General features: G+C 45.8%; 97 protein-coding genes, 1 tRNA gene and 3 pseudogenes (1 of these 101 running past the window's edge). 56 read left to right on the top strand and 45 right to left on the bottom strand.

Going from position 1 to position 115343, the window contains the following annotated elements; genetic code table 11:
- Positions 1–1347: the 3' portion of a GAF domain-containing protein gene (locus H6F56_RS04140; RefSeq protein ID WP_190665585.1), read on the top strand. Its footprint begins 1302 nt before the window's first position; only the last 1347 of its 2649 coding nucleotides appear in the window; the start codon falls outside the window, past its left edge; its stop codon occupies positions 1345–1347.
- A 264-nt stretch (positions 1348–1611) separates the two neighbouring features.
- Here H6F56_RS04140 and H6F56_RS04135 read toward each other — a convergent pair whose 3' ends face one another.
- The 3 genes from H6F56_RS04135 to H6F56_RS04125 all read right to left on the bottom strand — a co-directional run bounded on the left by H6F56_RS04135 (position 1612) and on the right by H6F56_RS04125 (position 2806).
- Positions 1612–1899, bottom strand: a complete 288-nt coding sequence (locus H6F56_RS04135) for a hypothetical protein (RefSeq protein WP_309236430.1) — start codon at positions 1897–1899, stop codon at positions 1612–1614.
- Positions 1900–2027: 128 nt separating this feature from the next.
- Positions 2028–2228, bottom strand: a complete 201-nt coding sequence (locus H6F56_RS04130) for a hypothetical protein (RefSeq protein ID WP_190665584.1) — start codon at positions 2226–2228, stop codon at positions 2028–2030.
- A gap of 344 nt (positions 2229–2572) precedes the next feature.
- Complete coding sequence (locus H6F56_RS04125) at positions 2573–2806, bottom strand: hypothetical protein (RefSeq protein WP_190665583.1); 234 nt, start codon at positions 2804–2806, stop codon at positions 2573–2575.
- A 188-nt stretch (positions 2807–2994) separates the two neighbouring features.
- Here H6F56_RS04125 and H6F56_RS04120 point away from each other — a divergent pair, with 188 nt between their 5' ends.
- The 3 genes from H6F56_RS04120 (at position 2995) to H6F56_RS04110 (ending at position 7566) form a co-directional block, all read left to right on the top strand.
- Positions 2995–5760: an NACHT and WD40 repeat domain-containing protein gene (locus H6F56_RS04120; RefSeq protein WP_190665582.1), complete on the top strand. Its 2766-nt coding sequence runs from the start codon at positions 2995–2997 to the stop codon at positions 5758–5760.
- A gap of 339 nt (positions 5761–6099) precedes the next feature.
- Entirely contained in the window at positions 6100–6693 is a 594-nt protein-coding gene (locus H6F56_RS04115; protein ID WP_190665581.1) for a tetratricopeptide repeat protein, read from the top strand.
- A gap of 105 nt (positions 6694–6798) precedes the next feature.
- The gene (locus H6F56_RS04110; RefSeq protein ID WP_242031857.1) at positions 6799–7566 is read left to right on the top strand and encodes a pentapeptide repeat-containing protein; all 768 of its coding nucleotides are present in this window, start codon (positions 6799–6801) and stop codon (positions 7564–7566) included.
- A gap of 40 nt (positions 7567–7606) precedes the next feature.
- Here the strand turns inward: H6F56_RS04110 and H6F56_RS04105 are convergent, their stop codons facing one another.
- Positions 7607–10135: a sigma 54-interacting transcriptional regulator gene (locus tag H6F56_RS04105; RefSeq protein WP_190665579.1), complete on the bottom strand. Its 2529-nt coding sequence runs from the start codon at positions 10133–10135 to the stop codon at positions 7607–7609.
- Between the two features lie 611 nt (positions 10136–10746).
- On the opposite strand from H6F56_RS04105, the gene H6F56_RS04100 reads away from it, so the two are divergent.
- The 4 genes from H6F56_RS04100 (at position 10747) to H6F56_RS04085 (ending at position 25550) form a co-directional block, all read left to right on the top strand.
- Entirely contained in the window at positions 10747–13920 is a 3174-nt protein-coding gene (locus tag H6F56_RS04100) for an EAL and GGDEF domain-containing protein (RefSeq protein ID WP_190665578.1), read from the top strand.
- A 362-nt stretch (positions 13921–14282) separates the two neighbouring features.
- Positions 14283–15329, top strand: a complete 1047-nt coding sequence (locus H6F56_RS04095; protein ID WP_190665577.1) for a fatty acid desaturase — start codon at positions 14283–14285, stop codon at positions 15327–15329.
- A gap of 1093 nt (positions 15330–16422) precedes the next feature.
- Complete coding sequence (locus tag H6F56_RS04090) at positions 16423–24609, top strand: DUF4347 domain-containing protein (protein WP_190665576.1); 8187 nt, start codon at positions 16423–16425, stop codon at positions 24607–24609.
- Between the two features lie 422 nt (positions 24610–25031).
- The gene (locus tag H6F56_RS04085; RefSeq protein WP_190665575.1) at positions 25032–25550 is read left to right on the top strand and encodes a hypothetical protein; all 519 of its coding nucleotides are present in this window, start codon (positions 25032–25034) and stop codon (positions 25548–25550) included.
- 196 nt (positions 25551–25746) lie between these two features.
- Here H6F56_RS04085 and H6F56_RS04080 read toward each other — a convergent pair whose 3' ends face one another.
- From H6F56_RS04080 to H6F56_RS04065, 4 genes are all read right to left on the bottom strand, one after another.
- On the bottom strand, positions 25747–28278 hold the full coding sequence (locus tag H6F56_RS04080) for a hypothetical protein (RefSeq protein ID WP_190665574.1): 2532 nt from the start codon (positions 28276–28278) through the stop codon (positions 25747–25749).
- A gap of 59 nt (positions 28279–28337) precedes the next feature.
- The gene (locus tag H6F56_RS04075; protein WP_190665825.1) at positions 28338–29570 is read right to left on the bottom strand and encodes a glycosyltransferase family 4 protein; all 1233 of its coding nucleotides are present in this window, start codon (positions 29568–29570) and stop codon (positions 28338–28340) included.
- A 132-nt stretch (positions 29571–29702) separates the two neighbouring features.
- A complete protein-coding gene (locus tag H6F56_RS04070; RefSeq protein ID WP_190665573.1) occupies positions 29703–30587 on the bottom strand; it encodes an SDH family Clp fold serine proteinase in 885 nt (294 codons plus the stop codon).
- 250 nt (positions 30588–30837) lie between these two features.
- On the bottom strand, positions 30838–31314 hold the full coding sequence (locus H6F56_RS04065; RefSeq protein ID WP_190665572.1) for a helix-turn-helix domain-containing protein: 477 nt from the start codon (positions 31312–31314) through the stop codon (positions 30838–30840).
- A 504-nt stretch (positions 31315–31818) separates the two neighbouring features.
- Here H6F56_RS04065 and H6F56_RS04060 point away from each other — a divergent pair.
- The 3 genes from H6F56_RS04060 (at position 31819) to H6F56_RS04050 (ending at position 37059) form a co-directional block, all read left to right on the top strand.
- Positions 31819–32715 carry a hypothetical protein gene (locus H6F56_RS04060; RefSeq protein ID WP_190665571.1) on the top strand — a complete coding sequence of 299 codons (897 nt, stop codon included), beginning with the start codon at positions 31819–31821 and terminating at the stop codon, positions 32713–32715.
- A gap of 87 nt (positions 32716–32802) precedes the next feature.
- Positions 32803–34869: an ATP-binding protein gene (locus tag H6F56_RS04055; RefSeq protein WP_190665570.1), complete on the top strand. Its 2067-nt coding sequence runs from the start codon at positions 32803–32805 to the stop codon at positions 34867–34869.
- A 141-nt stretch (positions 34870–35010) separates the two neighbouring features.
- Positions 35011–37059 (top strand): AAA family ATPase, encoded by a 2049-nt coding sequence (locus tag H6F56_RS04050; protein ID WP_190665569.1) that lies wholly within the window; start codon positions 35011–35013, stop codon positions 37057–37059.
- 25 nt (positions 37060–37084) lie between these two features.
- On the opposite strand, the gene H6F56_RS04045 is transcribed toward H6F56_RS04050, so the two are convergent.
- The 4 genes from H6F56_RS04045 to H6F56_RS04030 form a co-directional block, all read right to left on the bottom strand.
- Positions 37085–37786: a Rho termination factor N-terminal domain-containing protein gene (locus tag H6F56_RS04045; RefSeq protein ID WP_190665568.1), complete on the bottom strand. Its 702-nt coding sequence runs from the start codon at positions 37784–37786 to the stop codon at positions 37085–37087.
- Positions 37783–39288, bottom strand: coding sequence for an AAA family ATPase (locus H6F56_RS27015; RefSeq protein ID WP_190665567.1), 1506 nt, complete (start codon positions 39286–39288; stop codon positions 37783–37785). Before H6F56_RS27015 ends, H6F56_RS04045 begins: the two co-directional genes overlap by 4 nt.
- 187 nt (positions 39289–39475) lie before the next feature.
- Positions 39476–39910, bottom strand: coding sequence for an HHL1-like protein (locus tag H6F56_RS04035; RefSeq protein ID WP_190665566.1), 435 nt, complete (start codon positions 39908–39910; stop codon positions 39476–39478).
- Between the two features lie 257 nt (positions 39911–40167).
- Positions 40168–40899 carry a hypothetical protein gene (locus H6F56_RS04030; protein ID WP_190665565.1) on the bottom strand — a complete coding sequence of 244 codons (732 nt, stop codon included), beginning with the start codon at positions 40897–40899 and terminating at the stop codon, positions 40168–40170.
- 470 nt (positions 40900–41369) lie between these two features.
- Here H6F56_RS04030 and clpB point away from each other — a divergent pair, with 470 nt between their 5' ends.
- The 14 genes from clpB (at position 41370) to H6F56_RS26735 (ending at position 56432) form a co-directional block, all read left to right on the top strand.
- Complete coding sequence (gene clpB, locus H6F56_RS04025) at positions 41370–43991, top strand: ATP-dependent chaperone ClpB (protein ID WP_190665564.1); 2622 nt, start codon at positions 41370–41372, stop codon at positions 43989–43991.
- Positions 43992–44121: 130 nt separating this feature from the next.
- A complete protein-coding gene (locus tag H6F56_RS04020; protein ID WP_199312571.1) occupies positions 44122–44952 on the top strand; it encodes an ABC transporter permease in 831 nt (276 codons plus the stop codon).
- 1 nt (position 44953) lies between these two features.
- Positions 44954–46222 (top strand): ABC transporter ATP-binding protein, encoded by a 1269-nt coding sequence (locus H6F56_RS04015; protein WP_190665563.1) that lies wholly within the window; start codon positions 44954–44956, stop codon positions 46220–46222.
- 62 nt (positions 46223–46284) lie between these two features.
- Entirely contained in the window at positions 46285–47367 is a 1083-nt protein-coding gene (locus H6F56_RS04010) for a hypothetical protein (RefSeq protein ID WP_190665562.1), read from the top strand.
- A 115-nt stretch (positions 47368–47482) separates the two neighbouring features.
- A complete protein-coding gene (locus H6F56_RS04005) occupies positions 47483–48244 on the top strand; it encodes a hypothetical protein (protein WP_190665561.1) in 762 nt (253 codons plus the stop codon).
- A 13-nt stretch (positions 48245–48257) separates the two neighbouring features.
- Positions 48258–48983: a sulfotransferase domain-containing protein gene (locus tag H6F56_RS04000; protein WP_190665560.1), complete on the top strand. Its 726-nt coding sequence runs from the start codon at positions 48258–48260 to the stop codon at positions 48981–48983.
- Between the two features lie 19 nt (positions 48984–49002).
- Positions 49003–49620: a class I SAM-dependent methyltransferase gene (locus tag H6F56_RS03995; protein ID WP_190665559.1), complete on the top strand. Its 618-nt coding sequence runs from the start codon at positions 49003–49005 to the stop codon at positions 49618–49620.
- Between the two features lie 12 nt (positions 49621–49632).
- Positions 49633–50472, top strand: coding sequence for a glycosyltransferase (locus H6F56_RS03990; protein ID WP_190665558.1), 840 nt, complete (start codon positions 49633–49635; stop codon positions 50470–50472).
- A gap of 31 nt (positions 50473–50503) precedes the next feature.
- Positions 50504–51442 (top strand): glycosyltransferase family 2 protein, encoded by a 939-nt coding sequence (locus tag H6F56_RS03985; RefSeq protein WP_190665557.1) that lies wholly within the window; start codon positions 50504–50506, stop codon positions 51440–51442.
- 21 nt (positions 51443–51463) lie between these two features.
- Entirely contained in the window at positions 51464–52708 is a 1245-nt protein-coding gene (locus H6F56_RS03980; protein ID WP_190665556.1) for a glycosyltransferase, read from the top strand.
- Positions 52709–52719: 11 nt separating this feature from the next.
- The gene (locus H6F56_RS03975; RefSeq protein WP_190665555.1) at positions 52720–53409 is read left to right on the top strand and encodes a cytidylyltransferase domain-containing protein; all 690 of its coding nucleotides are present in this window, start codon (positions 52720–52722) and stop codon (positions 53407–53409) included.
- 29 nt (positions 53410–53438) lie between these two features.
- Positions 53439–55412: an N-acetylneuraminate synthase family protein gene (locus H6F56_RS03970; protein ID WP_190665554.1), complete on the top strand. Its 1974-nt coding sequence runs from the start codon at positions 53439–53441 to the stop codon at positions 55410–55412.
- Complete coding sequence (locus H6F56_RS03965; RefSeq protein WP_190665553.1) at positions 55409–56278, top strand: DUF115 domain-containing protein; 870 nt, start codon at positions 55409–55411, stop codon at positions 56276–56278. Before H6F56_RS03970 ends, H6F56_RS03965 begins: the two co-directional genes overlap by 4 nt.
- Positions 56279–56297: 19 nt before the next feature.
- A complete protein-coding gene (locus tag H6F56_RS26735) occupies positions 56298–56432 on the top strand; it encodes a hypothetical protein (RefSeq protein WP_255513680.1) in 135 nt (44 codons plus the stop codon).
- Between the two features lie 105 nt (positions 56433–56537).
- Here the strand turns inward: H6F56_RS26735 and H6F56_RS03960 are convergent, their stop codons facing one another.
- Positions 56538–57095 carry an SRPBCC family protein gene (locus tag H6F56_RS03960; RefSeq protein WP_190665552.1) on the bottom strand — a complete coding sequence of 186 codons (558 nt, stop codon included), beginning with the start codon at positions 57093–57095 and terminating at the stop codon, positions 56538–56540.
- A 242-nt stretch (positions 57096–57337) separates the two neighbouring features.
- Here H6F56_RS03960 and H6F56_RS03955 point away from each other — a divergent pair, with 242 nt between their 5' ends.
- Complete coding sequence (locus H6F56_RS03955; protein WP_190665551.1) at positions 57338–57538, top strand: hypothetical protein; 201 nt, start codon at positions 57338–57340, stop codon at positions 57536–57538.
- A 53-nt stretch (positions 57539–57591) separates the two neighbouring features.
- Here H6F56_RS03955 and H6F56_RS03950 read toward each other — a convergent pair whose 3' ends face one another.
- On the bottom strand, positions 57592–58467 hold the full coding sequence (locus H6F56_RS03950; RefSeq protein WP_190665550.1) for a YihY/virulence factor BrkB family protein: 876 nt from the start codon (positions 58465–58467) through the stop codon (positions 57592–57594).
- A gap of 138 nt (positions 58468–58605) precedes the next feature.
- Here H6F56_RS03950 and H6F56_RS03945 point away from each other — a divergent pair, with 138 nt between their 5' ends.
- On the top strand, positions 58606–59163 hold the full coding sequence (locus H6F56_RS03945) for a hypothetical protein (RefSeq protein ID WP_190665549.1): 558 nt from the start codon (positions 58606–58608) through the stop codon (positions 59161–59163).
- Here the strand turns inward: H6F56_RS03945 and thrC are convergent.
- Positions 59108–60241 carry a threonine synthase gene (gene thrC, locus H6F56_RS03940; RefSeq protein WP_190665548.1) on the bottom strand — a complete coding sequence of 378 codons (1134 nt, stop codon included), beginning with the start codon at positions 60239–60241 and terminating at the stop codon, positions 59108–59110. The genes H6F56_RS03945 and thrC overlap by 56 nt on opposite strands.
- 219 nt (positions 60242–60460) lie before the next feature.
- Here thrC and H6F56_RS03935 point away from each other — a divergent pair, with 219 nt between their 5' ends.
- Positions 60461–60727 (top strand): hypothetical protein, encoded by a 267-nt coding sequence (locus H6F56_RS03935; protein ID WP_190665850.1) that lies wholly within the window; start codon positions 60461–60463, stop codon positions 60725–60727.
- Positions 60728–61001: 274 nt separating this feature from the next.
- Positions 61002–61078: transfer RNA gene (locus tag H6F56_RS03930), tRNA-Met, on the top strand.
- Positions 61079–61314: 236 nt separating this feature from the next.
- Here H6F56_RS03930 and H6F56_RS03925 read toward each other — a convergent pair.
- The gene (locus H6F56_RS03925) at positions 61315–61704 is read right to left on the bottom strand and encodes a hypothetical protein (RefSeq protein WP_199312570.1); all 390 of its coding nucleotides are present in this window, start codon (positions 61702–61704) and stop codon (positions 61315–61317) included.
- 503 nt (positions 61705–62207) lie between these two features.
- Here H6F56_RS03925 and H6F56_RS03920 point away from each other — a divergent pair.
- The gene (locus tag H6F56_RS03920; RefSeq protein WP_190665547.1) at positions 62208–63683 is read left to right on the top strand and encodes a DUF697 domain-containing protein; all 1476 of its coding nucleotides are present in this window, start codon (positions 62208–62210) and stop codon (positions 63681–63683) included.
- Between the two features lie 91 nt (positions 63684–63774).
- On the opposite strand, the gene H6F56_RS03915 is transcribed toward H6F56_RS03920, so the two are convergent.
- The gene (locus H6F56_RS03915; protein WP_242031856.1) at positions 63775–64341 is read right to left on the bottom strand and encodes a DUF6896 domain-containing protein; all 567 of its coding nucleotides are present in this window, start codon (positions 64339–64341) and stop codon (positions 63775–63777) included.
- Positions 64342–64360: 19 nt separating this feature from the next.
- Positions 64361–64783, bottom strand: coding sequence for a ParB N-terminal domain-containing protein (locus H6F56_RS03910; RefSeq protein WP_190665546.1), 423 nt, complete (start codon positions 64781–64783; stop codon positions 64361–64363).
- A gap of 110 nt (positions 64784–64893) precedes the next feature.
- Here H6F56_RS03910 and H6F56_RS03905 point away from each other — a divergent pair, with 110 nt between their 5' ends.
- Positions 64894–66354 (top strand): GTP-binding protein, encoded by a 1461-nt coding sequence (locus H6F56_RS03905; RefSeq protein WP_190665545.1) that lies wholly within the window; start codon positions 64894–64896, stop codon positions 66352–66354.
- Between the two features lie 50 nt (positions 66355–66404).
- On the opposite strand, the gene H6F56_RS03900 is transcribed toward H6F56_RS03905, so the two are convergent.
- Together H6F56_RS03900 and H6F56_RS03895 are read right to left on the bottom strand one after the other, a co-directional pair.
- Entirely contained in the window at positions 66405–67232 is an 828-nt protein-coding gene (locus H6F56_RS03900) for a TlyA family RNA methyltransferase (RefSeq protein ID WP_190665544.1), read from the bottom strand.
- 58 nt (positions 67233–67290) lie between these two features.
- The gene (locus H6F56_RS03895) at positions 67291–69132 is read right to left on the bottom strand and encodes an ABC transporter ATP-binding protein (RefSeq protein WP_190665543.1); all 1842 of its coding nucleotides are present in this window, start codon (positions 69130–69132) and stop codon (positions 67291–67293) included.
- A 114-nt stretch (positions 69133–69246) separates the two neighbouring features.
- Between H6F56_RS03895 and H6F56_RS03890 the strand changes: the two genes are divergently transcribed.
- Entirely contained in the window at positions 69247–69657 is a 411-nt protein-coding gene (locus H6F56_RS03890; protein ID WP_190665542.1) for a DUF4112 domain-containing protein, read from the top strand.
- A 331-nt stretch (positions 69658–69988) separates the two neighbouring features.
- On the opposite strand, the gene H6F56_RS03885 is transcribed toward H6F56_RS03890, so the two are convergent.
- The 4 genes from H6F56_RS03885 to H6F56_RS03870 form a co-directional block, all read right to left on the bottom strand.
- Positions 69989–70699 carry a Coq4 family protein gene (locus H6F56_RS03885; protein ID WP_190665541.1) on the bottom strand — a complete coding sequence of 237 codons (711 nt, stop codon included), beginning with the start codon at positions 70697–70699 and terminating at the stop codon, positions 69989–69991.
- A gap of 379 nt (positions 70700–71078) precedes the next feature.
- Complete coding sequence (locus tag H6F56_RS03880; RefSeq protein WP_190665540.1) at positions 71079–71735, bottom strand: TetR/AcrR family transcriptional regulator; 657 nt, start codon at positions 71733–71735, stop codon at positions 71079–71081.
- Positions 71736–72054: 319 nt separating this feature from the next.
- Positions 72055–72498 (bottom strand): DoxX family protein, encoded by a 444-nt coding sequence (locus H6F56_RS03875; RefSeq protein ID WP_199312569.1) that lies wholly within the window; start codon positions 72496–72498, stop codon positions 72055–72057.
- A gap of 309 nt (positions 72499–72807) precedes the next feature.
- A complete protein-coding gene (locus H6F56_RS03870) occupies positions 72808–73347 on the bottom strand; it encodes a Dps family protein (RefSeq protein WP_190665539.1) in 540 nt (179 codons plus the stop codon).
- Between the two features lie 22 nt (positions 73348–73369).
- Here H6F56_RS03870 and H6F56_RS03865 point away from each other — a divergent pair, with 22 nt between their 5' ends.
- On the top strand, positions 73370–73606 hold the full coding sequence (locus H6F56_RS03865; protein ID WP_206753387.1) for a hypothetical protein: 237 nt from the start codon (positions 73370–73372) through the stop codon (positions 73604–73606).
- An 11-nt stretch (positions 73607–73617) separates the two neighbouring features.
- On the opposite strand, the gene H6F56_RS03860 is transcribed toward H6F56_RS03865, so the two are convergent.
- A complete protein-coding gene (locus H6F56_RS03860; RefSeq protein ID WP_190665537.1) occupies positions 73618–74292 on the bottom strand; it encodes a HEAT repeat domain-containing protein in 675 nt (224 codons plus the stop codon).
- A 253-nt stretch (positions 74293–74545) separates the two neighbouring features.
- The gene (locus H6F56_RS03855; protein WP_190665536.1) at positions 74546–75163 is read right to left on the bottom strand and encodes a methyltransferase domain-containing protein; all 618 of its coding nucleotides are present in this window, start codon (positions 75161–75163) and stop codon (positions 74546–74548) included.
- 188 nt (positions 75164–75351) lie between these two features.
- On the opposite strand from H6F56_RS03855, the gene H6F56_RS03850 reads away from it, so the two are divergent.
- The 3 genes and pseudogenes from H6F56_RS03850 to H6F56_RS03845 all read left to right on the top strand — a co-directional run bounded on the left by H6F56_RS03850 (position 75352) and on the right by H6F56_RS03845 (position 77748).
- Positions 75352–75576 (top strand): hypothetical protein, encoded by a 225-nt coding sequence (locus H6F56_RS03850; RefSeq protein ID WP_190665535.1) that lies wholly within the window; start codon positions 75352–75354, stop codon positions 75574–75576.
- Positions 75577–75588: 12 nt separating this feature from the next.
- A pseudogene (locus tag H6F56_RS27010) lies at positions 75589–75822 on the top strand (hypothetical protein); the annotation flags it as partial.
- 12 nt (positions 75823–75834) lie between these two features.
- On the top strand, positions 75835–77748 hold the full coding sequence (locus H6F56_RS03845) for a sensor histidine kinase (RefSeq protein WP_305076113.1): 1914 nt from the start codon (positions 75835–75837) through the stop codon (positions 77746–77748).
- 316 nt (positions 77749–78064) lie between these two features.
- Here H6F56_RS03845 and H6F56_RS03840 read toward each other — a convergent pair whose 3' ends face one another.
- Both H6F56_RS03840 and H6F56_RS03835 read right to left on the bottom strand, forming a co-directional pair.
- Complete coding sequence (locus tag H6F56_RS03840) at positions 78065–81775, bottom strand: CHAT domain-containing protein (RefSeq protein ID WP_190665533.1); 3711 nt, start codon at positions 81773–81775, stop codon at positions 78065–78067.
- Positions 81776–82069: 294 nt separating this feature from the next.
- Positions 82070–84373 (bottom strand): caspase family protein, encoded by a 2304-nt coding sequence (locus H6F56_RS03835; protein WP_190665532.1) that lies wholly within the window; start codon positions 84371–84373, stop codon positions 82070–82072.
- A 33-nt stretch (positions 84374–84406) separates the two neighbouring features.
- On the opposite strand from H6F56_RS03835, the pseudogene H6F56_RS03830 reads away from it, so the two are divergent.
- Both H6F56_RS03830 and H6F56_RS03825 read left to right on the top strand, forming a co-directional pair.
- Positions 84407–84529: pseudogene (locus H6F56_RS03830) on the top strand (IS1 family transposase); the annotation flags it as partial.
- Positions 84526–84837: a transposase gene (locus tag H6F56_RS03825; RefSeq protein ID WP_190665531.1), complete on the top strand. Its 312-nt coding sequence runs from the start codon at positions 84526–84528 to the stop codon at positions 84835–84837. The pseudogene H6F56_RS03830 and the gene H6F56_RS03825, both read left to right, overlap by 4 nt.
- 56 nt (positions 84838–84893) lie before the next feature.
- Here the strand turns inward: H6F56_RS03825 and H6F56_RS03820 are convergent, their stop codons facing one another.
- A complete protein-coding gene (locus tag H6F56_RS03820) occupies positions 84894–86351 on the bottom strand; it encodes an MFS transporter (protein ID WP_190665530.1) in 1458 nt (485 codons plus the stop codon).
- 163 nt (positions 86352–86514) lie between these two features.
- Between H6F56_RS03820 and H6F56_RS03815 the strand changes: the two genes are divergently transcribed.
- Positions 86515–87060, top strand: coding sequence for a phosphoribosyltransferase (locus H6F56_RS03815; RefSeq protein ID WP_190665820.1), 546 nt, complete (start codon positions 86515–86517; stop codon positions 87058–87060).
- On the opposite strand, the gene H6F56_RS03810 is transcribed toward H6F56_RS03815, so the two are convergent.
- Entirely contained in the window at positions 87057–88001 is a 945-nt protein-coding gene (locus tag H6F56_RS03810; protein WP_190665529.1) for an AEC family transporter, read from the bottom strand. The two genes, H6F56_RS03815 and H6F56_RS03810, sit on opposite strands and share 4 nt — an antisense overlap.
- Before the next feature lie 316 nt (positions 88002–88317).
- Between H6F56_RS03810 and H6F56_RS03805 the strand changes: the two genes are divergently transcribed.
- The 9 genes from H6F56_RS03805 (at position 88318) to H6F56_RS03765 (ending at position 96589) form a co-directional block, all read left to right on the top strand.
- Positions 88318–89130 (top strand): M15 family metallopeptidase, encoded by an 813-nt coding sequence (locus tag H6F56_RS03805; protein WP_190665819.1) that lies wholly within the window; start codon positions 88318–88320, stop codon positions 89128–89130.
- A gap of 177 nt (positions 89131–89307) precedes the next feature.
- A complete protein-coding gene (locus tag H6F56_RS03800; protein ID WP_190665528.1) occupies positions 89308–90018 on the top strand; it encodes an ATP-dependent Zn protease in 711 nt (236 codons plus the stop codon).
- A 1872-nt stretch (positions 90019–91890) separates the two neighbouring features.
- Positions 91891–92409, top strand: coding sequence for a phycocyanin subunit beta (locus tag H6F56_RS03795; RefSeq protein WP_190665527.1), 519 nt, complete (start codon positions 91891–91893; stop codon positions 92407–92409).
- Between the two features lie 78 nt (positions 92410–92487).
- A complete protein-coding gene (gene cpcA / locus H6F56_RS03790) occupies positions 92488–92976 on the top strand; it encodes a phycocyanin subunit alpha (protein ID WP_190665526.1) in 489 nt (162 codons plus the stop codon).
- Positions 92977–93229: 253 nt separating this feature from the next.
- A complete protein-coding gene (locus tag H6F56_RS03785; RefSeq protein ID WP_190665525.1) occupies positions 93230–94096 on the top strand; it encodes a phycobilisome linker polypeptide in 867 nt (288 codons plus the stop codon).
- Positions 94097–94177: 81 nt separating this feature from the next.
- Positions 94178–94543 (top strand): phycobilisome linker polypeptide, encoded by a 366-nt coding sequence (locus H6F56_RS03780; protein ID WP_190665524.1) that lies wholly within the window; start codon positions 94178–94180, stop codon positions 94541–94543.
- A 26-nt stretch (positions 94544–94569) separates the two neighbouring features.
- Positions 94570–95409, top strand: a complete 840-nt coding sequence (locus tag H6F56_RS03775) for a HEAT repeat domain-containing protein (protein WP_190665523.1) — start codon at positions 94570–94572, stop codon at positions 95407–95409.
- 161 nt (positions 95410–95570) lie between these two features.
- Positions 95571–96230 carry a HEAT repeat domain-containing protein gene (locus H6F56_RS03770; protein ID WP_242031855.1) on the top strand — a complete coding sequence of 220 codons (660 nt, stop codon included), beginning with the start codon at positions 95571–95573 and terminating at the stop codon, positions 96228–96230.
- A 56-nt stretch (positions 96231–96286) separates the two neighbouring features.
- A complete protein-coding gene (locus H6F56_RS03765) occupies positions 96287–96589 on the top strand; it encodes a Dabb family protein (RefSeq protein WP_190665522.1) in 303 nt (100 codons plus the stop codon).
- A 97-nt stretch (positions 96590–96686) separates the two neighbouring features.
- On the opposite strand, the gene H6F56_RS03760 is transcribed toward H6F56_RS03765, so the two are convergent.
- The 5 genes from H6F56_RS03760 to clpS form a co-directional block, all read right to left on the bottom strand.
- Positions 96687–97091, bottom strand: coding sequence for a fasciclin domain-containing protein (locus tag H6F56_RS03760; protein ID WP_190665521.1), 405 nt, complete (start codon positions 97089–97091; stop codon positions 96687–96689).
- Between the two features lie 436 nt (positions 97092–97527).
- Complete coding sequence (locus H6F56_RS03755) at positions 97528–97725, bottom strand: NblA/ycf18 family protein (RefSeq protein ID WP_190665520.1); 198 nt, start codon at positions 97723–97725, stop codon at positions 97528–97530.
- Between the two features lie 93 nt (positions 97726–97818).
- Complete coding sequence (gene psb34, locus H6F56_RS27070; protein WP_190665519.1) at positions 97819–98241, bottom strand: photosystem II assembly protein Psb34; 423 nt, start codon at positions 98239–98241, stop codon at positions 97819–97821.
- A gap of 363 nt (positions 98242–98604) precedes the next feature.
- The gene (locus H6F56_RS03745) at positions 98605–98898 is read right to left on the bottom strand and encodes a DUF2103 domain-containing protein (RefSeq protein WP_190665518.1); all 294 of its coding nucleotides are present in this window, start codon (positions 98896–98898) and stop codon (positions 98605–98607) included.
- Positions 98899–99112: 214 nt separating this feature from the next.
- Entirely contained in the window at positions 99113–99406 is a 294-nt protein-coding gene (clpS, locus tag H6F56_RS03740; protein WP_323797570.1) for an ATP-dependent Clp protease adapter ClpS, read from the bottom strand.
- Positions 99407–99939: 533 nt separating this feature from the next.
- Here clpS and H6F56_RS03735 point away from each other — a divergent pair.
- The 4 genes from H6F56_RS03735 to H6F56_RS03720 all read left to right on the top strand — a co-directional run bounded on the left by H6F56_RS03735 (position 99940) and on the right by H6F56_RS03720 (position 103811).
- Positions 99940–102399, top strand: coding sequence for a dynamin-like GTPase family protein (locus H6F56_RS03735; RefSeq protein WP_190665516.1), 2460 nt, complete (start codon positions 99940–99942; stop codon positions 102397–102399).
- A gap of 149 nt (positions 102400–102548) precedes the next feature.
- Entirely contained in the window at positions 102549–102974 is a 426-nt protein-coding gene (locus H6F56_RS03730; protein WP_190665515.1) for a KGK domain-containing protein, read from the top strand.
- 222 nt (positions 102975–103196) lie between these two features.
- On the top strand, positions 103197–103478 hold the full coding sequence (locus H6F56_RS27255; RefSeq protein ID WP_190665817.1) for a KGK domain-containing protein: 282 nt from the start codon (positions 103197–103199) through the stop codon (positions 103476–103478).
- Between the two features lie 87 nt (positions 103479–103565).
- Positions 103566–103811: an HNH endonuclease gene (locus tag H6F56_RS03720; protein WP_190665514.1), complete on the top strand. Its 246-nt coding sequence runs from the start codon at positions 103566–103568 to the stop codon at positions 103809–103811.
- Here the strand turns inward: H6F56_RS03720 and H6F56_RS03715 are convergent.
- Complete coding sequence (locus tag H6F56_RS03715) at positions 103723–104073, bottom strand: hypothetical protein (protein WP_190665849.1); 351 nt, start codon at positions 104071–104073, stop codon at positions 103723–103725. The genes H6F56_RS03720 and H6F56_RS03715 overlap by 89 nt on opposite strands.
- A gap of 402 nt (positions 104074–104475) precedes the next feature.
- On the opposite strand from H6F56_RS03715, the gene H6F56_RS03710 reads away from it, so the two are divergent.
- Positions 104476–105192 carry a response regulator transcription factor gene (locus tag H6F56_RS03710; protein WP_190665513.1) on the top strand — a complete coding sequence of 239 codons (717 nt, stop codon included), beginning with the start codon at positions 104476–104478 and terminating at the stop codon, positions 105190–105192.
- A 243-nt stretch (positions 105193–105435) separates the two neighbouring features.
- Here H6F56_RS03710 and hemG read toward each other — a convergent pair whose 3' ends face one another.
- Together hemG and H6F56_RS03695 are read right to left on the bottom strand one after the other, a co-directional pair.
- Positions 105436–106887, bottom strand: coding sequence for a protoporphyrinogen oxidase (gene hemG, locus H6F56_RS03700; protein WP_190665511.1), 1452 nt, complete (start codon positions 106885–106887; stop codon positions 105436–105438).
- 96 nt (positions 106888–106983) lie between these two features.
- Positions 106984–107208, bottom strand: a complete 225-nt coding sequence (locus H6F56_RS03695; RefSeq protein WP_190665510.1) for a DUF2811 domain-containing protein — start codon at positions 107206–107208, stop codon at positions 106984–106986.
- 744 nt (positions 107209–107952) lie between these two features.
- Here H6F56_RS03695 and H6F56_RS03690 point away from each other — a divergent pair.
- On the top strand, positions 107953–108213 hold the full coding sequence (locus H6F56_RS03690; RefSeq protein WP_190665509.1) for a hypothetical protein: 261 nt from the start codon (positions 107953–107955) through the stop codon (positions 108211–108213).
- A 487-nt stretch (positions 108214–108700) separates the two neighbouring features.
- Here the strand turns inward: H6F56_RS03690 and H6F56_RS03685 are convergent, their stop codons facing one another.
- The 5 genes from H6F56_RS03685 to H6F56_RS03665 all read right to left on the bottom strand — a co-directional run bounded on the left by H6F56_RS03685 (position 108701) and on the right by H6F56_RS03665 (position 112379).
- Positions 108701–109342 (bottom strand): class I SAM-dependent methyltransferase, encoded by a 642-nt coding sequence (locus H6F56_RS03685; protein ID WP_190665508.1) that lies wholly within the window; start codon positions 109340–109342, stop codon positions 108701–108703.
- A 74-nt stretch (positions 109343–109416) separates the two neighbouring features.
- Positions 109417–109755, bottom strand: coding sequence for a DUF3082 domain-containing protein (locus H6F56_RS03680; protein WP_190665507.1), 339 nt, complete (start codon positions 109753–109755; stop codon positions 109417–109419).
- 267 nt (positions 109756–110022) lie between these two features.
- Positions 110023–110976 carry a 4-(cytidine 5'-diphospho)-2-C-methyl-D-erythritol kinase gene (ispE, locus tag H6F56_RS03675; RefSeq protein ID WP_190665506.1) on the bottom strand — a complete coding sequence of 318 codons (954 nt, stop codon included), beginning with the start codon at positions 110974–110976 and terminating at the stop codon, positions 110023–110025.
- A 26-nt stretch (positions 110977–111002) separates the two neighbouring features.
- Positions 111003–111884 carry a 16S rRNA (adenine(1518)-N(6)/adenine(1519)-N(6))-dimethyltransferase RsmA gene (gene rsmA, locus H6F56_RS03670; RefSeq protein ID WP_190665505.1) on the bottom strand — a complete coding sequence of 294 codons (882 nt, stop codon included), beginning with the start codon at positions 111882–111884 and terminating at the stop codon, positions 111003–111005.
- A 144-nt stretch (positions 111885–112028) separates the two neighbouring features.
- Positions 112029–112379: an NfeD family protein gene (locus H6F56_RS03665; protein ID WP_190665504.1), complete on the bottom strand. Its 351-nt coding sequence runs from the start codon at positions 112377–112379 to the stop codon at positions 112029–112031.
- A gap of 168 nt (positions 112380–112547) precedes the next feature.
- On the opposite strand from H6F56_RS03665, the gene H6F56_RS03660 reads away from it, so the two are divergent.
- The gene (locus H6F56_RS03660; protein WP_190665503.1) at positions 112548–113603 is read left to right on the top strand and encodes a LuxR C-terminal-related transcriptional regulator; all 1056 of its coding nucleotides are present in this window, start codon (positions 112548–112550) and stop codon (positions 113601–113603) included.
- 112 nt (positions 113604–113715) lie between these two features.
- Here the strand turns inward: H6F56_RS03660 and H6F56_RS03655 are convergent, their stop codons facing one another.
- On the bottom strand, positions 113716–114495 hold the full coding sequence (locus tag H6F56_RS03655; RefSeq protein ID WP_190665502.1) for an ATP-grasp domain-containing protein: 780 nt from the start codon (positions 114493–114495) through the stop codon (positions 113716–113718).
- Positions 114496–114548: 53 nt separating this feature from the next.
- Here H6F56_RS03655 and H6F56_RS03650 point away from each other — a divergent pair, with 53 nt between their 5' ends.
- Positions 114549–115118 carry a Uma2 family endonuclease gene (locus H6F56_RS03650; RefSeq protein ID WP_190665501.1) on the top strand — a complete coding sequence of 190 codons (570 nt, stop codon included), beginning with the start codon at positions 114549–114551 and terminating at the stop codon, positions 115116–115118.
- Between the two features lie 97 nt (positions 115119–115215).
- On the opposite strand, the pseudogene H6F56_RS03645 reads toward H6F56_RS03650, so the two are convergent.
- A pseudogene (locus H6F56_RS03645) lies at positions 115216–115343 on the bottom strand (photosystem II q(b) protein); the annotation flags it as partial.

Raw genomic sequence — 115343 nt, 5'->3', positions numbered from 1 at the left:
AAATTTGCAGCGCTCAAGCGGCAGCAACAGATCGAGCACGATATTATTCGCACCCTTCCTTATGGGGTAATTTCCACAGATAAAACCGGCACCATCATTGCGCTCAATGAAAGAGCAAAAAACTTATTGGGTTTTAGAAAAGAAGAGGAACTAGAAGGCCGCCTTGCTTGCGATTTAATTCAGTTTCAGAATAGTAATTTTACAAAATTGTTTCAAGCAGCCATTGAAGCAAAGTATGAACGAGATTGTCAGCAATTCTACCCCAATCAAATTTTACTAGCCGGGGATGAGCAGCACATTATCAACTTATCCATAAGCTCGATAGCAGATGCCGGCGAACCCACCAATATTTATGGGGTTTTGGTGGTAATGGATAACATGAGCGATGAAAAACACCTCAAAACCCAGCTCTATCAGTACATGACCCCAGAATTAGTCGAACAACTGTTAGACAATCCCCAGAACCGGCTCGCTAGTGGCAGTCCCCTCTCCCCAATACCTTCAACGCAGATCACGGTAGCAGACAATCTCCTAACACTGCAAACGATCCGCGAACGCAAGGATATCTCAGTTTTATTCTCAGGAATCCGCAGTTTCACGCCTTTGCTGGAAAACCTAGAAGATCAGGAAGTTAACCAGCTTCTCAAAGAATATTTTGAGTCAATGACTGAGGCAGTATTCAAGAATAAAGGCACCATCGACAAATATGTTGGTGATGCGATTATCGCTCTTTTTGGTTGGTCTTTACCCCTAGAAGATCATGCTTGGTGTGCCGTGCAAACAGCAGTAGAAATGCGCTACCGGCTGGTGGAATTAAATGTCCGCCGTGTCGAAGATGGCAAGCCGGCAATCCGCATCGGAATTGGCATCAACTCGGATAGTCTTCAAGCTAACAACATTGGCGCAACAAACCGCCTCGAATTTTCGAGTAGGGGGGACGGAGTCAATCTCGGCTCCCAATTGGAAAAAGCTAGTAAAGAATATGGCTGTGACATTATTATTAGCGAAACAACTTACCAACCCTGTGCGGAGCAAATTTGGGCGAGAGAACTTGATTTGATTCGCATTGATGGCACAGACAAGCCCGTTGCTATTTATCAATTGGCAGGCTTGCGATCTGAAGAAATTCCAGAAGAAAAGTTGCAGGTACTTGAATACTATAGTCAGGGACGTGAATATTACCGCTCTCACCAATTTGTTAAAGCAATTGCTGCCTTTACCAAAGTTCTGGAAATTTCCAGTTGGGATAAACCGGCTGCCATCCAAATAGAGCGTTGCCAGCATTGGCTTCACACACCCCCACCGGCAGACTGGGATGGTGTCTGGAGGCTCACGGATTTAACATAAAACGGAGATGTTTGTGAAAGCCGTTTGGGGTGCTTTACCTAACGCCCCAACGCCTTCAAAAATAAAAAAACCGCACCTCCCAAGTGCGGCTTAATTCCAAATGTCTCCATGACATATCTCAAAACTTTTTAGTCAAACTTGATTAAAATATATTGCGCTAAATCAATTCAATAATTGCTTGATGAAACTCTTTATCAGCTTAAACTTAAGGGACGGTTGACTCAAATTTGCACTTAATCGGGTAGCTGCCCAAAATCACAAGCCTTAGTCTAAAATCTTCAGCCAACCGCGACGAACGGCGTGCAGCAAGCGATCAATTGCTGCTTGATCGTCTTCCGTGAGGGAGCAGTCGAGCAGAGCTGCTCTTAAAGCCTGCCGAGCGGTTAAAGTTAGCCAGCCAGAGTTCCAGGCTTGACCAAAAAGGTCGGCGATGGTGGGTTGGGGAAAAACTGCTTGAGCTGACATATTGGTAGCTTGAACTCGACAATCTAAATATCGGCTATTTTTCGATTCATTCCAGTGATGTAATGCGCTATCGAGTGTGATCGTCATCTATTGAGCAAGCGATCAAAATCAGTTAACGCTTGTGATATTCGTCATTGCACTCTATGATGTACATCACTACACTGCCTGGCTTTTACAGGATCTAGCCGCTTAAGCCATGATTTCTGAGCGATCAATCAGTTCCATAAAGCTCGCTGTTGCAGATAAATAGTGGTTGGCGCTGCCGGTGCGGCAGATTTAACTGCTTTTTCCTTAATCGACTTGAGAGCCATCCGCACAACCCATTTAGAGAGATCTGGGTTGTTTTCTATCTCGCCAATGAGAAGTTCTAAATCATTGATAATCCGATTGATTTGGGCTTGAGTGGGGGAATTCATGGATTTTAATGGATAGGGCAATATTGGAAAACTTAATAAAACACGCTCGCTCGTGCTGTAAATGGATCGCCCTGATATAAAGTCGGTTTTAACGAGCTTAACCGGATGTTTGAACAGTCTTACACAAGCTGTTGTGAAAAAATCTTAAGCCGGCTTCCTCAAAAGTTTGACAACTAGCACCTCAAATTTAAAAGCCTAATCTTCAAAAAAAGTCAGACGCGTATTTTGCAAATAATGAATCATGTTTTTCTTGAATTTTAAGCTGGGAGAAACCCTGAGCGAACAATCAGAGGATTGGTGAAGAAAAATTTAAATGGCATGAGATTTGGTTTGAATTTATATGCTTAATTTAGAACTCTTAATAAACTAAAGGGAAAATCCTGTGGCACTTCTTTTAAGTGCCTGCTAACTACAGGCCGGCTGCTTCTGGGCTGAGTTGCCATTGAGGGGGTAAACCCTTGCTCTATCAAAATTCTGCGTGAAGGGGTGGCTCGCTTTAAGGGCCGGCACCTGTGACAATTCTCAGACTGGCTGCGTCCAGCACCGGCTGCCGGCTTGCTCAAATCAACTTGAATCACCTATTTTGGCAACATTAAACCGGCACTCAGTCATTTGAGGGCAAAATACGATTAAACTTTTTGTGACATATTGCAACCTTCCACATCGGGTTTAGGGTCGTGAGTCTATCTATGCTGTTGGAATATATCTGCTGGTCTTGTTTGTTGTGGGTGGATGATTACCGAGGGGAGTGATGATGAGGCTGAAAATGCAACAGATTATCCAAGCCCCTGCAGTGGCTTCCCCAAGGCAGAGTGTAACGACTCGCTACAAATTGCTGGTTGAAGTTAAGAACGAAGTTGAAAGCCGGCTCAAACAGTCATTGCATCAGACACTGCTGCTCAAGTCACAGCAAGAACAATTACAGCCAAGTCCCCGGCTTTGGGATGTGGAAGTGAAAATCGGCACTCAGCCCAGTGTGCGGCTGTTGCCAGGAAAGGAAATTATCGAACTGTTTGACTTGCCATCCGTCGCCGGCAAGTTATTAATTTTAGGAGCACCCGGATCGGGCAAAACCACGACCCTATTAGAACTAGCAACAGAACTCATCACTCGCGCCCTCAATGATGCCCGTGAACCGATGCCGGTGTTGCTCAACCTTTGCTCTTGGAAAGAAGATCGGCGAACCCTGGCTGAGTGGCTGGTGGAAGAACTGCAGGCAAAGTATGGCATTCAAGCCGAAATCGCCCAACAGTGGCTCGCAACCGGCCAACTGTTGCCCCTACTTGATGGGCTAGATGAACTGCGATCAGAGTGGCAAAAGCCTTGTGTGCTAGAGATCAACCAATTCCTTCTCGACTATCAACCGGATCGTTTAGTCGTGTGCAGTGGACTAGCGGAATACGCCAACTGCAAAACTCTGCTACAAGTGAACGGCGCAATTTATTTGCTACCCCTGAGTGAGGCACAAGTTCAGAACTACCTGTGGAGTTTAGGATCGCACCAACTGTGGCAGAGCGTTCAAAATGACCCGAATTTATTGAAATGGGCAAAAACGCCTTTGTTTTTGAACATTATCGCCCTGGCAGCGGAAGAAATCTGGCTGGATGAGTGGCAGGCGCGTCCTTCTGATGAATCTCGCTGTCGGTATTTGCTGGATGCCTATATTCGCCGGCAGCTCAAACAAGAATTAAACTATCCGGGGGAAAGTGCCGGTAAACCCCCCACCCCAGAACAAACCAGACATTGGCTAAGTTGGCTGTCAAAATGGCTGAAACGCTCGACAAATGACGAGTTTGCCATTGAAAATATGCAGCCGGCCTGGTTGCCAACGGCGATTCACCAATGGAGTTACCGGCTAGGAGTGGGGCTAATTGTGGGGCTGATTGGCGGGGTCAGCTGCGGCCTGAGTTTTGGGCCACTTGCCGGCCTGATCGGCTGCCTGTTTTTCGGGCTATTGGGAGGACTCAGTTTCAAAATTGCGCCGGCGGAACCCCTGAATTGGTCTTGGGAAAAAGCCAGCAAGGGGCTAGTCATCGGGATGATTTTGGGGCTGCTAGCGGGGCTAGCCGGCGGCCTATTTTTAGCGATTATGGGTGAGTTAGTGGGTGGCTTTTTCGGTGTAGTTCGAGCCATTATTGGCGGGCTGATTGGGGGGCTAATTTTCGGGAGTTCTCAAGGACTGAATGACCCGGAAATCAAGCCCAAAACATCGCCGAATCAGGGAATTTGGCATTCTGTCTCGACCGCCGGCCTGTTTACCTTAATGAGCGCGGTCAGTTTTGGGGTGAGTTTTGGCCTCATGGGTGGCTTGATCACCGGCTTAGGCGGCCTGGGTTTTGGCATCCTTGCCGGTCTTGCGTGTGGCGGCATTGCTTGCCTCCAGCATTTCACCCTGCGCCTTATCCTCTGGGCACATGGCTACGCGCCTTGGAACTACGCCCGTTTTCTGCAATACGCCAACTCCCTCGGCTTTGTGCAGCAAATCGGCGGGCGCTACCGCTTTCCCCACGAGTTGCTACGAACCCATTTTGCCGCACCGGCACTCGGTGAGATCGTCCTACGGCGTTCCTCTGGGCAATTGGTTAAAACGGTTGCCGGTCATTCAGATTACGTTCAAGCCGTTGCCATTAGTCCCGATGGCCGGCTCGTTATTAGCGGCAGTGATGACAAAACCATCAAGCTTTGGCAGCGGATTGCCCGTCAGGATGGACGCCCCGGGGTGCGGCCTCTACGCACCCTCAGCGGGCACTCAGGCTACGTTCGCACCGTGGCAATCAGTCCAGACGGTCAACTTCTCGCCAGTGGCAGCAATGACAAAACCATCAAAATTTGGCATTTGGGTGCCGATTCCTCTGGAATTTCACAGGGAACGCCGGTACTGACATTGGCCGGCCACTCTAACTGGGTGCGTTCGGTTGCCTTCAGTCCAGACGGTCAACTCCTCGCCAGTTGCGGTGACGACAAGACGATTAATATCTGGTATTTGCGAACCGGCCAGATGCTGGCTAATCTATCTGGCCATTCAGACTATGTTCGCTGTCTGGCTTTCAGTCCAGATGGTCAATTCCTGGCTAGCGGCAGCGATGACAAGACGATTAATATCTGGCACATGGCCGGCGGACAGCCGAGTGAGTCGCCCGTACTGACGCTTGAGGGTCATTCTGGCTATGTGCGGACGCTGGCTATTTCTCGCAACGGGCAATTACTCGTCAGTGGCAGTGATGACCAAACAATTACCGTTTGGCAGATGGGTTCGGGTGATTCTGATCGGGCTGCCGGTTCGCCGGTGCATCTGCTGGGCGGTCATTCCGGGCAGGTTTGGGCTGTGGCGATTAGCCCGGATGGTCAGACGCTTGCCAGCAGCAGTCGTGACAAAACGATTAAAATTTGGAATCTATCGACCGGCGAATTGCTGCGAACGATTTCTCTCGGTTCTGCCGGCATTTTTTCTGTCGTTTTTAGTCCAGACGGTCAATACCTGATAGGGGGCAGTCAGAACAGCACGATTGAAATTTTGCCGGTGTATTCGTAAATGCCTCAAGGGCGCTAATCCAGTTGTCTTCTGGACTCTGGCTTCGCGCAACTTACGTTTGTGTTAGGATAAACTGCTAGTTCAGGCGGCCAAGGTGATGAGTTTGTATAAGAAATTGAAATAGCTCGATGAACAGTTGCCGGCCCACTCTCATCGAAAACAAACGCACACCATTACAGGGAAGATCTAGCCGCTCACCGGCATAACATTTAGACGCTAGAGTTCTTAGTATGGCGCTTAATTCGCTAGCTTTGAAAGGAACTAGATCCGTGAGAATGGCGACCATTATAGTTAGTTTGAAAAACGACCCCGCTAGATTGCCACGTTTAAGGTAAACTTATGAACCACATTCACAAAACTGTTGCTATCTTGGGACTCGCCGCCGTACTCGGTGGAGGAGCGATTTCAGTCCAGGCGCAGACTCCACAACCCATCCTCATCACTCAAAATGCTGAAGATTTATTCAGCCAAGGGCTAGAAAAGATGGAGAAAGGAGACTTTAAAGGCGCGATTGATGACTTTTCTAAGAGTCTGGAGATCAAGCCGAATAATGCTGAAACCTTCTATTATCGAGGACTGGCCCAGGATCTTCTGGAAGAAAATGATAAGGCGCTTGAGGATTACAGCGAAGCCATCCGTCTAGCTCCTGAGAATACCTACGCTTACAACAACCGGGGCACTGTTTACGCTGAACTCAAAGATTATCAAAAGGCCATTCAAGATTACGATCGCGCTTTGCAGATTGATGTTGATAATGCAAATGCTTATTACAACCGGGGATTAGCAAACTCTGCTTTGGGCAATCCCCAAAGTGCCTTAACCGATTTTCAGAAAGCTGCAGACCTTTACAAAACACAAGGCAAAACCCAAGATTACGAAGACGCGATGAACCGCCTCACTGAGCTACAAAAGCCGCAGTCCCAAAGCCGCTAACGTCTTAAGATAAACTCGATGGCCACGGATAGCCCCGCAGGGGCTGTGCAAAAATCCCGGTAGCCTGACTGATCGACTGTCTGGATGCTCTGCTATGACCCCACCATGATATCAAGAACACTCGCCACCGCAGCACTACTATCTGTTTTAAGTCTCGCTACTGCTGCCCGATCCGAAAACTTAGAACAAACCAGACAGCTACTTGCCTCTAAACAATGTCCCAAGTGCGAACTCAGCGGCGCTGGCTTGGTTCTTGCTAACCTCGCGGGTGCCAATCTTGGGGGTGCTAATTTGAATCGGGCTAATCTCAGCCGCGCGGATCTGACGCGTGCCAATTTAAGTGGGGCTGATTTGAGCAGTGCAGGTTTGTTTGGTGCGAATTTAGGACAGGCAAACCTGAAAGGGGCAAATTTGGCCGGCGCGGACTTGAGAGATGCAAACCTTGCCGGTGCGGATCTAACCGGCGTTAATCTAGCCGGTGCGAATGTGAAGGGTGCGATTGGGCTGGGTGAATACGTTGGCAGATTGGAGAACCTTTATCAGTGGGCGATGGAGGAAGGGCAGCGGAAAAATTATCCGCGCGCGATTGAGTATTTCAATCAAGCGCTGACGCTAAAACCGGACTTTGCTCCCGCTTTCCTGGGTCGCGCAGCGGCGAAGGCAGAAATGGGAAACTATACAGGGGGGCTTCAAGATGCCCAACAAGCGGAAACGCTTTATTCAGCCCAAGGCGATCCCAATGGCTACCAAACTTCTCAGGTATTGATTAAACAGATTGAAGTTTATCAAAAGAGAGCTAGAGGCGAAGGTGGCGCGAGTAGTGGCAATTTGCTGAATGTCCTTGGCGGACTCCTGCTGCGTGTTTTCTTCTAAGTTTGTCGTTACACTGCGCCTAGAAACTCAAAACGAACGGTTAACTAACAATCAGCACCCACAAGCCTGCAGCTAAAACAACCGCTGCTATATGTTGTGGCAAAATCGCTCGCACCGGCTGCCGAGCGATTTTTTGTGTTAACACGACGCTTAGCAGCACTGCGGCTATCAGGGTCGTTCCCTGCAAAAATGCAATCACTGCGGGGTGTGCGACTACCACCGGCACGCCTTGCGTATTTAAGCCAAAGGTGGCAAAACCCACCGGCAGAATGCGTCCTGCTTCTCCTAACCCTAGGCGCAAATAGTGAGCCAAATTCGCCCCCAATACGAGGGGCAAATATCCATACGCTAACTCGAAAAATGGCTTAGGTTTGGGATTTTTTGGGAAAAAAAGATGAATGAGTCGCATCAAGCCATAAGCGAGAAACGGGATGCCGGCAGGCAATGTTAAAGCTGCTACCGATAATCCCAAATGCACCCAAAACTCACTGCCATCTAGTGACAAATTCAGCCAGGATTGTAACTGCGGCAGCCGATGCAGAAATACGCCACCCAAGAGCAACAGTAACAACGCCACTTCATAAAGACGCGGCGTGTGAGTTGTCCATAACTCAATGCCTGGTGGCCGCAAATTAAACTCTACAGAACGGTGCGGACAGGCTTTGAGACAGGTCATACATAACACACAATCCCGGTTATCTTCTAGCTGGGCTGGGTGCGAGTATAACGGGCAACCGCCGGTTTCCAATCCTTCGCCTTTTTGCGGCCCGCCTTTATAACACTGATAAGTTGTACATTCAGCAGAACAAGTGCCTTGCTGCGCTCGTAATTCCGTCATCGATAGCTTGGCAAATAAACCGTTCATTCCACCGATTGGGCAGAGATATCGGCACCAAAACCGGCGCTCGAAAATTGCAGAAAAAATCATTGCGCCGGCAGTAATTAATAACAGCAAGCACGCGGAAAGATAAGCAGTATTTTCTAAATTCCACAGTTCTTCCCACAAAAAAATTAAGGCGAATAAGCTAAACAAAAACCATCCGCCCCACTGCTCGGCTTCATGTCGGGGCCAGGTTTTGAGCTGGCGGGGAAACAGCCACAGGGAAAGCTTTTGAGTGATTTCCCCGTAAATCATAAACGGGCAAACCGCGCACCACAGCCGGCCTACAAAGGGAAATCCCAGTAAGATTAACGGCCACCACCACGCCCAGAATAAATTTAAACCAAAATTCTCGGCGCGATTTTGAGGGCCAAGAAATAAAACGGCGACGACCAAAGTATACGCCGGCAAGATAAACCAGTTGTTGATCCGGTCTGGCCACCAGGGACTTCGTAAAAAATGGCGCAGACGGGGATAGGCATTTAAAAGGTTGACACGAAATTGCTTTTTCTTTGTCTGTGCCGGCCAAACAATTTCTTCCGTAAGTTCTTTCGCGCCGCCAGATTGAACAAGCGCCCGTTCCACAAGATTTTCTAACTCTCTCAAATTACTGGGAAAGTCATAAGCTTGCAGCCGGCGCAGTGCTTCAGGGGTTAATTTGGGTTTGGAAATGTGTTTTTTCTGGCAAAAAAGGCTAATGTAATAGTCTACTTGGGCGCTAATATCTGCTTTACGCACCCGCAAGGGCGGAACTTTAATTAAATGGCTGGTTAAGCGCTCAATATCGGGAAAGTTTTTCTCAGAAATTATAATAATCCGTGCCCGAGAATTAAGTGCTGAGTGAGAAGCTCCCCCAACTAATTTGTAAGTGCCGGTTTCTAACAATTCCTTGATCTGAGGTCTCAACTCTGAGGGAAGTTCTTGAATGTTATTGAACAATAAAGTGCCCTCTCCCAGCCATTCCAGCAGTCCGGGTTTACCGCCGGCACGTCCAAATAATTCTGCACCGCTGGTTTGCAGTACGCCGCAGTTTACTTTAATCATCGGTTCACGCCGGCACGCAGAACCGAAATGAATCAGCCCTGCGATATTATCTTTTTCCAACCCCGGTTCCCCAAAAATCACCACTGAACGGCGATCTTCGGTTGCTTGTTTAATCTGCTGTCTCAGACGCATTGCGTAGCGGCTTTTGCCGACAACGCCGCGTTTTGCCTTGGGGACAAGATAGGGACGTAAAGCGGTCTGGCGCTCTTGTTCGTAGTTCAACTGGGACGACAACTGGGCGAGTTCTTGCGCCAACTGCTGGGAAAATGCCTGGGTAATTTCCGGGTATTGAGTCATTAATTCCCGAAAAGGGCCGGCTGAAACAAACCATAATTTGCATTCACTCAGTGTGACGACTGTTCGCTGAGCCGGCTGATCTAAGAGCAATTCTTGTAAGTGAAGCGTCGATCCCGGTAATAAACTTAAGGCCCAAACTTGAGCGCTTTGATTGTTACGGTTGGCTTCTAAGCGTCCTTGTTTCAGAATGTACAGTCCAGCCGGCGGTGTATCCTCCACTACAAAACGTTCATTCGCCGGCACGATTTTTTCTTCAATAACTTGCGAGATTGCGCTTAAAGCCGGTGCCGATAAAATGCTGAGCGCCGTTCGTTCTTGCAGCCATGTCACCGTGTCTGGATGTGTCATAATCAGTTGTGGATTATACGCTGGTGATTTTGAATAGACTTTTTACAGCTCAAACCCATAACTTGAGAGGATTTCAGCTTTTTGCAACTCGGCTTATAAGTAATATTTCTCATTTGTATTTTAGCCCTTAATTCCATCTTTTATAAATTATTGTTGACAATCTGTAAATATAAAATTAAATTTTAAAAGTAAAAACCTTTATTCAGAGCAAAATCAATGAAATGGTTGATTTAGTTGAGTTGTCGGTGCCGATGACACTCTTGAGCTTAATTATTCTGGCGGCAATTTTCTTCGGCACGCGAGGATAAGAGACACTTTACTTAAGTTTACGATTTCTCATGGCCATAACTCCAAAGACAATCTCTCAAAATAAAAATCGTGTCCGCCATCTTTTTATTAAATTTTGTGGATGTTCGTACTTTCACTGACTAACAAAAGCTCAAAAATCTGTAGATTTTCTCTAGCTACATCTGTCTGAATGTTAGTAAAATAGCTAAAAAATATTAGGTTTTAGCAAGTCGTTGATGGCTGGCATAAATCATAGAAAGTCTGGGGCAAAACACACGGCAAATGGCAATAGAAAAAGGCGACGCGAATTGGATGGATCAATTATGAAACGCGAACGCAACCCCTCACAACATTTGGCTCGCATAGTATTAAGCTACGCCTTCTTAAGCAGTGTTTGGCTGCTTTTTTCCGAGCTGCTGCTTAAGCTTTGGAGAACAGACTTAACGACTGCCACCTATTTGCAAACGGTTAAAGACTGGGCATTTATACCGATCAGCAGTGGACTTCTTTACGTCTTAATGCGTCAAAGTTGGCAATTAATGCAAGAAAACCAAAGTCTTTTAGATGCGCTCGTGGAAGGCTCAACAGATGCCATCTTCGTGAAAAATCTGCAAGGACACTATGCCATCGTTAACGCTGCTGCCGCTGGCATTTTGGGAAAACCGGCAGAGAAAATTATTGGACAAGATGATACAGCGCTACTTTCGCCGGCAATCCCTGAGAAAAATCAAGAGATTGAACGCAACATCATCAGTGCCGGCAAAACTCAAACGAGCGAAGAAACAATCACCGCAAACGGCAGTAGCCACACCTATTTTGTCAAAAAAGAGGTTTATCGCAACCCGCAAGGTAACGCCATCGGTTCGATTGGCATCTGGCAAGACATCACTGAGCGCAAACAATTAGAGGAGACTTTACACCGAACCGAACAAACTCTACAGACATTAATTCAATCCGCGTCGGTTGCGATCAATATCATTGATTCTGATGGCAATGTTCAACTGTGGAATCCGGCTGCCGAAAAAATGTTTGGCTGGAGTGAACAACAAATGAAGGGACAGTTTCTCGATAGGGTTGGCGAAAACAAGCCTAGGGAAGTCCAAGAATTTGTTAGTATTTTGAGATACGGAGGGACATTTACGGGGCTAGAAACACAGTGGAGCCGGCAAGACGGTACGGATATTGACATCAGTATCTTTATGTCGCCCCTGCGTGATACTACGGATAATTTTATTGGAGCGATCAGTATGATTACTGATATCACAGCTCGCAAGCGCCTAGAGCGGCAGCAGGAACAGTTAATCGCCCAACTCCAACGAGAAGCCCAAGAATTGGCCGCTCTGAGCGCTGTCACCGCCAATGGGATCAGCACCTTGGATCTTGAAGAACTGCTAGATGTGCTGCTCAGACGCATTCTGGAGGTGATGCAGGCTGATACAGCCGTCTTTCTGTTAAAAGAAAATGATCACCTGTACGTCCGCGCTAGCATCGGAATTGAAGAAGAAGTCAGCGCCGGCTTCAGTGTTGCCATCGGAGAGGGGTTTGCCGGCACCATTGCCGCAACCATGCAACCGCTTTATGTAGAAGACGCGCAAACAGAACCCCATGTAAGCAGTCAGCTTCTCAAAGACATGGGCATTCGCACCATGTTAGGCGTCCCACTGAAGCGTAACGACACCCTGGTGGGCGTTCTTCATGTAGATTGGTTGAAAATTCATCCCTACAATGAGCGTGAGACTCATCTGCTAGAAGTCACCGGCGAACGTTGCGCGATGGCGATTTTCAATGCTCAGTTGTATGAACAAACGAAACAACTGCAAGAGCGCTTGCGTAGCGTGATTGAGAATATGCCGGTGATGATGTGCGCCTTAGACGCAGAAAAAAACGTTATTGTTTGGAATCAAGAGTGCGAGAGAGTCACCGGCTTTGGGGCGCAGGAAATGGTCGGTAATCCCCAAGCGATTGAACTCATCATTCCTGATGCAGCTTATCGCAAACAGATGCTGAGCCAGCGAGATATTCACTGGAACAATTGCCGAGATTGGGAATGGCAACTCAATTGCAAAGATGGCAGTGTCAAGACGGTTGCTTGGTATAACATTTCCCAGCAATTCCCGGTTCCTGGTTGGGCGACGTGGGCCATTGGCATAGACGTAACCAACCGCGTGCAGGCGGAAGAACAACTGCGGCGCTGTGCGTTTTACGATTCACTGACAAGCTTACCGAACCGAACTTTATTTTTGCAGCGTCTACAGCAGTTGATTGCAGAAAGAAGCGACGGCAATACCCGCTTTTTTGCAGTGCTGTATTTAGACTTGAATCGCTTTAAGTTTATTAAACACAGCCTGGGACACAGAGTTGCTGAACAGTTACTGATTATCATGTCTCGCCGGCTGAAAGCTTGCCTGTCCCCCACAGATATGGTGGCGCGACTGGGAACAGATGAGTTTGCCCTTTTGCTTGAAAATATTCAAGACATTAACGATGCCACACGCATTGCTGAAAAGATCCACCAGCAGTTAAGTTTGCCGTTTGACGTTGATGGGCATGAGGTGTACACAACCACCAGTATTGGTGTGGCAGTTAGCGAAGCCGGTTATAGCCGGCCAGAGGATGTCCTGCGCGACGCCGATACCGCCATGCACCAAGCCAAAATGCAGAATCAGGCGCATTATGTTGTCTTCGATCCTGTTATGCAAGCCGATGCCTTAGAACGCTTGCTATTAGAGACAGATTTACAACGCGCCATTGAACGCCGGCAACTGCGTGTCTACTATCAGCCCATTGTTTCCCTCTCCACCGGCAAGATTACGGGTTTTGAGGCGCTGGTACGGTGGTTTCACCCCCAACGCGGCATGATTTCGCCCTGTACGTTTATTCCCCTAGCAGAAGAAACCGGACTGATCGGCCTGATTGATCGGTGGGTACTGCTAGAAGCGTGCCGGCAACTGGGCGTTTGGCAGCAGGAATTACCCACCCTAATGCCACTGACGATGAGTGTGAATTTGTCGGTTCTCCAGTTAGAGCAGTTGGGGATGATTGAGCGGCTTGACTGGATTCTGCGGCACAGCGGTGTTGATGGGCGCAATGTGAAGCTAGAGCTGACTGAAAGTGCGATCATGAAAAATACCGCCGCTGAACTCGCAATGCTAGATCAACTAAAAGCGTTGGGAATTCAACTGTCAATTGATGACTTTGGCACCGGCTACTCTTCTTTGGCACGTCTGCATCAGTTGCCAATTGATACGTTGAAGATTGACCGCTCGTTTGTGAACGAGATAGCAGCGAATGGGGAGCATTGTGAGATAATTCAGACCATTATCACCTTGGCGCACTCTCTGGGCATGGATGCGATTGCTGAGGGGGTGGAAACAGCGCAACAACTGGCTCAACTGCAAGCTCTAGAATGCGAATACGCCCAAGGATACTTTTTTTCTAGGCCGGTGGATAGTGAAACGGCAAAGGCGTTGCTGCTGTCTGGGATTCCGCTGGCTTAGAACATTCTGAGAAGTGAAGCGAAAACCTGCGATAAATGATGCGTTTTAATTTAAAGCCGACACTCTAAATTCCCAATTAATTATGGTGGAGGCCGGCTGAAAAGTAGGGAAGTCCGATCTCAAAAGTTAGGCAAAAAATCGCCTGTAGTGTTAAATTCTCTGGTAAGCCGCAAGATTATGGTATAAAAGTTGAGGTTTTGGAATCGGCAGTGCTGTTTTTACGGCCTGGGTTGGTTCAACACTTGCTCAACTGTAAAATCCATACAGTTGCATTGCCTGCTAATGAGGTATCTCTAGCAGGTTTTTAAAATGAAACGACTGATTTCTTGCTTGACTAGCACCTAGAGAAGATTAATTGATTCATGACTGCATCGATTGCTAAGCCTGATAAGTTGTTATCTGTTCCCGCCGAATCGAATCTAAAACTGAAAGACATATTGAAGACGCTGCCGCGTGAATGCTTTCAGAAAAGCCGGCGCAAAGCTTGGTTGACCCTAACGATTAATGTGTTATTGGTTGGCTTGGGATACTTAAGTTTGGCCATTGCGCCCTGGTTCCTCCTGCCGGTAGCCTGGATTTTCACCGGCACCGCCCTCACTGGTTTTTTTGTCGTGGGGCATGATTGTGGCCATCGGTCGTTTGCGAACCGCCGGTGGGTGAACGATTTGGTGGGGCACATCATGTTTTTGCCGTTGATTTATCCGTTCCACAGCTGGCGGCTGCTGCACAATTACCACCACAAACACACCAATAAGTTAAATGAGGATAATGCGTGGCAACCTTGGCAACAAGATGTTTATGCCGGCTTAGGAAGCCCCCTCAAGTGGATCTATCGGCGGATGCGGGGCCGGCTTTGGTGGTTAGCCTCAGTGATTCACTGGGCAGCGATGCACTTTGATTGGACGAGATTTGAGGGCAAACAGCGTTCCCAGGTCAAGCTATCTGTGTTGGTGGTGCTTGTCGGTGCAGCGATTGGGTTCCCGGTGCTGATCGCAACTACTGGCATCTGGGGATTTATTAAATTTTGGCTATTACCCTGGTTGGTTTATCATTTCTGGATGAGTACGTTTACGCTGGTTCACCACACAGCACCAGAAATTCCCTTTACCGCCGCTGAAGAGTGGAATGAAGCGCAAGCTCAGCTTTCCGGGACAGTTCACTGCGATTACCCCCGTTGGGTTGAGTTTTTCTGTCACGATATTAACGTTCACGTCCCCCATCATATTTCTACAGCAATTCCTTCTTACAATTTGCGGTTAGCGTATCGCAGCATTAAGGAAAATTGGGGAGAATATCTCAATGAAAAGCAGTTTTCTTGGTCTTTAATGAAAGAAATTACTGACCAATGTCACTTGTACGATCCGGATGAATGTTATCGAAGCTTTAAGGATTTTCACGCTAGCAAGTAACTTGCCGGTTGATGTTTTTGCTCAATCAAGCCGGCGGTGCCGGTGTTAACCGAGCGAGTGAACAATTTTAACAAAATTTAAATCCCTGATAGAGACGCAATTCCCTGCGCCTCTATTTTTTTTGAGCGCTGAGCAGGTTTTTACGTTGAAATGCTATGCCTAGCTTTTTGAGGGATCACCAGCGGACATCCCCCTTATTACCCTTATTAAAGGATATTGCTAGAGCTAGTGATAACAGAATCGACAGCTACGCTACAGCCAACCCACACTAAATGTTTAGGTAAATTGGCGACTTGGGACGCGAGCCGATTAGAGAAATTTTAAGTATTTAAAGTAATTTAAGTTACGAAACGTCAAGCTGAGGTTCCGTAAAAACCGATAGTGGAGCGGCGCGTCAGCGCTTTGTGCCGATTGTGGTGCAGAATTTGGCTGCAATTACTATGGCACTTATCAGACGATGATTTTCTTCTGTTTCAGAGAGATAAGTTGTCATCTATCAAAGGACATAGGAAATTGATATGACCGTAATTCTACGGTTGAAGTCTTTAGGCTGCCCTCATATATTAAAAAAAATACTGTCATCTATCTAAAGGAATAGAAGGTGTCACTGGAGGGAATAGCTAAATTTACCTAAGCTCTCATCTCTATTTATTTACCTGCCTTGCCGGCGCTAGCCCATTATATTTTTAGGCAAGAAATAGAAATATTGCCTTGACAGTCGTCAAACTTTTCTGGAACGAAAATTTCGCTAGGCTCTCAGATCGTTTTTAATCAAAGGCTTTCTCCCACCTCAAGAGGAAAGGGTAACTTATCTCATACCTTCAGTAGGTTGTTTAGCAGAGGTGCACTCCTTGAATTCAAATAAAGCAGCAATCACGATAGAGTTCCCAACGTGTTTAACTCTCCCGCGCACTTTTCAGGCTTCATCAAGCGGGTTTGTTTGCCTCTATCGACCATTTTTTGCGCCTGTGTCATCCTAAAAACCCGGTTTCTCTGATTACTTGAGCGATGCTCGATCAGCTGAGTGGAGTTGGGTGTTCCCTAAGCAGCCACTGACTTTGAGCAGACAAGTAGCTAGGAAACACCAGAAATCATGACAGTAAACAGACTAGAAAAGCTTTACACCAGAACAAATACAGCTATGACAAGTACAGCCAACCTCACCATGACAACTGCTTTGCAACCTACACAAAACGTGCCGGCGCAACAAAATATCAGCCTTGTGATTATTGATTCGGCGGTTGAGAACTGGGACACTCTGAGAGCGGGAGTCGTCCCCGGCACCGAGGTTGTCGTACTCGCTCCTGATCAAGACGGTATTGCCCAAATTAGCGAGGTCTTAAGGCAATATCGAGGTCAAGTTACCACTGTTCATATTGTTTCCCACGGTACCCCCGGATGTTTGTACTTGGGAAATGCCCAACTCAGCCTTCATACTCTCAGCTACTATACTGAAGAACTGCAACAGTGGTTTGTTCCCACTGCGAGTGTATCGCCTCGCTTGTTTATTTATGGCTGTCAAGTCGCCGCAGGGGATGCCGGCATCGAGTTTCTCTCCAAACTACAAGCTTTAACCGGCGCAAATATTGCTGCCTCAGCTAACTTAACCGGCACCCCTGCATTAGGAGGAGACTGGAACTTAGAACTGACCCTTGGAGAAAGTAGTTTTACCTCTGCTTTCACCCCAGAATTGATGGAAAATTATGCTTTTATTTTGGCTGATATTGCTTCAAATTCTGAATTAAAAAATTACTTAACCACCAACAAAATCTCAACAGAAGCTCAATTAGTCCTCACAGATATCTTCACGGCATTCGATAAAACAGAAGCGGCTCCCAACACGACAAAAACAGCAACGGCTGAGCTTGCAGATGGTACCCTACAAGTCACCTATTTGGGAAGCAATTTATCTTTAAATGCTTTAGTTCCCGATGTTGCAGGATTTGAATTAAAAGACTTTGCTGAGTTGGCCAAGCTCAATTTACCTGCGATTCCCATCAGTGGTCAACCGTCCTTAATCATTAAAAACCCTACTGACCCAGTCACTGCAGAATACGAGTTATCTGTCAAAGATTTCTCAATTGCTGAATTTCTCAATCAAGCCACCACTTCGGCTGGTGTTTCTCTTGATCCTGACCTCAAAAAAAATCTAGAAAGCCTTGGCAAATTTGATCTCTCTTTATCTGAGAATAAAATCTCAATTCAAACCTCTGAAGATGAAGAGATTAATCTTGCTGATTTCATCACGAACGACTCGGTTAAAGGATTTCTCGGAAAACTTGAACCTCAACTCATTCTCTCAGACTTGGCCTTCAGCTATGAAGTGGATGAGAATAATAAAACGAGTGTGTCTATTTCTGGAAAAATGGGCCAAGGAGACACCCAATTTGAGGCATCGATAGAATTTAGTGCAAATGATTATAAAATTTCCGTCAAAGATTTTCCAGTCGGTAATTTCATCACGAGCATCGCGAATGCGGCAGGTGTTACGCTTGCCTCGGATATCGAAACGAGCCTCAAGAACCTTGGCAAATTTGATCTCTCTGTATCTGAAAATGAAGTCTCAATCGCATCTTCTGGTCAGATAACGATAGATTTACAGACGATTGCAAGTATTAATACTCCTGCTGATGCAATTGATACCGCAATTAATGATGCGCTCAAAAGTATTTTTGGGGATACAAAGCTCACCTTTGCAGAACCCAAGTTTGGCTATTCAGTTGGGGAGGATGGGAAACAAGAATTAGCGCTTTCAGCTAAAATCGGTGGCGGCGAAAATCCAGCCAGTGTCAGCTTAGAATTTGGTAGCCCTAGCGATGTCAAGCTGGAATATGAAGTTGCTGAAAATTTATCCCTAGCGTCCCTTTTGGGTCTTGATGAGCTAAAAGGTCTAGAATTTGAAGATTTAAAATTCATTGCAGCAAACTACAATGATGATTCTAAGGATGAACAGTTTATAAAAGGATTCAACTTTTCAGGAAAGTTCGACTTTCAAGATGGCGATGATATAATCTCCAAATTATTTCGCGATGACCTGAAAATCACACAGTTGGATGCAAAATTACAAATAGGAGACAAGCTCAATCTTGAAGCAGATGCTCAAACCAATTGGAATTTGATTGACGATGGTGAGTTTAAAGCAACGCTGAGTCAAATTGGATTGGGGCTAAAGCTTGACGGAACCAGCGCTAAGTTTGGGATTGATGGCACACTCAAACTCATCGGCTATGACTCAACGCAAACGAATGAGCCAGAATTGGCATTATTGGGTGAGTTAGCGCTAGAAACGAATTCGCTAAATGCAGCATTTGCCTTGAGCACAGATTCAAACCAAGGGTGGACGAATCCATTTGGGTTCAAAGGAACAGAAATACGAAATTTTGGGATTACAGCAGGCATCGGAGCCACGGGGTTAGATAACTTTGGGGTACGGGGAGATTTAAAGTATGGAGCCATTGACATTGCTGCAGCTTTCAAAGTCGATTTTACTGATCCAGACAAAACGGCTGTCGTTCTGACGCTCAATCAACCAGTCAGCTTAGTAGGTCTGATAACGGGGCCAGTGAGTCCTTTTATCTTTGGAGAAGGAGCCTCTGATAATGCCCTGACAGATGCGTTTGAACTCCTCGATAACGTGATTGATGTTCAGGCAGATTCTCTAACCGATGAAGAGGATGAAGATAAGGATGGAGATAAACAAGAAAAACTACCCTTCATCAAATTTGTGCCGGTTGAGGGGATAGAAATTGCCGGTGAAACTCTAGAATCTGGCTTTGGGATTAATGCCAAGGTCAAAGCTTGGGACTCAGAAGCACGCCTTAAGATCGGAGCTGATGAAAAGCTTGAAAAGTTTGAGGGTTCTCTAGCTCTAAAAAATATTGATCTCGGATTTTTAAAGATTGCCGGCGCTGATCAAAACGACGATGAACTTAACCTCAATATTGTCGTTGATACCACTCCCAATGGTTCAAGTTATCTCGAAGGAGATGGGCGAGTTGACATCTTTGGATTTACCGTTGCCAAAGCAGACTTTAAGGTTTCAGAAACCGGCTTCAATATCAAAGATTTGGACTTAAATCTTTTCGATGTTGTGGCATTTGATATTGATGATCTCAATATCAACGTTGATGCAAATAATCCTGAAAATTCCAGTGCTTCTGGAGCGGCTAAGCTCAAAGTTCTGGGACAAGAATTAGCCAATGCCAGCTTCTCTGTTGATAAAAACCAGTTTTCTATAAATGGTGGGGTAGGGGTTAGCGTATTGGGCTACGACATTGGTGTGGATGTTGGCCTGAGTTTGGGAGAGAATCAGAATGAAATTCGATTCACCGCCAACTTTGGCGGTGAAAAATTCAGTACCGAATACAACCTCAGTGAATTATCTTCGTCGATCTCCAGTATCTCGGGTTGGGTTTCTGACTGGTTGTATGAACAGCTTAGTAGCGTGGTCAATGACGTCAAAGATGCTGTTGTAGAGGTTTTTGAGGAAGTAACCGATTGGTTTGGGGGTTTTTTCAATGGTCCCTTAGCCGGCGCAACCGTTTTTATTGATGAAAACGGTAATTTCTTGCTGGATGCAGGAGAACTCCGAACGACCAGTGATAACAATGGAAAATACCAGTTTGATGAAGCCGAAATCGCCACATTAGATGTTGATCAAGATGGGAAAATTGACATCCAGAATCCCCAAATTGTCAGCACCGGCGGTATTGATACCACCACCGGCCTTCCCGCCACATTACCTCTGATTTCCCAAATTTCTGATACTGCCAAACCCACCATTGCCACGCCATTAACCACCCTCAAAGCAGTTCTATTTTCCCAAGGAATTACCGCCGAAGAAGTCGAAACTCTTCTCAAGAAAATTTCAGGACTTCCCCTCGCTTCCCTATCGCAACCGTTAGATAAGTTTGACCCGTATGCGGCCATTGGGAAAGACGATAGCAGTGCCATTGACATTGCCTCTGGTCATATCAAGGTGATGAACTTGCTGCTAAACACCACAAGTTTCCTCAAAGCCGCCCAATATGAGGGAACAGATTCTCAAGTTCAGGTGATTGTTGCCCTTGGAGCAGTCTTACAACAGGTCAATGCCTTTGATTTGAGTAAGAGTGCTGATGTGCAACAGCTGTTGACGCAATTAAGCCAAAAGCTCAATCTCTCGGTTACCGGGGAAGTCACCAATGCTGTGGCTGAATTAGTGGCCCAAAGCAACAACTTGGTTGATGAGTTAGTCGAACAAGCGCTGGGTCGCTCTGTTTCTACGGTACTCCCCAGCATCAATCCCATCAAAAAAGCAGTGTACAGCACCCTGCCGGCAGTCACCCAACAATTGGTCGCAGGAGAAATCACTGCCCAACAATCTCAAACTCAACTCCAAGAATTACTTAACGCAGATACCTTTTTAGTCCAGTACGCTCTGAATGAAAAGCGTACGGTGAAAGTTACCTCCAGCCCCACCCTCACTGAAGGCGATAAAAACAGCCAAGGACAATTTGTGATCACCTTGGGTGAAGCCGCCCCCTCTCAAGGGCTAAAAATTCTCTACACTCTGGCGGGTACGGCCACTCAGGGGCAGGACTACAGCTCAAAGGGCGGTCAATTTGGCGAAATTAACATTGCACCAGGAGCCACTAAAGGCATTATAGATTTAGCAGTATTAGATGATACTTTCTCAGAAATGCCGGAAAGCATCACCCTAAACCTCAAATATGTTGGTGATGGTTTCGCCCTTGACCCGGTCTATAAAACCGCTGTCTTGCAAATTACCGATAATGATGAAAGCAGCAGCGCCAACCGACAAAATGGGGTACAAAAAACCGGCACCTTTGGCAATGATAGCCTCATAGGAGAAGCCGGCGACGATAATCTTTCTGGTAGTTACGGTAACGATGTCCTACAAGGACTGGCAGGTAATGACCAACTGATAGGTGGTGCCGGCAATGATAGCCTCTTGGGAGGAGAAGGCAGCGACACACTAGAAGGAAACTTCGGTGCAGATGCGCTCAAAGGAAATGCCGGCAACGATGTGATCGCAGGCGGTGGAGACAACGACAATCTCGAAGGAAATGAAGGTAATGACCAACTGCACGGAAATGCTGGTCATGACTTAGTGCAAGGCAACGATGGCAACGACTTACTTGAAGGCGGTTTTGGTAACGATGTTCTCAAAGGTAACAAAGAAAACGACTGGTTAATCGGTGAAGCTGGACAAGATATCCTCATTGGTGGCGAGGGAATAGACTTGCTTAATGGGGGTGCCGGTGCGGATGTCTTCTACTTTAGTTCACCTTCGCAAGGCGGCGACTTAATCCTTGATTTTGACCCCACTCAAGGCGATAAAATTCAAGTCTTCGGCACCGGCTTTAATACGAATTCTTTGGCAGACTTTAGTGTTCTTGCCGGCACCCTTTATTTCAAAGAGCAAGAACTGGCACTGATTCAAAACAACGGACAAACCTACAATCACTTTGCTAACTTAGCTGACATCGTTGAAATCGTCAGTGAACCCACCGCACAGCAGGCAAAAGCCACAGCAGAAATCTCCACTCAAGTTACGCCTAGTGCTGCAAATCCTGAGTTAGTTCGTAACCCAGAAACTACCATCCTTGATGACATCATCAAACGTGGTCAAATTAAAGTCAGCACTAATTCACCAGGGGCAAATTTTGACTCAGAATTCGCCCGAACTCTAGCAGCCGCCTTATTTGGGGATGCTAACAAAGTAGAACAAATCGAAACTCCATTTACCGAAGCATTTACACAGGTAGCCGATGGAACTGTAGACCTAGGTTACCCCCGCGCTACCCACAACTTGGGCGGAGATGCAACGCTGAATATTGACTTTAGTCCGCTATACTTCTACGACCATCAAGGAGTGATTGTTCGCAAAAATAGTGGAATTGAAAATGTTTTAGGTCTTAAGGGTCGTACGATTGGCGTTCTCGAAGGCAGCACTTCGTTAAGCAACTTAGAGCATGAATTAAAGCCGCAAGGGGTTGAATTTACATCTAAATCCTTTGCCACGATTGAAGAAGCAATTGCTGCCTATGATCGGGGAGAAATCGATGCTTTCTCGATTGATAGCGCCCTGATTATCGAGAACCTCAGCCAACTTTCCAATCCAGATAATCATCGCCTGTTAGACGTAGAATTCTCCAAAGAACCCATTGCACTGGCTTTACCAGAAAATGACTCGCAATGGGCTGATGTTGTGCGCTGGGTTAATTATGTGCCGGTGCAAGCCGAAGAGTTTGGAATTAATTCTCAAAATATTGATGAGTTAATTGCAGCAAATACCGATGAAAATCTCAATAATGATTCCTCTGAGAGCATTCGTCGTTTCCTAGGCATAGAAGACGAATTAGGGGCTTCTCTAGGGCTGCCTAATGACTTCGCAGTGAATGTTATTAAGCAAGTTGGCAACTACGGAGAAATTTATGAGCGTCATTTTTCTGGCGAAGATCGTGATCGCAATCTTCTCTCAACTGATGGAGGTTTGCTGTACTCTCCACCCTTCTCTGGTAAGCCGATTGAAGGCACTTTAGTTAATAACGACAATCGCAACTTACTTGCAGAAGTGTTGCAACGGGGTGTCCTAAAGCTGGGCGTTCCAGGTAATAATCCTGGTTTTGCTGTGCAGCAAGCAAATGGGGAATTTGTAGGATTTGATGTTGATTTAGGTCGGGCTATTGCTGCTGGATTGTTTGGTGATGCGACGAAGATTGACTTTCAAACTCAGTCGCTTAAAGATAGTTTTGCCAATACAGCAAACGGGGTCGTTGATGTTTCTGCAATGGGAATTACCCAGAATCTTGTTCGAGATGCGAGTTTGGGAGTTGATTTTAGTCCAACTTATCTTTACACCGGCCAAGGTATTTTAGTCCGAAGCAATAGCGGGATTAATGTTTTACCGGCTCTCAATGGTCGTCGCATTGGGGTTTTGGAAGGCGCAACTTCTTTACAAAATATCCAAGATTCTTTAAGCGAATTTGGCGCTACTTTTATCCCTGTTAAGTTTGGTACCAATGATGAGTTATTTGCCGCTTACGACCGAGGAGAATTAGATGCCGTTTCAACGGATTTAACAATCCTGAGCGCACGAATCCCGACGCTATCTAATCCTGAACAACACCAAATTCTGGATGAGGTCATTTCTAAGGAACCTTTGGCTTTAATTACAGATGAAAATCAATCTGAGTGGGCAGATGTAGTACGTTGGGTTTACAATGCCTTAGTTCAAGCAGAAGAATATGGCATTACTTCAGCCAATATTGAGGAGTTCATCACCAAGAATACGGACGACAACCCCGCGAATGACTCTAACTCTGCAATTCGCCAATTCTTAGGGATCGAAGGAAATATCGGCGAAGCTATAGGTTTGCCAAAAGACTTTGCTGTGAATGTTATCAAAGCAGTCGGAAACTATGGAGAAATGTACGAACGTCATTTCAATTCCAATGTTCTGCGCCGCGACAATAACGCACTTGCTGATGAATTTGGCTTGCAGTATGCGCTGCCTTTTACAGGTGCCTCAGCACAACAAACGCCCACAACAGATAATACCGACACCGACGATCTTGATTCAGTCAGCGGTTCTGAAGAGGGAACTTTTGGGACTGACGGTAACGACTCTCTCATCGGTGACCGGGAAAATAATATCATCCGTGGTCTCCAAGGCAATGACTATCAAGCCGGCAATAAAGGCGATGACTACCTCGATGGCGGCGAGGGTGAAGATAGTCTGTACGGCGGCAAAGGCAATGATATTCTCAAAGGTAGCAGTGGCCACGATTCTCTGTTTGGCCACAAGGGCAATGATAGCCTTGATGCCGGTGAGGGCAATGACAAACTTTATGGCAAAAAAGGTAATGACTACCTCAATAGTGGTGAGGGTGATGATATCGTTTATGCCGGCAAAGGTAACGATATCCTGTTGGGTGGCAATGGCGATGATTCTCTAGTCGGCCACAACGGTGATGATAACCTTGATGGCGGTGCCGGCAATGATATTCTCACTGGTGATAATAATAGCGATGACGAAGGGGCGCTGCGAGGGGTTGATCGCTTTGTCTTGCAACTCAATGCCGGCAGCGATACAATCACTGACTTTACCAATGGACAAGATTTGATAGTTTTAGCTGGAGGAATTACCTTCAACCAACTAACCATTTCAGCGGGAAGTGAGGCAACACTGATTTACGCTCAAAATGAGTTATTAGCTACCCTGAAAGGAGTTGATTCTACTCTGATCAATCAGCAAGATTTCGTCACAATCTAGCTGAATTCTTAGCGGAAAGCCAAACCGACATCTCCAAGAATTATTGCTTTACCTTTGCCCTGCCTGGGCTGATAGCTAATTTTTGGAGATGTCTAATAAATTCTCAGCGCTAAAATCTACCACTCTTTTCCGATTTGCAAACATCGAGATGCTGAGAAACCCGGCTTTTTTTAACCGGGTTTCTTAGTTCCCACAAATGATTTAGGGTTGCTATAAAATTTTTGCTTAATTTAAAAATACAATTTAAACTCTAAAAATAAAGAGAAATTACTATCAATTTCTGGTTACTATTCGTTTTTCAATCTAAAATTTAAAATCAAATTGCTCTTGGGGAGGTAGTAGGAAGCAAAAACCTAAGCTATCCTGAAATGATGGGAATGCTTGACTTCCTGTCCAATTCTTGAATACTAGCGCACGTTGCTATGAGCAAGCCAATCAATCAGAAAAATACCGGCAGTTCCGCCGCAGGAGTAAGCAGTCTCAGCTATCAAGGGGTGTATAGCTGTCCTGTATGCCGGCATGGTGAGATATCAGAAATTGCGTTAATGGATGCTTTTGCCTGTAACTTTTGCCGGCACATTTTCACAGCTAACCTGGAAGAACAGTTGCTGAAAATGGCAGATAGTTCCTTACCGTTGACGTGGTATTGGAATGGCAAGCGTTGGCAGGGTTTGCCTCGTGCCGGCGCTGAGTTGGATTGGGGTGCAGGGTTGGCAGCGATTGCGTTTGTGCTACTGCCGCCAACCTTAGTTGGATTGGCTGCTTACTATTTTCCCTCGTTACCCGACGACCCCTTTTCTTGGTTTCCCATTTTTTGGACGGGTTTAACTTTTTTTACCCATCTTACTTGTGTTGTCTGGCTAATTATTGAATATTATCAATTTCCTGTTTTTGCCTTTTTAAGGGTGTGGCCGCAGCAATTTTTGGGTCGCCGGCAGTAGGGTGAATATAATGCCTTTGTTGCTGAGGCCAAGCGACAATCTAATATTCCCCCACTTCCCGAAATGAGTACAGCTTTACCTTAATTTCTCTGTGTCGTTTTTGATTTTCACTACCACAAGAAGCACCTCAACAATTAATTCTAGCGCTGCCGTTAGATGCCTCGCATCATAACAAAATAGCTAAGTTCTCCGAGTTTCACTCAAACCGGCTTTTCTCAGTCACCCAGCGCTTCAAGCTGTAACCATTTGCGCCATCTACCACCAAAGCAACCGGCCCTCCATCTTCGAGATCCGCAAAGCCGGTGAGAGATTGACCGGCACCTGATGTAAATTCACTGTAAAGCAGCTTGCCGGCGTCATCAAAAATTAGCGTCCGAGGTCGAGAAGAAAGGTCGCTGCCGGCAACTGATGCCCCCGACTGGTTCCAATTCGCGTAAAGATCCGGGCGCAGCGTCAGCACAGCATCCGGCACCTGATTGCCATTGAGATCGATTGACTGCACCTGCCAATTCCCACTTTCTAGCAACATTTCCTCAGAACTGGGAACCGACCCTCCAGGCAAGCTTCCTGCCGCCTGTAATTCGCGCCAGAGGTTGGTGAGAATAGTCGTCACCCAACTAGACTGCTGCTGGTTCAACTCAGTCATGGTGATAGAGGCCGGTTCTAACCAGCGGAATTTATCTGCGGTGAAAGCCACAGGACGAGGCACCGTCCCACCGGCACCCAAATTATCTGCCGGTGTTGCACCCGGAATTGGCTCACCTGCCGCTAACAACTGCAACGTCCCGTTGTTGAAGGAAACTGCTTTCACTGTCGCCATCGCCGTTTTTTGGGTGCCATCTGGCATCCAAGCCGCCACCTGGATTTGAGAATTTAAATTTAACCCCAAAATCCGCCACAAGCGTCTTCCAGGCTCAATTCGAGGCAGTTGTAAATTAGAAAACAGCCCCCGCAACCAGCGCTGCCCGTCATGAAAACCGGCCACTTGCACCTGATACCAAACTTGGCCCTTGCTTAACTGCAAAGCGGTGTCCTGTTTTGGTTTCAGCCAATCTGCCCCATTAACCTCAAACGTGGGCGTTGCTGAACCCACAATTTGACTGGGATGATTGATCAGCGTTGACTCAGACAGCGCCACCTCTAAGCGTTCTAACAACATTTCAGCACTTTGCACCCCAGAGGCGTCTTGGCTGCCGCCAACCGGCACTGTTTGCTGTTTGAGCCATGCCAGGGCTTGTGGTTTACCCTGCTGCGCCGCCAGAATTAGCGCCCCCCAGCCCCGCACCGCTGTTTCTGGATTAATTTTCATTGCCCCTTCCACCCGTTTCCAAAGCCGACCTTTATCGGCTTTCAGGGTAATGGCAATCGAGTTAGCGTTATCTAAATCTGCCTCAAATATCTTGAGCGCTTCTTCCCAGCGACCATCTAACAGGGCGCTGTAAGCTTTTTGAGCAGGGTCAGCCTCGGCTGTGTCTGCTTGCGCTTGGGCAATCTGGGCGTGAAGTTGAATCACATCTAGCTGAGATTGCGCTGCTTCTGGCCATTCTTCTTTGCTCTGGATGCGTCGCTGCTTCACTGCTTCCATCTGCTTCAATGCCGGCGACCACAAGCCAATTCTCGCAAACTGTAGAGCTTGGTTGTAAGATAGACCTGCCGGCTCGCTTTTATCAAAAACCGGCTCTTTCAGGGAAATTTCTTCTAGTTGAATCGGATTTGGCAGAAAATTTCGTGACTGAAGCTGGTAAACCACGAATTTCGGTTCTATTCCGTTGCTTTGATCCACCACCAATTCTGGATTGCCGTCGCCAGTAACTTCTTGCCAAGCCGGAAGTTTGCCGGCAGTCGAAGTCCACTGCGCCATAAAGCTGAGGTTGGTGCGCTCTGGGTTGTAATGAAAAACTTGCCCGTAAGCAATGGTGGCTTCCCCTTCGCGCCGATAGCCCGTTAAATTTAGCCAAACGCCCTTGGTTGCCGGCGGTTCGCCCCTAAACCCTTCTAAGGCAGTCAGTGCTTGTGGGCGATTTGAACCTTGCCGATTCGATTTAGATTGGACGAGGGGAGCAATGACAAAAGATTCCGCCGGCCCTTCTAGGGACACTTGGCTGACGAGGCGAACAAATTGCTCGGTCTGCCGGTTTTTTGCGTCTTTCGCCTCAGCAACCGGCACCGGCTGATAAACTCTCAGTTCTGATAACTGCTGGCAGGGAGACTGACAAATGAGGGACTTTGGCGGTGCGGTTTCCACCATGATTCGCATCAGCAAATCTGTTGGTGTGTTTGCCCCAGTACCTGGCACTTTTAGGGGAATGGTGGGTGCCGGCTGCACGCCTTCTTGCTGAAGTTGCGCCCGGATTGCCGTTAAACTTTCAATCGGTTGGCTAGCAACCGGGGCAGATTCTGTTGGCTCTAATAACTGCGCGTTCAAGCCGGCGAAGGCATTGGGATTCATCATAAACTGGACGCTCACCCACGCCCCACCGGCCAGTAAGCTGATGCCACTGCTAAAGGCTGTCAGCGCCACCAACACAGGTGGCCAATTCCACGGCTTTGCTGGTGGTCTGCGACGTCTGGCGAGGTGTGCCGGTAAGGAAGCTCTTACAGAAAGCGGCTGGCTGCGAGTTCGCCTCGTTTTTTTGCTGGGCTTTTGAAGTTCTGATGTCTGTGGCAGCTTAGCAGTCATGTGGCGCAGGTTGTTCTTCATCGGCGAATGGCGAATGGCTAGGGGCATTTGGGCGCTGGGGCTAGGGGTTTGTAATTGACTGGCAATTCACAACCGGCACTTAGCAACTAGCACTTAACAACACTCAAAACTTTTTCATAGCGTTGACCGACAGCTTCCCAAGTATATTCCGTTTCGATCAGTGCTCGCGCATTGCGAGACAGCTGCTCTCTGAGCCGGCCATCTTCAAACAGCCGACTGATGGCAGCAATATACTCCTCTACCCGGTTCGCACGCAATGCCTTGACCGGCTTAGAGATATCAACATCTAACCCTTCTAATCCGCGATCTCCGCTCACCACCGGCACTCCGGCTGCCATCGCTTCTAGGGTTTTGTTCTTGATCCCGTAGCCGGTTCGCAGCGGAATCACGCAAATGCTGGCTTGATGCAATTGTTCGGCAATGGAAGGGACGTTCCCCGTTACAGTCACTCCAGGCCGGCTGGCGAGTGCCAAAACCTCCGGTGCCGGTCTTGTCCCCACGATGCTAAATGTCGCTTCAGGATAGCGCTGTTGCAGCACCGGCAGCACTTCTAGGACAAAAAACTGGGCGGCATCAATATTGTGGGAGGCGTCCATCGCCCCGACAAACACCAGGCGATGATTACTGGGATCTTGAGATCGATAGGGATACAGCTCTAAATCCACGCCGTTGGGGATTACTTCAATGGGAGTGCCGGCGCTGAATTTTTGAACTTGACTTTTATCCTCTTTTGTAGTCACAACTATTTGAGTAAATTTAGAGCAATAGCGCTTTTCGTAGCGTTCTAATAACAAATTGAGATAAAGGCGATCCCGCACAGCGTAGGGCGAAGCTGCCATTTCCAAATGGCTGCGAACCCAGCCGGAAACAGAACTGTGAATATTCACGACGGTGCGAACCGAGTTACGAAACTGGGGCTTGATGTAGATTTCATTCACGCTATGCTCGCAAGTAATCACATCACAGTGGCCAGTTTGCAGATAATTATCCACCCAAGCCTGCATTGCCGGCGAGTAGCGATACAGGACGTTAGGCGGTGTCACTTTAACCATTGAAGTGAGAAAGCGTCCCACCTTGCCAGAGAGGGCGATCAGTCCTCGTTGCGGCTGGGGTGCTGCCGGCAAGGGAAAAATCACCAAATCACTGACCCACTGGCGCAGTTCTTCAACTTCCGCATCTTGAACGTCTGCGTGGCGCTGTGTCACCAGCGTGACGTGATGGTGCCGGTTTAGATATTTGAGCAGGTTAAACGTTCTGAGTTCAGTTCCCCCCCGGCTGGGTGGATAAGGGAAGGTAGAGGAAAGCATCAGAATGTTCATTGGGGAATGGAGCATGGGGCATGGGGCATAGTGAATAAATAATAGAGAATACTCACCCCCGCCCCTCTTCGACTCTCTTCCCCACTCTCCCTCCCTCACTTAGGACTCAGCACTCAGGACTCAGGACTCTTCCTAACCCTTCAGCGATGATGCCGGTTGAGATTGTGGTTGGGGCAAGGCGGGACGGGGTTGATAAGGCATGGGAATGTATTGTACGGTTGGCCGGCCTCCTTGGGGTTGGGGATAGAGATCCATGAGCGAGTAAATGGATGTGGGTAAACCGGCGGTGATGGGTAATCCCAGTTCGGTGGCTTCCTCAACAGTAATTGGACAGTCGTGAGTGATTTGGCCGGTTGTTAGTTTTTCGATGATGTTGTCGATGTCTTCTGGGGCAATTTTCTGCCGGGGGAAATTATCTTCTAGCAAAGTCCGCACGAACCGCTGTACTTGGCGAATCGCCTTGCGCGACAAGTCTGCCATGATCAGCGTTTGGTCGTCAATTTCGCTGATGGGTTTGTCTTCAACGACTTTAATAATACTGGCGGCGGGGAAGTTGCCGAGTTGCGGATCAACCGGCCCTAAAACGGCGTTCTCGTCCATGATGATTTCATCGGCGGCAAGTGCCAGCATGGTGCCGCCACTCATGGCATAGTGGGGCACAAAGACGGTAACTTTGGCTTTGTGGCGAATTAACGCTCTCGCAATTTGTTCGGTGGCGAGAACTAAGCCGCCTGGGGTGTGCAGAATCAGATCGATGGGGACATCAGGCGGCGTGAGGCGTATCGCCCGCAAGACTTGCTCTGAGTCTTCGATGCTGATGTAGCGCGACAGGGGAATGCCGAGAAGGCTGACAGATTCTTGCCGGTGGATGAGGAAGATAACGCGACTGTTGCGATCTTGCTCAAATTGTTTAAGTGCTTGGACGCGACGGAATTCTAGAGAACGTTTTTGGAATGCCGGCTGCAGGGAGGCAAAGGCGATAAAAACCCAAAACAGGTCAAATAAACTAAAACTCATAGAGGTAATGTGAAATGCCAAGGATTGCCTCTATTTTCCATTGTGCCTCTTGCTCACCCATCCACCTTTGGGACGATGCCGGCGCGGAGGAGTGCTGAGTCTTCAGTCCTGAGTGCTGAGTGGGGCAGGGAGACTAAGCGAGTGGGTGAGTTGGGGAGTGGGGAAGGGCTGAGTATTCTCTATTATTTTATTTATTCACTATGCCCCTACCTTTAGGTTGGCGCAGCCTTGCCCCATGCCCCATGCCGGTTTAATCTTTCAATTTACCGGCAGCTTTTCTCAGGCTTCTGGGTTTAGCGCGTTTCAGGTTCACTTTGAGCCTGTAACGAACGGCTTCATGCACGACTTTGTACGAAGCTTGGACACCACATTGTTCTTGTAACCAAATTTTGACTTCTCCATAACTTTGAAATGCCGGGGATTCGTGCAGCCGCATTTGCAGATGTTCCATCACCTCTCTGGGAATCGCCGGCTTTCTGCCTTGGCTTTTTTTCACCTCTAGCAAGCCGTCGAGTCCTTCGGATCTGTACTTTTGCAACCACCGCTGCAGGGTGACTCGATTCCTGCCTAGTGCTACTGCTAAGTCTTGAACCGTTTTGACTTGGCCAATTTTTAGGAGGTACAGTGCTTGAACTCTTTCTTTCCCTTGAGCAGTTTTTTGCTGAGTCAGCAGTGTTTTAAGGTGTTCGCGGGTTTCTGTAATATTTAAGTTGAGAACTCCTGTCATATTGATTTTGGGTGTTAGATTTTTGCTTGAATTTTAGGGCTTGAAAACTATATAAACCAAGACTTTCAGCTTTATGCAAGCGTATTTATAACGAGATTGATTCATCCGGATCTGATATTATATATTTCACTTTTGTTAAAATAGCCGGCTATATGACGCACGCAAATCGTGATTTTTGTCAAATTTTACTGCCGATCAATGTCGGTGAGGTTGGCGAAGCGTGCCCAAGGGAGAATTGCATTCATCAACTCATTTGCAACAGATGCCTTTAAGTGGCAGCCGGCGCGGGAGTGTGCGCCGGCACTGGCCTTACAAACTAGCTAGGGGATTCTGCCGATGGCATTTTTTCACTGCCTGAGATGGCATATCCGTTGATTAAGAAATCTTGATAAATATTTAATTAAATTTATTATTTAAGCCGGCAAGCCTACTAGCCTCAATTGGAGATCGCTGCAATCTAAACTAGGATTTGGGCGTAGTTGTGAGTCAGGCAAGGGTGATTTGATGGACGTGCTTGAGCTGAAGTTTCTGTTAGAGTTATTAGGTTTTCCCGATTACCGGGCACCGATTAGCAAAATTAAGCCCAATCCTCAAACGAAAGCCGCAGAACGAGATAGCATCTGCCGCAACCTGTGTGATCGCGAGTTAGTGGCTTATAGCTGTGAGGTGCTGCAACTGTCGATCGCCCCGCCAGGGAAATCGCTGCTCAAACTAGACACCACGCGGTTGCCGATCGCCCAGTCAGAAGTCCAGGTGCTTAAGGCTTGCGCTGAGTCTAGCATCACGCCGGCACAAACTGGGCTTAGCGCGAATAGCCGGCAGGCAATCATCCAAGGTTTAGCAGAACGGGGTTTAATTAAGGCAGACAAAACGCAAATTAATGAAGTTTGGCTGACACAGCGAGGTGTGGAGTATCTGCAAGACGAGTGCAACCCCAACGGAACCGCACCTGTGATTAGTTTAGATATGCTCACCCATTACTTGCGCTTTTTGCGGAAATCCTTGCGAGAGAAGCCGGCAGCTTTGCCACAAAATGAGCCAGAACTTCCCCCTCCCCTACCGTTAAAAAAAGAGGCAGATTCCCACCCCGTAACTGAAGAAAAACAGGAAACACTGCCGGCTGTAGTAAATCAGTTAAGTGATGCAGATATTTTGCAAATGATTCGCGATTTAGATAGAGAACTCGCTACAGAAAATTATTTGCCAATTTTTCAACTGCGGCAGAAGTTACAATCGCAGATGTCTGGGGAGGAGTTAAATCGTGCGCTTTATCGGTTACAACGCAATGACAAAATAGAATTAAGTTCTTTGCAAGAAGCAATTGCCTACACGCCGGAACAAATTGAAGCCGGTATTCCCCAAGATGTGGGAGGGCCACTGTTTTTCATTATCGTGATTTAAAGCAATCTGCGGTCTTTTATCTTGGGTGATTCGCCAAGAATAAAAGACAAAAACCTAAATCTTCACTCTTTACTCTTAACGACTACTATGGCATCTATCGATCTGATTATTCAAAGAGAACCTAACCCCTTTGACGCTGAAACGTTTTGGTCGGGTAACTTTTGGCAAGAACAACAAGATCCCGCCCTCACGGTAGAGTCAATTCATCAAGATGCTGTTGCTGAAATTGAACAACTTTTGGCTCAAGTTGGCGGGGATAATCGCACGCGCACAATGATGTTAGAAGGCGAAACCGGCTCTGGTAAAACTTATTTGTTAGGCCGGATCAAACGCATTCTGAATCCCAAAGCCTTTTTTGTCTATATTGAGCCATTTACTGCCAGCGATTATATTTGGCGGCACATTTTGCGGTATACGGTTGATAGTTTGCTGGAGGTGCCGGAAGGGCAGGAAGACTCTCAATTGTTAATTTGGCTGAAAGGTTTATCGGAGTTTAAACAGCGCAGTATTATCGACCTCATCCGAGGTGATCGGCAAATTTTTATTCGCAATCTGAGAGAAGCTTATCCTGCCGGTATCTACAATGCTGCTGAGTTTTTTGGGGTTTTATATGACTTAACCAATCCCAAATTATCTAGCCTCGCCTGTGAGTGGTTACGAGGTGATGATTTAGATGAGGATAGTTTGAAATTGCTGCGGGTGCAACATTCGATTGAAACCGAAGATGCTGCGCAGAAAATTTTAGCCAATTTTGGGAGAATTGCGGCAGAAACTCAGCCAATTGTGTTGTGCTTTGATCAATTAGATAATATTGCGCGTTTGCCAGATGGAGGCATCGATCTGCAAACATTGTTTAGTGTGAACTCAGTCATTCACAATCAAAAGCTGAAAAATTTTCTCGTCATGATCAGCATTATTACTGATACATGGCGGCAGAATTCTCATCGTGTTCAACCGACAGATAAAGATCGGGTTGATGCAGTGATTAAACTCAAACAAATTACCTTAGATCAATCGGAAGCACTTTGGAAAAGCCGGCTGCATATTTTACACCGGCAAGCGTCTTCCCCGCCTCCGTCTCCGATTTACCCGTTAACCAGGCAAGTGCTAGAAGAAAAATTTCCTGGGGGGAAAACGAGACCAAGAAATGTGCTGATTTTAGGCCGGCAGTTATTTCAGGATTGTAAAGTTGGATTGGTTCGTTATGACAATCCGCCCATTGTTCCTCCTGAGAATTCACATTCTGAAGTCAGCGAAACAGTAGCGCCTCCCGTTCAAATGCAGCCGGTTGTTGAGGAGTCTTTTGATTCATTAGCCGCATTTAAATTGGTATGGTTGCGGAAATTAAATCAAACTCAGCAGCGAATTTCTCGAATTCGTCAATTCTCTTCACCCGAATTAATTCAAATGTTGGCAGAAGCCTTGGCGGCGTTACAAGTTGAAGAAATTCAACCACGACTTTTGCCGAGTCGAACCTATGCCAGCTATTCCCTCAGCTACCAGCTTCCGGGTCATTCTGAACGAATTGGAGTGGTTTGGAGTGAAGACCAAAATATGACTAAATTTTGCAATTTGATCAAAATTTGTCAAGAAGCTGTGGATGAAAAATTATGTCAAGCTTTGCACCTAATTCGGTTTGAAGGCGTTGGGACTCCCAGTAATTTAGGATATAAACTTTACACGCAACTTTTCACGGAGTCTCACCACAATCACTTTATGCCAGATTTATTTTCTGTGCAGTATCTTGCGACGTATCACAGTTTAGTGAATGATGCTTATTCTGGGGACTTAGTTGTGGGTGAGCAAACACCTGATCTCAAAGAACTAGAAGCATTAATTCGCGAATCTAAAATTTTACACCAGTGTTCGCTTTTGCAAGATTTAGAAATTGTTCCGCCTCTGGTTATTAGCGAGGAAAATAAGGCAGAGTGGAAACCGGTTGAGGATTTTCTTCTGAATCGGGTGCTTAATCAGCAATGTTTAGCACGGCAGCGCTTGATTCAAGAAACCCTCAATCAGTTTATTCAGGTTAATGAAGTTCAAGTTAATCTTTTGATTGAACATTTGTGTGAGGAGAATCATAAAGTGAAAATTCTTGATCCGCAAGCCAAGTTAGAAGATCAATTAGTTTATGCAGCCAGAACAGATGAGTGAGAAAAAATCTCGATTCCAATAGACTGAATAAAATCAGATCGGGATGCAGGCGTTCACAAAGAAGAAGGAGAAGCAAAGTTTTTCTCCAGACGTTGCTAAAGATTAGTAACGAGAAATTCTTCACTATCGAGAGGTATCAGTGTGGCATTTATTCATCAAATCATTCGGCAAGCTGTGAATCCTTTTGACTCGACGACTTTTAGACCCGGTAATTTTTGGCAGGAGGATCAAGATCCTGCATTAACGGTTGATTCAATTCATCAAGAAGTGGTGACTGAAATTGAGGAACTTCTTGATAAAGTGGCACAAGATCAACGCACACGCACGATTTTGCTTGCCGGCGATTCGGGTTCTGGGAAAAGTTATCTATTAGGCCGGCTGAAAAAGTTACTTAACTCAAAAGCTTTTTTTGCATACATTGGGCCGTGGCCAGATAGTGATTTTATCTGGCGTCATACCCTAAGAAATACGGTTGATAGTTTGATGTATGTACCACAGGGTCGGCACCAATCTCAGTTATTACTTTGGTTGAAGAGTTTATCTGCTTTTAGAGACGAAGGTTTAAGAAAGCAGTTACTCGGTGAACGGAATCTATTTATTCACAATTTAAAGGTAACGTTTCCCAGCGGAATTTACAATGCAAATGAATTTTTTGGAGTGCTTTATGAACTGACAAATCCAGAAATGTATCCTTTGGCCTGTGAATGGTTAAAAGGTGACGATTTAGATGAAGAAACTCTAAAAGCTTTAAAAGTAAAACGGGCGATTGAAACTGAAGAGGTTGCGCTAAAAATTCTGGGTAACTTTGGAAAAATTTCTGCGTCAACTCAGCCCATCGTATTATGTTTTGACAATTTAGATAATATTGATCGAGCGTTAGATGGATTTATTAATTTACAAGCTTTGTTTAATGTAAATTCAATTATTCATAATCAAAAGTTGAAAAATTTTTTAGTCATTGTTAGTATTGTTACAAATACTTGGAAACAAAATTCTAAACGGATTCAACAAGCCGATCAGGCTCGAATTGATTTGCCGATTCGCTTGCAACCAATTACCTTAGATCAAGCGGAAACGTTATGGGCGAGTCGGCTGTATTCACTACACCGACAAGCTAATTATCTACCTGCTTCGTCAATTTATCCGTTAAATCGTCAACATTTAGAAGATAAATTTCCTGGAGGAAAAACTCGTCCGCGCTATGTTTTAATGTTAGGCCGGCAGCTATTTCAAGAAGCCAAAACAGAAAGGTTTGAAGGAATAACAGAATTCGATTCGGATGTCAATAGTACGCCGATAGATCCGTTGGCAGCGTTTCAATTAGTGTGGCTGAAGGAATTTAACAAAACTCAAGAAAAAGTTTCTCGAATTCGTCAGTTTTCAGCACCCGAATTGATTCAGATGTTGCGAGAAGCGCTCAATGCGCTGCAAGTTCACGGAATACAAACGAAACTTTTACCGAGTCCAACTTATGCCAGTTATTCTCTTAGTTATCATTTGCCGGTACAGTTAGGAAGAATAGGCGTTGTTTGGACAGAAGAACCGAACCTGATAAGTTTCTGCAATTTGATGAAAGCTTGTCAGAAGGCACTTAAGCAAAATCTCTGTCAAACTGTACACTTAATTCGTGCGGAAGGAGTCGGGACTTCAAATAATCAAGGTTACAAACTTTACAATCAAATTTTCACCGGCTACCGTAACCGGCACATCATTCCAGATATGACTTCGGTTCACTATTTGGCAACTTACCATAGCTTAGTCAATGCCGCCTGTGCCGGCGAATTAGTAGTGGGAGATCACACGCCTAGCTTAAGTGATTTAGAAGCTTTAATTCGCAAATCTAAGATTTTGCGGGATTGTCCTTTATTGCAGAGTCTTGGTGTTTTTAGCGGCTCCACTTACACCCCTGGATCTGCCGGCACTTCTAGTATTAACCAGCAGAAGCCGGTTGTGCGGAAAGAACTTGCTCAACCCTTTCACGATGTTAAAGAATTTTTGTTGAATTTAGTGAAAACTCAACAAATGATGGGATGTCAGATTCTGATTCAAAATGCCCTAGATCAGTTTCCTTTAGTAGAAAATACTCAGATTGAGCAATTGATTGAGGAATTGTGCCAGGAGAATCAGATTTTTATTCTTGATCCAAATGCTGAGCCGGCGGCACAATTGGTTTGTTTAATAAACAAATAGGTGAAAAGATTTACAATCAATTGATTTAACTTGATTCAGCCTTATTGATAGCTGCAATCAGTTGCTCTTTTTTCATGCCGGCGCGTCCCGGTATATTTAATTCCCTGGCAACTTCTTTAAGCTGCGCTACCTTCATTGTGCCATAGTTTGACGCTGTAGTTTTAGTTGTTGTCTGAAGTTTCTGTTGGCTAATTTCGTTGCGGATAGCTTCTAACAATTCACTTTTCAAGTTTGCTTCTAGCGTCTTGACAGATTCTTCAATCTTACTGCTAAGAATTGCTGCCAATGATTGCTCAAGTTGCTGAACTAAATTTTTAATATCTTGGTTTTCAGGAGAAGAAGACGGTTGTAATGGTTGAGATTCAATGCTAGATGAAGGTGCCGGTTGAATTGTTTCCTCTCTTAGATTATCACCTTCTCGCCTTCTCAGTGCTTTAATTTGAGATAACAAAACTTCCTCATTGTCAGGTTCAATGATGTATGCAGCAATATTCTCACCATTCAGCGGATCAATTTCCCTTGCCTTAACAGCCACGTAATATTCAAAGTGTCCATCAACGACTTCATAAGACGTGATGCTGGTTCGACGAATAATGATGGGATTAATTAAGCCACCAGCTTTTAAAATTAATTGAGCAGCCTGGTTGATATCGGTTTCTAAAAAATTTGAATTGGGAGCCTTTGAAGTAATTTTCTTAACCGCTACAAGCGAAGTTGACAGTTTCATTTCGTTCCCCCTATTCCTTTTAATACCTCTTTAGCTAGCTGCTCAAATTCTTTAGCTGAGTCTCCATCTGGCTTATAATCAAATACAGACTTAGGATCGGGTATTTGCAGATTTCCTACATCCTGACTTTGTTCAAGGCATTTAGATAGCTCCTCTCTTTGATAAATTATAGACTTCATCACTTTTAAGTCATATCGTTTTGGCACAAGCTCTATATGAGCCGGCAACGTATATTCTCTAAATCTAGCATTGGTTGAAATTTTACAAGGAAGCACTCCCAGGATTTCAACTTTATCTTTACCGATAAACTTTCTAAACTCGTTTGTTTTTTTAACAAAATCTTTCACATTTAATAATCCCTGGTTGGCAAATGGCTTGAGATCGGAGGGAATAATTAAATAATCAGCCGTAATCAGAGCAATTCTTGCATATAAGTTTAAAGAGGGTGGAGTATCAATAATCACAATGTCATATTTATCTTCGACATCCTTCAATTTTTGCAACAGCATGAGCTTACTGTAATCTAGCTGATTCAATTCATTTTCATACTGCATTAAAGTAATGTGAGCCGGCAGAACATCAATTTCCGGATTGTTAAACTCAGACTCTTTAGCAACTTCTTGAATAGAGTAAAAGTCTTCTGACTGCAAGACGTGGCGAATATTACATTCTTTTAAATTATCCTGTTCCTCATCATCAAATTTTATTAAACCTGTGGCAAATGTCGTATTTGCTTGGCTATCCAAATCGATGACAAGAACTCTTTTTCCTTTTCGGCTTAGTGCGGCTGCTAAATTTACTGTAACGGTTGTCTTCCCTACGCCGCCTTTGTTATGATAAACCGCAATAACTTTCACAGTAGGTTTCCTTTTTTCTTCAGAATTTGAATTCAAGAGAGATTGAGTATCAAGATTAGCCGGCTGCGGCGACGGAACTTCGGAATTACTTAAATTAGGGGAACCTTGAGGAGTGAGGATAACCGGCTGAGAATCTGGAACCTCTTGATTAACTTGAGTAAGGCTTAAATTACTCTGAATTGGGAGAATAGCTGGAGATTCTATAACCGGCTTCTCCTTTAAACTCTCTCTCCCAATAATTGCATAAATATTATTTATTCTCGCTTCAACCTCTTTTCCACCACACTGAAAAACGAGCCTGATGTCATTGGGTACTCTTTCATAAATTCTGATAAAATGACCATTCGTGAGCAATCCATATTTGACATTCAAGCTCGTTAAATAACGCCGGAATTTTAGAACATGACGATCTAAATTTTGCCGGGGAGATTTCGCCTCCATGACAACACTCAACGGCGAATTCGCATCCAACACAAATGGAATCACTTGCGTTGCAAATGCTAAGAAATCTAAACGAATCGTGCCGAATGCAACCTCTTGATGCCAAGTTTCAGGAGGATAACCTAACTTCGGCAACAGATAACTGACAATCAGTTTACTTTCAACTTCGCTCTCGTTGCGGCAAAGCTCAGGATTGAAGTTCACCTGTATCTTACCTCTCTAGCGCTGCATCGATTGGGAACTAACGTTTGATTCTCTCTCAGCGTAATCTTTTTTAAGCCGGCACGATCACAACGATTATCACATTTTGCAACATCACCGGCAGACACGAAAAAAGCGAGTGAGTGCATTCCTCCCTCGCTGTGACATTAATTATTAGCAGCGAAAAAACTTAACCGCGCTTTAACAAACCGGAAACGCTATTCTTAACCTGAGCAATCGCATTTTGAATAAAATTGTCGGCAGACGGCTTCGGAGGAACCGCAACCTGAATCGCCTCATCCGCAAATTCTTTTCCCTTTAACTTATAGCCATATTCTAAATTCTGCTGATGCTTCCGTAGCATCGGAAACAAACGAAAGCCGCCTTCACGCAACGCTTCCAAGTTTTCAAAAATAGCACGCTCTATGTGGCTGCTACGATTCACCGCCAAAGAACCTACAGGAAACCAGTTTTTCTTATCCTTAATCCGCATATAAATATTAAACTCTGGCAGCCCTTCTTCCTTCATTTTGTCATACTTCTGAGACGCAACCGCCCGTTTTTCCGAGCTTTTGCCTGACTTCTTGGTTGACTTAACTTTGCCAAATCCTTGATTGCTCGTCATAAATTACTCTTTTACGCTCTTTACAGAAGTTTACATTATTTTCAGAAAACTGGGATCGCCTTGAGGCAAAGAGTTTGACGCCGGCTTCCCTCAAACACACCCAGAAGTGCAGCCGGCAGCCTAAGGTGCGGTAATGCCTATCTCAGATTAAGTAAATACCGAACCCACACCCCGCCAAACCAATTTACAATTCTGAAAAGAAAAATCACCCAGCCGTTTTTTTAGCTGAGTGGTGATGTGAGGATGAATCTAGTTAATTACTTGATTTGTTGCACAGCAGGGGAATCACTGAGGGAACCGATATCCGTTCGCTGATCCAGAAAGGCTTTAATACAGTCTCCACACACTTTTGCCAAGTAAGCAAACCAACTAACAATTCCTAAAAGCTTCGCGGCATCCTCTAGATAGAAATCAAATCCACGTTCCAGTAAAGAAGGTGATAACGGAATAATCCCTTTATCAAAAACAATTGAGAGTGCAAACCAAGCCAGCGCTAAAACTAATAAACTAAAATCGGTTTTTAAGATAGTTTTCCTAAACTTGACTAAATAAACAAGCAGCATTAATGCATAAATTAAGTAAACAAATTTTTCAGGAACGAATAAATATTTAGGCGCAACCTCTTCGTGAATCATGAATAAATCATCGAGAAGCAGAACCGAAGTTAAAATTCCAGAGTATAAAATAAAGGAGTGCATCCTGCGACTGCGGTAATGATTTTGCAGCAAAGCAAAACTAAACAAGCAGATAGCCGCAGCCGCACACCAGAACAAAATGCCAATATTAGAGAAGAACCCAATATAAAAGGGTTGTTCGACCGTTACTAAAGGATCGCGAGTCAAATTGCCTAAAGGAATTTCCGCTTGCCAAGCAACAATTGCTAAAATGCTAATAATGGGTAAGTAAGCCCACAACGATATCTGCCGCAGACTTGTAGAGCGATCTCTCGGTATAAAAATTGATTCGATGTGTAAATTAGTTTTTTCCATGTTGCTTTCAGTCCTGTTGAAAAACTTTAAATTGGGCGCTACAAGCGCTTGATAGGGAATAGCTGCTGAAAAGCATGGCAAATAAGCCACTTGCACGAACCCAAGTGAACTTAAAGGCAGAGTTTGCGATTTTAAGATGAAGCTTTATTTAAGAGAAGTTTAGCAGAAGGTTAAGGAAAAAATCTACTACTACAGGAGGGTAATACCTATGGAGAAAGACGTAAAACCCGATCTCTGTAGGAGTTCGGATATGTCTACAATGTTTGACAGGTAAAGCATTCAGCCCCAGCGTAGGAGCGAACCTAGGCACCCTGATTCGATGTAACCGGAGAATATATTCAGTGAGCAGGACGCCCCTACAACACTGTGCCGGCTCAACCCCCATTCCCTTACAAGCGCGTTCCTTCGCTAAAGCTGACAGATGAGTGTCCAGTCAACCTGAAATCACAGCGTAGAGACGATTACAAATTATGCAACCAACCAATCCCAACCAATTCACCGAAAAAGCCTGGGAAGCCATTGTTCGCACCCCAGACATTGCCAAAGCCGGCCAGCAACAACAACTCGAAAGCGAACACCTGATGAAAGCCCTACTTGAACAAGAAGGGTTAGTGAGCAGTGTTCTAAGCAAACTCGGCGTTAACGTTCAGCGACTAAGCGATCGCACCGACGAATTCATCAACCGGCAGCCCAAAATCTCCGGCGGCGGCAGTTCCATCTACCTAGGACGGAGCCTCGACACCTTATTAGATCGCGCCGAAGACTATCGTAAAAAGTATGAAGACGAATATATCTCCATTGAGCATCTTCTGCTGGCGTATGCCAAAGACGATCGCTTCGGCAAAGGTCTATTCCAAGAATTTAGACTAGAGGAAGCCAAACTCAAAACGACGATTGACGAAATCCGGGGGAGTCAAAAAGTGACCGATCAAAATCCCGAAGGGAAATATCAATCCCTGGAAAAATATGGCCGCGACCTCACAGACGCCGCTCGCCAGGGTAAACTAGACCCCGTAATTGGGCGGGATGAAGAAATTCGCCGCACCATTCAGATTCTCTCGCGCCGCACCAAAAATAACCCAGTTTTGATTGGCGAACCGGGGGTCGGGAAAACTGCAATCGCGGAAGGACTCGCTCAACGGATTGTATCGGGCGACGTGCCCCAATCTCTGAAAGACCGCAAATTGATCGCCCTAGATATGGGTGCCTTAATTGCCGGCGCAAAATATCGAGGTGAATTTGAAGAACGCTTGAAAGCTGTCCTCAAAGAAGTTACCGACTCTCGCGGGCAAATCATCATGTTTGTTGATGAAATCCACACCGTCGTGGGTGCCGGCGCAACTCAAGGTGCAATGGATGCCGGCAACTTGCTCAAACCCATGCTGGCAAGAGGCGAACTGCGCTGTATCGGGGCGACAACCCTTGACGAATACCGCAAATACATCGAAAAAGATGCCGCACTTGAACGCCGGTTTCAGCAAGTCTACGTCGATCAACCCAGCGTTGAAGACACCATCTCTATTTTGCGCGGACTTAAAGAGCGCTACGAAGTTCACCACGGCGTTAAAATCTCCGACAGCGCCTTAGTTGCAGCCGCAACCCTGTCAACCCGCTACATTAGCGATCGCTTCCTTCCCGACAAAGCCATTGACTTAGTCGATGAAGCCGCCGCGCGGTTGAAAATGGAGATTACCTCCAAACCCGAAGAACTCGACGAAATCGACCGCAAAATTTTGCAGTTAGAAATGGAGCGGCTATCGCTGCGAAAAGAAAGCGATCCGGCTTCCTTAGAACGGTTAGAACGTCTGGAAAAAGACCTCGGCAACCTGAAAGAAGAACAGCACAGTCTGAACGCGCAATGGCAATCTGAAAAAGATGTCATCAACCAAATTCAGGCGATTAAAGAAGAGATTGATCGGGTGAATGTTGAGATTAGCCAAGCAGAACGCGACTACGATCTCAACCGTGCTGCTGAGTTGAAATACGGCAAGTTAACCGATTTACACCGGCAGCTTGAAGAAGCGGAAACGCAATTAGAACAAGCGCAAACCAGCGGACGAACCCTGCTGCGCGAAGAAGTCACCGAATCCGACATAGCAGAAATCATCTCAAAGTGGACAGGAATTCCCATCAGCAAACTGGTGGAATCTGAAATGCAAAAACTATTGCACTTAGAAGATGAACTGCACCGGCGCGTCATCGGTCAAGATGAAGCCGTGACTGCGGTTGCCGATGCGATTCAGCGTTCCCGTGCCGGTCTTGCTGACCCCAACCGGCCTGTCGCTAGCTTTATTTTCCTCGGCCCTACCGGCGTTGGCAAGACCGAACTCGCCAAAGCACTCGCCGCTTATCTCTTTGATACCGAAGAAGCGATGGTGCGGATTGATATGTCGGAGTATATGGAGAAACACGCAGTTTCTCGCCTAATTGGTGCGCCTCCGGGATATGTTGGCTACGACGAAGGTGGACAGTTAACTGAAGCAATTCGCCGGCGTCCTTATGCGGTGATTTTGTTCGACGAAATCGAAAAAGCTCACCCCGATGTCTTCAACGTGATGCTGCAAATTCTTGATGATGGTCGCGTTACCGATGCTCAAGGCCATACGGTAGACTTCAAAAATACGATCATCATTATGACCAGCAATATCGGTTCCCAGTACATCTTGGATATTGCCGGTGATGAAGGCCGGTATGAAGAAATGCGCTCTCGCGTCATGGAGGCAATGCGAAACAGCTTCCGTCCGGAATTCCTCAACCGCATTGATGAAGCCATCATCTTCCACGGCTTACAGAAGTCCGAACTGCGGCAGATTGTCAAGTTGCAAGTTGCGCGTTTAGAAAAACGACTGGGTGATCGGAAAATGTCTCTAAAGCTATCCGACGCAGCTCTTGACTTTTTGGCAGAAGTCGGGTATGATCCGGTTTACGGTGCCCGCCCCCTGAAACGTGCAATTCAGCGCGAGTTAGAAACCCAAATTGCCAAGGGTATTCTCCGGGCAGAATTCAACGACGGCGACACGATTTATGTGGATATCGAAAATGAGCGCCTCGCCTTCAAACGCCTGCCGGCAGAGTTGCTGACTGCTCAGTAAGGAATGCAGCCGGTTGTTAGAGACACGCTGACAGCTTAAGGTTTAAAGTGAAGAGCAGGGACGATTGCTGCCGGTGAAGGCAAAGATCGCCCCTGTAACTTTGTGTCAACGTAATTTCTCCGGTGAATCAGTGTCAGTCACTAACAAAATTACGATTATTCGCCCTGGCAGGCAATCTTTAAAAGCCGCGATCCAAGAGTTTTGGGAGTACCGGGATCTCCTGTGGATGCTGGCACTGCGGCAAGTTAGCGTGCGTTACAAGCAAACTGCCATTGGCATCGGCTGGGTGTTGTTGCAGCCGTTGGTGGCAATGGGGATTTTTACGGTGGTTTTTGGGAATTTTGCTAAGATTCCCTCGGATGGCATTCCATATCCGATTTTTAGTTACTCGGCTTTGATATTATGGGGGCTGTTTTCCGATGGCTTGACGCGGGCCGGCAGCAGCCTGATTGCTGAGGAACGGCTGATCTCGAAGGTGTATTTCCCGCGATTAATTATTCCTTTGGCTGCTGTGGGTTCAGCATGGGTCGATTTCGCAGTGTCGCTGTTTTTACTATTGCCGCTCACTTATATCTATCATCTCAGACCAACTTGGAGTTTGCTGCTGCTGCCGGTAGCAATGGTGGTGACGATGATCTTGGGTGCCGGTGTGGGGATGCTGCTAGCGGCGCTGAATGTTAAATATCGAGATTTTCAGTATGCTGTGCCTTTCGTGATGCAAATTTGGCTGTATGCTTCTCCTATTGTGTATTCGGTTAATCTCGTGCCGGCTTCAATTCGTCCGTTTTACTACCTCAACCCGATGGCGGGACTGATTGAGCTGTGCCGGTTTGCAGTGACGGGACAGGGGAACTTTAGTTTGATCGGGTTAAGTCTATCTGTGGCAGGCGCGATTGCGTTTTTTATCATAGGCTCAACCGTCTTTCGCTGGGTTGAGCGAAGTTTTGCAGATTTTATCTAGCATGAGCGACAAACCGATCATTTCTGTTAAAGGGTTAGGAAAAAAGTATCGTATCCGAACGGATGCGAAAAAGCGGTATTCTACCCTCAGAGACGATCTGGCTGAAACTGCCCGAAAGCTTGTTCAGGGGAAACTTTGGCAGCAAAAAACTGAAGATTTTTGGGCAATACAGGATATTAATTTTGATATTGGTGCCGGTGAAGTTGTTGGGATCATTGGGCGTAATGGGGCGGGCAAAAGTACGTTACTGAAAATTTTGTCCCGAATTACGCAGCCAACGACAGGCGAGGCAATATTACGGGGACGTGTGGGTTCACTGTTGGAAGTTGGGGCTGGATTTCACCCAGAATTGACAGGACGTGAGAATATTTTCATGAATGGCACGGTTTTAGGAATGAAACGTGCTGAGATTAAACAGAAGTTTGATGAGATTGTGGCGTTTGCCGAGGTGGAGAAGTTTTTAGAGATGCCGGTGAAGCGCTATTCTTCAGGAATGTATGTGCGGCTAGCATTTGCGGTGGCGGCACACCTAGAACCAGAGATTTTGCTAGTCGATGAAGTGCTGGCAGTGGGGGATGCGGCGTTTCAGAAAAAGTGCTTAGGAAAAATGGAGGATGTCGCAAAGCGGGATGGGCGCACCGTTTTATTTGTCAGCCATAATATGGCGGCTATTCAACAGTTATGTCTTCAGGCTATCCTATTAAAAAGTGGTTTAATATCTAAGGTTGGAGAGGTGCGGGATGTAATTGCTGATTACTTAACCCTGGCCAGTAGCCAAAATCAAGAAGAAATGCCCAAGTTATTCGACAGACGCAGGCGAGAAGATTTTGGAACCCTAATAAGAATCAGCGACTGCAAAGTATTTGATTCTTCAGAAACCGAGAATTATAGTTTACAGTTCGGAGAACCTTTTGTTATTGAGTTGGTATGCACGGCCTTATCAGACTTAAATAATGTTTCTTTTGTCGTTGGTATTGATTCAGCTACAGGAGTTAGAATTGCGACTTCTACAAGTCAGGAGTGCAGCTGCTATACTTCTATGAAAAAAGGGCAGTCGCTGCGAACAAGATTAAAAATCGATTCCCTTATTCTCAATCCAGGTAATTATTCTATCACTGCCGGTGTTCGCGGGATTAAAGGCGGTTTAGATCAATTAGAAAATGCTCAGTGTTTTGAAGTGATGGCAATCTCGTGGAATCACAAAAGTTTTCCAAATGGCAAATGGGGGATCGTTTATGTTGAACCGAACTGGGAAATCGCGTACTGCTAATCTTGCATTTTTAACCCAAATAAGAGTATCTGTAAAGAATTAAAATAATTTGAGGAGCGCTTGTGGTAGGGAAAATTTTGAAAAAAATAACAAGGTTCGCCGGTAAAACCTCAGATTTGTTACAAACCAAAAAATTACAATATCTCAACTGCTCATTACTTTCCGAATCTCAATTGAAAGAGCTTCGTGTATTTGCAACAACTGTAGTACGTGGCAGTGGCAGTCATGAAATGACTGGATTTCTCTTAGAGCTTGATTGGGAAAATAACCGAGTCAAAGAAAAAATTCCTATTCCTTTAGATAGTAGCCATCCCTTCTGGAATGCTCGTGGCGGTAATCGTGGCGGCAGAGGCGTGTTTGTTCATAACGGAATTTTATACGTTGCCACTGCCATGTCTATCCTAAAATTTGACAGTCAATTAAATCAAGTTGGCGAAATCGTACATCCTTACCTAGCCGGCTTGCACGAAATTTACATTAACTCCGAAGGAATTTGGATCACTTCAACAGTGCATGACTTAGTCTTAAAACTAGATTTCCAGGGTAATCTTATAGATGAATGGTGGGGCAGTGAAAGCAAGATACTTCAGCAGGAGTTTGGATTCTCAGGCCGGCAGCTAAATCTTAATCTAGATTTTCCCACAAATACGTTCACTGAAGATTACGCAAGATACTGCCAAGAAGAAAGGCTTCATCTTAATAGCATTGTCGCCCATGAAGGAGAAGTTTATATTTTAGCAAGTCGTCTTAAGGCTTTTATTAAAATTCGTCCGGAGCCTGAAAAAGTCATTTTCCAGGACAATTTACTTGCCTCCCCCCATAACAGTCTTGTAACTTTAGACAATCGCATCATTATTAATGACACAGGAAATCAAGGGATCCGAATTTATGAACTTTCGTCTGGAAAACGGAGCATGATATTGTCTACAGCAAAGGATGGAAAAAGAGGTCTTTCCGATCAATTTGCGAAAGCCGGTTGGCAACGGGGCCTAGCTCACGTTAAAGATTCTGTATACTTAGTGGGTACTTCCCCTGCTACTGTCTTTGAAGTAGATATTGATAAGGGGCTACTTGGCCAAATCTGCCAGATAGACACGGATATTAAGCATTGTATTCATGGTTTAACGATCACCTATGAATTTTAAAAACTCAAAATACAATACTGAAATTATTATGTTGTAAGGTAAACTTGCCGACCAATAAAGATTTTAAAAATGATTAAGTTTTATCTCCACCATCAGAAAGAGGATTTTATTGATAATGATTGTACAACTTAATAATAAAAGTTTATTTAAAATTACCCAAAAAATTAAACTTTTATTGTCTTTTTTACACAGCACAGTAATAAAATTGCCTAAAGAGCAAACGAGATATTTATCTGAGTTTATTGAACTTGGATTTCATGGCGATCTCTACTTAAAAGAAATAGCTTTCCATTGCCTTTGGCAAGCTAAACAATTTATTGAGACTGGAGCTAACGTTGGTTCAACGTTGCATTATGTATTGAAGCATTTTTCTAGATTGAAGGCTTATTCATGTGAACCAGATAAAGATGCCTATGAGTTTGCTTTATCGAAAGTGAAGGATTTTCCCCATGTTAACCTACTTAATCAGGTTTCTCCTGATATGCTCTATGAGATAGCTAAATCTGACAGCTCCATCCTAGAAAAAGATACTGTATTTTGGCTGGACGCACACGGATATGGTTATCAGTGGCCTCTGAAAGATGAAGTTGCTTTTATCACTCACAACTTTAAAAAGGGATATATCTTCATTGATGACTTTCAAGTTCCCGGACTGAACTGCTTTAAATGGGATGAATACGAAAATCAGATATGTTCATTTGAGTTCATCAAAACTTCAATTAACAAAAATCTCAGATTTTCTCTTTATTATCCCTCGTATACTGAGAAAACCTCTGAACATCACCCTCTAACTGGATGGTGCATGATTGAATTTGGGCACCCCAACTTTCAGTTACCCCCCGCCCTAGAAAGCAAAATTCACAAAGCTATAATTTAAGGAGTTATTGCCAATGAAAGTTAATCCTTTACATTTGATCAAAAGCTTATTGGTTGAAGCTAATACAGATAAAATCGGCTCTCTAGCCATTTATGACTCTAAAATTATCCAAAAATTCGTAGACAATCCAAATTTTCCGTTTCTGGTAAGCTTTCCCAGAACAGGTAGTCACTGGCTGCGGATGGTGATGGAACTTTATTTTGAAAAGCCATCCCTTGTGAGAGTATTTTATTACAAAGATTGTCAAGATTACCTAACGCTTCACACGCATGACATGAACCTGGATATTTACCGAAAAAATGTTATCTATCTTTACCGCGAGCCTGCGCCAACAGTTTACTCCCAGATGATGTATGAAAAAGAAGACACCAGGAATCTGGAAAGAGTGAAATATTGGAGTACCCTCTATGGCAAGCATCTGGCTAAGTGGTTAATTGAGGAAACGGAAACTGAGAAAAAAACTATTGTGCGGTACGAAAACTTGGTCAAAGACATGGCTGCTGAATTTTCCAAAGTGACAGAGCATTTTGAGATGCAAATAGATGTTGATAAGCTACAAAGATCAACAGAACAAGTTTCAAAACAGGAGGTTAAGAAAAAGACAACACATGATCCTCAAGTTATTAACAGAAGTGGGTCCTATGAAATTAGTCGTAAAGAGTTTTTGCAAAATAACTCAGAGTTAATTGGAGATTTAGTCTTAGAACAAAATCATCAACTTCAACAATATTTTATTTGAGTAGCCAAAGCAAGTGACCATGCTGAACATAATGCGAAAGCAGTTTCCTGGAAAATGGTTCTCAAAGATTGATGCCGAAGTTGAGGGTTGGTGTTCAAATGAGGTGGCTTCTTGTCTTTGGAAATTTGCGCTAAAAAATCCAACAATGGGTGCAATTGTTGAAATTGGTTCGGCATGGGGTAAGTCAACAATTGTTCTTGCAGAAGCCAGCCGTCGAGTGGAAGGTGGGAAAGTTTATGCTGTAGATCCCCATACAGGTGGCATCGGCTACCTCAAGCATCTGGGTGTAGATAAAATAGACTCTTTTCCTATTTTTCAGGAAAATCTTAAAAAGTTTAATGTCTCTGATATGGTTGTTCCTATTGTAGAGACTTCGGAGCAGGCAGCTCAACTATGGAATGCTTCGTTAAAAATTAGGATGCTATATATAGATGGGCTTCATACGGCAGAAGGAGTGGAGATAGATATTAACTCCTGGCTACCTTTTGTTGCCCCTGAAGGTCTCATTATAATCGATGATTATTTTGAACCCAGTCTGTCACTATATAAAGCTAAAATTGATGAATTGCTTAACCATGAAAAAGTAAAGCTGCCTTTCCACGAATGCTCTCGCCTTGTCTATACTTATAAAATTTAAGAGCTTGATTAAATGCAGGAACCCACCGCATTAAATTCTCCACCACCGGCAAGTCAGCAAAAAATTCAATTCACCGGCATCGCTGTCACATACAACGAAGCACGGCGGTTGCGAGACTGCCTGAATAGTCTGAGATTTTGCGAACAGCTAATTGTTGTGGATTTGGGTTCTACAGACGCATCAGTAGAAATTGCTCAGCAATGCGGAGCAGAAGTTGTCCACCATGAGAGAGTTCCGATAGTAGAACACATTCGAGAGAAAGCCGTAACTTATGCTAGAAACGATTGGGTTATTTTTTTAGATCCCGATGAAGTGTTACCGGCTAAGGTTGAAGATGAGCTGCGCTGGCTCATTACTCAACAACCAAATCTTGGATTAATCAACCTTCCTCGGCAATTCTACTTCAAAAATAACCCCCTCAACTTTACTATTTGGGGAAAAGAGCAGCTCAAGCAGGCTGTGCTTCACAAACACAGGAGCAAATTTAGCGTCTATGTGCATCAACCTGTACAAATAATAAATGGCTATATCAGCACTACTTTACCTCGGCAACCTAATTATTACCTTAAGCATTATTGGGTAGATTCCTATCGTCAAATGTTTGAGAAACACTGGCGTTATATTAAGCTTGAAGGAAAGTCAAGATATGAACGAGGTGAGCGATTTTATTGGCATAGTTGGTTTAAATCAATCGGTTCTGCACTTATACATAATCTCTTCACGTATAACGGGATTCGCGGGGGCTTGCTAGGAATTTTCTTAAGCTTCTTCTACGCTTGGTATGTGGCAATGAGCGTGCTTTCATTGCGCCAATATCAAAAAAGCAGAGAGAAAGAGATAGGATCAAATTGAATAAATACCTATTAAAACCCCAGAATTAGGAATGTGTGCGAGACGCTGTCCAACTCTCAGTGAACTTCCTCTACCCTCTGCCGGCAAAACCGGCTGGCCTTGGACACAAGAAAGTTCACAACTTCCTGATACAATGCCTGATGGCTCTCCTTGGCCACGAGTTAGTATTGTCACCCCAAGTTACAACCAAGGACAGTTTATTGAAGAGACTATCCGCTCAGTTTTACTTCAGGGCTATCCCAACATAGAATACATCATCATTGACGGTGGCAGCACCGATAACAGTTTAGAAATCATTCGCAAATACGAGCAGTGGATTTCTTACTGGGTTAGCGAACCAGATAGTGGTCAATCTCATGCCATTAATAAAGGATTTAATAAAGCGACGGGAGAAATTTTTGGGTGGCTTAATTCCGATGATTATTACCATCCAGGGGGATTAGCCACCCTCGTTCAACTGCGACAAAAACAACCTGATTGTGTTGCCTGGGTGGGTGCTAACCAGGAGATAGACATCACCGGCAAGCCTTTACGCAGCCTGACGCCGCGCGTGGGCAACAAAGCTCAGATCGGGGATTGGGGTACACAAGTGGAAGCCCACTTTCATCAACCGTCCTGTCTATTTTCTGCTAAACAATTTGCCGCAATTGGTGGAGTGAATGAACGGTTGGAATATGCTTTAGATGTTGAACTTTGGATGCGATTAGCTGAAACCGGCAACTTTGCCACCACCGGCGAAATCATTTCTTATCCTAGAATATACCCCGAAGCCAAAACATTTAGAGATCGACCGATGCAAGAAACTGAACTTATTTCTATCAACTTTAATTTGGGTCAACCGGAAGTCGCTCGGCGGCGGTTGGTGCGCTTTCAGGAAAAAGCTGTGGATATGATGACCTACTGCGATTTACTGATATATTTAGTAAAGCGCACTGTTTCCAGTGTATTACGCCGGCTTCATTATAAATAAATATTTCTCTGCAAAGCTGTGATGAAATCCCCAAAAAAAGATTGGGTAATAATTTACTCTGTTGTTGCACCTTATCCGCTCCAAAATGGTGCAGCAGTGCGCATTTGGGAGATGGCTCAGTGGCTTCGGAAATTTTATCATGTCGGTCTAGTTATGCCGGCTGCTAACGGCTCCGATTTAGCTCCATTAAAAAATGGCTTTGACGGCGTATGGATTGCTTATCCCCACGCCATTTCAGTGCGCCGCAACTTGCTAAGGAGAATTAGGTATGAAATCATTTCTATATCAGCCCGTTGCTCCCTATCATCTCGGTATGCAAAAGAATTAGCGGCATTTTCTCATAAAAATCCTCTGGGAAAAATTCATCCTCCGGCAATGCTACTACTGGATGAACTGTGTACAAAATTACGACCCATTGCAATCATTGCTGAATATGTCTTTTCAGCAGCAACTTCTACAATAGTGGCTCGTAAACATGGAGTCCTGTCAGTAATTGATACCATTGATGTACTCAGCCAGCGCCAGAAAAGCGAACGAGCGGCAGGGGTGCCTCAGCAACGAGGAAAATTTTCAGAAAAACATGAAATTGAACTGTTATCACTAGCCGATGCTTTGATTGCCATTCAACCAAATGAAGCAAAATTACTGGCCGATATGCTTCCAGGGAAACCGATTGTTATTGCAGAACATCCGGTTGTAGTAAATGAATATCCCTCAACAACTACAAATAATAGTTATATTCTTTTCGTTAGCTCACAAGCCAAACACAATATACACGCGTTGCGAATATTCCTAGAGCGCCAATGGCCGATTATACGCCAGACTGTACCTGAAACAGAATTCCATATCTGTGGCAATGTTTCCCATCATTTTTCCGAGGTGACTACACGGGAAAATGCTGTAGTTTTTCATGGATTTTGTCCAGATATCGCGTCCTACTACCAGAAGGCTACCATTGCGATCAATCCTGTAAACTATGGATCTGGGTTAAAAATTAAGTCTGTAGAAGCCCTCGCTTATGGAAAATGCTTGGTAAGCACTCCAATTGGTGCTGATGGTTTGGAAGAACACGCGGGACGAGCGTTTGTTTCTGTAGAAGTCGATCAAATGCACGAGGCTATTATCGAGTTGCTGCGCGATCCCCATCGGCGTCAAATGCTGGAAACAGAAGCCCTCAACTTGGCCAAACAACGCTTTTCACCAGAGGTCTGCTTCTACGACTTAACACAATTATTAGAAATAACCAGTCGAAATCAGCAAAATTAAGGTAAAGACGATTGAGTACACTTGCTATCATCCCCGCTCGCGGCGGTTCCAAAGGTGTCCCCCGCAAGAACCTGCGCCCCCTTGCCGGTAAACCCTTAGTCGCCCACTCTATTCTGGATGCCAAGGAAGCAAAGCTGGTAAACAGTGTCTACGTCTCAACGGATGACCCAGAAATTGCCGAAATTTCCAGACTGTATGGTGCAGAAGTCATTGATCGTCCAGCAGAACTTGCCGGGGACACTGCATCCTCTGAATCAGCCTTACTTCACGCTCTAACAGAACTTGAAAAAACCGGCATCTCTCCAGAGTTAGTTATTTTCCTGCAATGCACTTCCCCAATTAGGACAGGTGCCGACATCGATCAAGCGATTGAGCAGTTAATATTAGAGAATGCTGACTCGCTATTATCCGTCTCTCGCTCCCATAAATTTTTTTGGGAACAAGTCAACGGCCTTGCTCAGTCTATTAACTACGACTATCGCCAGCGCCCCCGCCGTCAAGATATGCTGCCACAATTTGTTGAGAACGGGTCGCTTTACATTTTTAAGCCTTGGGTGCTAAAGTCTCTAGGGAATCGGCTGGGCGGCCAAATTTCTCTATTTTCTATGAGTGAAGAGGCTAGCTGGGATATAGATTCAATGGTAGATTTTGAAATTGCGGAGTTCTTGCTCAGCAAGGTGGAAAAATTTCACTATCCCTAAAGCTCTAGTCACTCCCAAAGGACTTTCTGATGCGTGCTTATTTAGATGTGCCCAATTTTCCCAAGAAAAAATCGAGCCTAGCCTGTAATGGCATTGCTTCTCAAAGTATCCAGATTGATCAATTTACGATTGATGCTAAATCAGCCACCTTCATAATTGCTGAGATTGGCATCAATCACAATGGCAGCCTCATCTTAGCTAAGCAACTGATTGACAAAGCGGTGGAAGTTGGGGCGAATTGCGCGAAATTTCAGATGCGGCATTTGCCTTCTTTGTATCACAATGCCGGCAACAGTAATGATCCTAGTGAGGACATCGGTTCTCAGTACACTCTAGATTTGTTGGCGCGATTTCAACTTAGTTCTCAAGAGTTGTTTGCCGCCTTTGACTACTGCCGGCAACGAGATATTTTGCCCTTGTGCAGTGTGTGGGATTTGGAGAGTTTATTACAACTTGAACAGTACGGGATGCTGGCTTATAAAGTCGCCTCAGCAGATTTAACGAATCACGACTTGCTCACAGCTTTAGCAAAAACCGGCAAGCCTCTGCTGTGTTCTACCGGGATGTCTACTGAAGATGAGATTATTGAAGCAGTCGCTCTGCTAAAACGGCTAGGCGCAGTGTATATGCTGTTGCACTGCAATTCTACTTACCCTACCCCATTTAAGGATGTCAATCTTAATTATTTAGAGCGGTTGGAGGACATCGGTGAGTGCCTGATCGGGTATTCTGGCCATGACCGGGGCATTTACACAGCCATTGCCGCCGTAGCCAAAGGAGCAAAAGTTATCGAGAAACACTTCACACTCGATAAATCGATGGAAGGCAACGATCATAAAGTCAGCTTGTTGCCTAAAGAGTTTCAAGCGATGGTTCAAGGGATTCGTGAGGTTGAGCAAGCGTTGGGAACCGCCGCACCCCGCAGACTTTCCCAAGGGGAATTAATGAACCGAGCAACCTTAGCAAAAAGTTTGGTTATTAATTGCGATTTGGAACCGGGACAAGTCATCACAGCAGAGATGATTGTAGTCAAGAGTCCAGGAAAAGGTTTACAGCCCAATCGCAAATCAGATTTGATCGGTTTAAAGGCAAAAAGATCCTTGAAAGCTGGTGACTTTTTCTTTGCCGGTGACTTAGAACAAGAAACTGTTAAATCCCGCCATTACAAATTTAACCGGCCTTGGGGTCTGCCGGTTCGCTACCATGATTTTAAAACTATTTTAGCTAAATCTAACCCGGATTTGCTGGAGTTTCACTTGAGTTACCGGGACTTGGAGCAAGATATCCATCAATTTTTTAACCAAACTTATGATTTAGATTTGGTGGTTCACAGTCCTGAATTGTTTGCAGGCGATCATTTGTTAAATCTCTGCGCTCTAGATGAAAACTATCGGCAACATTCAGTCAGAGAGCTACAGAGAGTAATTGATGTAACGCGAACACTTAAGCCTTTTTTCAAAAAAGCCTCGCGTCCTTTAATTGTCGGAAATTTGGGGGGGTTTACAACAGACGCACCCATACCTGTCTCAGAGCGCCGCCAGTGGTATGATTTAATTGCTAAAAGCCTGTCAGAACTGGATACAAAGGGAGTAGAAATTATCCCTCAAACTCTGCCCCCCTTTCCTTGGTATTTTGGGGGTCAGCTCTATTTAAATTTGTTTGTAGAACCCGATGATACTGTTGAATTCTGCCGTGAGCATGGCTATCGCGTCTGTCTAGATATTTCCCATTCCAAATTGGCAAGTAACCATTACAATTGGTCATTTAATCAGTTTGTTGAACAAGTCGCACCTCACACAGCTCATTTTCATATTGCAGACGCTGCCGGTGTAGATGGAGAGGGTTTGCAAATCGGGGAAGGGGATATGGATTTTCCAGCTTTAGCCGAATTTCTAGAAAAAGCCTCACCGACAGCCTCATTTATCCCTGAAATTTGGCAAGGACATCATAATCAAGGGGAGGGTTTCTGGATAGCTTTAGAAAAGCTGGAAAAATGGTTATGAGTCCTAAAGAATTAGCCCGTCAGATTCTCCCTCCACTTTTATTCGGAGAATTGATGAATGCTTTGTATTTTCTTGAATTTCAAAAATACAGAAAATTAATTCAAAAAAATTCCCAGCTTAAGAATACAGAAACAGGGAGATGCTTCATCATTGGGAGTGGGCCATCAATAAAAAACATCGATTTAAGGCTGTTGGAAAATGAAAAAGTTATGGCACTGAATAATTTCTATGTCCACCCTCTTTACGAGTTTATCAAACCTCAATACTATGTAGTTGCACCACTTCACCAACCTCAGACAGATGAAGAATGGTTGGCCTGGTTCAAAGATATGGATGCAAACTTGTGCGCTAATACGATCCTTTTCCTTGGATTGTCTCACAGAGGGTTATTGAAGCAAAAAAATCCTTCAGCCTATGAAATCGTAAATCAGAATGATGAATTATTCAAAAAGATAGATGTTAATTATTATTTTAGTGGAGATTTCTGTAATAGAAGCCTTGATAAATTTATCGATTTAGAAACTCCGTTATTTACCAGTTTTACTTGTTCGTTAATGGCTATAGTAATTGCTTTATATTTGGGATTTAAACAAATATATCTTTTGGGCATGGATAGCAATCATTTTATGTTTGATCAAGAATCAGAAAGGAGATTTTATACTAACGGAATTCACCAAAAGAATGAAATTCAGAGAGTTTGGGGAGATCGGTATTATGTAGAATGCTTTAAAGCTATTTATGAAATTTTTAAGAAATACTACGATTTGAATAAAATTGCTGAAAAGAAGGGGATAAAAATAATAAACGCGACAGATAACACAGTTCTTAAAATTTTTGACTGTGTGGAATTTGAAAGTCTTTTTTAAAACGCTCTACGCTTAAGCTATGGGAGAGCGACTGGTACTCGTTAAGAAGCTTCGGCGCGCAGAATTCAACGACGGCGACACAATTTATGTGGATGTCGAAAATGAGCGCCTCGCCTTCAAGCGGCTGCCGGCAGAGTTGCTGACTGCTCAGTAAAGATAAATTCAACATCTAGCCTTGAGCTTTTAACGCAAAGGAAGACGCAGAGGAACACCGTCTTAACTTCTCTGTATCCTTTGCGTTAAACCCAGACAAAAAGGCTTACTGCTCGCACATCACTTTTCGCATTTGCCGCATATTCGCCGGCAAGTCAAGGTGCATTGCCTGTTGAATGAAAATAGAAGGCACTGGAATTGAGGGAGTTGCCTGCACAGAATAGGTAATTATCGTGCCGGTGTCGCAATCTTCTAACTTTAAATCTGCTGAAAAATCTACAAAATTTCCTTTCTCAAAGTAAAATTTAATTTGCCGATGAGAAATTTCTACAACCTTTAGGTATATTTCAGCTTGAATACTCAAAAATAAGAACGTTTTCCTGGCAACTTGATATAAACGCTTGCTGTTTTGATTCAATTCCAACACCTGAGAGTGAGTCAGATCGGGAAAAAATTGTACCCAGCGTGGATAATCAGTTAGCTGCTGCCAAGCTTTTGAGCGGGATAAAGATAAATACATTGAAGCAGTTACAGCACCACCCCAAGCAGTATGAGATTGAGTTGCGATCAAAATCTCACCGCGTAAGAGTGATGCTCGAGCAGCTGGATGCCAATCTGAAGCCATTGCTGAATCAAGATAGTCTGAAGGAGTCAGTGCAGTCATGAGGGCTACTTCCAAATGAAGCTATGCAATTAAGTCTGGAATGGTCATATCTTAGCTCTGAAAAGGAGTCCTGGCTGTAAGCTAACCGGGGTTCGTCAAAATTTAGCCAAATATCTATATAAAGACGTACATAAACCAACAAGGTTTATACAGTTTAAAATGTGGGTGACTTTTGTGAAATCGCTTCCAGCTTGTTATCGTTGGTGTGAATACTCACCCTGATCGTGTTAGGAGAAGTAACCATGAGCCGCTCTTTCAATTCTGGAACTGCAATTCTGCCATACATTTTTGGCATTGTCTTAGGGTTGACAGTCCTTGTATGGCTGCTGAGAGGCTTTGGAATTCTTACATTCATTCCCGGATCGATCCTTTGGATATTAATCTTACTTTCTATCGCCACCGGCATCATCAGCCGGCTACAAAGCCGCAGGGGAAGGTACTGAATTTTAAGTGTTCAGTACTCGGTGCTCAGTTGTTAGTCCCTATTTTCCTTCCCCTATTGAGGCCGGCGCATTGCCTCGCCAACTGTCACATTTAACTGAGCGCCAATCAGCATCACCAGCGAACTCAAGTACAGCCACAGCAACAAAACAATCACAGCACCGACAATCCCATAAGTTCGGTTATAGTCCCCAAAATGGGAAACATACAGCCGAAACAAACCAGATAAAATTGCCCAGAAGAGTGCCGCCAAAACAGCACCAGGCATAACCGGCGTTCCAACAGGCCACCGGCTTGGTCCATAGCGATAGATAAAGCCAAAGGCAACAGAAACAATTCCTAAAGCCACAGGCCACATAAACAGACGCCAAAGTCTCAGTAATCCATACTCCACGGTATTATCACCTTGGCTGGCAACCAATCGCACGATTAGGTCACTAATAAACACCAATGCTGAGGCGTTGATCAGGAGCAAAATCGTCCCAAGGGTGAGAGCCAGAGAAACCAGTTTAGCTAGCCAAAACGGTCGAGTTTGAGAGGGAGGAATTTGATAAATTTGATCAAGCGCTGCCATCGCCGCGCTCAGGGCACCCGAAAATGCCCAGAGCGAGGCAATAAAGCTTAAAGAAAACAGCCTTTGATTTCTCGTAATGCTAAGCTCTTGGATCAAGCTGCGAATCAGAATGCGAACGTCATCCGGGGCGAACTTAGCGACCTGACGCGCCAGCTCGTAAATCGTTGATTGCAAGGATTCAAACAGCCCTATTGCCGCTAAAAACGCCAGAATCGCCGGACAAATGGCTAACATCGCGTTATAGGCCATTTCCGCCGATAAGCCGGCTAACCGCCGTTCTCCCACGTGCTTGATAATCTCCCGCACTGTTGCCAAATTAAGGTGACGAAAGAACCGGAAAAAGCGAGTTGATAGCATTTTCGATTTAAGATTATTACTACTTATCACTCATTTGTCCTTCGTCATTCATTATTGGCATCCTTGAATAAGGACGCAAAGCCCACTCAGACAAAGAACAGACAAAGAACAATTTAAAATCTAAAATCTAAAATTGATATGACTCACGACGTCAAGCAGTGGTTGGATGAAATTAAAGCTCTGCAACAGCAATTGGCAGAGCGTGAAGCCGAACGAGAGGCCGCTCATACGAGTGCCGAACACTGGCGCGAACTTTACAACAAAGAAGCGCAGCAGCGTCGAACTGAGACGAAGCTAGCCCAACAAACGATTGAATCTCTTAAATCAAAAATCCAGCGTCTTCAGGAGGGTTTTCCCCACACCAAACCGGGCGGAGCCGGCACTGGGGATACCCTCGCTCAACAAATGGAACAATTGGCAGATGATCAAGCAAAAGCCAAACTCGTGGAGTTGTTGAGGGAGCGGGATCTGGTTCTTCAAGAAGTTGCGCGTTTGGCAGATGCGCTGAAAGTCGAGCAGGCTGCCCATGTTCAAACCCGCGAAAGTTTAACAACGGCTTTGGGGGATACGATGGACCGGCTTAAAGCCGCCCGCGCCGCCATCACCGGCACAGAAGCGCCGGCAGCGACGGCGGCTGAGGCTAAAAACCCATTACTGATGCTACCGCCGATAAACTCGGATCAATCCCCTGCTTAAACGCGTTGTTACAGTGATGGATGGCACTATCTGGGTCTTTAAGACCGTTGCCGGTAAGTACGCAAACCACTGTTGCGCCGGCAGGAACGCGATCTTTCACCTTCAGTAAGCCGGCGACGGATGCGGCACTTGCCGGTTCACAAAAAACACCTTCCTGGCTAGCCAGTAGGCGATAAGCCTCTAAAATTTCCTCGTCTGTGACGGCATTAAATTGCCCTTGGCTAGCTTCTCCCGTCGCGAGCGCCCGCTCCCAGTTGGCCGGGTTGCCGATTCGGATCGCTGTGGCCAAAGTTTCTGGATTGGTCACAGGTGCGCCGGTGACGATAGGGGCTGCACCGGCTGCTTGAAATCCCATCATTCGCGGTAAGCGACCGCATTTTCCTTCCTGATGGTACTGACAAAAACCCATCCAGTATGCTGTGATATTCCCCGCATTACCCACTGGAATGCACAGCCAGTCGGGGGCATCACCGAGAACGTCTACCACCTCAAATGCAGCGGTTTTCTGACCTTCCAGCCGGTAGGGATTGACCGAATTTACCAGCGTCACAGGATAGTGAGACGCCATATCCCGCACAATTTCCAGCGCTTGGTCAAAATTTCCCTTAATTGACAGAACTTCAGCCCCGTAGACCAACGCCTGCGCCAACTTACCCAGCGCCACATAACCTTCGGGAATCAAAACAAAGGCTCGCATTCCCCCCCGCCGTGCATAAGCTGCTGCTGCGGCTGAGGTGTTGCCGGTGCTGGCACAAATCACTGCCTGCGCCCCGGCTTCCTTGGCTTTGGAAATGGCCATTGTCATTCCCCGGTCTTTAAAGCTGCCGGTGGGGTTGAGACCATCATATTTCACAAAAACTCTCACCTCTTTACCAATCAGCTTGGCAATCGAGGGAACAGGGATAAGAGGGGTGTTGCCCTCTTGCAGGGTCACTATCGGCGTGGTATCTGTCACTGGCAGATAAGGCCGATAGGCTTTGATCAGACCGGGCCAGCCTTTAGCAGCGACCGGCTGGTCGCCCGTATGAAGGTTTGCCCCAGAGGCATGAGAATCAGCAGCAGACAGGCTCAGAGTCACGGTTTTTAGGGGTTCAGATGCAAACAAACTTAGTTTTAACCTTTAGTTTACCTCGATCCTCCAGAAAGCCTACGCCTTTGGTGAGACCGTGGTAAAAAATCTCAGTCAGTTGCGAAACTGACACAAGCAGAAAATTGACAAATTGGATGCAAATTAATTTATAGTTCAGGTTACAATACGTCATGGTGTGAGTAGGCAAAAATAACTAACCAATTACAGATGTCAAATTGTCCATCTACTTGTACTCAGTCCCCAGTGGCCGGCGATGCTCCGGTGTCGTCCCCCTTTAGAAATAAACCCATAGAATCGATGAAGTCTCCTTATCAAGCCGATCAGCAAGTGAAGTTCCTGCACCTCCAAGCAGAAATTGAAACCTTATTGTTACAACTGCAAACGATCAAACAACGCCAAGAACCGCAGCAACCAGTTTTAGCCGGCTTTATGGCAGGCGAGACGCTTCGGCAGCCGGCGGGGGTGGGCCGCTAAGCTGAATGGCCGGCAAATCCAACCGGGGCAGTCCAGCGAGATGGTTGTCCTAGTAGGCGCACTGCCATCATTTCAGCAGCAGTCAGTTTCTGGCTCGGATAATCGGCCCTTAAGGCTGAGGGTTAAGTGCTACTCTTTCATGACGCTGACAAGGCAACCCCTAAAGCGCAACAGTCAAAATCGCAGTTGTGCCGGCAGGTGTTCAAAATAGTTCTTCTTAAGGGGTTGCCAATTTGTTAGGTTGCGAGTTATATTAATAAAAGCGACAAAGCGACGCGGGATAGAGCAGTCTGGTAGCTCGTCGGGCTCATAACCCGAAGGTCAGTGGTTCAAATCCACTTCCCGCCACCAAATATAAACTTTAGAAGCCCTGTAATCATTTCTGATTGCAGGGCTTAGTTTTTAGCGCGATAGAAATTCCAGCGAATTTTGCTAATAAAAATAAGTAGATGCGTGTCAAAAGCTTTCCCGGCAGTCGTTTCAGCAATTGCCAGCCGGCCAGAGCTGGCAATCATTACCGGAAAGCCTTTGGGCGACTTGTGTGTGTTTGAGCGCTAGCGCTAACTATCATGAGCCTTATGGGACGTTTACCACAAAGCACGTACCGGTTGGTTGGGCGAACGGTCGAAGAACTCATAACTCTGTAGATCGCAAAGATTGACGCGATAGTCTTCCACCGTTTCACCATCAGCGAAGGTCCCTCTGATGTCGTAGATGCAGGTGCGGCGACCGTCGGCAATGCTCACTTGTGCAGATTCTCCCCGGTTGAGTACATCCACCCCTAAAATATCTCTTTCCCAGTTATTAACGCCGGTAGGAGAGGTGTAAAACTCTGTTAAAGGACTGCTTGCTCGGTTGATCAGCGTAAACGAGAGATTTTGATCTTGAGCTTGGGTGCTTTTGACACTCAGTGAAACTAATGGCGCAGCTAAAGCGGTAGCAGCCATGAAGGTACAGAAGGACTGATTGAACCTCATCGAATTCTCCTTAGAGAAGATTACCTGAGAACACTTATTATTGAATCGCACTACCTTGGCGGAAAGTCAATGGTTTGATGAACAATTTTTTAGAGAGACCTGTCGGGAAAGCCACGGAGAGCATTCGCTTTGCGCGGATGTTCGCGTCGCCTCACGTAACGGATCGTACATCTCGATCAAGATGGCTTGACCGACGTTATCTAACGGTTAATCAGGGATAATCAGCGCTCTAACCCTTTTCTATACTGTGCTTGCGGCAAAATTTATGGAACGATTCGGTTAGACGAGTTAACGTATCCTTCCGTAAAAAATTTTTCTTTGGGTGTTCATTGTGAGTGAATCAGTGAAAAAGTGATTGTGATTTCACCGGCACCGGGCAACCCTACGCGGCAGTGCCCCTAAAGGTAGAATGAGATCGAGTGAAGCGCGTGAAGTTGAAGCAAGGTTAGACTTTGTTTTAGCTTTTGCCGGCACGATCCCAAACAAAATCTTAAATTCTGTCTATGGCTGTCAACTTGCGGCGACCCATTTTAATTGGGGGCATTGGTCTTTCATTTTCCCTGTGGTTGTTAGAAAGTCTCCATCACTCAGTGGTGCAGGTGGGTGAGTGGACGGTTTTGGGGGTGATCGGAGCCGGCGCGGCGGCGTGGTGGCTTCAGCAAGGAACGCCCAAAATCAAACCGACTCCCACACTGGCGCTTCTAGACAGGCAAACGGTAGAAAAAGCCCTCGCAGAGGCAGAAGCCATGATTGGGCATCTGGAGGCAGAGACACAAAACCTCGATGCCAATTCTCAGGCGGCGATCAAGGGGGTGTGCCAGACACTGGGGGAACGAGGGAACCAGCTAAAAGCTGAGTTAGACCGGCAGGAAATTCGTCTTGCTGTCACAGGTGGGAAGGCAGCCGGTAAAACAACGCTGATCCAAGCGTTAAAGTCTGCCATGCCGCAACTCCAGCCAATCACCTTCACAGAGACACCGGCATTGTTTGCGGGGACGGATAGCGGAACCACTGCCCAGAAAAATGCCCTAGAATTGGCAATTGCCTCAGACTTGGTGCTGTTTGTGATCACCGGCGATTTAACGGAACCGGAATGTCAAACCCTGCAACAACTGGCATCAGCGGGTGTGCGAACTATTTTGCTGTGGAATAAGCAAGACCAATATTTGCCGGAAGAACGAGCAACCGTTTTGCAGCAGCAGCAATTCAGGATTAAAGAAATCCTAAATAGTGGAGATGTGATGGCGATTTCCGCTTCCCCTGTGCCGGTGAAAGTTCGCCAGCATCAACCAGACGGTTCAGTGAAAGAGTGGCAAGAGGTGCCGGCACCAGAGATTCATTCGCTCACGAGCCGGTTGAGCCAAATTCTGGTAGAGGATGCCCAAAAGCTGGTATTTGCAAGTACCCTGCGGGCAGCCGGTGCTTTGAAATTAGAAGCAAAAACGGCATTGAATCGCATAAGACGTGATCGCGCCATGCCGGCAATTGAGCAATATCAGTGGATTGCTGCGGCTGCCGCCTTTGCTAACCCTGTTCCCGCCCTCGATTTGCTAGCAACCGGCGCAATTGCCTCTCAGCTTGTTGTTGATCTTGGTGGCATTTACCAGCAAAAATTTTCCCTCCAGCAAGCCCAGGCAATTGCCACGACAATGGCGAGTTTTATGCTGAAGTTGGGGTTAGTTGAACTTTCCACAAAAACAATTAGCACCGTCCTCAAAAGTAATGCGATTACCTTTGTTGCCGGCGGTGCAATTCAAGGTGTCAGTGCTGCTTATCTGACGCGAATTGCAGGATTGAGTTTGATTGAATATTTTCAAGCGCAAGATGTTGCTGTGCCGGTTTCTGATGAGAAACCTTTGAATTTTGACAAGTTGGGGAAAACATTGCAAAATGTATTTCAGCAAAATCAGCAGGCTGCATTTTTGCAATCTTTTGTCAAGCAAGTGGCGAGCCGGTTGACTCCTCAAACTGCCGAGTGAGCATAGCAAAAATAGGATGAGCAGGGCAATTGCTCTACTCATCCTAGAAATAAGGTAATAGCTAGAACAGATAAAAGCTGTAGCTTGCTTCTTAGCTATTTAATAAATATAATTTTGGTCGTTCTAATGCCAACGTAATTAAACTATCTTTGAGTAAAGTATCCAGTAATTTCTCAGTACCATCTTCATCAAGAATATTAAAGACATCTAACTTATAAACAATATTTTCAACTTCAATTGAGTTAAAGTATTGCTCAAGTCGCCACGCATCAAATCCTTTTGGATATGCTGAGATTTCAGTATGGGCGTCCACAACTTTACCGGACTTCTGTCCAGTAAAGCAAATTCCTTTGCCATGTCTCTGAAACTTCCATTCTTCCCCCAAGGCATAGAAGTTTCCAGTTCGTGGAATATCTAGCATATATTCCCACTTATTTATATGAGAAAATTTTTGCTGGAAAGCAGAAATTAATTTTTTTTGAATTTCGACAAATTGTAAAATAATTTCAACTGACTTAGTGTGTTTAGTTTCGACCAATCGTAAACGAAATTCAATAGTTTTATGCTTTTCTAAATAAAAAGTTAGCGTCTGATTGTAAAACCGAGTAGGTATTCTTATAGTCGAGAGTTTAGCTATATGTTTGCTTAAATATTTCATAATATTGTTTTTTGCAGCGTTAAAATATAAGGTCTTGTTGTGCCTCGGCTACTTCGTCCAAAAGCTGCTGTTCTTGTAACGGCGATAGTTGTTGTCTTGTGATTGGTACATCTATTGCTAATTTGATAGCAGCAGCAACTCGATGATGCCCGTCTAAAATAATTAACCGACCGTCAACATTAGTAACTTCAATAGGGTATTCAGGGTTAAATCCTGTGGCGCGGATTTTCTTCTGAAGCATCTTAATTTTATTTGGTGTCATCTCGCTAGGTTTCTGTCTTGATAGTAGAGTTTTTGGATTAACGAATTCAACCTCTGATTGAGCTAACTCTGAGGCTGGTTGTTGGGTTAACTCTCCACTCTTTTCATCTGATGCTGTTTCCTCCTCAAGGGGATTAGAGATTTCAGAGGAATTCCCCTCTTGACTATTCTCGATAGACAATGACGATTCTTTCGTAGAGCTAGTTTTTATTATAAGAGTAGAAAGAGGGCAAACCAACAGGGTTTAAATTAGACGAAAATGAAGATGCAGGTGTCTTTCCCCATCTAACCTTGAGTAATCCTCAATCGCCCCAACCCAATCCTACGACTGCTGAGCGTCAGGCATCTAAGCAAGACACTCATTTTAACCGCGCCCGTGCGAGTCTGCGGCAAACGCTGTCCTGGTATTCTCATGTGCGCCGGCAGCCACAACTTGCCAAAGATACAGAACTGCAATCTGCCATGCAGAAACAGCTTGATGTATTGTCGGGAAATCTCGCAAAGCTAGACCAAAGCATGATTCGCATTGCTGCCTTTGGTTTAGTCAGTCGTGGCAAATCAGCGGTTCTGAATGCCTTAATCGGCCAGAAAATTTTGCAAACCGGCCCGATTAACGGCGTCACTCAATGGCCGCGTTCGGTGCGCTGGATGCCCAATCCTGAAGGTAAAGTGCAGGTCGAGTTAATCGATACCCCTGGATTGGATGAAGTCGATGGCCAGGTCAGGGCGCAAATGGCTAGGGATGTTGCCCACCAATCTGATTTAATTTTGTTCGTGGTTGCCGGCGATATTACCCGCACTGAGTATAAAGCCTTATCTGAGTTGCGGAAGACGCGCAAACCCCTGATTTTAGTCTTTAATAAAATCGACCTTTATCCCGAACAAGACCGGCAAGCGATTTACCAACAACTGCAACAGTTAGCTGCCGGCGAGAAGGAGAGGGGACGAGTGGGAGAGGGGGAAATGCCCTCAACGTCTAATGCCCCATCCCCCATGCCCAATGCCCTATCTCCCGATGATATTGTGATGGTGGCGGCAGAACCGATGCCGCTGCCGGTGCGAATTGAGTGGCCCGATGGTCGGATCACGAACGAATGGGAAACCCCGCCACCGCAAGTAGATGAACTCCAGCAGAAAATTCTCAATATTCTGAATCGAGAAGGACGTTCACTGTTGGCGCTGAATGCTTTGATTCAAGCGAGAGACGCCCAAGCAAATATTGCAAGTAAAACACTAGATTCTCGCCAAAAAGCAGCGGAAGACTTGATTTGGGAATTTGCTAAATATAAAGCGTTGGCCGTTGGCGTCAACCCTTTTGCCTTTTTAGACTTGCTGGGGGGAGTTGTGGCAGATTTGGCCCTAATTCGCTCATTGGCGCGGCTGTACGGGTTGCCGATGACCGGCTACGAAGCGGGTAAACTTTGGAAAACAATTTTGTTGAGTGCCGGCGGTTTGTTGCTCAGTGAAATGGCCAGTAGCTTAGTTCTGGGAATTAGCAAAAGTGCCGGTGCGGCTGCCGGTGCAGCGGGTGATGGGAGTGGGATTACTGCTTATGCCGGCGCTGCGGTTGCTCAAGCCAGTTTAGCCGGTTATGGAGCCTACACCGTCGGTCATGCAGCGCAAGTTTATCTCGAACAAGGTTGCACTTGGGGTCCAATGGGTTCCGATACGATTATTCAAGACATCTTAAATCAGGTGGAACCAAACACAGTGATTGATCGTTTGCGGCAGGAATTATCGATGAAGTCTTAAATTTTTGTGAGCGATTTTCGGTGTTATTTCTATCGGCACTCCTCACACCTTTAAGCCGGCTTCGGTTTCAATTCCCTCACCGCCGTTTCAGTAATTTTGGTAATTTCCTTTAAATCAGGCACCGGCAGCAAACTTTCCATTGCCAACCACAACAGATACTCAATATTACCTGCCGGCCCGACAATTGGCGACCAGGTTAAACCGCGATACTGCCATCCCAAAACACCGGCAGCTTGCAAGACTTGGGCGATCGCATCCGCATGATCCGCCGGATCGCGCACCACACCCTTTTTTCCCACCCGTGATCTTCCCACTTCAAACTGCGGTTTCACCAGCAACACCGCCTCTCTGGGTGATTGCAGGAGATCCCACAGTGCCGGCATAATTTTGCTCAGGGAAATAAACGACACATCCACCACACCTAAATCTGGCTGCGGCGATTCCACGTTATATAAATCAATTTTTGTCAAGTTTCGTAGATTCGTGCGTTCTCTCAACAATACGCGCGGATCATTTCGCAGACGCCAATCAACCTGCCCATAACCGACATCAATACCGTAAACACACTCAGCACCGGCTTGCAGAAGGCAGTCAGTAAAGCCGCCGGTGGAAATGCCGCCATCCAGACAAATTCGCCCTTGTACGGGAATCGCAAAGACTTCTAGGGCTTTTGCCAGTTTTTCGCCGCCTCTAGAAACGTAGGGCGAACGGGCTTTTACTTTAATTTGTGCCGCTGGATCGACTTCCGTACCTGGTTTATCAATCACCTGCTGATTCACCATCACCTCACCGGCACGGATCAGCCTTTGGGCCAACTGCCGCGATTCACAGAGGTTGAGTTCTACTAATAGGGTGTCGAGTCGTTGTTTAGCCGGCATAATCGACTCAATGTAAGGCTATTTTTAGCCTGGATTAGGGTACTAAAGATTTTACAGGTTATTGGTATCCTGCTGCTTGAATTGTAAAAAGTTGGGCGTAGCGTCCATTTGCTTGCAGTAATTCTTCGTGGGTTCCTTCTTCTATCAGTTCGCCGGCTTCAATGACTGCGATTTTGTCTGCCATTCTCACGGTGGAAAAGCGATGAGAAATTAGGAAAACCATTTGTTTTTGAGTCAGGGTGCGAAAACGCTCAAAAATTTCAAATTCGGCTTCTGCATCCATCGCGGCTGTGGGTTCATCCAGCACTAAAATATCAGCTTTGGTTCGCATGAATGCCCGTGACAGAGCAATTTTTTGCCATTGACCCCCAGAAAGTTCAACACCTGATTTGAACCACCGACCTAATTGAGTTTTAAAGCTTTCTGGCATGGTTTCAATAAAAGGGCGTGCCATCCCTTTTTCTGCGGCAATTTCCCAGCCGGCTTCATCTTCTAAGCGTTCCACATCGCCCACGCCAACATTTTCACCCACAGTAAACTGGTAGCGAACAAAGTCTTGAAAAATTACGCCAATGCGCCGGCGCAGAATACCCACATCCCATTCTTGCAAGTCTAACCCATCCAGTAGAATGCGACCGGCAGAAGGGGTATATAACCGTGTCAGAAGTTTGATTAAGGTTGTCTTTCCAGAGCCATTTTTACCGACAATTGCAAGTTTCTCACCTGGTTTAAGGTGGAATGAGATATTTTTAAGGGCTGGCTGTTGGCTTCCGGGATAAGTAAAGGAGACATTCTCAAAGCGAATGCCATCATTCGCAATTAAACCTTGAGTGACTCTCCCTTGCTGTTTAAAAATATCTTGTTTAAGAAAGTCGTAAAGATTGGCAAGATAAAGGTTATCTTCGTACATTCCACCAATGGCGCTGAGTGTGCCAGCAAAGGTAGTTTGTCCTTGGCGAAATACCATTAAATACATGGTCATATCTCCCAGAGAAATACGACCGACAATGGTTTCTAAAACGATCCAGGCATAGGCGAGATAAAAGGCAGTTGTACTCAGTAAACCTAATAAATATCCCCAAAAACCACGCCGTAGGGTGAGGTCACGGTCTTCGCCATAGAGCCGCTGGAAAATGTTACGATAACGTCCGAGTAATATCGGCCCTAATTGATAAAGTTGAACTTCTTTTGCGAAGTCTTCACGGGCGATCAGGGTTTCCAGGTAATGTTGTTGTCGGGTTTCTGGGGAACGCCACCTGAATAAACGGAAAGCTTCACCGGCAAAGCGTGTTTCGGCAAAGAAGGGAGGAATGGCTGTGATTACCAGTACAACAACCGCCCATCCTGAAAACTGTAATAATAAGCCGCCGTAAGTAATCAGAGAAAGGGCGTCTTGCACCAGCTTAAACGTGCGACTGACTAAACTTAAAGGCCGGCTGGATGCTTCATGCCGCGCCTGTGTCATTTTGTCATAAAATTCTGAATCCTCGAAGTGAACCAGATCCAGAGTCAGCGCTTTTTCTAAGATTAATACATTGACTTTTTGACCCAGCAGCACCCGCAACAAGGACTGACAAACGCTTAAACCGCGTTGTGTGCCGGCGAATAGCATCACCACAAGCGCTTCTAATCCCACGTAGCTGATAGCCGTCCAGCGATCGGCTGCCAGTCCACTCCCAGAAGCGCTGACAACGCTATCAACAATTAATTTGCCGGCATAAGCTACGGCGGCTGGCAGGATGCCGGCGATTAACGTAAGAACGGCAAATATTACCGTCAGCGTGCGGTTGGTAGTCCAGACTAAGCCTAATGCCTTTCCGCTGTACTGAAAGACTGATAACGCTTGGCGCAAGCTTTGCCGGCTCCATTTAAAAACGCTTGGTTTTTTCGGACTCCTCATGTTTTATCTATCAAATGGTCAGGAAAAGGTGGCAGTTTTGAGTTGAAGTTCCACTCTGCTTTCAGTCTTAGGGTATAAGACCAGTCCTGATTGCTTATGGCACTATGATTAATTATGAACACTGCACAACGTTTAGCGACTCTTAACCGCATCCGCAAACTCAGCCGGCTCATGGATACGGCCATCGGTATCCCAGGCACGCGTTTTCGCATTGGCATAGACCCAATTCTGGGTTTAGTTCCGGGTGCCGGTGATTTAGTAAGTACAGCGTTTTCAGCTTACATCATTTATTTAGCCGCCCGGTTTAATATTCCCCGCGAATTCTTGGCAAAGATGATCTTTAATGTCGGCCTAGAAGCTGTTGTGGGGACAGTTCCATTGGTGGGTGATTTGTTCGATGCTTACTATAAATCCAACATTCGCAATCTTGCAATTTTAGAGCAACATCTTCAGGTCGTTGACCCCAAACTTGAAGAACTTTCAGAGATACTGCCTGAATATACAGAATCGACTTTTTCTAAGTAACGCTGTTTTAAGTCATTTCCTGGTGAAAGTACGCCAAGCAAAAATAAATTTGTTGATTACTGAATAAAGGCTGAACTACAAGCAATTGACAATTTTTTAATTTTTTATATAGGTTTAAGAAATCGTTTTTTCAACACTGACGATGTGAATAATAAGTAGTGTTTACTAGAGAGAATAAGCTTGATTCTTATTGTTTACCTCTCTTTTTTTGGCTAAACTTTTACCGTTACCAATGCGAAAGATGTTTGTGGATGAAAAAGTTGATCTTTTCATCCACAAACATCCATCAACTGATGAGCAAGGCTACTCTTTTCAATTTAACTGCATAGCTTTACCAGTCCAAATCAAGACCAGGCAGCCGGTTCTTCAGACTGTAGGGTTCATTAATTACAGGATCAGTAATATTTAATTCCTCGCGCCATTGCCGCACAGGTTTGTCCCAACCGGCTTCCCAACGCTGAGCAATCAGCGGTTTAATTTGTATTGCCATCCCCATGCCTCTTGCCGACTGCTGCGTTACATAGTCAAGCTTCTCCGGTTGGCGCTTAAGCGCTAAACCCATACTAGCAACCTGAAGCAACACACCCATCGGATAGCCAATTTGAACTGCATGAATGGCTAACACTCCCAACTCGCCGCCGGTAGGCCCAAAGCCTGTTATCAGGTGTACAATATCGTGGGTTTTCCGTAAGCGCATAGTCACCCAGTCTGCATCGTTTTCAACATCACGACGACGGTAAAAGTTGGGGTCGAAGCCCAAGGCTTTCATTACAGTGGCATAGGTATGACCAAGCGTGCCATGCGGTAAATTTGATAAAGCTTCGAGGTCGATTTCAGGGCCGAGATACCGGCTTTCTATCATGGCACGGGCTTCGGGGATAGCTTTAACTCGTTCGACGCACACCTTCATCTGATCGCTGCCTCGAAAGTTATCTTCGATGTCAAAAACATTCTCTGTTTTTTCACCCATCGATTTGAGCAAATCCGTGACAGTGTGTAGATTGCGAACGGTTCGGGTGAGGTCTTCAAATTGTTTAAGCATAATTTTCTCTAGATTGTGCGTAGATAATTTCTAATGACAAGGCTTTGTTGATTACCTGCAACTTTTTTAACTTGATCATCTTTTATTAGCCGGCTCTAATTGGATTTAACATTGTTCTTTGGGTTGCCATAGCAATCCTCTGTGATTGGTTAATAATCATCACCCTGAAAAGCTTATAGTGCGAGCATCTTGCCCAATAAAAATCTTGCAACCAATTTAGGATTGCTATATTTGTAATCGCATAATAATTGGTTGCTCTAACTTGTTGCTAATCAATGCAACTAAGCGATTGTCTTGGCGCGACTGATTGCGATTACAAAGACAAAGTTCAACGCAACAAGATGGATGATTTTGATGGCAATGGGCAGGGTATTAAGCATCAATGCCGGCCTCCAATACCGTACTCTAGGGTGCGTACAAAGTTATCTAAAATTTTGCCAATTGCACCCAGATCAAGCTCAGGCCCCTCTTTAACTAACTGCTTTACATTAAGCCCCAAGTGAGCAGGGATAAAGTGCCTGAGTTCGTTACCCAGCGTAACAATCGTAAATGCTGCAATATCAGGGTTGACATCAGCCGCTAGTTGACCTTGGGCAATGCCCTCTTCTACACACTGTCGCATAAATGCTATTGATGCCGCATTAGTGCGTTTGAAGACTTCATCCGGAAAGGGCACATCGCCGTGATTTGGCCCCCGATAAAGGATTTGAGTAAAGGCTGGATTTGCCAGTTGAAACGCTAGAACGGCCTCAAATAAAGCCCGCAAGTATATAAAAAAGCCGGCTTGAATACTAGGCAAGTTAACTCCAGCAATGAACGAATTCCTTGCTTCAATCGCTAAATCAACGAGGTAGAGATACAAGTCTTGCTTGTCCTCAAAGTATTGATAAAAGCTCCCTTTAGCGATTTTTGCCTGACTGACAATGCTTGATATCGACGCCGCTTCATAGCTGTGGTTAGCAAACTCGGTGATCGCTGAGCCGATAATGATCCGCTGTCTCGGAACAGGCAAATTAAAGAACGTCTGGGAGGGCATAAACCAGCTCAAGGCTAATGTGACCGCTCAGTCATATGACTAAGTAGTCATAATCTATCCCAAGCTCATGCGTCTGTCAAGCCCACACCTAGAAATCGAAGTGAGTGGCTTAAGGCCAATAGATTTGGCGGAGTAAGCTCTAGCCGTGCCAAGGGCATCTCAACGTTCTTCACGTGATTCTCAACCGGCTGAGTGACAACCCGTTGAGAATAACAGCCTTAAACTCAAATTGACCGACTCTATAAACTATCTACTTTTGCAAGCACTCTCATATGGTTAACGATGCAAAACCGGCATCGCGTCTTTAGCATCCCAACCCTCAACTCGTGGGCAACTTAGAAATTAAATTTTTTGGAATAATGCTTGCTTGCTTATCCGGATCACTCGGTTTTGTATACCACCACGCCCAAGCAATCAAAACTGCTTGTAACGGTAGCCTAACTACTTGAAACCAAGGCGAATCTGGAATACCATCAATATGAATGTGATTAACAGCCATATTAATATTCGCTGGAAAAACTGCGATAAACAACGCAATGATTCCCCAAGCCGCCGCCCGAGAAACTGGCGGAATTAATAAACCAACTGCTCCCAAAATTTCAAAGAATCCACTAAGATAAACTAATTCCAGAGGATAGGGTAGCTGAGGTGGCATAATCCTCACAAATGGCTCGGAAACCGTAAAGTGAAGCACGCCAAGTACGATTAAAGCTACTGCTAAAATTACTCTAAATATTTCTTTTAAGTTTTCAATTTTAAACATATAATTTTTGTATTATTTTTATATCTTATTAATTCTCATGATTTGTTACTTGACAAACCACTTATTTTTGTTAATATACGCTGTCAGTTAATATAAAACGATTGAACCCAGCTTTAAGATGGCAGCCGACAAAACAATAAAACAGTTTTTATTAAAATTCCTTGAACTCAAGCCAACACCCACGCCTAGCTCAAACATTTTTCTCTCAGCGGCGTCAGTGTGGCATGAGTCAAGGATTAAAACTGTAGCGGCATATTAAGCCGACTGAAACTGTCAAGAAAAAAAATGTCTCAACTTCTGACAAATTTTCTAGACGTGAGCGGCGGTTTGTGGCGAAGCTTGAGGCTTTTGCCCATCCGATACAAGGGATTCCCCTTCGATAAACGAACGCAGCATCCAAGCCATTTGTTCGTGCTGTTCCATCAAGCCGGTTAAAAAGTCTGCCGTTCCTTGATCGTGGTATTTGTCACCTGACTGATCGACATGATCGCGCAGGTTACGGATAATTTGCTCGTGATCATCCACCAAGCGAGCAACCATTTGTGTTGCTAAAGGCAGATCGCCAATGTGTTCTTTAATCGAGGCATATTTCAGGAATCCTTCAGCGGTTCCGATCGGATAACCGCCCAAAGTTCTAATCCGTTCTGCAAGCTCATCAATGTTAATGGTTAATGCTTGATAGTGTTCTTCCCACAATTGATGGAGTGAGCGGAACTGAGGGCCGACAACATCCCAGTGATACTTCTTGGTTTTGATCAGCAAAAGATAAGCATCTGCAAGGTCATGATTGAGTAAATCGATGACACCATCGCGTTGCTCGTCAGTAAGACCGATATTTAACTTACGCATTATTGAAGAGTCTCCGAACATTGTGACTTCTCATCTATTGCAACAAATTAAACCCCTAAATACATCAACCGAGAGGAGGATAACAAGTTTGCACGAAGTCAGAGAATTTCTATTCTGCCGGCAGGAGGCGAACACAACCTTACAGTGGTATCCATTACTACCTCAAAAAGTTTTGCTGTCATGCCGGCAAAACTCATACAAGCTCAGCATCAACAAGCTTAGTTTGCGTGCCAGAAAACTTGCCAATACGAATCCTTAAATTTGCCGCGCCTAAATTCCCGCCTCATCCAAACGCTGTAAAGAAATACTCGCCGCCTCAGCCACTTGCCAATGAGCATCCTTTGCTAAATACTTCAGCGCCGAAACACTCTTCTCACTCGGCAAATGCCCCAGCGCCTCTGCCAAACGCTGCCGGATCAGCCAATCTTCTGACTGAGCGAAGCGGAGAATGCGATCAACAGAGGCTATCGATTTAATTTCACCCAGCGCTGCGATCGCCCCTTGTTGCACCACCACTTCCTCACTATCGAGCGCTTTCATCAGCACATCATGAGCGCGAGGATCTTTCAAATTTCCTAGCGCCACCGCCGCACTAAAGCGCACCAGCCAATCGGTATCCTCATAAAACGCCCGCACCAGCGGCTCAAACGCTCGCCGATCTTCTAGATATCCCAAAGCGCCGGCAGCATCAGCGCGAATGCCGTAATCTGGATCGGTTTCTAGCAACCGCACCAAAATCGGATAGCACTCGTCTGTTTGTTTGACTCCCAACGCAAACACTGCCATTGAGCGCACTTGCAAGCTTTGATCGTCAAGGACTTTTTTAATTAAGGGCACCGCATCATCGGCTGGGAATTTCCGCAGCGAAGCCAGCGCAATCATGCGATCACGAGAGTTTTCGCTGTCTAGGTGCTCGGAAATTTGCTTTAAAGTAAGGGGATTCATACTTGTCTTAATTCACAAAACTTTACAATCTTCTTATCTTTAATTATAGACGCCCGGTTATGGCATTCTGGTGATTTGCGTATGTTTTGCAAAATTCACAGAAAAATGAAAAGCCCCAAATGACTTCTGTGAATAAATTACAGATTATTTACAAGATTTGAAAATATAGCATTTAAAAATAAAGTATTCTAGCCGGCGACACCAGGCTCAACAATTCAGTCTGTTAATCTTGGCTGTTTGCTCACCAGCGCCTCTACTTTCGGCGAAAGCGCCCAAAATGCTCCTCTCCTTGACGTGACGCTACCGAATTCGTCACCGGCACCAAAGAAAGCAGCTCGAAATCAGCAGCAAAATACTCCTCAATCTGTGCCGGTGTCACCCCAAAAGGAGGCCCGCCGGCCCGAGAATGGGTAAAAAACAGGCCGATCAATTCCCCATCCGGGCGCAATAAGTCTCGCACCAGCTCAACATAAGCAGGCCGTCTTCCCGGCAAAATGGCACAGAAGCAAGTATGCTCTACCACATAATTAAAATAACTGGCAAACTCATTTGCCAAGTCAAAGATATCTCGCTGCAAAAATTGAGTAGAAATGCCGGCAGCTTCAGCTAAATGGTTTGCTGCTGCAATGGCAGAAGGAGCAAAGTCAAAACCAACAACTTCAAAACCCTTAGAAGCAAACAGCAATGCTTCATAACCGTAACCGCAGCCCAAAACTGCCATGCGACCAGGGGGTGAAACTTGAGGAGAGTTTAAAAAGCTAACAAAAGGAGGAGCCGGTTGTGCCAAATTCCAGGCAGCGGTTCCTTCCTGATAGCGCTGCTCCCAAAAACTTACCGCTTCAACATTTAGCAGAGAATCGTCCGATTCCATTTTGTCGATTTTAGATTATAAATTTTAACTTAGCCAAACAAACCACCCACAAAATTTTATAATTTCTTAGGTTTTTTCCCTTATAATTATAAACAAACAGTGATTAAAGCTTAACTATATCAAAATCAAATACTGAACAATTTACCCTCGTAAAAGTTTAAATGAACTAGACTCCTGAAGTGTGACGTATGAAACTTGAACGCGCTCAGCGCCTTCATGAATATTGCAGAGACGAAGCCGCCTTTGACGGGCTGCAACAAATTTTAAATGCTTTAGAAGCTAACCACCGGCAGGCGCAACAGCAAATTCTATTCCTAGCATCCCTGTTAGACCAAGTTTGTAATGCAATCATCGGTACAGAGCAAAACGGCAAAGTAATTTATTGGAATTGTTACGCTCAAACGCTTTATTAATGGCAGGCTGAAGAAGTTATGGGCAAAAGTATTAACGACGCGCTCGCAGCGCAAGTGAACCACCACCAAGCCGAAGCAACCCTCAGCGCAGTTAAAAGCACAGATTCAGCGCAGGGAGAATTGGTTGTCCAGCGTAAAGATAGTAGCCAATTTCTCGCAGACGTGAGCGAGGCAGTGCTGCCAGATAGCGCCGACAACTTGATTGGCTTTGTCGGAATTTACGCCGATGCCACTGAGCGTAACCGAGCTGAAGAAGCAATGCGAAAAAGTGAAGAGCGATACCGAGCCTTGTATGAGGAAAACCCCTCCATCTATTTCACTTTAGATGCCGACGGAAACGTGCTTTCAGTCAACGCTTTTGGAGCCGAACAATTAGCCTACACTCCAGAAGAATTAGTCGGACAATCTATCCTGAAAGTTGTTTACGAAGACGACAAACCCGCAGTGCAGCAGCACCTGCTCGCTTGTTTGCAGCAGCCGGCAGCCGTATCGCGCCGAGAAGTTCGTAAAGTGCGAAAAGACGGCAGCCTCTTGTGGGTGAGACAAGTGGCTCGCGCTGTGCCAGGAAATGACGGAAACTTGATCGTACTCATGTTGTGTGAAGATCAAAAGCAAGCACAAGAAGCCCGATTGCAGAGGGAAACAAAAAATACAGCCTTGCCGCAAGCGTTACCAGATTTAATGTTTCAGCTAGACAAACACAGCAACTTGCTGGACTTCGCGCCCGAATCTAAAGACCAGAATTCTTTTTTAAACTTCAATCTCCACAAGAAAAGTCCTGTAGCTTTACTCAGCATTTGTAACAGCAACTCAATAACAAGCGATTACGAATCGCCCACTTATTTTAAAGCTAGCATTGTCGTCAGCAAAGAGCTAGAACATCAAGTTCAAAAACGCACCAGCCATCTGAAAAAAGCACTCGATTTGGCTGCCGACACTCAGCGAATCACCAATGAAATTCGCGATAGCTTCGATGAAGCTCAGATTTTGCAAACCGCTGTCGTCGCACTTCACAGCGTCCTGAAAACAGATTACTGCTGCGCCGCTGTTTACAACCTTGAACGTACACAAGCAACCATTTGCTATGAAGCTACCGCGCCTCAGTTCGGATCGGCTTTGGGCTGTACGATTAAGATGGCAGACGCCCCTAATGCCTTTAGCCGGCTGCTGCGCGGAGAATACTATCAATCTTCTGAACAAGGGGATATTCGCGTACCCGAACTGTGCAAAGATTTGCCGGTAAAACTGCTGTGCCCCATCTCATCCGATGACCAAGGAGTAATCGGTCACTTAGCAGTATTTAACCGAATTGGCACAGTTCTGGGCACGAGAGAAATTCTCTTAGTGCAACAAGTCGCCAATCAGTGCGCCATCGCCATTCGCCAAGCCCGACTTTATCAATCCTCCCGCGCACAAGTGGAAGAACTCGCCAAACTTAATCGGCTCAAAGATGACTTTTTAAGTACCGTTTCTCATGAATTGCGCTCGCCCATCGCTAACATGAAAATGGCGATTCACCTGCTGCAAGCGGCTGAAGATCCAGACCGGCGCGAGCGCTATTTAAAGATTTTGCGAACCGAGTGCGACCGAGAAAATGAGCTGATCGAAGATTTACTGGATTTGCAAAGGCTAGAAGCAGACGCCTACGGGTTACACACAACTGCTGTGGACCTACCGCAGTGGTTGCCGACTATTCTCGCACCTTTTAATTGCAGAATCTCCCACCGGCAGCAAATTTTAGAAGTTGATTATCCGCCTGAACTCCCCCCCTTTATTTCAGATGCCATCAGTTTAGGGCGGATTGTAACAGAACTGCTCAACAATGCCTGCAAATACACAAGTGCCGGTGGCAAGATAGCGCTAAGCGTCCGTTACTCAGAGGGAGGGAAAGAATCTCTGGCACCGAATACTTCATCCGCCCCCCCTGTTTGCCTATTCACCATCGTCAATCAAGCGGAAATTCCTCAAGCTGAACTGCCCCGAATCTTTGAAAAGTTCTACCGAGTTCCCAACGCCGATCCTTGGCAACAAGGCGGCACCGGCTTAGGGCTAGCTTTGGTTTACAAACTTGTCGAACAGTTAGGCGGCAGCATTCAGGTTGAAAGTGATGCCGGTTGGACAGCCTTCACAGTTGCCATACCTACCTACTTAAAAGAGAAGAATGAACCCTGAAAACTGCACCTGGAGTCCAGGGAAAACGCATCTAAAAGTTCTTGACAAAGAAGCTGATTAATAAATTTTGACAACTCTTCAACTTTCTCTCAAAGGATGACAAAATAGCTAGAAACTAGACCAATTAAGGGACACACCTTTCATCTCTTTGTAAAAATGAAGCCGTTTATGGGGTTTGAGAGCAAGCAGACGAGAAACTAAATCCGACCAGATTTCCAGAAATTGAACCCGAACCTGCGCCTGTAATCGAATTAAATTGGTTTTTAATACCGATTGACCAGATCGCCTTCATCAGAGGGAGCGCTCTGCGTCGTCCCTACTGCGCTTCCCCAATAAGCGTAAACGCTGCCCAATCTCTGGGATTAGGGTGGTTTTTCATTGTTGTCAGCATCGCTTGTCGCAACATTTGGGCTTTATCAGGGTTCGTTTGCAGATTTTGATAAAACTGGGTCATCAAAAAAGCGGTGGGAGCATCGGGTACTGACCACAGGGATACTATCACACTGGGAACTCCGGCTGTAATTAAGGAGCGAGATAGCCCAATCACACCATCGCCCGTAAGTTTCCCCCTGCCCGTATCGCAGGCACTTAAGACAACTAATTCAGCATTTAAGTCCATGTTGAGAATTTCGCTACTCGTAAGTAAACCGTCATTGAGTTCACGTGTGCCATCTGGAGCCAGGGCGATCGCTCCCGGTACGCCCATTCCAGTAAGATCGTCCAATAACCCGTGAGTCGCCAAATGAATAATCCGGGCATTCGACAGCTTTAGTAAAACTGCTGCTTTGGTGGCTTGATTACCTGTAAGTGCTTTGGTTTTGAGTAGTTGGGCAATCGCAGTTGCTTCTTTTTCGGCACCGGGTAGACTGAATAACATTTGGGAAGGTTTTCCCAACTCAGTGGTAAGGCTGGGCATCGTGGGATTTCCGACGACCAACACTTCCTTTCCTGAAACCGCTTGGCGTTTTTCGTGGGTTAGCTGCAAGACTTGAATTGATGGGGCGGTGAGGATGGTGTGTTTTTCGATGAGGTATTTGCCTGAAGCGTCTTGAAGGGCGGGAAAGGGTACTAAGAACAGTTCGTTTTGCGGGATGAAAATAAGGCGATCATTGGGTTCAGTAGGGAGGTATTGGGCGATGGGTTCAATCAGGAGTTTGTGTAGTTGCTGTAAGCCCTCGGTCTGATTGAGTCCGGGGTCAAATGATATTTCAAGACTGCGACCCCTAACGCCGATAGATTCACGGCTGCTAGTAACGAGGTCTTGTAAGGATATACCTAGGGATTTGAGATCAACCTGACTAAACCCTACTTCACCTGTGGGTTTGATGCTCCAAATATACAGTTGTTCGTCAACAATCGAATGCTCAACAAGAGTGGCGTTTTGTTCTTTGGCGACTTGACGAATTTGCTCGATGGTAGGTGGACTGGTGGAGACACGATTAATCACCTCTGTTGGTTGCTTTTCTGAACGGGCTAGGCGTTCTGCTAGTAACTGTACAAACGCACGACTCCGACCGCGTTCAGCCATTTCTAGAGCCGCCTCAACCTGACCCTGAGCAACGAAGATGCGTTGCAGAAGCTGATAAGACGTAGAGAATAACTCATCTGTGAGTTTCACTCTAGTGGCATCATTGCCAGGAAAACTGGTTAATCGAGATTCCTGATATTGAATGTCAGCCAGTAGAGCCTCTTTTGCCGCAGCTAAATGACCAGACTCAAAAAGAGTTCTCCCCAAGAACCACCACAATAGCGATGCGGAAATCTCTTGTGACGCCTCTGAAGCAATCTCTTGAGGGTTTTTATACCTTCGCAAAATTGCCCAACTCTGTAGGTAGTAATCAGACGCCTTGGCATTATCTCCTTGACTGGCATAAACTTTTCCCAGATCCACTAAGGTATAGATTTCCTCCACGGGTTGGCCAAGTTCTCGATAGATTGCCAAACGCTGCTGATGAAAATCAATTACTTTAGCAGTATCTCCCCGCTCAGCGTAAACCTCTGCCATACTTTGGTAAACCCATACCATGCCTCTCAAAGTCCATATCTGCTCCTGGCGATCTCCAATTTCCCGATAAATGTTCAGCGCTTGTTGATAAGACTGCAATGCTGCCTCAAATTTACCAACTTCACGCTGAGCATCACCTTGCCTCTGTAGCTCGCTAGCTTCATCCTCACGAGGACGGGAATTGACTACAGCAAAATCTTGAAATTGAGGCAGTTGGGCTAGGAGGTCTGTCGCTTGAATTTTTTGTCCAGCGTTTGCGTACTGACTCGCTATTTCCAGTAGTACATTAACTCTGTTAAAGCAATTTTCGATTGTTTGGGCAACCTGTAAGGCTTGGTTATACTGTCCGGCATCGGCATACTTGCGGGCGATGAGCACTAACCCGTCAGCTCTCTTATCAGAGTCCTCGATAGTTTGGACAATCTGAAGGGCTAGGGAAAGTTTTCCTCTCCTAGCAGCTCTGTTGGCTATGTAGTCTAGAACTTGAGTTTTTTTAGTAGCATCCGCGATAGTTTGGGCAATCTTTAGGGCTTGGTCATACTGTCCAGATTCAACATACGAGTGGGCTATCACTTCTAGAGCATGCCATTTTGAAGAAACTGACTCTATAGGGTTATCTGTAATAGCTTTAGAAATTTGTAGAGCGTAGTTATATTGTCCGGCTTGAATGTACTCTTGAGCAATTATACTCAAGGTTGCGCTAGCTTGATCGGCTCTGCCGAGACTATCTACAAGGCGGCGTCCTTGAATATTTGTGGCGACGGCAAGTGCCTTATCATAAAGCCCAGCTTCAATATAAGAGACAGCAATTCCAAACAATGCCTTATTTTTGGCAAAAATATAGGGTGCTACCCAGCCTTGAGTCGAATCTTTCTCGATAGTTTGGACAATATCAAAAGCTTTCTCATATTCTCCCACTTGGGCATATGCGACAGCTAGGCCAGCTAAAAAGAAAGCGCGTTCCTCAATGTTCGCAATACTTTTGACAATATCAAAGGCTTTCTCTTCTTGTTTTGCTTTTGCATAAGCAGCAGCTATTTTACCTAAAATATGAGTGTTTTGAGAGGAATAAGATTGAGTAATTTGTAAAACTCTGCTGTAAAAAACTGGCTCGTAAACTCTCTGTTCTGAGTAAGCAGTAACTATATCAGTTAGAAAACCAATTTGTGAAATAAGTTGGGTTCCGTTACTTTCAGTTTTATGAAAAATATGTTTACCAATCTCTAAAGCTTTATCATCTAAGCCAGCCTTTAAAAATTGCTTAATTACTTCTACAGAATAAGTAGTGTTTGAGTTATCAATAGCTAAGATAATCTCTAAGGACTGGTCATATTGTTTTATCCTTGCATATTCAAGAGCTACCTGAGATAATGCCTTCGATTGAGACTGATTATTTTTAATAGTTTGAGCTAATTTCAGAGCTACTGAGAGTAGCTCGTCCACTTTTTTAGGTTGTCCAGTATGTATATAGGTGCTGACTAACCCCAACAAGGCATCCAACAAGCCATGAGTTTCAGACTGATTTTCCTCAAGAGTTGGGATGAGCGGTAGAGCTGTTGAAAGTATTTCATCCGCTTTATTCTGTTGTCCTGCTTGTATATATGTCCTGGCTAGCTGGATTAATTTACTAGCTCTAAGATAGTTACTTCTAATAGTTTGAATAACTATAAAAGCCTGTTCATATTGACCCAATTCTTTATAAGTGGATACAATCTTACTCAATTCGTCATCATTTAAATTGTTCGCTTGAACAGTTTTCAAAAATAGACTGTATTGTCCTGCTTCAGCAGCATAACGAGCTATCTCAGGGACGCCTCTATAGGGTATGGAGGAGGCAATAGGTTGAAGTATTTGAAAAGCTTTCTCATACTGCCCCGCTTTTGCATACACTAAGGCAATTGTTTCCTGTGCCTGGTTCCATTGCCCAGTTTTTTCAATAGTCTGGGCAATCTCTAACGCTTGGTCGTATTGTCCCAATGCTGCGTACACTTTCGCATAATTAGCTTTTATCTGATTCAACATCTGGGTGTGATCCAACATCTGGGTTGAGGTTATGCAGCTTCGGACTCGGGTCACTTGTTCCTGTGCTGATGCTGTTTGTATTGCAAGAGTAGTTCCAACAGGTTGGATAGGAGAATTTAGAGAGAACAACAGGGTGGCAGTAACAATGTGGTGCAGATGAGGAGCCATCAAAAAAATCCTTTTATTAATAGTCTTAAGACTTAGGCAGAACTTATATCTCTCAGTATTAGGGACATATTCAAGCCAACGAAAGCTTGAGTCAATCGATGGTTTAACCCCTTCAACTCAACCTCATTACACTTCAACCACCTGAAACGTAATCGACAGTGCCGCTAACTGAGCTGTATTGACAGTACGAGTATTAGGGTCATAGCTGACACTCAAGGGATTACCACCCCGACTACCGCGGTCAAGGTCACCGAGCAGTGTATCAATCGCCTTTGTCGAATCCTCTTCCAGCGCTACTGGCCCACTGCGCTGTCCCCGACTGTTAGCAATCTGCTTTAACACTTTCAGGGCCTCTCGAATCGGTGTAGCACTAGCAATCACCAACACCTCTGCCGTTCCTAACGGCTTAGCAACGGTAATCTTAAATTGGTCTTGTTGCGCGGAGTCTGGTATTTTTCGCGTCTGTCCAGCTTGGATAATTGCCGCCTCTATACCAGCCGTCCAGTTATTGGGAAAGATGACGAACATATCTCCTTCTGGACTAATCACCAGCACCGTCACATAGAGATCGCCCTTTTCCTGATTTTCCACCTCCAACTGGACGCGAGTACCAACTGGCAACCCAGGAACGCTGTTTTCAAAGGTCACAGCACCAGCAGGAACCACCGCAGGCGTTTGATTCAATCCTTGCGTTTGTTGAAGCGGACTCTCACCGCGCACCGTAAACTCTTGAGCCACTACATCGAGCGGTTTACCTGTTCCATCAACAATTCTCATCTTGGCTGACACGTTCATCCTCGATGAGTCAGCGTTGAGCGTAAGCTTGACCAGTCGGGCAGCGAGTAGGGAGCGAAATTTAGCTTTGAGGCGGTCAACTGCCTGGATAACACTTTCTCCACTCGTACCAAACGAACCCGGAATCAAATCTAGTCCTTGGTCGTACAAGCCCACACTCCCAATCGCAGGAATCTCTTGTTGCTTTGTTTTCTGGAGTTCTTGAACCCTTGCCTCGGTCATCCGACCCAAAATGTAATGCACCTCAGTCTGTCCCAATGGCGTCGGTTCTAAGCGCGGGATTTTGGGAATGGCTACGAGCCCTGCCCGACTTCCCCCAGTTGCCAGGGACTCATCCAGCCCGATGCGTAAGGCTAAATTCTCAGGAATCGATCTGGCTTGTTCTTGCAAAAGCAATCCCGGTTTGAGGTTATTCCGTTGGCGTATTTCGAGCAGTTTTCCCCATCCAATCAAGCCATTTTTGGGGTCACGGGATTCCATCTGCACTACGCCTAAGTTTTGACCATGCTCGTCTAACAGCAAGAAAACAGCACCTTTGTTGAAGGCAGCAATAGAGCGAGGCTCAATGCCTCCCAGCCAAAACTCAACCGTGTCGCCCTCAATTTTAGTAATTACTGCCTCGGCGGGTGGCACTGATTTATTGAGGAAGAACGTGGGTTTGCGAGCATTATCGGTTCCTTTTTTCACCTCAAATTCCGGCACCTGTCGAGTACCGGAAATCTGCGTCGTACTGCGCGAGACATTAGCGACGACGCTGCTCACTCCTTCATTACCCGTTGCTTGCCAGAGATACTGAGTTAAAGCATAAGTAAAGGCTCCAGCATGAAAGCCATCGAACGGTGTGTCAGCCGCGAGTTCGTCTCGTGCAGCGGAAGCAATTACTACCCCTTTGGCAATACTCTCTTGGCGCAGTTTCTTGACCTGTTCAGGCGTTAACCCCAGTCGCGATATCAACTGTCGTTGATACTCTCGTTCCATCGGGCTGGGGTCAATGTCATTACCACCACTAATCGCACGGATTGTCAGATTGCCCCGCTTGCCCCCACCGTCCCGCTTGCCCCCACCGGAGTGACAGCTATCCAAAATGACAGTAACATTTTCTGTTTTTAAGTTGGACATCAACAAAAACAGGGTTTCCCCCATGATGTCGGAGACAACGGCTCGTTCACCCTTTTGGGAAACTTCCCGGTTGATAGGTACGAAGGTACTGTTAAGCTGGTCTGGAAAGCCACTATCTGGGTCAAATACCTGAGAACCATGCCCAGAATAGTGAAAGACGACAACATCTCCTGGCTTGGCTTGCTTAATGAGGTGTTCCTCAAACCCTTGGAGTATCCCAGCACGAGTAGGCTTGACATCGGTTGTATCAGTTACCAGGACAATGTCAGCAGGATTAAAGCCAAAGCGGTGAATTAAAAGTTGCTGCTGCAAGTCAGCATCAGTGATGCATCCTTGTAAGGGGTTATCCGGATAGCCATTAATTCCGACCAACAGCGCCAGTTTGCGGGGTGTACTTTGGGCAAGACTCTTGGCGTAGCGAAGTCCCTGGCGTTGAATATCTAGCTGGCTTAGACCCAGGCTGGTCAACACAGATGCCGAAAATTGTATAAATTGACGACGCTTAAGTCGGGACATAGCTAACTTTTGATAGATGACTTGACATAGAAATACTTGTGCCCCCTCCATCGTAAAACCTTGTGCTACTCCAAGTCACTTGAGATGTTGAAGTGTTCACTGCGCTTACTGCTGCACTATTTGAAGTATCGGACGGTTCCTCTCCTGGTTAAATGATTACTCCTTCAGCTACACTCGGTGAAAAATTGAGGGAACGCGGAACTGTCAAATGTCAGGGTCGAGGTCGCTCACGTATCCGTTCCAAAAGAGTAGTTGGAGACAAGGGTTGTACTGGCCATCGTATCCGTAATTACCTGCACTGTCGTGCTATTCGCTTGACGATTCCCAGACTCTCCAATGAGCCACCTCTAGCTTCTTTTAACGGTCAAATCTACCGTCAACGCAACATTGTCGAAAGCACGATCAACCGACTCAAGCAATTTCGCCGCATCGCTACTCGAGATGAAAAGCTGGCTGCAAATTAAACCGCTATGATCACCATCGCCTATATTTTATTGTGGTTGTACTTTGAAAACACGCCCTATTCCCTAGCCCCTCGTTCCGCTCTACGTTCCTGAAGTTGCAGTAAAATTTCAGCGTGGACTTCACGAGTAATCGGATAAAAATAAGCCAGTACCAAACCGGCAAGCAAAGCCAGTGTTGGCAAAGGTCCAATCGCAATGCGAATCACCATATCTACAGCATCCGATTGCTCGGGTAGCGGGATGGCAGCAGTGGGTTTAATATAGCCGGCCCAACCCAGACTTTCTAACATCAACCACACCGCAAGTCCCAAACAAATTTTTTGCAGAAACACCATAAAGCTATAAAAAATGCCCTCCCGACGCTGTCCCGTTCTCAGTTCATCCAATTCGATTACATCGGGAAGCATTGACCAGGGAATTAGATAAGCTGTGGACACACCTAAGCCGGCCATCGCTGCCAGAAAGTACATTAGCCCGACTTGACCGGGTTGCAGGAAAAATAATCCTGCCTGTGCCAAAATCCAGACACTCATCCCCATAAAGTAAACAGCTTTTTTGCCCACGCGCTTGCTGATAGCACCCCAAACAAACAGCATACTCAAAGCAGTTCCCTGTACCAGCAACAGGACTAAATTAATTTCCGTCTGCCCCAGGCGCATCAAACTTCCTACAAAGTAGGGAATGATTCCAGCCGTCACCTGGACAGCTAACCAAGAAAACAAATAAATTCCCACCACAAACAAAAAAGGCCGGTTGTTTAAAATCAGCTTCAGTTGTTGTAACACCGGCAGAGAGACAGGTTGCTCGGTTTCCGGGTGTTTTGCGGCCACTGCTGCGGCGCGTTTGCGCGTTCCCCAAACACACCAATATAAAGGCAGTACAGAGAAAACTGCACAAATGCCTCCTAATATCAAAAACTGCTGCCCTCGGTCATTGGGAATCAGCTGTGCAATCACTAAAGCCAGCAATAAAGACAGAATGCTGCCGCCAATAGAGAAGGTAAAGCGAAAGCTGTTGAGGCTGGTGCGTTCGTTGTAATCTTGGGTGAGTTCGGGAGTTAGAGCGGTGTAAGGTAAATTGACAACTGTATAGAAGGTATTAAATAAAATCGAGATAATCGTGTAGTAGAAAAACAGCCCCCACTGATTAATATTTTCGGTATTGCTAAAGCGGGGGACAACCCACTGCAAAAAAAAGAAGACTCCAAACGGAACCGCCCCCCAGATCATCCAGGGATAGCGGCGTCCCCACCGGCTTTGGGTGCGATCACTCAGCACCCCCACTAATGGGTCATTAACGGCATCCCAAACTTTACCAACTAACTGGGTTTTGCCGGCTAAGCCGGGGGCTAACCCAGCAACATCGGTGAGGAAGGGTGACAAAAAAGAAATCAAAAGCATTGCTGTGATTGCCGTCCCCATATCCCCCGCCCCGTAGGCCAGTTTGGTGCTAAAGTTGAGCTTTTCAGACTCAGGTGAAATAGGGGAATCGGCAGAAGGGGAAGTGTTAGTCATGTCAGTTTGTAACGAAGTAAAATCAGCCCTCGCGGTTGCCAAGCATCTGTGATGAAGAATGGCGTTTCATCGTTCTGTTATTGTGCCTTATGTCGCGGCGCAACATTTCGCATCTGCCGGCAGTTGTATTATTCTGCTGATCCCTGCGTTCATCATGCTATCTATGTCTGATCTTTATATTTCCTGGTCTGAGTACCATCAAAAAATTGAGCGACTCGCTGCCAAAATTTACCTGTCCCATTGGCAGTTCAACCAAATTGTCTGCATTGCTAGAGGGGGGTTGCGCGTGGGCGATACCCTCTCGCGGATTTACAACCTGCCCTTGGCGATTTTATCGGTTTCTTCTTATGGGGGTACCGGCGGTCAAGTTCGCGGGGAAATTTCTTTCTCAACCCACCTGACAATGACCACCGGCAACCTTGGCAGTCATATTCTCTTAGTGGATGACTTGGCAGATTCCGGTATCTCACTCCAGCAGACACTTAACTGGCTATCGTCTCATTATGGGGCGGATATCGAGGAAATTCGCACGGCTGTTCTCTGGTACAAAGCCTCTTCCATTATTGCGCCTGATTACTATGTGGATTACTTGCCAGACAATCCCTGGATTCACCAGCCTTTTGAACCTTACGAACAAATGACACCGGCTGAACTTGCTGCTACTTATTCTTCTTCTCAGGAAATTGCCTGGGAACGAGAAAATTGCTAAAGGCCAAAAATCCACAACCACACCGGCAAGATCAGCAAAAAGCCAACCGATCCGGCTGCTACGGCGGTTACCGCTAAATCGCGGTCGAGATTGTAAGCTTCTGCAAGCACGAGGGTGGCAAACGCTGGCGGCATGGCCATTTGCAGCACAATCGCCAGATGCGGAGGGCCGGTAATGCCCAGAAAGGGTAAACCGGCACCCAATACTAAAGGCACGATTAGCATTTTAATTCCCAGGCTCATCGCTGCCGGTTGTAAGCTTCCCCAAGAAGACAGCCGGCTTAGCCGCATTCCAATGTGCACGAGGGCTAAAGCCAATGAACCCCAGGCAAATGCTTGCAATATTTCTTCCGCTAGCACCGGCAGCGCCACGTTTCGGACAATTAAGCCAAAACCAAACGCCCACAAGGCAGGATTTTGCAGCATGACAAAGGCTAATTGCCAGGAATTTTGAGTGCCGATGCCAAAGCGAGCGGCCAGGACGACTCCCAATCCGTAAGCGCCAAATAGGGTGCCTAACATATCGTAGAAAAGCGCCCAAGCGAAGTATTTATCTCCCACTAATGCCAGGATGACTGGATAGCCTAAATAGCCGGTGTTTCCCACCATTGCCGCTATCAAAAAAGTGCCCTGTGCCGGTTTTGAAGACATTAAGCCTGAAGGGTTGCGCTTGCTTTCTATCTCGATCCAAGCCCACGCTAATCCTGCCCCCAGAATAATTGCTGCCCATGCGGCTGCCGGCGCTATCCAAATGGAACCAGATAAATCGGCCCCGCGCAGAAATGCCACAATGCCCACCGGCACGCCAATCCAGAATAAAAATTTGCCCAAATATGCCGGTGCGACTTCTGGCAGTTTCCAGCCTAAAACCAATCCCAGCACAACTCCACCGGCTAACTTAAAATACAGGTTTAGTAGCTGAATTCCTAGGCTGGAAATCATTTTTTATTTATACTTTAACTTGCATAATATTTTAATATAAAATTCTTAGTTACAGTGAAATAATTCATTCAAATGATTGTCTGGACTTTGTCGTCTCTGCATTCTCCTTGGCAAGTGCGATAAGTAAATAGGCAAATTAAGTGCGGTTGAGTTTGAAAACCTGGGGCTTGAGCAGCAAAGATTTACGGGCAATGTGGCACTGAGCGTGTAAAGGAATAGTGTAGAAGCCCAACACGATTGAGTTGCCGCAGATGTTGATAAATAGGTCTGCATATACAATGATTGAGTGTTGGATTGAGTGCGGAGAGTGGCTCCCTTGAATAAGGCTGGTTCGTCTGGAAAACCCTTGCACAACTCAGTACCCCCTATCGACGATATTCCTGTTGCTTTCCGCGATACTCCTGAGCAAAAACCCCAGTCTCGGTTTTCGCGGGGATGGCTGATTGCAGGACTGGTGGGATTGGGAGTTACGCTCGTTGCCGGTGTGGGGTTTGCTTTAGTAGAAACACAATCGATGGCGTCGCGGCAAACGGCAGAAAGCACCCCAAGTGCCCCTGCAAGCGAGTCAACACAGCCCCAACCTACTGCCGGCGCGACGAGTAGTGTTGAGGAGCAAGAAAGTCTTTTAGGACACAAGCGCTATGCGGAAGCGCCGGCAGCAGAACTCAAGCCGGTTGCGCCCGATGGCAGCATTAAAATGCGTAAAGCCGCAGCAGAAGCATTTTTAGCGATGCAGGCAGCCGCTCAGGCAGAGGGCATCAGCTTGGTGCCGATTTCTGGCTTTCGTACGATTGACGATCAACAGCACTTGTTTTTTGAGGTGAAAGCGGAACGGGCACAAGTGGCAACCAAACGGGCGGAAGTCAGTGCGCCTCCGGGTTATAGTGAGCATCACACCGGCTACGCCCTTGATATCGGGGATGCAGCAGTGCCGGCAACAAACGTAAATCCCGAATTTGAAAACACAGAAGCTTTCAAGTGGCTTTCGGCGAATGCCCCTCGCTATAGCTTTGAGCTGTCATTTCCCAAAGATAATCCTCAAGGTGTCAGTTATGAGCCTTGGCATTGGCGCTTTGTCGGCGACTCCGATAGCTTGGAAACGTTTTACAAAGGGCAGGGCGCGAAATAGTTGGGACAGCTTAGCGAAATAGAGGAAGAGCTAGGTTTAATCACTGCTCGTGCAGAGATCGGTTGTCGCAAGGTTGCGAATTGTGAGGTTAGTCGTTAACAATAGTTAACAATTAACTGATTTTTACCATCGCTGTACGGGCCGGTTTGCAAATCGGCTCCTACCCACTAATAAATAATGAGTAAGATTTCCCTCAATCTCATTGCCATAACAATTTTTACCCTGACACTATCCAGCTTGTTAGGGCCAATATTTAATCTCTCCCCCGCAGTGCCGGCAATCGCGACTTTTTGCCTGTTAGGACTCGCTACTTTGGATACCCTCAGCTGGCAGGGGCAAGGCGGTACACTGCTGGTAGATTGGCTGGCTGGTGCCTCTGGTGAGCATCGTGAACGCATTGTTCGTCACGAAGCGGGTCATTTTTTAGTTGCTTACCTCTTGGATATTCCCGTTGCCGGTTACGCCCTCAATGCCTGGGAAGCCTTCAGGCAAGGACACTCAGCCCAAGGCGGCGTGCGGTTTGATGATCGAGAATTGGCGTTGGAACTACAGCAAGGGCGTCTTTCCACGCAGCTGCTAGATCGCTACTGCACCGTCTGGATGGCGGGAATTGCGGCTGAAACCCTGATCTATGGCAGTGCTGAGGGAGGCTCTGAAGATCGGCAAAAAGTTAGAGCGGTTTTGACTCAATTGCGGCTTCCCCAACAGGGACAGTTAAAAGAGCGTTGGGCATCTTTGCAAGCGAAATCTTTAATTGAATCTCATCAATCAGCTTACGAAGCTTTGGTGGCGGCAATGGCACAAAGGCTGCCGGTTGATGAGTGTTGCCGATTAATTTCTGAGTTAACAAACCCAGCTACAAAGGGACTCGGCGATTCATCTAGCTGAAATAAGTAGCAATACTTAATCATCGTAGTCTAGAACCTGGAAAATCTGCCATATAGAGTAATTCTATTTGAATTTTGAACAAGCAGAGAACATAAAAAGCTTGTAGTGCCGGCATCTTGCTCGTTAATGTTAGGGCTACTAACGCTTTTAGAAATATAAGAATTTTGGACTATTTTTTTACCGGCAAGTCTATGTCTTGCATTATCGTCAGCAATGATTTCTGCCAATGCTATCAATGCAAGCGCTAATCGGTTGTCAGATTTCTTCCGGGCAAGATGCCGACACTAGAAGCTTTTCAGGTTGATGATCATTAATCAATCATAGAAAATTGCTATAGCTTTGGAAATTATGTTAAGTGAGGTTTGAACTAAATAGGTACTGATTGCTAGGCTATCATTTAATCCCATACATTAGCTCAGTTAAAATCTACGATACCAAAATTAATCTTGATATTTAATTTTAAAATAACACCCTTGAATGTATTTAACAAAGAACGTTCTCGATACTACAAATCTGACTTTTAAGCTTAAAATTGTGCGCTGAAAAACTAATAAGCTTACTTTTTCCCCGGCTCTTAACTTCCAGACATTTTCTAGTGGGTTTCCCTAGGAACTGTCACAACTTCAATTTTTACGAGTAGGGCGGCAAGCCAAAGCATTCTTAATCTCTAAGTTACAGGAAAGCCGGCAGCATTACATCCCTGGGGCAGAATTTCTTAATTTATGAACATAGGAACAATTAACATCGGCGATCTTTTGTTTTTCCTCCGCAGTACATCCCGTTGCCGGTTAGATATCTTGTTTTTGTAACAATCCAACTGCAAATCCCTGTAAATTTGGCCGGTTTGGCGTTCCCGAAACCGGACAGCCGGTGCTGGTATGCCTGCAGACAGATCGAACTCTGCTTGATTGCGCTGAAAAATCTAGCGTCATGGAATCTTGAAGTGCTTTGACTAGTAAAGACGCGAAAACTAGATAACTTCCCCATCCGCCTATTCGGCTTGAGGAAAAGTACGCTGAAAGTGGCAACGCAAAGAATACCTCACGAGTCACGAGATACCGCCTTCAGTCTGAATGGGCACAATTACTTATATAGTTACAGTCAAGGTTAAGATCCACCTTCGGGCTAAATGGGCATAATTACTTATGCCTGTAGAGCTAAAGTTAAATAAAGGTTAAAGATAAAATTTCTTAACAAATTTTAATAATAAATGGTGCAAGGGCGTTGTATAAAAATAACCTGAAGGGTATGGAGCGCAGGCAACAGCCCGAAAAAAAGGATTTACCAAAGTTTTCCAATTTCTCATAAAACTTGGTAAAGTCTTAAAGAGTTGGTCTGAGACACGATGACCCTTATCCGTTAAAGTGGGACAACAGACGAGCAATCGCACGTTAACTCACCCAGGCCACCTACAAAATGCTGGAGTCAGTAGAAGCGTTTTTGCTATCACGCTCTAAGCATAAGTTAGGAGTCAGGAAGAAACGGAAAGGCGAGTGAATTAGTATCAAGACGAAGGGATGATTTCCAAGATTTCCAAACTCCTTAATGGAGGGAGGATAGAAAGGCAATTGGCACCGTCTTGAGGAATAAGATGCTTTATGTCAAGTGACAAAAGCAGCGAATTTCCTCTAGAAATTTCTAATTCCAAACCGGAAAAAGAAAGTGTCAAAAAACTGTAAAGTTTTCTCAAATTGTTGAGATGTTGGTGTAAAGTTACAGAAAGTGTGTAACACTCAACATTTAAGAGCAACGAAAGCCGATGTTGTTGCTGTTGTTTATAGCGAGCCATTACGGCAGCTCCAGTAGCTTCAACTGGCTCAGATGCACAATTTGAATGCAGATCCAACTAAATCAAGATAGGAGACAGAGTTCATGCTAGATGCATTTTCCAAAGTCGTTGCCCAAGCTGATGCCCGGGGTGAATTCCTCAGCACCGCCCAACTCGATGCTTTGACCAACATTGTCAAAGAAGGCAGCAAGCGCTTGGATACCGTCAACCGGATCACCAGCAACGCTTCCACCATCGTTTCCAATGCCGCTCGTTCTCTGTTTGCAGAACAGCCCCAGCTGATCCAACCCGGTGGAAACGCCTACACCAACCGTCGCATGGCTGCTTGCTTGCGCGACATGGAAATCATCCTGCGTTACGTCACCTATGCATTAATTGCCGGTGATGCCAGCGTTCTTGATGATCGCTGCCTGAATGGTCTGCGCGAAACCTACCAAGCCCTGGGCGTGCCCGGTGGTTCCGTTGCCAACGGCGTCCAAAAAATGAAGGATGCTGCTATCAAGATTGCCAATGACCCCAACGGTGTCACTCCTGGCGATTGCAGCGCCTTAATGTCTGAACTGGCCAGCTACTTCGACCGCGCCGCCGGTGCAGTAGGCTAAACCCGCTGATATCCTTCAGCAAGTTCTCACATTTCGACGAAAACTTTGTAGCAAAACCATTCGGGAGACAATCTAACAATGAAAACCCCCATTACTGAAGCAATTGCAACCGCCGATACCCAAGGCCGTTTCCTCAGCAACACCGAATTGCAAGCCGTTGACGGGCGCTACCGCCGCGCAGCTGCTAGCATGGAAGCCGCTCGTGCTTTGACCGGCAATGCTCAAACCCTGATCAATGGTGCAGCCCAAGCGGTGTACAACAAGTTCCCCTACACCAACCAAATGCAGGGCAATCAGTACGCAGCCGATCAGCGCGGTAAAGACAAGTGTTCTCGCGACATCGGTTACTACCTGCGTATGGTCACCTACTGCTTAGTTGCTGGTGGCACCGGCCCAATGGATGAGTTCCTGATTGCTGGTTTAGATGAAATCAACACCACCTTTGAACTGTCCCCCAGCTGGTACATCGAAGCTCTCAAGCACATCAAGAGCAATCACGGTCTGAGCGGACAAGCCGCCACCGAAGCTAACACCTACATCGACTACGCCATCAACGCCCTGAGCTAAAAGATACGCTCTATAGCGTCTTTACGATTGCGTAGTCCGGCAAGAGATGTCCGGATAGGTAGGCAGGGGCTAGCAACAGGCTAGTGGTTGTTTACCCGTCCGGGCATCTTCGTTTATATAGACCTAAAACATAGCTATCAGCAATAAGATTGAGGATTTTAGATTTGGGATCGGATTTAAAAACTCATGAAAGCTGAAAGCGATTGCACAAGGTTTGGCTGAAAAAGCTTGTTGTTAGTTGGGAGAATTTTAAATGGCTATTACAGCAGCAGCATCCCGCTTGGGAACCTCAGCTTTTAGCGAAGCATCCCCAGTTGAATTGCGGAGAGATTGGAGCCTGGAAGATGTTGAGGGCGTGATTCGTGCCGTTTACCGGCAGGTTTTAGGCAACGACTATCTGATGAAGTCAGAACGACTCACCAGTGCAGAATCCCTTTTGAAAAATGGCAGCATCACCGTGCGAGAATTCGTGCGCTGTGTTGCAAAATCGGAGCTTTACAAATCGAAGTTTCTTTACAACAATTTCCAGACGCGCGTCATTGAACTGAACTATAAACACTTGTTGGGTCGCGCTCCCTATGATGAGTCTGAGGTGATTTTCCACCTAGACATCTACGAAACCCAAGGGTTTGATGCCGAAATCGATTCTTACATCGATTCTCCAGAGTATCAAGAGAGCTTTGGCGAAAATATCGTGCCTTACTATCGTGGTTTTGAAACCCAACGGAGTCAAAAAACCGTAGGCTTCACCCGGATGTTCCGGCTGTATCGCGGTTATGCCAACAGTGATCGCTCTCAGGTGGAAGGCAATAACTCCCGTCTGGCTCGCGAACTCGGTCAAAATCGCTCATCCGCCATTGTCGCTCCTTCCGGTGGTTCTGAAGGCTGGGCATATCGCACATCTCAAGATTCCACTCCCACTACCAGTTTGGGTGGCTCTTTAGGGTTTGGTCAAACGGGTAAAGTTTACCGGATTGAAGTAACCGGCGTTCGCAATCCCGGCTATCCTAGCGTGCGTCGCAGCAGCACTAGCTTTATCGTGCCTTACGAGCAGTTATCGAACAAACTGCAGCAAATTCAGCGTCAGGGCGGTAAAATTGCCAGCATTACGCCAGCCTAAGATCGTTTTGAATTTTGAAGAGTCAAAAGTTCAAAGTTCAAAGTTAGTGTAAGACTTTCATCTTTAGGAGATCGCAAGAATATGCTTGGTCAATTAGCTTATGGGAGAGCGGCAAGCAGCTCTTCTGGTAGCCGGCTCTTTCGGTACGAAGTCACTGGTTTAGCTCAAAGCGAAGAAAGTGACAGAACAAATTACCCCATTCGCCAAAGTGGCAGTGTGTTTATCACAGTGCCTTACAACCGGATGAATGAAGAAATGCAGCGCATCCTTCGCATGGGTGGCAAAATAGTCAACATTTACCCGATGACCCCTGAAGGTAATGCTGAATTTGAGAAGAGCAGGAAAGCTGCATCGGAGCATCACCATGAGGGTGCATCGGAGCATCATCATGACGCTGCTTCCGAGCATCACCACGAAGGTGAAGGCAAATCGGAGCACGATAGCTAAATAAGCCATCTGACAGTACCAGACCCATGCAGGATTATTTTGAACCGGCACCACCCGCACCAGAAAATGGTGGCGAATCTTTAACCGTAGAGCAAGCAATCGCAAATCTGCGGGGTGATGACCTGGGTCTGCGCTACTATGCAGCTTGGTGGCTTGGCAGGTTCAGAATTCGGGAACCGGCGGCAGTTGAAGCTTTGCTGGCGGCTTTGGAAGATGAATCTGACCGTACAGACGATGGGGGATATCCCCTGAGACGCAATGCAGCGCGGGCACTGGGCAAACTGGGAGACCAGCGTTCAGTGCCGGCGCTGATTTGGTGTTTAGAGAGTTCAGACTACTACCTTCGAGAAGCTGCAGCGCAATCTCTGGAAATGCTCAATGCTGCTGCCAGTGTGCCGGTGTTGATGCAAATGCTAGCCGGCGGTGTGGAAGCGGCTGTGCTTGTTCCGGGAAAACCCCACCTCGCCCAACCTTACAATTCAGTCATCGAAGCGTTAGGAACCCTCCACGCTACAGAGGCGATTTCCCTGATTCAGCCGTTCCTGGAACATCCGGTTAAGCGGGTGCAATACTCCGCAGCACGAGCGATGTACCAGCTCACAGGCCAATCGATTTATGCAGAACGCCTGGTTCAAGCTTTACACGGCGATGAGTTACAGTTGCGCCGGTCGGCTTTGATGGATCTAGGGGCGATTGGTTATTTGCCGGCAGCCGAGGCGATTGCTGAAACTTTGGCAGAAAATAGTCTTAAGTTGATTGCGCTTAAAGGCATTCTAGAACATCAGCTAGGGAGTAACCCGACACAACCCCCTTCGCTGTCTGATAATGCGATTCAGGTTATGACGGTGATGGATTCGCTTTTGTGATGATATGCCGGCAATCTTGAGTTATAAAAATTATTGATAATCTGTACTTCAGGCTTCTTGCAAAGTCTTAGGTTTTGATTTTTAACCACAGATGGACACAGATGGGTTAATAGTTAATGTGCCATAGAGTTTGACGTTTGGAGGTTTTTGCAAGAGGTTTAATGTTTAGCGATGCAATTATGACCAAGGATGAAAGCATTCAAAAATTGATTCAAGCCGTTGATGAGGCGGATTCTGCTGATGGCTTGTTAAACGCAGTGAAGGCGCTGGCGGCTGTTCGCTCACCGGCAGCGATTCCGAGTTTGATTCAGGTTTTACGCTACAACAACCCCGGTGCGGCAGTGGCGGCGGTGGATGGGCTAATTTTACTCGGTGAGCCGGCAGTTCAGGCTATTTTAGATCAGCTTGATAGCTATAACTACGGTGCGAGAGCTTGGGCGGTTCGCGCATTAGCCGGCATCGGTGATCCCCGTGGCATCGATTTACTGATCTCGGCTGCTGAAACTGATTTTGCCTTGAGCGTGCGCCGCGCGGCGGCTAGAGGGTTGGGCAATCTACAGTGGGTTGGGTTATCAAGTGAGCTGGTTCGGGACGATCAAGAGCGGACTTACAATACATTAAGCAAAGTTTGTCAAGATCCAGAATGGGTTGTGCGCTATGCCGGCATCGTGGGATTGCAAGGGTTGGGGAGTGCAGTGCCGGCAGATCGTCCCGCTTGGTTTTCTCAACTTTTGGCGCAGTTGCAGCAAATGGCGCAAGCAGATGCAGAATTGGTAGTTCGCGCTCGTGCTGTGCTGGCAACTCAGACGCTCACTGCCTAGCCTGGTTTTGTGGAACCAGAGAAATTTAATCTCGTTTTTTCTAATAGGAACATTGAATGATCAAGCATATTGTCATGTGGCGGTTAAAAGATACCGCAGAAGGCGCTTCTAAAGAGGAAAATGCCGGCAAGATGAAGGAAATGCTAGAAGCGCTGCCGGCAGTTATCCCAGAAATTGAGCATCTTGAAGTGGGCATGAATGGCATTGAATCACCGGCAGCTTACGATGTGGCACTGTATTCTGCCTTTGCCAGTTTCGAGGCGCTGGATACTTATCAGAAACATCCAGAACACGAAAAATGCAAAGAATTTATCGGCAAAATAGTTAGCGAACGTGCCGTGGTTGACTACGAAATATGATAAAGTTTTGCGCCTAAATCGTTCCTTAAAACAGTTGAGGGGCAGCGACTATAAATAATCGCTGCCCCTCAGATAGCATTCACTACTTAAGCGTTGGTTACGCCGGAATCAAAACTGTGTCAATGATGTGGATGACACCATTATCAGCAGCAACATCTGCTGTTGCAACGGTGGCATCATTGACCTTGACGCCGCCATTGGAAGCGTCAATTTTCACGTCTGAACCTTGAACTGTGGTTGCTGAATCCAGCTTCACCACGTCAGATGCCATTACCTTGCCTGAAACGACATGGTAGGTCAGGATTTTCTTAAGCGTTGGGATATCCTTAAGCAATCCTTCTACTGTACCTTCGGGCAGCTTAGCAAAAGCTTCATCAGTCGGCGCAAAAACTGTGAAGGGACCAGCGCCATTTAAAGTGTCTACCAAATCAGCCGCTTTGATTGCAGTAACTAGGGTATTGAATGAGCCAGCATTGATGGCAGTTTCTACGATATTAGCCAAGTTGTTCACCTAGTTTTGTGTCTTTCTGTTTTCAACTATAAACCTTTTTAAAACGAAGAATATCTACTATTAGGCATAGATATATTTTGTTGATTTGCTCTCAGAAAATAAGCCATTTATATTACACATAACATTAAAAGTGTTTTTTAGATTAAGGAGAAATTAATTTAAAAATAATAATTAGATAAATCTTGATTGACAGCACATAAAATGGCGATATGATGTTAGGGATCGGTAGCTTAACATAAAAAAAAGCTCGCCGCTAATACAAGGATTGCAACAAAGCTTTTTTATATTTTGAAGATTATTTCACCGGCTCTCAGGGGAGCTTTGGCAAATTGACTGTCTCGGCTGTATTTAGCAACTGTAGCGTGCTTGAATCCTCAAGCCGAGATAGGGCTTTCTTTTCAAATGGTCGGATAATTGCTGACCGGCTTTAGATAGAACTAGCGCCGGCATCGATATTCCACTCGTGCTTCAGAAATTCCTTGTACATCGTTTCCTGCATGATCATCTGCTTGTGCAACATGAGCAAAAAATCCTGGGCTTGCTCACGAGACATTTGCTGCACTTGGTGTGCAAAGCTACGGATGCTAAATTCTTGTTCTAAAGATAATTTGATAGGCTGATTCATGGCTGGCTCCTGTGCCGAATTTGGGCGAAAACTAGAGGGTCAATGCTAGCTAGATATCTTGGTTTAAAGCTAAATATCTAGCTGTTGTTACACCTAGCTGACAACAAATACAGTCAATAGCGTTAAGGCAACGAACACGATAGCAATTGCGCCTTGAAAGGCATAACGCTTCTGCTGTTCTGATGAGGGATACTCTGCCAAGGACATAGCCGGCTGCATTGCGTAGTTATTGTTAAGTCCTTCGTTATCTACGGTGCGTCCTGCCGGCACCTCAAGCAATTGAGTGGCATTGCTGCGTTTATAGGCTTGGGCTTCTGCGGGGATTAATTCACTGCCATTACTGCGAAGGGTTGCTGCGGCTTGTTTCCCTTTCTTGCCGGCTTTTAACTCACCTGTTAGATCGAAGTGCATTTCTAACGGTTCGTCGATGTAATTATCAGCTTCCATAAAGAAGCTGTCGGCAGTCATACATTCGTCTAGGTTGAGGGTTTTCCCTTGTTTATCGGTGTAGCGCATGGGTTTGTGCCCTTTTGTAAACTTATGTAAACTAATATAACACGATATTTACAAATTGACCGAAAAGCAGTAGATCCAGAAATGACATGGCTCATTCCTGGATCTCTGTTTGGCTTAAAAGTGGCGAAATTGTCACCGGCAATCGCGCAAAGGGTAAAACTCCTTATCTCTAAGGTTTTCAGCAAATTTTGTCAGGCCGGCAAAGGAACTTGATGCCGCCTGCATTTTATTTCTAAAAACCTTAGTGGATAAGGAGTGTGGCTGCGAGATAGCGACGGGTTACACGGCGCTACTTTTAGGCTTATGTATTAGAAGGCAAACGCTTTAGTCTTTAAATGTATTGCCTTAATCAGCAAGCTTGACTTATTTCTTTAATAACAAGGCAATTATCTCTTCCAGCTCATTCTGGCTCAAGCTGGTGATGACAAAGACTTCTTGAACCGTTTTACCTTGTCTCGCCAGCACTTTAAACCCGCCACGAATGGGAACGGACACCCGTAACGTCATCCGAGGGGTGTGACCCTTAACATTGCCAATGACGCCTGGAGTGATGGTTTGAATATCGGCATACTTTGTCAGCCGTTCCAGGATCGCAATCAAACCGGGAATGTGAGTCGAATGATTGAGAACTAATCGAGCACTGGAAGAGTTGCCCATAATAATTTAGACCAAATAACTACCCCCCTAGTCTAGGGCCGGCCTAGCCCAAAAAAGTGAAAAGCAAAAAGTGAAAACTTATCAGGGGGACAGTCAGAGAACCGAAAAAAGAAAAGAGCCGGCACCAGACGCGCCGGTTTTCATTTGAGTTTGTGCCGGCACTTGATAATGATTGCCTCACAAACCCGATGAAATTCTCACCGACTCCTTAACTTTAGGCTTTCTCTAATGGAGCCATCGTTAAGCCGGCACGACTGAGCTGCTGGTGATAAAGCTCAGCTTGCTCTTGCGGGCCAACCCAAACCGTGGCTTGGCCGTCCGAGTGGATTTGGTTGGTCAATTGCCAAGCCTGATCGCCTGTCATCCCCGGAATATACTTCATCAAGCATTCAGCAACGTGCTGAAACGTATTGAAATCATCGTTCAACACGATTACTTTGTAGTTGGGATAGAGTTGCCGTGTAACTTGACTGGCTTTATCGGGAGCTACCGTTGGTGAAGTGGCCATTGCGTGAATAGCTGCTGAAAGTACCGCAGTCATAAGGCAGTTACCGAATTTATCTTTACAAAATGATACAACCTAAGTTTAATCATATTTTAACAGTTAATTAGCGAAGGGCTTTGATAATTTTCGGCTGAATGCCGGTGTTCGCATACTTAATTGAGAATCACTTGCTCAAGACGTGGCTGAATGTTTTTCCGAACTATAAACGTCAGCACAATGTACTGCAAAGTTTAATATCGTTATTGCTAAGCCGGCTTGACAAGTTCCAGCATCCGAGTTAATTTTTTGCCCTTATTTTTTAACTGAATAAATATTGAAAAGCAATTTTAGCACGTTCTATTTACTTTTATAGAATTAAATTTAAATCTTAGAAGTTTTTCGTAAAATTTAGAGAAACTTGTAACTTTGTATTTTTTCAGAAATTTTCTCAACCTGGTTCATACTCCTGGGTAGAGACAAGCAAATTTTGGGCAACCTATTAAAGAATTCAGATTCGATCTGTCTCTCGTTGGTTCCTCTTCACTTTCAGGACAAATATGACTCAACTGTTACCTCAGTGCGAAAATCTGCAAGCTCAGGTTGATAGTCTACTGCATCTGTTGAATCAAGAACCGTCCTTACGGATGCAAGATATCACCGGGGTTCAGGCGTCCCTGAAAAAAGCAATTTCTCCTAAATTTGAAATCGTCTTCGCCGGTGCATTTAGTGCCGGCAAATCGATGCTGATCAACGCCTTGCTAGAGCGAGAATTGCTCTACAGCGCTGAAGGACACGCCACCGGCACCGAATGCTATATTGAATATGCTGAAGCCGAGAAAGAACGAGTCGTTCTCACCTTTTTAAGTCAGACAGAAATTAAAGAGCAGGCAGATGCTTTGTGTAAGCGTCTGGGATTAACAGCAGAAACCAATCTTCAACAGCGCGAAGCGATTGAATTGCTAACTGAAAAAGGCGAAACGATCATCAAGCTGGAAGGTGGAGAAAGTAAATCTGAGCGAGCGAAACAAGCGAAAGCGCTAGTTTTGTTACTGAAGGGTTATGCGGATAACAGTGAGCGCATTCATCCAACCCACAGTAACACGTTTTCGATGGAGCAATTTGACTTTTCCAATTTAAAAGAAGCTGCCGGTTACGCACGTCGCGGCAGCAATAGTGCAGTTTTAAAGCGAATCGAATATTACTGCCATCACCCGCTATTACAAGATGGCAACGTGCTGATTGATATGCCGGGAATTGATGCGCCGGTGAAGAAGGATGCGGAACTTACTTATCGCAAGATTGAAGATCCGGAAACATCGGCTGTCGTGTGCGTACTCAAACCGGCATCCGAAGGAGACATGACAACCGAAGAAACAGAACTTTTGGAAAAGATGCGGAAGAATCCAGGGATTCGGGATCGCGTCTTTTATGTTTTCAATCGAGTCGATGAAACTTGGTACAATACTCAATTGCGCCAACGACTCGATGATTTGATTAATTCCCAGTTTAGAGACAACAGCCGAGTTTATAAAACCAGTGGATTGCTGGGATTTTATGGCAGTCAAATCAAAGGAACAAGCCAGCGAGAGCGTTATGGGTTAGATTCTCTTTTTGCCCAAAGTGTCAAAGGCACCGGCATTCAGGAAGAAACGTCCCAATTTATCAACGAATTTAACCGCTATTGTGCCAACTCTGGCAAGCTTTCTCCCAATAAGTTTAAGATTGCTGTTTTCAGCTACGAAACCCCAAATGAGAATTATGCCAGAATTCTGAATGAACAGGGTTCACCCCTAATTGATCAGCTTATTTCCGATAGTGGAATAGAAGAATTCCGCACCGGCATCACTCGCTATTTAAAGGAAGAAAAACGTCCTCAACTTTTTGAAGCGCTAGCAAACGATCTTCAGCCGGTGTGTGTCGCCTTGCGCCGGCTTTATTTAGAGCAACACCGAGAGTTGGAGAGTCAACCAATTAATATTGAGGGTGTAAAGTCGCGGCGTTTGGAGCAACTGAATTACGAATTAGGGCAAATTGGTACAGCTTTGATTGAACACATCAGTCAGGAAGTCAATGAGACGATTACCAATCAGTGTCCAATCTTTGAGGAAGATTTTCGCAAGCTCAAAGTGAAAATGGTTTCACGCATGGATGAACTTCTGAATACTTTTTCTGTTGAAGAAGCTTACCGGCGTGCAACACATACTCATCCGCGCAACTCTACTGCGCCACTCCTGGCGATTTTAGTAGAGGCATTTTATTTCATGGCAAATGAATTAGAAGAAGTTCTTGTAGCAGAATCACAACAAGTCATTGCCAATTGGTTTGTTTATTTAATGGATCGCATCCGCCATCAAGAGTATTACCGGCAGATGTGCCGGCTAATTGGAACAGATGCCGGTGTTGAGCAAGCATTTAAAAGTTTGGAAACGCAAGTGCAGCATGCAATTCGCGCTGCCGCGAGTTCAGAATGTGATCGTTATGTGCGAGAAAGCGCTCGATTTTATGACGAGAACACATTTTCAATTTACCAATTCCGTCAAGTCTTGCAGCAAACTTCTCAAGCTTACGATTGCGCCAGTATGGTAGAGGCAGAGCCGGCAATTCGTCAGTTGTTAAAAATGGACTTTGAACCCAAAGTAAAACAAACCATTCAAAGTGCTTTTCGCCAAACAATCAATCAAACGTTCAAAACTCACTTGCTGCCCCTAGCAAAAGAGCAAGAAGAATCAATTTTACAGCAATACAACCGCGCTCGCGCCCATCTCGAAAAAACGTTAGAAAAGGAAGCCCAAGAACAACTCGATCAAAATCAGAAAAATCAAACACAATTGCAGCAAACTGTCAATACTTATAATGAAGCCGTTGGCGGAATTAATCAGTGTTTACAAGGGATGCAATTGGATCGCTATCAATTGCCGGTGGTTAAGTTCAAAGATGATTTTATTACTGCCGGTGAAGTTGCCGAAGCCAATCCTCCGAACGAGCAAAAACTGCTAGTAGAAGCGCTAGTAGAATAATTCAATTTCTTGCAAAAGTCTCCAAGTGCCAATTTATCTTAAACACCCGTTGTTAAACCATCGGTGTTTATCTGTGGTAAAAAAAACGACTTTTGCAGGAATTTGCAGGATATCTATTCAATCAATCCGATATAGAGAAGGACGACAAAATGTCAAAAAGAAAAATTGAAGCTCTGCTGGAGAGTTTGAATATAAAGAAGGATGAGAAAATGTCAATGAGAGAAATGGAAGACAAGTTTGAGTCTCTAGATCGTGAAGATGTTGTGTCTATCTATTCAGACCAAATTTTATTAACCAACCGCACTTTTACAATAAGTGAATTTATTGCAGCAATTCTACCACTTGTCAAGGGACAATACTCTTCATCCAACTGGACAGAAAAAAAGGAAAGTTGGTTTGGTAAAGGTATTGATTGTAAAATACTCCAACCCGGTAAAAATTGGCAAAAAGGCAAAGTGAGAATTACTTTAGAGTTTTGCCCGGAAACTGTTGAGGTAGAAGAAACACAGGCAAGTGAACCGGCTGCCAGCGAAGAAAGCTCACCCCTTGATGAGATACGGCAAATGAAGATTTAAGAGAGCCGTTGAAACTAACAGTTTGCCACGATTTTACGTGGCATAATACACAAAAATTGCGTACCCATAGAAAGACTTAATCCATCAGGCATTTTTGTAATTTAGGGAGGACGGATTGATATGAGCGATAAATTAAAGCCATTGGAAAAGCATGAGGTTGTGTGTTTTAAAGCAGACTCTTTAGGGCGCGAGTTAAATTTAAACTCTAATGGCTTTGTTTAAATAAATTTAACTGCTTTAGAGTTTAACCTAGCAACTAGAAAGAGATTAAATGTTTCAGAACCAATCAGAAACAAACTATTTGGTGAAGGGATAGAATGTTATGCTTTGAAATATAAGGCTGACGGCTGGGAAAGCGGAAAATTTAGAGTTAAACTGACTGTGGAATTTTGTCCAGATGAACCCGAAATAGAAGAAACACCGGCACCCAATACAGCCGAAGCCGGCGAAACTGGATCTCCCCTAGATGAGATTCGACAAATGAGCAAAGAAGAAAATAAATAAATGCCAGATGCCGGCGTGAAATAAGGCAGGGATTTGGTATTTAGGTTTTTGATATGATTTTTCCAAGAAGACGCCACCGGCACAGCCATGACTAAAACACCCAGAATTCCCATTCCCCCAGAAGTGAGGAAATATGTTTTTGAGCGGGATCGTTACCAGTGCAAAAGCTGTGGTCAAACACACTTAGAGACATCACTGACAATTGACCACATTATCCCCCTCGCGCGTGCCGGCAGCAACGACATCAGCAACCTACAAACCCTGTGTAGCCGGTGCAACCGGCAGAAAAAACACCACCTCGATCCCCGCTTTCGGCGTCATTTCGCTCTTTAAAAGGGTATTGATCAAGTATGATTTCTAATGCCATCTTAAGAAAGAAGTTGCGGTTAAGTGAGGCTTCGCAATTTGTTACAATCTGCCGAATCTTTTTGGGAGTGTAACCGCCGGCAGTGCTTAGCTTAGGCAGCGCTAAGGCGAAGGCAAATCCCTCAAAGCCGGTGGCAACTTCTCTTGGGGCGGCTGGTAAGTAACTTTGCCTACTATCCACAGCCCAAGTGCCGGCCCGCAACCACAGCTTAAGTCGTTGCGGTTTCAAAGTGAAATAACAACCGGCATCCAAACGCGTCTCGCGCTTAACCTTTTACTGCCTAGTAAAAGTAAACCAACCGCCGTTGGCTGCTCAGTTCCCTGTATCTTCTTGTTGCACAGCCTGAATTCTGTTGTAAATTGAGCTTTACTTCCGTAAAATCAGGGTTTGCATACAAAAATTTCCAGGGAGTTTCGGTAAAACCCAGACACAAGTTTTAAACTCGCGTCAATCGGTCAAGATCCTTGATCGATGGGCTTTCAGCCGATAATTTTCTAGAATGCTGGATAAACGACTATGCTGGGAGCCGCTCTCCTACAGAGTTGCTTAGTTGCCGCCAGAGCTTCACCTGGCGCTCGCCATCAGTCTGAGAAATCCTTCTTGCCCAGTTCTTAGAGCAAGGTTGTAGACATGGCCCCTGCCAAGATTCTTGTCGTTGATGACGACCCTGCAATCCGTAATTTAATTCATCGCTTCTTGAGCAAGCAGAGCTATGAAATGGAGTCTGCCGACAACGGCAAGACTGCCCTAGAGGTGTTTGAGCAGTTTAACCCAGACCTTGTGATTCTGGATGTCAATTTGCCAGATACCACCGGCTACCAGCTGTGCCAAGAAATGCAAAAGCGTACAGGTGTGTTTGTCCTGATGCTGACAAGCAGGACAGACGAGTCTGACATCCTCCAGGGATTTTCCCAAGGTGCCGATGACTACATCACCAAGCCTTTCCGCCTGGTCGAGTTAGCAGCCAGAGTCCAGGCAATTTTAAAGCGCCAGCGCCCCGTAACCACAGCAGAACAGCAAATTCTGACCTTGGGACAGATGTTCATCGATCCAGTGCGGCGTGAGGTCACACTCAACAAGGAGATGGTGCCTTTAACCGCGCTCGAATTCGACCTACTGTATTTTCTGGCCAGCCACCCCAACCGAGTTTGGCGGCGTGCTGAACTGTTGCAAGAAGTCTGGGACTACGACTATGTCGGGGATCAGCGGGTAGTCGATGTGCATATTGGCCAAATCCGCCGCAAAATTGAAGTGGATGTTAACCAGCCTTCGATGATTCAAACTGTGCGGGGAGTCGGCTATAAGTTTGAATTGCCTGGGGCACCCGGAACACAACAGGTTGAATGAGCTTTGTTGCTGCCTTCGCGTCCAGTGTGCCTGATCGGGACACGAATTTTGTACGCGCCGGCGGCCTTAGTCACCCGCCCACACCGGCTTCCATTCAGGGAAATGTCATCTGCCAGCCCTTTAAGCTTGCTTGCCGGCACAACAGAATACTGAAGAGATTTGGTAAGCGGTAATGGTAACTCCAACCAATTACCATTACCTTTTTTTCCTACCTTCCCCGGAGAATTCACACTGAGAAAAGCTTTAATTTTTTACGGCTAAATATTGCCCAACAACACTGGCACAATCTATGCCACGGCGAACGCAATCTCCCAAAGCAACGCCGTCGGTGTAGTTTCCGCATAAATATAAACCAGGCAACTGCCGCAAGCCCTGCTCGATTTGCTCAAGACGCCGGTGATGGCCAAGGGTATACTGCGGGATCGCACGTTTCCACACATTCACCGCCAAAACCTTCGGGGGCACATCCGTTTTCAGCAGCGACCGGCAAAGGTCTTGATGCACCGCCTCAACAATTTGCGCTTGATCTAAATCCCCAATTTCTAGGTCTGTTGCGCCGCCAATAAAGTTAATCAGCAAATTCCACCCTTCCGGAGCACGATCGGCAAACAAACTCGAAGCCCAAATGGTGCCCAATGTGCGAATTCCCTGACCTCTAGGAATCAAGTTCCCAAACCCCTGCAATTTATCCTTAAAAGCGTCCGCTGGATAGGCCAAGACGACACACGCAACGGGCGGATAAGACAATTCCTCTAAAGCATGGCTAATAGGGGGTTGTAGGGGCTGCAATAGCTCTGCCGTGACATAAGCGGGGGTGGTGAGCACTACGCTGCGAGCTTCAATCTGTTGGGAACCTTCCGGCGTTGAAAATTCTGCAATATAAGTTTGCCGGTCGGTGGGGCGCAACTGCAACAAACGCCAGTTAAGTTTCAAATTTTCGCCCAACTTTTTAGCAATGGCTTCGGGCAGTGCTTGCATCCCGGTTCGGAATGACCCTAACTCCCCGGGTTTCGTCTTGGGAACGTTGGGATCGGTAACAACCGGCTGGGATTTTGGCCGGCGAGACAGCACTGCCCCTGCGATTAGCCCTCCACCCACTTCTGTTAGTTTCGCCACCCGCCCAAAGGCAGCAGCCGCACTCAACTGATCGGGATCGCCGGCATACACCCCTGAAACGAACGGTTCTACTAAGCGCTGTGTCACCTCAGCACCCAAATGCCGGCGAAAGAACTGCCCCACGGTTTCCTCGCCTCCCATTGCCGGCGGCACAAAGCCCAGCGCACCCATCAGCGCCCGCAGTTTCCCCGATAAACTCAGCAAGTGGGACTTCACCAGTGCCGGCGGACTCATCGGCACGGGGATCAACTCACCCTTCCAGTACACGTAACGCGGCAGCCGGCGATCTGCGAACACCAACTCGTCTTTTAAGCCCACATCCACAGCCAGTTTCAGCAGTGCCGGTGTTGGGGAAAAACTGTTTGGCCCTTCTTCCCAAAGAAAGCCGTCTCCAGACGATGACACAATCCGTCCTCCCACCCGTCCTTGGCTTTCTGTTACCAAAATTTTCCAAGGACGGCTGTCGGTGGGCGCTTTGTCGTTTTGCAGGGTGTGGCCCAAACTCAGACCGCTAATGCCGGCACCCACAATCAGAGTATCTAGGACATTCGATGGATTGGCTGGTTGAGTTGTTTGCATGACTCTGGCAAAAAATTTTAAATTTTAGATTTTAGATTTTAGAGTGGCGAGCGATCCAAAATCCAATCTCTAAAATTTACGCACCCCCATGAAGTTTTAAACCGGGTGTTTGAACAGCGATTCAAGATACACGCGGGCAGCCTGACGATAGCTTCGTGACGATTCAGGGCTGCCACTACTGCCATTTTGCAGCAAAAACAGTGACAGAGCGGCAGAAAAAACCCGGTCTTGATCCCAGTCTGGATGGCTGTCCAAGTAGTTTTTGAGGGATTCGTGTAATTCTTCGGGAATTTCCGCCAGAATGCTGATGCTTGCGTTCATAAAATCTCCTTAGGCCGGCTACTTATTTTCTCCCTTCCCTGGGCCGGCGATTGCCTTCACTTCCACTACGCAGAAGCGACGAACAAAGCCCGTCCAGGTGAGAGCATTTTTAGGTAGGCCGGTTCATTTTGCGCTACCAGGGGGTGGGGTTGTCAATGATGCGAAATGTTACAACCGCCTTCATACAAAAAAAAGGTTTACGAAAAAATCAGTGTTTTAGGGCATTTTTCGTTACATAACTTTACACAAAAACAACTTTTGCCACAGGTTCCAGGTGTTGTCTGAGAAATCCCCAATCCAGCATCAAGCGTTGATGATACCGTTCCCCCCTGTGGAAAACTCTGTCTAAATTGTGGAAAACGCTCTGCTTACCTGTGGAATGTTTGTGGAATCTTTGGGGAAAATTCCGGCGAAAAATAAGAATTGCAAAACTTTTTGCTTTGTATGATTTTTTGTTCGCATTGATTAGAGCAAAATTTGTGAGCGCCGGCCTGTCGGTGATCGCCTCAAACCCAGTGCCGGCAGTGATTGCAGCGATGCCGGTGAAAAATAAGTTCGGGCCACGTCCACAAGAGCAGCACTGATGCGGTTGTAAAGTTCTAAGACAATTGGTTGTCAGGAATCAAATATTTTCTGTATCCTTTGTTACAGAACGCAATTGATTTTAGCCCACTGCTAAGCCGGCTTAGTATCCTAGCCGATCGGGAAGCCTTAGCGGTGTGCTGTTAACCCGAGGAGGAATTTATGAAACTCGACATCCGCACACCCAACTTCAATATCCCGTCCTGTCCCTATCCTCGGCCCGCTGCAAGACACCTAGATAGGCATCAGTGGCAACAAGAACTCCAGCCGAATACGTGGGTGACACTCCTAGAGGTTCCTAGTTCTTTCAGTTTTGACGAAGCCCTTTTGCTGTGCCGGCATTCCGATAGCGAGTGGGTTGCTTGGATTCCCGATCACGGAGAAAGCATTCTTCATGTCAGTCAATTTTTCCCAATGACATAAGCAAGCATTCGGTTACGCAATCTTTCATTCACTCCATCACTGTTTGCGCTGAATGCTTTGCAGGAAAATTCCAGTCCAGAGGCAAAATCTCCCAACAATCTCAATTGTTGGGTCCTCAAGTTCAAGAGTGCCGGTTAAAAAATATCCTTCGCTAGTAGGGTGCGTGACTTATGCATCCTACTCAACAATTTTTACTAAATTAAATTAGAGCAATCGAATTAAGCTCAAAACCTGACGCATTAGGTTGAGTAACTAGTCTTCTCAAGGTTATTTCAACGTTTTTTGCATCATTAACGACAGGTTGATTGACCAAAAGTTGATGAGCGAGTAATCGTTAACTTTTAGTTGAGCGCCTGTTGGGCGGAGTGAAACGGAGAGTTGCGCTTCGCTCAACCCAACCTACAAGTATTCAGCCGGCAAGTCATGAGGAGCGATTTAACAAACAGGTTTTTAAAGCTTTTTAAGGCTAATCTCTGTTTACAAATGACTAGGACGGCTTACAAGAACACAACATTGATTTCCAAAGATAGGGCAACCGACCGGCAAACCTGAAGGAAATATCAGTATATCCTTCAGATTTTAATAAAGTGGAAAGCGTCGGCACAGAGAAGAATTTAACGTGACCCATATCCCAAAGAACAGTAAAATGCTCATCCATTTTTCCTGAAGCAGCCAACATCAGGTTTTTTAAGTAGCCGTGATAGGGCGTGCTAAGAATTAAATACCCGTTCGGTTTCAAGCACTTTTGGGCGTATCTGACCAATTCTTTTGGATAAAATAAGTGTTCGATCACTTCAACTGCCATGACAATATCAAATGAATTAATCAGACCGGCATCTGGCAGATCGTAAATATCTGCTTCGATAAATTTGCAATCTGGGAAACTCTCACGGGCAATAGCAATTCCCTGTTCAGAACTGTCAAGACCAACAACTTCATACCCGTGCTGTGCCACAAGATGGGTGAGACTGCCATTTCCACACCCAAGATCGAGCACGCGCGTCTGGGCAGCACCGGCCTGGCTGTGGGCAGACAGTATTTCCAGCAGCGGAGTCATCAAATAGGGATGATGATACCTCGGTTTGCTATCTCGATAAGCATATTCGTACTTATTAGGGGTTTTTTCCACCAATCAACCGTCTCCTGGGGATCTTGACTAGAACCCAAATTGGATTATTATCCCTGATGGCAGAACATTTAGAACTATTGAGCATCTGAAGGCGGTGCCGATTGTTTGCCAAGCTGCTGAATCAGAATCTTAATTCCTAGAGCCATGAGTCCCAAAGACACTAGCGCAAAGATGCCGGTGGCCATCGTGCTGATTCCCACAACCAGGGTACGCACAGCCGATGAAATATTCACAACCGCAACATTGTCAGAGTGAATTGGCTTATTTGCAAAGCTTTGGGCAATTGAGCTGGTGAGCAGGTAGCCGGCAAAGGCGAGGGCGCTGGACACTAAAGAGCCGGTGATGCAGCGTAGCACACTGGGTTGCTCAGGGGTTAAAGAAGGGGAATTGGGCGTTGGGTTCAGGTCAGTCATTGCTTTATTAGGAGGTAAGGGAAAGAATTGAGGATTGAAATCTGTAGCGCATCAGGGTTCATAGACAGACCATTTTATCCAATCTCCCATTGTTCAGCCGGCAAGGGATCGGGCAGCCCATCTCAACGCCGCAAGCGAAACAAATTTCTTGCTTTCCTTATATTCTCGCTTTATGGGAAAGACTCACAGGGGTGCCCAATGCCTCATACCTGATTCCCACTTCTCCCCAAACCAGAATTCAAAACGCTTTCAGGCTAAGTGCTAACACTACTTTATGGGGGATGCTAGTTGAATGCCAGTGGAGATGAGCTTCGCCACCCATAGCTCTAAATCAGGGTCAGGAACAGCCGCTTTCACCGCTTCTTTAACTTGTTGTGCTTGCGCTTGAGATTCCGCCACCGCAAAGACAGTTGGCCCGGAACCAGACATCATCGCTCCCAAAACCGGCTGCTGCTCGAAGGTTTGGCGCAAACGCGACACTTGCGGATAGGCCGGCAACACCACGCGCTCTAAATCATTATGGAGTAACTGGCCAATTTTCGCGCCGTCGCGATGGGCAATGGCATTTACCATCGGCCCAGAGTGGACGCGCTGCCGGCGGTTTTCGAGGGTATTTACGTCAGAAACGTAAGTATTGCTAAACTGCTGCCGGAACGTCTGGTAAGCCCAAGCTGTAGATACTTCCAGACTGCGGTACTTCGCCAGCACCACATACAAATGAGTCAAATCCGGCAGGGGAGAAAGGGCATCACCTCTGCCGGTGGCGAGTGCTGTTCCACCGGCAATGCAGAAAGGCACATCAGAACCCAGCCGGCCTCCCAACTCTTGTAATTCCGTACTCGTCAAACCCAGTTCCCACATCAAATCTAGCCCCACCAGCACTGCTGCGGCATCAGTTGAGCCGCCGGCTAGTCCAGCAGCCACAGGGATGTGCTTGTGAATCGTGATGTCAGCACCCCCAAAGTTTTCAAAGCTATCTGGAAACTGCTCAGCCATGAGTTGGGCAGCGCGATAAGCCAGGTTACTTTTGTCAAGCGGCACTTGGGGATGATCACAGTGAATGCGAATTTCATCGGTTCCATTGGCACGCACAGCAATTTGATCTGCTAAATCCACACTTTGCAATACCATCGCCAGTTCATGATAGCCATCCGGGCGAGTGCCGATGATTTCCAGATACAAATTGATTTTGGCTGGGGCGATCAGGGTGTAGGTTTGCATGAGAGGGGCGTTTGAGGGGCTAAGGGCTAGGGAAGAGGGGCTGAGTCTGTGTCTTCCGTAATGTGTTCTGTATCTTGCCGGTTCAATAAGTCTCCAGTGTTTAACTGGTTGCTGAGGGCGACCCAATTGGCAACGCTGAGGTCTTCGGCGCGGACTTGGGGATTTAATTTTAATTGTTCCAGTAAGTGGGTCAAGCGATCGCGATCAATTAGCCCTTTCAAGTTATTTCGCAACATTTTGCGCTTGCTGGAGAAGCCTTGCTGAATTAATGTACCCATCAAGCGGGGATTGTCTGCCGGCATCTCTACGTGTCGGGGACGCAGCCGCACAACAGCAGAGTCTACTTTTGGGGGCGGGTGAAAGGCTTTAGCCGGCACAGGGCAGATTAATTCGCAGGTGGCCAAATACTGCACCCGCACGGAAAGGGCACCGAAAGCTCTTGACCCTGGTTGAGCGTAAAGTCGTTCTGCGACTTCTTTTTGTACCAGCAACACGATTGAATCAAAGGGTTTGGCAGCCGGCGCGTTGATGGTGCCTAGAAGTTTTTCTAAAATCGGGCCGGTGATGTTGTAGGGGATGTTGGCCACAACTTTATTCGGATGTTGGAATGCCGGCCATGCGCTTAGTAGGGCGTCCAATTCTAGGGAAAGGAAATCGCCTTGGAGGAGCAAAAAGTTTGCTGTTTGCCCTAGCTGTTTAGCTAGGTGTTGGCATAAATCGCGGTCAATTTCTACGGCGACAGCAGACTGGACAAGGGGCAACAGCTGGCGCGTCAAGATGCCGGTGCCGGGGCCAATTTCCAGGACACGGTCGTTTTGAGATAACTCAGCCGCACTGATGATTTGATGCAGCGTCTTTTCACTTTGTAGCCAGTGCTGAGCGAATCGTTTACGAGGTTGAAAAGTCATTTCTTCATTTTACGGGCCGGCAGCTACCCTGAAATTGCAAAAGGCGAGCTAAATGCCCGCCTTTTTCGCCAAGATATGATACTTTGACACAGTTAGATACACCCTATACTCTAAAATCTTGGAATGTCCTGTACAAAGCCGTGGCTAAAATACAGGAACAGAAGTCCGTCGGCTTAAACGTTCTTCCCAGTACATCTGACGCCCGGAGTCAGTGCCGGCAAAAGCTGCCTCACTGTCTGACAGTTCAATGGGAGATTCCGGTAAAGTTATCGGATCGATGGGGACTACCAGCAGCGTAATGCCTTCGCGTGCAACGACACTCACAAACTGGTTAGGCGACACAGTCGCTTGACAATCTGGATTGTAGAAGCGTGCCGGCCAGTATGTCCCGTCAAATTTAACTCGTCCTCGCTGATTGTAAGCGATGGCTTGTTCGACGATACCTAAAAGAGGTTGTGGGAACATTTTGACAGTGTCAGTGAATAGGGTGTCCATTCGCGGGATCTAGTAGCCCGTGTAACGGCTTGTATCTAGATCTCAAAATTACATTGTGCCTCATACACATCCGGAAGTTGTGTAAAAAGATTCACAAGTAGGGCGGTAAAACGTACCTGTAGCTCGCGCTTGCGATATGCTAAAAGACATGGCTCCATTTTAGAGTGCATGAATCACAACCAGTTCGATCAAGCCTTCGATAAGCTGCCTCATCGGCGCAAGCAGGTTTTGTTGAAGGTGTTAGCCGGCGAAACTGACGCAGAGATCGCCAAAGCTTTGACAATTACGGAAGCAACGGTTAGAAAACACATTGAAAATATTTGCAAAGAATTTGGTATCCGCAATGACTTTCCTGATGAACGTCGCTTCAAACGTCCAGAGTTAATTGCATTGTTTGATCGTTACAAGCCAGAATTAGTCAATTCACAAGTGCTGCAGCGGACAGACTGTGCCGGCTCCGCCACTTCCTTAAGTGAAAACTCAGCGGAAAAGGATGAATTGCGGTTTTCCACCATTTACAACCGGGACGTTTTTATCTTAATTGACCAAAGCGGGTCAATGGTGAGAAAAGATGCCGATACCGGCACCCAAACTCGCTATCAATATTTGCAAGAAGTGATAGAAGGACATATCGCCTCAATTTTATCTGCCGGCTGGCAATCGGTGAAACAAGTTGGACAGCAAATTTGTGAGTCTGTTTCGATTTATTTCTTCAGCCGGCATGAAGTTGCACCGAATCCCATTGCTATTGCCGATGCCTCCCAAGTCTGGAAAATTTTTAGCGAGAATCAACCGAAGACAACAACCTTCATCGCCCCTACTTTAGAAAAATGCTTAGATACTTGGTTGCGTGAGGGCAAACCAAAAAATCGGGGCGCTTTTTTTATTATCTATACCGATGGTTTATTTAATGATGAACCGCAGTTTATCAATTGCATTGCGAAAGCCTGCGCTAATATTGATAATCCCAATACCGTTAAGTTTTTTGTCTTGGGTGTGGGGAAAGATGTTGATATCAAACACTTTCTTGATCTTGATTTCAATGTCAACAATCAAATGCCCTATGATATCTTTGTCTTTGATTTAGTCAATGAAGTAGATGATATTATTTCACTTTTAAAACGCCAGATAACAAACGATCCACTTTTGATATTTCCTAAATGGGTGAAGGAGCAATATCCAGAATTTGTCCAGCAGGTATTAGCAGTGCGGCAGAGAATTTGAGGGCTTTTACTATCCCAATGTGATGGTGACGTACGACCCTCAAGAGACAGAAAAATATTATAAAACCCGTCATTGTGTAATTGTGGAAGTTCTTTCACCGTCCCTCAAAAGATTAGAACCAAATGCGGGTAAATTCTTCTGGTGTCCAACCCACGAGATCCGACACTTGCCCATCCCCAATTTCAACAACGCGCTGTCTTCCATCAACGGTTTCGACTACGTCTATGCTGAAAAAAGAGCTAGGAATTATTTGGGCGCATTCTCTAACCAAATCCGGGATGACCACTGTTTCTTTTGCTGCGTAAACATTGCCCTGCCAAATAAAATACCGTTGCTCAGAATTGTTCACCCAATTTTCTATCCGTCGAACACACAAACCCCCTTCAATCTGACCCCTAAATTTTTGCATTTCTAGAACCACCGCCGTAATATCTTGTGGAGTCTCGACAATAGAGCCTAGAGAGGTTTTAAGCGATTTTACGTGGTCTTTTATAAAAAATTTTTCCCAACCCAGTTGTTCTAAAGCATCCACTAAATTTTCGTCACATTTATAAAATCGAGTTTCAGGGGTTAGGTGCGAAATTAACGGATACCAGTTGGGCAAGTAGTGAGCCGCCGCATATTCACTGGTGCTGATAAGCATCATGCCACCCATTTTTTCAACACTTTGCACCAGAAACTCATATTGCGCTAATGGTAACATCCAGCCTCTGTACAGTACGGCATCTCCTGTATGAATAGTTGGCTTAGTTTTTAGCTCACCACTTTCTAAACCCTCGATCACAACCGAAGCAATTTCTGCACCACAAGCTTTAAATGTGTTTGCCTCATTGGAGAAGGCACTATCAATAGTTTTGGGATTAAAGTAGTCCGCCGGGAATAGGATTAGCATTGCGCTGATTTAAGTGTGTAATAATCTATTCTCTAGAGTTAGGCAAAGAAATTATGGAATTAGCGTCGGCATTTATTTCTACTGAAGACTACCTCACATCCGAAGAAAGTAGCAAAGGACGCCACGAATATCTCGGTGGTCAAATTTTCGCCATGTCTGGCGGTAGCGAGGAACACAACCGCATTGCCGGCAATATCTATGCTTCTTTACTGACTTATTTACGCGGTAGTGGGTGTAAAACTTTCATTGCCGATATGAAAGTTAAAATAGAAATTGCCAGCAATACTGCCGATGTCTTTTACTATCCCGATGTGATGGTGACGTGCGATCCTCAAGATACAGAAAAATATTATAAAACCCGTCCTTGTTTAATTGTGGAAGTTCTCTCTCCGTCCACAGAAACCTTAGATCGGCGTGAAAAACGTCTCAATTATCAAAGTTTATCGAGTTTGCAGGAATATGTCCTGGTTTCCCAAGAGGAGATGAAAGTAGAAATTTATCGGAAAAACGAAACGGGAACTTGGAACTTAGAAATATTAGAAACAGATGATATTTTACAGTTAAATTCTGTGGATTTGACGCTGGCAATGGCAGAAATTTATGAGGAAGTGTTGCCGGCTTAAATACTTGGTTTAAGGGGGATGCAGCTAAAGCCTAACTACGAGCCAACAAAAAAGCGCCCTCATTTCTGAGAGCGCTTTTTTAAGCAGTCGCTAAAACCTAACCATTGATAGAAGGAGCAGTCAAAGCAACAGGAGTTTGCTCGCCGGCCGCCAAATCAAGCGGGAAGTTGTGAGCATTACGTTCATGCATCACTTCCATCCCCAAGTTGGCGCGGTTGATCACAT

This window comes from Microcoleus sp. FACHB-672 (assembly GCF_014695725.1).
Taxonomy (GTDB): Bacteria; Cyanobacteriota; Cyanobacteriia; order Cyanobacteriales; family Oscillatoriaceae; genus FACHB-68.
The sequence above is the reverse complement of the archived record's forward strand: the minus strand, read 5'-3'. Positions and strand labels throughout refer to the sequence as shown.

Bases quoted from the DNA above. Each gene is read 5' to 3' on its own strand.
- H6F56_RS03660 (WP_190665503.1), top strand. From the start codon at position 112,548: ATGAATCACAACCAGTTCGATCAAGCCTTCGATAAGCTGCCTCATCGG.
- H6F56_RS03860 (WP_190665537.1), bottom strand. From the start codon at position 74,292: ATGAATCCCCTTACTTTAAAGCAAATTTCCGAGCACCTAGACAGCGAA.
- H6F56_RS04095 (WP_190665577.1), top strand. From the start codon at position 14,283: ATGACTGCATCGATTGCTAAGCCTGATAAGTTGTTATCTGTTCCCGCC.
- H6F56_RS03885 (WP_190665541.1), bottom strand. From the start codon at position 70,699: ATGCTTAAACAATTTGAAGACCTCACCCGAACCGTTCGCAATCTACAC.
- H6F56_RS03650 (WP_190665501.1), top strand. From the start codon at position 114,549: ATGGAATTAGCGTCGGCATTTATTTCTACTGAAGACTACCTCACATCC.
- H6F56_RS03840 (WP_190665533.1), bottom strand. From the start codon at position 81,775: ATGTTGAATCAGATAAAAGCTAATTATGCGAAAGTGTACGCAGCATTG.
- H6F56_RS04045 (WP_190665568.1), bottom strand. From the start codon at position 37,786: ATGAAACTGTCAACTTCGCTTGTAGCGGTTAAGAAAATTACTTCAAAG.
- H6F56_RS03745 (WP_190665518.1), bottom strand. From the start codon at position 98,898: ATGGGCAACTCTTCCAGTGCTCGATTAGTTCTCAATCATTCGACTCAC.
- H6F56_RS04120 (WP_190665582.1), top strand. From the start codon at position 2,995: ATGCAACAGATTATCCAAGCCCCTGCAGTGGCTTCCCCAAGGCAGAGT.
- H6F56_RS04055 (WP_190665570.1), top strand. From the start codon at position 32,803: ATGGCATCTATCGATCTGATTATTCAAAGAGAACCTAACCCCTTTGAC.
- clpB (WP_190665564.1), top strand. From the start codon at position 41,370: ATGCAACCAACCAATCCCAACCAATTCACCGAAAAAGCCTGGGAAGCC.
- H6F56_RS03990 (WP_190665558.1), top strand. From the start codon at position 49,633: ATGCAGGAACCCACCGCATTAAATTCTCCACCACCGGCAAGTCAGCAA.
- H6F56_RS04070 (WP_190665573.1), bottom strand. From the start codon at position 30,587: ATGAGTTTTAGTTTATTTGACCTGTTTTGGGTTTTTATCGCCTTTGCC.
- hemG (WP_190665511.1), bottom strand. From the start codon at position 106,887: ATGCAAACAACTCAACCAGCCAATCCATCGAATGTCCTAGATACTCTG.
- H6F56_RS03895 (WP_190665543.1), bottom strand. From the start codon at position 69,132: ATGAGGAGTCCGAAAAAACCAAGCGTTTTTAAATGGAGCCGGCAAAGC.
- H6F56_RS03820 (WP_190665530.1), bottom strand. From the start codon at position 86,351: ATGACTAACACTTCCCCTTCTGCCGATTCCCCTATTTCACCTGAGTCT.
- H6F56_RS03735 (WP_190665516.1), top strand. From the start codon at position 99,940: ATGACTCAACTGTTACCTCAGTGCGAAAATCTGCAAGCTCAGGTTGAT.
- H6F56_RS03985 (WP_190665557.1), top strand. From the start codon at position 50,504: ATGTGTGCGAGACGCTGTCCAACTCTCAGTGAACTTCCTCTACCCTCT.
- H6F56_RS04115 (WP_190665581.1), top strand. From the start codon at position 6,100: ATGAACCACATTCACAAAACTGTTGCTATCTTGGGACTCGCCGCCGTA.
- H6F56_RS03795 (WP_190665527.1), top strand. From the start codon at position 91,891: ATGCTAGATGCATTTTCCAAAGTCGTTGCCCAAGCTGATGCCCGGGGT.
- H6F56_RS03845 (WP_305076113.1), top strand. From the start codon at position 75,835: ATGCGAAAAAGTGAAGAGCGATACCGAGCCTTGTATGAGGAAAACCCC.
- H6F56_RS03680 (WP_190665507.1), bottom strand. From the start codon at position 109,755: ATGACTGACCTGAACCCAACGCCCAATTCCCCTTCTTTAACCCCTGAG.
- H6F56_RS04100 (WP_190665578.1), top strand. From the start codon at position 10,747: ATGAAACGCGAACGCAACCCCTCACAACATTTGGCTCGCATAGTATTA.
- H6F56_RS03665 (WP_190665504.1), bottom strand. From the start codon at position 112,379: ATGGACACCCTATTCACTGACACTGTCAAAATGTTCCCACAACCTCTT.
- H6F56_RS04135 (WP_309236430.1), bottom strand. From the start codon at position 1,899: ATGACGATCACACTCGATAGCGCATTACATCACTGGAATGAATCGAAA.
- H6F56_RS03655 (WP_190665502.1), bottom strand. From the start codon at position 114,495: ATGCTAATCCTATTCCCGGCGGACTACTTTAATCCCAAAACTATTGAT.
- H6F56_RS04110 (WP_242031857.1), top strand. From the start codon at position 6,799: ATGATATCAAGAACACTCGCCACCGCAGCACTACTATCTGTTTTAAGT.
- H6F56_RS03915 (WP_242031856.1), bottom strand. From the start codon at position 64,341: ATGAAATATTTAAGCAAACATATAGCTAAACTCTCGACTATAAGAATA.
- H6F56_RS04090 (WP_190665576.1), top strand. From the start codon at position 16,423: ATGACAGTAAACAGACTAGAAAAGCTTTACACCAGAACAAATACAGCT.
- H6F56_RS03880 (WP_190665540.1), bottom strand. From the start codon at position 71,735: ATGCCCTCCCAGACGTTCTTTAATTTGCCTGTTCCGAGACAGCGGATC.
- H6F56_RS03890 (WP_190665542.1), top strand. From the start codon at position 69,247: ATGAACACTGCACAACGTTTAGCGACTCTTAACCGCATCCGCAAACTC.
- H6F56_RS03965 (WP_190665553.1), top strand. From the start codon at position 55,409: ATGAGTCCTAAAGAATTAGCCCGTCAGATTCTCCCTCCACTTTTATTC.
- H6F56_RS03755 (WP_190665520.1), bottom strand. From the start codon at position 97,725: ATGAATCAGCCTATCAAATTATCTTTAGAACAAGAATTTAGCATCCGT.
- H6F56_RS03710 (WP_190665513.1), top strand. From the start codon at position 104,476: ATGGCCCCTGCCAAGATTCTTGTCGTTGATGACGACCCTGCAATCCGT.
- H6F56_RS03835 (WP_190665532.1), bottom strand. From the start codon at position 84,373: ATGTCCCGACTTAAGCGTCGTCAATTTATACAATTTTCGGCATCTGTG.
- H6F56_RS04105 (WP_190665579.1), bottom strand. From the start codon at position 10,135: ATGACACATCCAGACACGGTGACATGGCTGCAAGAACGAACGGCGCTC.
- psb34 (WP_190665519.1), bottom strand. From the start codon at position 98,241: ATGCGCTACACCGATAAACAAGGGAAAACCCTCAACCTAGACGAATGT.
- H6F56_RS03900 (WP_190665544.1), bottom strand. From the start codon at position 67,232: ATGCCGGCTAAACAACGACTCGACACCCTATTAGTAGAACTCAACCTC.
- H6F56_RS03770 (WP_242031855.1), top strand. From the start codon at position 95,571: ATGTTTAGCGATGCAATTATGACCAAGGATGAAAGCATTCAAAAATTG.
- H6F56_RS04060 (WP_190665571.1), top strand. From the start codon at position 31,819: ATGGACGTGCTTGAGCTGAAGTTTCTGTTAGAGTTATTAGGTTTTCCC.
- H6F56_RS03855 (WP_190665536.1), bottom strand. From the start codon at position 75,163: ATGGAATCGGACGATTCTCTGCTAAATGTTGAAGCGGTAAGTTTTTGG.
- H6F56_RS03870 (WP_190665539.1), bottom strand. From the start codon at position 73,347: ATGCGTAAGTTAAATATCGGTCTTACTGACGAGCAACGCGATGGTGTC.
- H6F56_RS03825 (WP_190665531.1), top strand. From the start codon at position 84,526: ATGATTACTCCTTCAGCTACACTCGGTGAAAAATTGAGGGAACGCGGA.
- rsmA (WP_190665505.1), bottom strand. From the start codon at position 111,884: ATGACTTTTCAACCTCGTAAACGATTCGCTCAGCACTGGCTACAAAGT.
- cpcA (WP_190665526.1), top strand. From the start codon at position 92,488: ATGAAAACCCCCATTACTGAAGCAATTGCAACCGCCGATACCCAAGGC.
- H6F56_RS04005 (WP_190665561.1), top strand. From the start codon at position 47,483: ATGATTGTACAACTTAATAATAAAAGTTTATTTAAAATTACCCAAAAA.
- H6F56_RS03850 (WP_190665535.1), top strand. From the start codon at position 75,352: ATGAAACTTGAACGCGCTCAGCGCCTTCATGAATATTGCAGAGACGAA.
- H6F56_RS04000 (WP_190665560.1), top strand. From the start codon at position 48,258: ATGAAAGTTAATCCTTTACATTTGATCAAAAGCTTATTGGTTGAAGCT.
- H6F56_RS03815 (WP_190665820.1), top strand. From the start codon at position 86,515: ATGTCTGATCTTTATATTTCCTGGTCTGAGTACCATCAAAAAATTGAG.
- H6F56_RS03810 (WP_190665529.1), bottom strand. From the start codon at position 88,001: ATGATTTCCAGCCTAGGAATTCAGCTACTAAACCTGTATTTTAAGTTA.
- H6F56_RS03775 (WP_190665523.1), top strand. From the start codon at position 94,570: ATGCAGGATTATTTTGAACCGGCACCACCCGCACCAGAAAATGGTGGC.
- H6F56_RS03970 (WP_190665554.1), top strand. From the start codon at position 53,439: ATGCGTGCTTATTTAGATGTGCCCAATTTTCCCAAGAAAAAATCGAGC.
- H6F56_RS03765 (WP_190665522.1), top strand. From the start codon at position 96,287: ATGATCAAGCATATTGTCATGTGGCGGTTAAAAGATACCGCAGAAGGC.
- H6F56_RS03950 (WP_190665550.1), bottom strand. From the start codon at position 58,467: ATGCTATCAACTCGCTTTTTCCGGTTCTTTCGTCACCTTAATTTGGCA.
- H6F56_RS04075 (WP_190665825.1), bottom strand. From the start codon at position 29,570: ATGAACATTCTGATGCTTTCCTCTACCTTCCCTTATCCACCCAGCCGG.
- H6F56_RS03955 (WP_190665551.1), top strand. From the start codon at position 57,338: ATGAGCCGCTCTTTCAATTCTGGAACTGCAATTCTGCCATACATTTTT.
- H6F56_RS04035 (WP_190665566.1), bottom strand. From the start codon at position 39,910: ATGACGAGCAATCAAGGATTTGGCAAAGTTAAGTCAACCAAGAAGTCA.
- H6F56_RS04030 (WP_190665565.1), bottom strand. From the start codon at position 40,899: ATGGAAAAAACTAATTTACACATCGAATCAATTTTTATACCGAGAGAT.
- H6F56_RS03730 (WP_190665515.1), top strand. From the start codon at position 102,549: ATGTCAAAAAGAAAAATTGAAGCTCTGCTGGAGAGTTTGAATATAAAG.
- H6F56_RS03695 (WP_190665510.1), bottom strand. From the start codon at position 107,208: ATGAACGCAAGCATCAGCATTCTGGCGGAAATTCCCGAAGAATTACAC.
- ispE (WP_190665506.1), bottom strand. From the start codon at position 110,976: ATGCAAACCTACACCCTGATCGCCCCAGCCAAAATCAATTTGTATCTG.
- H6F56_RS04065 (WP_190665572.1), bottom strand. From the start codon at position 31,314: ATGACAGGAGTTCTCAACTTAAATATTACAGAAACCCGCGAACACCTT.
- H6F56_RS04080 (WP_190665574.1), bottom strand. From the start codon at position 28,278: ATGCCCCTAGCCATTCGCCATTCGCCGATGAAGAACAACCTGCGCCAC.
- H6F56_RS03875 (WP_199312569.1), bottom strand. From the start codon at position 72,498: ATGTTTAAAATTGAAAACTTAAAAGAAATATTTAGAGTAATTTTAGCA.
- H6F56_RS26735 (WP_255513680.1), top strand. From the start codon at position 56,298: ATGGGAGAGCGACTGGTACTCGTTAAGAAGCTTCGGCGCGCAGAATTC.
- H6F56_RS03935 (WP_190665850.1), top strand. From the start codon at position 60,461: ATGTCAAATTGTCCATCTACTTGTACTCAGTCCCCAGTGGCCGGCGAT.
- H6F56_RS03960 (WP_190665552.1), bottom strand. From the start codon at position 57,095: ATGACTGCACTGACTCCTTCAGACTATCTTGATTCAGCAATGGCTTCA.
- H6F56_RS03800 (WP_190665528.1), top strand. From the start codon at position 89,308: ATGAGTAAGATTTCCCTCAATCTCATTGCCATAACAATTTTTACCCTG.
- H6F56_RS03920 (WP_190665547.1), top strand. From the start codon at position 62,208: ATGGCTGTCAACTTGCGGCGACCCATTTTAATTGGGGGCATTGGTCTT.
- H6F56_RS04015 (WP_190665563.1), top strand. From the start codon at position 44,954: ATGAGCGACAAACCGATCATTTCTGTTAAAGGGTTAGGAAAAAAGTAT.
- H6F56_RS03720 (WP_190665514.1), top strand. From the start codon at position 103,566: ATGACTAAAACACCCAGAATTCCCATTCCCCCAGAAGTGAGGAAATAT.
- H6F56_RS04085 (WP_190665575.1), top strand. From the start codon at position 25,032: ATGAGCAAGCCAATCAATCAGAAAAATACCGGCAGTTCCGCCGCAGGA.
- clpS (WP_323797570.1), bottom strand. From the start codon at position 99,406: ATGGCCACTTCACCAACGGTAGCTCCCGATAAAGCCAGTCAAGTTACA.
- H6F56_RS03780 (WP_190665524.1), top strand. From the start codon at position 94,178: ATGCTTGGTCAATTAGCTTATGGGAGAGCGGCAAGCAGCTCTTCTGGT.
- H6F56_RS04130 (WP_190665584.1), bottom strand. From the start codon at position 2,228: ATGAATTCCCCCACTCAAGCCCAAATCAATCGGATTATCAATGATTTA.
- H6F56_RS03995 (WP_190665559.1), top strand. From the start codon at position 49,003: ATGCTGAACATAATGCGAAAGCAGTTTCCTGGAAAATGGTTCTCAAAG.
- H6F56_RS03785 (WP_190665525.1), top strand. From the start codon at position 93,230: ATGGCTATTACAGCAGCAGCATCCCGCTTGGGAACCTCAGCTTTTAGC.
- H6F56_RS03945 (WP_190665549.1), top strand. From the start codon at position 58,606: ATGACTCACGACGTCAAGCAGTGGTTGGATGAAATTAAAGCTCTGCAA.
- H6F56_RS03980 (WP_190665556.1), top strand. From the start codon at position 51,464: ATGAAATCCCCAAAAAAAGATTGGGTAATAATTTACTCTGTTGTTGCA.
- H6F56_RS03925 (WP_199312570.1), bottom strand. From the start codon at position 61,704: ATGAGGTTCAATCAGTCCTTCTGTACCTTCATGGCTGCTACCGCTTTA.
- H6F56_RS03690 (WP_190665509.1), top strand. From the start codon at position 107,953: ATGAAACTCGACATCCGCACACCCAACTTCAATATCCCGTCCTGTCCC.